This is a genomic window from Caballeronia pedi (assembly GCF_001544915.2).
Lineage (GTDB): Bacteria > Pseudomonadota > Gammaproteobacteria > Burkholderiales > Burkholderiaceae > Caballeronia > Caballeronia pedi.
The window spans coordinates 57672-146329 of the sequence record NZ_FCOE02000019.1 but is presented as its reverse complement, the minus strand read 5'-3'; the positions used below and the strand labels follow the sequence as shown (position 1 = coordinate 146329).

83 protein-coding genes, 1 pseudogene and 1 riboswitch (1 of these 85 only partly in view) are annotated in these 88658 nt (G+C 63.9%); of the genes and pseudogenes, 43 read left to right on the top strand and 41 right to left on the bottom strand.

Annotated features, from left to right (window positions below; all coding sequences use genetic code 11):
- Positions 1-106: 106 nt before the first annotated feature.
- The 3 genes from AWB80_RS25580 to AWB80_RS25570 are packed head-to-tail and all read right to left on the bottom strand — an operon-like array spanning position 107 to position 2810.
- Positions 107-970, bottom strand: coding sequence for an ABC transporter permease (locus AWB80_RS25580; RefSeq protein ID WP_061177442.1), 864 nt, complete (start codon positions 968-970; stop codon positions 107-109).
- A 24-nt stretch (positions 971-994) separates the two neighbouring features.
- Positions 995-1783, bottom strand: coding sequence for an ABC transporter ATP-binding protein (locus AWB80_RS25575; RefSeq protein WP_061177441.1), 789 nt, complete (start codon positions 1781-1783; stop codon positions 995-997).
- Positions 1784-1793: 10 nt separating this feature from the next.
- Positions 1794-2810 carry an ABC transporter substrate-binding protein gene (locus AWB80_RS25570; RefSeq protein ID WP_061177440.1) on the bottom strand — a complete coding sequence of 339 codons (1017 nt, stop codon included), beginning with the start codon at positions 2808-2810 and terminating at the stop codon, positions 1794-1796.
- A gap of 169 nt (positions 2811-2979) precedes the next feature.
- On the opposite strand from AWB80_RS25570, the gene AWB80_RS25565 reads away from it, so the two are divergent.
- The 12 genes from AWB80_RS25565 to AWB80_RS25510 all read left to right on the top strand — a co-directional run bounded on the left by AWB80_RS25565 (position 2980) and on the right by AWB80_RS25510 (position 17682).
- The gene (locus AWB80_RS25565; protein WP_061177439.1) at positions 2980-3657 is read left to right on the top strand and encodes a response regulator transcription factor; all 678 of its coding nucleotides are present in this window, start codon (positions 2980-2982) and stop codon (positions 3655-3657) included.
- Entirely contained in the window at positions 3647-5038 is a 1392-nt protein-coding gene (locus tag AWB80_RS25560; protein ID WP_061177438.1) for a sensor histidine kinase, read from the top strand. Before AWB80_RS25565 ends, AWB80_RS25560 begins: the two co-directional genes overlap by 11 nt.
- Positions 5039-5122: 84 nt before the next feature.
- Entirely contained in the window at positions 5123-5833 is a 711-nt protein-coding gene (locus AWB80_RS25555; RefSeq protein WP_244206720.1) for a M12 family metallopeptidase, read from the top strand.
- A 220-nt stretch (positions 5834-6053) separates the two neighbouring features.
- Positions 6054-7772 carry a M12 family metallopeptidase gene (locus AWB80_RS43490; protein WP_143328139.1) on the top strand — a complete coding sequence of 573 codons (1719 nt, stop codon included), beginning with the start codon at positions 6054-6056 and terminating at the stop codon, positions 7770-7772.
- 442 nt (positions 7773-8214) lie between these two features.
- Complete coding sequence (locus AWB80_RS43485; protein ID WP_061177436.1) at positions 8215-9981, top strand: M57 family metalloprotease; 1767 nt, start codon at positions 8215-8217, stop codon at positions 9979-9981.
- Between the two features lie 177 nt (positions 9982-10158).
- Positions 10159-11469 (top strand): MFS transporter, encoded by a 1311-nt coding sequence (locus tag AWB80_RS25540; RefSeq protein ID WP_061177435.1) that lies wholly within the window; start codon positions 10159-10161, stop codon positions 11467-11469.
- A 1-nt stretch (position 11470) separates the two neighbouring features.
- Positions 11471-12538 (top strand): proline racemase family protein, encoded by a 1068-nt coding sequence (locus AWB80_RS25535; protein ID WP_061177434.1) that lies wholly within the window; start codon positions 11471-11473, stop codon positions 12536-12538.
- Positions 12539-12540: 2 nt separating this feature from the next.
- A complete protein-coding gene (locus AWB80_RS25530) occupies positions 12541-13782 on the top strand; it encodes an NAD(P)/FAD-dependent oxidoreductase (protein ID WP_061177463.1) in 1242 nt (413 codons plus the stop codon).
- A 15-nt stretch (positions 13783-13797) separates the two neighbouring features.
- A complete protein-coding gene (locus AWB80_RS25525; protein WP_061177433.1) occupies positions 13798-14700 on the top strand; it encodes a dihydrodipicolinate synthase family protein in 903 nt (300 codons plus the stop codon).
- A complete protein-coding gene (locus tag AWB80_RS25520) occupies positions 14697-15695 on the top strand; it encodes a 4-hydroxyproline epimerase (protein WP_061177432.1) in 999 nt (332 codons plus the stop codon). Before AWB80_RS25525 ends, AWB80_RS25520 begins: the two co-directional genes overlap by 4 nt.
- Before the next feature lie 16 nt (positions 15696-15711).
- Positions 15712-16959: a metal-dependent hydrolase family protein gene (locus AWB80_RS25515; protein ID WP_061177431.1), complete on the top strand. Its 1248-nt coding sequence runs from the start codon at positions 15712-15714 to the stop codon at positions 16957-16959.
- A 15-nt stretch (positions 16960-16974) separates the two neighbouring features.
- Positions 16975-17682, top strand: a complete 708-nt coding sequence (locus tag AWB80_RS25510; RefSeq protein WP_061177430.1) for a GntR family transcriptional regulator — start codon at positions 16975-16977, stop codon at positions 17680-17682.
- On the opposite strand, the gene AWB80_RS25505 is transcribed toward AWB80_RS25510, so the two are convergent.
- Both AWB80_RS25505 and AWB80_RS25500 read right to left on the bottom strand, forming a co-directional pair.
- A complete protein-coding gene (locus AWB80_RS25505; protein WP_061177429.1) occupies positions 17669-18103 on the bottom strand; it encodes an aconitase X swivel domain-containing protein in 435 nt (144 codons plus the stop codon). The two genes, AWB80_RS25510 and AWB80_RS25505, sit on opposite strands and share 14 nt — an antisense overlap.
- A complete protein-coding gene (locus AWB80_RS25500) occupies positions 18090-19343 on the bottom strand; it encodes an aconitase X (RefSeq protein ID WP_061177428.1) in 1254 nt (417 codons plus the stop codon). Before AWB80_RS25500 ends, AWB80_RS25505 begins: the two co-directional genes overlap by 14 nt.
- 116 nt (positions 19344-19459) lie before the next feature.
- Between AWB80_RS25500 and AWB80_RS25495 the strand changes: the two genes are divergently transcribed.
- Positions 19460-20620, top strand: coding sequence for a CaiB/BaiF CoA transferase family protein (locus tag AWB80_RS25495; protein WP_061177427.1), 1161 nt, complete (start codon positions 19460-19462; stop codon positions 20618-20620).
- Positions 20621-20654: 34 nt separating this feature from the next.
- Here AWB80_RS25495 and AWB80_RS25490 read toward each other — a convergent pair whose 3' ends face one another.
- The 7 genes from AWB80_RS25490 to AWB80_RS25460 all read right to left on the bottom strand — a co-directional run bounded on the left by AWB80_RS25490 (position 20655) and on the right by AWB80_RS25460 (position 27834).
- Positions 20655-21638, bottom strand: a complete 984-nt coding sequence (locus AWB80_RS25490; RefSeq protein ID WP_061177426.1) for a glycosyltransferase family 2 protein — start codon at positions 21636-21638, stop codon at positions 20655-20657.
- A gap of 192 nt (positions 21639-21830) precedes the next feature.
- Positions 21831-22652: an SDR family NAD(P)-dependent oxidoreductase gene (locus AWB80_RS25485; RefSeq protein ID WP_061177425.1), complete on the bottom strand. Its 822-nt coding sequence runs from the start codon at positions 22650-22652 to the stop codon at positions 21831-21833.
- Between the two features lie 21 nt (positions 22653-22673).
- Complete coding sequence (locus tag AWB80_RS25480) at positions 22674-23090, bottom strand: MaoC family dehydratase (RefSeq protein ID WP_061177424.1); 417 nt, start codon at positions 23088-23090, stop codon at positions 22674-22676.
- A 15-nt stretch (positions 23091-23105) separates the two neighbouring features.
- Positions 23106-23543: a MaoC family dehydratase N-terminal domain-containing protein gene (locus AWB80_RS25475; protein WP_061177423.1), complete on the bottom strand. Its 438-nt coding sequence runs from the start codon at positions 23541-23543 to the stop codon at positions 23106-23108.
- Positions 23543-24730, bottom strand: coding sequence for a lipid-transfer protein (locus AWB80_RS25470; RefSeq protein WP_061177422.1), 1188 nt, complete (start codon positions 24728-24730; stop codon positions 23543-23545). The genes AWB80_RS25475 and AWB80_RS25470 overlap by 1 nt, the downstream gene beginning before the upstream one ends.
- Positions 24731-24765: 35 nt before the next feature.
- A complete protein-coding gene (locus tag AWB80_RS25465) occupies positions 24766-25905 on the bottom strand; it encodes an acyl-CoA dehydrogenase family protein (RefSeq protein ID WP_061177421.1) in 1140 nt (379 codons plus the stop codon).
- Positions 25906-25929: 24 nt separating this feature from the next.
- Positions 25930-27834: a feruloyl-CoA synthase gene (locus AWB80_RS25460; protein WP_061177420.1), complete on the bottom strand. Its 1905-nt coding sequence runs from the start codon at positions 27832-27834 to the stop codon at positions 25930-25932.
- Positions 27835-28061: 227 nt separating this feature from the next.
- Here AWB80_RS25460 and AWB80_RS25450 point away from each other — a divergent pair, with 227 nt between their 5' ends.
- Both AWB80_RS25450 and AWB80_RS25445 read left to right on the top strand, forming a co-directional pair.
- Entirely contained in the window at positions 28062-29255 is a 1194-nt protein-coding gene (locus tag AWB80_RS25450) for an acyl-CoA dehydrogenase family protein (protein WP_061177418.1), read from the top strand.
- Between the two features lie 17 nt (positions 29256-29272).
- Positions 29273-30493, top strand: a complete 1221-nt coding sequence (locus tag AWB80_RS25445) for an acyl-CoA dehydrogenase family protein (RefSeq protein WP_087131595.1) — start codon at positions 29273-29275, stop codon at positions 30491-30493.
- Here the strand turns inward: AWB80_RS25445 and AWB80_RS25440 are convergent.
- Positions 30415-33222 (bottom strand): winged helix-turn-helix domain-containing protein, encoded by a 2808-nt coding sequence (locus tag AWB80_RS25440; RefSeq protein WP_061177417.1) that lies wholly within the window; start codon positions 33220-33222, stop codon positions 30415-30417. The two genes, AWB80_RS25445 and AWB80_RS25440, sit on opposite strands and share 79 nt — an antisense overlap.
- Before the next feature lie 325 nt (positions 33223-33547).
- On the opposite strand from AWB80_RS25440, the pseudogene AWB80_RS25435 reads away from it, so the two are divergent.
- A pseudogene (locus AWB80_RS25435) lies at positions 33548-34663 on the top strand (porin).
- A 106-nt stretch (positions 34664-34769) separates the two neighbouring features.
- The gene (locus AWB80_RS25430; RefSeq protein ID WP_244206718.1) at positions 34770-35129 is read left to right on the top strand and encodes a BON domain-containing protein; all 360 of its coding nucleotides are present in this window, start codon (positions 34770-34772) and stop codon (positions 35127-35129) included.
- Positions 35130-35198: 69 nt separating this feature from the next.
- On the opposite strand, the gene AWB80_RS25425 is transcribed toward AWB80_RS25430, so the two are convergent.
- A complete protein-coding gene (locus AWB80_RS25425) occupies positions 35199-36626 on the bottom strand; it encodes an aldehyde dehydrogenase family protein (protein ID WP_061177416.1) in 1428 nt (475 codons plus the stop codon).
- A 26-nt stretch (positions 36627-36652) separates the two neighbouring features.
- A complete protein-coding gene (locus AWB80_RS25420) occupies positions 36653-37561 on the bottom strand; it encodes a TauD/TfdA dioxygenase family protein (protein ID WP_061177461.1) in 909 nt (302 codons plus the stop codon).
- A gap of 132 nt (positions 37562-37693) precedes the next feature.
- Here AWB80_RS25420 and AWB80_RS25415 point away from each other — a divergent pair, with 132 nt between their 5' ends.
- The gene (locus AWB80_RS25415) at positions 37694-38404 is read left to right on the top strand and encodes a GntR family transcriptional regulator (protein WP_061177415.1); all 711 of its coding nucleotides are present in this window, start codon (positions 37694-37696) and stop codon (positions 38402-38404) included.
- A gap of 33 nt (positions 38405-38437) precedes the next feature.
- Here the strand turns inward: AWB80_RS25415 and AWB80_RS25410 are convergent, their stop codons facing one another.
- Entirely contained in the window at positions 38438-39724 is a 1287-nt protein-coding gene (locus AWB80_RS25410) for an MFS transporter (RefSeq protein ID WP_061177414.1), read from the bottom strand.
- A 306-nt stretch (positions 39725-40030) separates the two neighbouring features.
- Here AWB80_RS25410 and fae point away from each other — a divergent pair, with 306 nt between their 5' ends.
- Positions 40031-40564 carry a formaldehyde-activating enzyme gene (gene fae, locus AWB80_RS25405; RefSeq protein ID WP_061177413.1) on the top strand — a complete coding sequence of 178 codons (534 nt, stop codon included), beginning with the start codon at positions 40031-40033 and terminating at the stop codon, positions 40562-40564.
- 12 nt (positions 40565-40576) lie between these two features.
- On the opposite strand, the gene AWB80_RS25400 is transcribed toward fae, so the two are convergent.
- Together AWB80_RS25400 and AWB80_RS45005 are read right to left on the bottom strand one after the other, a co-directional pair.
- Entirely contained in the window at positions 40577-41059 is a 483-nt protein-coding gene (locus AWB80_RS25400) for an HVO_A0114 family putative DNA-binding protein (protein ID WP_061177459.1), read from the bottom strand.
- Entirely contained in the window at positions 41056-41358 is a 303-nt protein-coding gene (locus tag AWB80_RS45005; protein ID WP_061177460.1) for a toxin-antitoxin system TumE family protein, read from the bottom strand. Before AWB80_RS45005 ends, AWB80_RS25400 begins: the two co-directional genes overlap by 4 nt.
- A gap of 551 nt (positions 41359-41909) precedes the next feature.
- Between AWB80_RS45005 and katG the strand changes: the two genes are divergently transcribed.
- Positions 41910-44171, top strand: coding sequence for a catalase/peroxidase HPI (katG, locus tag AWB80_RS25390; protein WP_061177412.1), 2262 nt, complete (start codon positions 41910-41912; stop codon positions 44169-44171).
- 58 nt (positions 44172-44229) lie between these two features.
- Here katG and AWB80_RS25385 read toward each other — a convergent pair whose 3' ends face one another.
- Complete coding sequence (locus AWB80_RS25385) at positions 44230-44985, bottom strand: COG4705 family protein (RefSeq protein ID WP_087131592.1); 756 nt, start codon at positions 44983-44985, stop codon at positions 44230-44232.
- A gap of 130 nt (positions 44986-45115) precedes the next feature.
- On the opposite strand from AWB80_RS25385, the gene AWB80_RS25380 reads away from it, so the two are divergent.
- Positions 45116-45940: an isocitrate lyase/PEP mutase family protein gene (locus AWB80_RS25380; protein ID WP_061177410.1), complete on the top strand. Its 825-nt coding sequence runs from the start codon at positions 45116-45118 to the stop codon at positions 45938-45940.
- Positions 45941-45966: 26 nt separating this feature from the next.
- Positions 45967-46365 (top strand): RidA family protein, encoded by a 399-nt coding sequence (locus AWB80_RS25375; protein WP_061177458.1) that lies wholly within the window; start codon positions 45967-45969, stop codon positions 46363-46365.
- 12 nt (positions 46366-46377) lie between these two features.
- Here AWB80_RS25375 and AWB80_RS25370 read toward each other — a convergent pair whose 3' ends face one another.
- From AWB80_RS25370 to AWB80_RS25345, 6 genes are all read right to left on the bottom strand, one after another.
- Positions 46378-47256 (bottom strand): isocitrate lyase/PEP mutase family protein, encoded by an 879-nt coding sequence (locus AWB80_RS25370; RefSeq protein ID WP_061177457.1) that lies wholly within the window; start codon positions 47254-47256, stop codon positions 46378-46380.
- A 20-nt stretch (positions 47257-47276) separates the two neighbouring features.
- Positions 47277-48689, bottom strand: a complete 1413-nt coding sequence (locus AWB80_RS25365; protein ID WP_061177409.1) for an MFS transporter — start codon at positions 48687-48689, stop codon at positions 47277-47279.
- Positions 48690-48729: 40 nt separating this feature from the next.
- A complete protein-coding gene (locus tag AWB80_RS25360) occupies positions 48730-49440 on the bottom strand; it encodes a GntR family transcriptional regulator (protein ID WP_061177408.1) in 711 nt (236 codons plus the stop codon).
- A gap of 86 nt (positions 49441-49526) precedes the next feature.
- Positions 49527-50342 carry a cytochrome c gene (locus tag AWB80_RS25355; RefSeq protein WP_061177407.1) on the bottom strand — a complete coding sequence of 272 codons (816 nt, stop codon included), beginning with the start codon at positions 50340-50342 and terminating at the stop codon, positions 49527-49529.
- 154 nt (positions 50343-50496) lie between these two features.
- Positions 50497-52053 (bottom strand): MFS transporter, encoded by a 1557-nt coding sequence (locus AWB80_RS25350; protein ID WP_061177406.1) that lies wholly within the window; start codon positions 52051-52053, stop codon positions 50497-50499.
- Positions 52050-52529, bottom strand: coding sequence for a MerR family transcriptional regulator (locus AWB80_RS25345; protein ID WP_061177405.1), 480 nt, complete (start codon positions 52527-52529; stop codon positions 52050-52052). Before AWB80_RS25345 ends, AWB80_RS25350 begins: the two co-directional genes overlap by 4 nt.
- A 172-nt stretch (positions 52530-52701) precedes the next feature.
- On the opposite strand from AWB80_RS25345, the gene pssA reads away from it, so the two are divergent.
- Positions 52702-53316 carry a CDP-diacylglycerol--serine O-phosphatidyltransferase gene (gene pssA, locus AWB80_RS25340; RefSeq protein ID WP_061177404.1) on the top strand — a complete coding sequence of 205 codons (615 nt, stop codon included), beginning with the start codon at positions 52702-52704 and terminating at the stop codon, positions 53314-53316.
- Here pssA and AWB80_RS25335 read toward each other — a convergent pair.
- Together AWB80_RS25335 and AWB80_RS25330 are read right to left on the bottom strand one after the other, a co-directional pair.
- Positions 53306-54262, bottom strand: coding sequence for a LysR family transcriptional regulator (locus tag AWB80_RS25335; protein ID WP_061177403.1), 957 nt, complete (start codon positions 54260-54262; stop codon positions 53306-53308). The genes pssA and AWB80_RS25335 overlap by 11 nt on opposite strands.
- Positions 54263-54355: 93 nt before the next feature.
- Entirely contained in the window at positions 54356-55579 is a 1224-nt protein-coding gene (locus tag AWB80_RS25330) for an MFS transporter (protein ID WP_061177402.1), read from the bottom strand.
- Positions 55580-55829: 250 nt separating this feature from the next.
- On the opposite strand from AWB80_RS25330, the gene AWB80_RS25325 reads away from it, so the two are divergent.
- The 3 genes from AWB80_RS25325 to AWB80_RS25315 all read left to right on the top strand — a co-directional run bounded on the left by AWB80_RS25325 (position 55830) and on the right by AWB80_RS25315 (position 58845).
- Positions 55830-56186: a response regulator transcription factor gene (locus AWB80_RS25325; protein WP_087131591.1), complete on the top strand. Its 357-nt coding sequence runs from the start codon at positions 55830-55832 to the stop codon at positions 56184-56186.
- Positions 56187-56324: 138 nt separating this feature from the next.
- Complete coding sequence (locus AWB80_RS25320) at positions 56325-58175, top strand: PAS domain-containing sensor histidine kinase (RefSeq protein WP_061177400.1); 1851 nt, start codon at positions 56325-56327, stop codon at positions 58173-58175.
- The gene (locus AWB80_RS25315) at positions 58165-58845 is read left to right on the top strand and encodes a response regulator transcription factor (protein ID WP_061177399.1); all 681 of its coding nucleotides are present in this window, start codon (positions 58165-58167) and stop codon (positions 58843-58845) included. The genes AWB80_RS25320 and AWB80_RS25315 overlap by 11 nt, the downstream gene beginning before the upstream one ends.
- Positions 58846-58852: 7 nt before the next feature.
- On the opposite strand, the gene AWB80_RS25310 is transcribed toward AWB80_RS25315, so the two are convergent.
- Positions 58853-59041, bottom strand: a complete 189-nt coding sequence (locus AWB80_RS25310) for a hypothetical protein (protein ID WP_244206716.1) — start codon at positions 59039-59041, stop codon at positions 58853-58855.
- A 110-nt stretch (positions 59042-59151) separates the two neighbouring features.
- On the bottom strand, positions 59152-60726 hold the full coding sequence (locus AWB80_RS25305) for a sensor domain-containing diguanylate cyclase (protein WP_087131589.1): 1575 nt from the start codon (positions 60724-60726) through the stop codon (positions 59152-59154).
- Between the two features lie 397 nt (positions 60727-61123).
- Here AWB80_RS25305 and AWB80_RS25300 point away from each other — a divergent pair, with 397 nt between their 5' ends.
- From AWB80_RS25300 to aroQ, 3 genes are all read left to right on the top strand, one after another.
- Positions 61124-62542, top strand: a complete 1419-nt coding sequence (locus AWB80_RS25300) for an MFS transporter (protein WP_061177397.1) — start codon at positions 61124-61126, stop codon at positions 62540-62542.
- Between the two features lie 99 nt (positions 62543-62641).
- Positions 62642-63712: a Gfo/Idh/MocA family protein gene (locus tag AWB80_RS25295; protein WP_279628672.1), complete on the top strand. Its 1071-nt coding sequence runs from the start codon at positions 62642-62644 to the stop codon at positions 63710-63712.
- A gap of 36 nt (positions 63713-63748) precedes the next feature.
- Positions 63749-64195, top strand: coding sequence for a type II 3-dehydroquinate dehydratase (aroQ, locus tag AWB80_RS25290; protein WP_061177396.1), 447 nt, complete (start codon positions 63749-63751; stop codon positions 64193-64195).
- Positions 64196-64243: 48 nt separating this feature from the next.
- Here the strand turns inward: aroQ and AWB80_RS44445 are convergent, their stop codons facing one another.
- Both AWB80_RS44445 and AWB80_RS25285 read right to left on the bottom strand, forming a co-directional pair.
- Complete coding sequence (locus AWB80_RS44445; protein WP_167390476.1) at positions 64244-64405, bottom strand: hypothetical protein; 162 nt, start codon at positions 64403-64405, stop codon at positions 64244-64246.
- A gap of 64 nt (positions 64406-64469) precedes the next feature.
- On the bottom strand, positions 64470-64730 hold the full coding sequence (locus AWB80_RS25285; protein ID WP_061177395.1) for a hypothetical protein: 261 nt from the start codon (positions 64728-64730) through the stop codon (positions 64470-64472).
- A gap of 342 nt (positions 64731-65072) precedes the next feature.
- Here AWB80_RS25285 and AWB80_RS25280 point away from each other — a divergent pair, with 342 nt between their 5' ends.
- Both AWB80_RS25280 and AWB80_RS25275 read left to right on the top strand, forming a co-directional pair.
- Positions 65073-66473: an amino acid permease gene (locus AWB80_RS25280; protein ID WP_061177394.1), complete on the top strand. Its 1401-nt coding sequence runs from the start codon at positions 65073-65075 to the stop codon at positions 66471-66473.
- 25 nt (positions 66474-66498) lie between these two features.
- A complete protein-coding gene (locus AWB80_RS25275; protein ID WP_061177393.1) occupies positions 66499-67698 on the top strand; it encodes an amino acid aminotransferase in 1200 nt (399 codons plus the stop codon).
- Between the two features lie 10 nt (positions 67699-67708).
- Here the strand turns inward: AWB80_RS25275 and AWB80_RS25270 are convergent, their stop codons facing one another.
- Complete coding sequence (locus AWB80_RS25270) at positions 67709-68080, bottom strand: hypothetical protein (RefSeq protein ID WP_061177454.1); 372 nt, start codon at positions 68078-68080, stop codon at positions 67709-67711.
- 148 nt (positions 68081-68228) lie between these two features.
- On the opposite strand from AWB80_RS25270, the gene AWB80_RS25265 reads away from it, so the two are divergent.
- The 3 genes from AWB80_RS25265 (at position 68229) to AWB80_RS25255 (ending at position 71513) form a co-directional block, all read left to right on the top strand.
- Complete coding sequence (locus AWB80_RS25265; protein WP_061177453.1) at positions 68229-68477, top strand: hypothetical protein; 249 nt, start codon at positions 68229-68231, stop codon at positions 68475-68477.
- A gap of 52 nt (positions 68478-68529) precedes the next feature.
- Positions 68530-68853, top strand: coding sequence for a hypothetical protein (locus AWB80_RS25260; RefSeq protein WP_061177452.1), 324 nt, complete (start codon positions 68530-68532; stop codon positions 68851-68853).
- Between the two features lie 155 nt (positions 68854-69008).
- Positions 69009-71513, top strand: coding sequence for a glucose/quinate/shikimate family membrane-bound PQQ-dependent dehydrogenase (locus AWB80_RS25255; RefSeq protein WP_061177392.1), 2505 nt, complete (start codon positions 69009-69011; stop codon positions 71511-71513).
- Positions 71514-71523: 10 nt separating this feature from the next.
- Here AWB80_RS25255 and AWB80_RS45350 read toward each other — a convergent pair whose 3' ends face one another.
- Positions 71524-71658, bottom strand: a complete 135-nt coding sequence (locus tag AWB80_RS45350; RefSeq protein ID WP_279628671.1) for a hypothetical protein — start codon at positions 71656-71658, stop codon at positions 71524-71526.
- Between the two features lie 185 nt (positions 71659-71843).
- Here AWB80_RS45350 and AWB80_RS25250 point away from each other — a divergent pair, with 185 nt between their 5' ends.
- Complete coding sequence (locus tag AWB80_RS25250) at positions 71844-72317, top strand: hypothetical protein (protein WP_061177451.1); 474 nt, start codon at positions 71844-71846, stop codon at positions 72315-72317.
- On the opposite strand, the gene AWB80_RS25245 is transcribed toward AWB80_RS25250, so the two are convergent.
- Positions 72314-72760, bottom strand: a complete 447-nt coding sequence (locus AWB80_RS25245; RefSeq protein WP_061177391.1) for an ester cyclase — start codon at positions 72758-72760, stop codon at positions 72314-72316. The two genes, AWB80_RS25250 and AWB80_RS25245, sit on opposite strands and share 4 nt — an antisense overlap.
- Before the next feature lie 114 nt (positions 72761-72874).
- Positions 72875-73045: riboswitch (yybP-ykoY riboswitch) on the top strand.
- Positions 73046-73053: 8 nt separating this feature from the next.
- Between AWB80_RS25245 and mntP the strand changes: the two genes are divergently transcribed.
- From mntP to AWB80_RS25230, 3 genes are all read left to right on the top strand, one after another.
- The gene (mntP, locus tag AWB80_RS25240) at positions 73054-73623 is read left to right on the top strand and encodes a manganese efflux pump MntP (RefSeq protein WP_061177390.1); all 570 of its coding nucleotides are present in this window, start codon (positions 73054-73056) and stop codon (positions 73621-73623) included.
- A 133-nt stretch (positions 73624-73756) separates the two neighbouring features.
- Positions 73757-74824, top strand: a complete 1068-nt coding sequence (gene alr / locus AWB80_RS25235) for an alanine racemase (protein WP_061177389.1) — start codon at positions 73757-73759, stop codon at positions 74822-74824.
- Positions 74825-75002: 178 nt separating this feature from the next.
- Complete coding sequence (locus tag AWB80_RS25230) at positions 75003-76811, top strand: L-lactate permease (RefSeq protein ID WP_061177388.1); 1809 nt, start codon at positions 75003-75005, stop codon at positions 76809-76811.
- A 7-nt stretch (positions 76812-76818) separates the two neighbouring features.
- Here the strand turns inward: AWB80_RS25230 and AWB80_RS25225 are convergent, their stop codons facing one another.
- Both AWB80_RS25225 and pdxR read right to left on the bottom strand, forming a co-directional pair.
- Positions 76819-78441 (bottom strand): D-alanyl-D-alanine carboxypeptidase/D-alanyl-D-alanine-endopeptidase, encoded by a 1623-nt coding sequence (locus tag AWB80_RS25225; RefSeq protein WP_061177387.1) that lies wholly within the window; start codon positions 78439-78441, stop codon positions 76819-76821.
- 77 nt (positions 78442-78518) lie between these two features.
- The gene (gene pdxR, locus AWB80_RS25220; RefSeq protein WP_061177386.1) at positions 78519-79988 is read right to left on the bottom strand and encodes a MocR-like pyridoxine biosynthesis transcription factor PdxR; all 1470 of its coding nucleotides are present in this window, start codon (positions 79986-79988) and stop codon (positions 78519-78521) included.
- Positions 79989-80075: 87 nt separating this feature from the next.
- Between pdxR and AWB80_RS25215 the strand changes: the two genes are divergently transcribed.
- From AWB80_RS25215 to AWB80_RS25200, 4 genes are all read left to right on the top strand, one after another.
- Positions 80076-80699 carry an FMN-binding negative transcriptional regulator gene (locus AWB80_RS25215; protein ID WP_061177385.1) on the top strand — a complete coding sequence of 208 codons (624 nt, stop codon included), beginning with the start codon at positions 80076-80078 and terminating at the stop codon, positions 80697-80699.
- Between the two features lie 2 nt (positions 80700-80701).
- On the top strand, positions 80702-81325 hold the full coding sequence (locus AWB80_RS25210; protein ID WP_087131597.1) for a LysE family translocator: 624 nt from the start codon (positions 80702-80704) through the stop codon (positions 81323-81325).
- A 132-nt stretch (positions 81326-81457) separates the two neighbouring features.
- Complete coding sequence (locus AWB80_RS25205; protein ID WP_061177384.1) at positions 81458-81931, top strand: hypothetical protein; 474 nt, start codon at positions 81458-81460, stop codon at positions 81929-81931.
- An 8-nt stretch (positions 81932-81939) separates the two neighbouring features.
- Positions 81940-82428, top strand: coding sequence for a hypothetical protein (locus tag AWB80_RS25200; protein WP_143328138.1), 489 nt, complete (start codon positions 81940-81942; stop codon positions 82426-82428).
- 25 nt (positions 82429-82453) lie between these two features.
- On the opposite strand, the gene AWB80_RS25195 is transcribed toward AWB80_RS25200, so the two are convergent.
- The 4 genes from AWB80_RS25195 to AWB80_RS25180 form a co-directional block, all read right to left on the bottom strand.
- Positions 82454-83833 carry a CoA transferase gene (locus tag AWB80_RS25195; RefSeq protein WP_061177382.1) on the bottom strand — a complete coding sequence of 460 codons (1380 nt, stop codon included), beginning with the start codon at positions 83831-83833 and terminating at the stop codon, positions 82454-82456.
- Positions 83834-83885: 52 nt separating this feature from the next.
- Positions 83886-84887, bottom strand: a complete 1002-nt coding sequence (pdxA, locus tag AWB80_RS25190; protein ID WP_061177381.1) for a 4-hydroxythreonine-4-phosphate dehydrogenase PdxA — start codon at positions 84885-84887, stop codon at positions 83886-83888.
- Positions 84884-86167: a four-carbon acid sugar kinase family protein gene (locus AWB80_RS25185; RefSeq protein ID WP_061177380.1), complete on the bottom strand. Its 1284-nt coding sequence runs from the start codon at positions 86165-86167 to the stop codon at positions 84884-84886. Before AWB80_RS25185 ends, pdxA begins: the two co-directional genes overlap by 4 nt.
- Before the next feature lie 109 nt (positions 86168-86276).
- The gene (locus tag AWB80_RS25180) at positions 86277-87275 is read right to left on the bottom strand and encodes a 2-keto-3-deoxygluconate permease (RefSeq protein ID WP_061177379.1); all 999 of its coding nucleotides are present in this window, start codon (positions 87273-87275) and stop codon (positions 86277-86279) included.
- A gap of 253 nt (positions 87276-87528) precedes the next feature.
- On the opposite strand from AWB80_RS25180, the gene AWB80_RS25175 reads away from it, so the two are divergent.
- Positions 87529-88308 carry a DeoR/GlpR family DNA-binding transcription regulator gene (locus AWB80_RS25175; protein ID WP_061177448.1) on the top strand — a complete coding sequence of 260 codons (780 nt, stop codon included), beginning with the start codon at positions 87529-87531 and terminating at the stop codon, positions 88306-88308.
- On the opposite strand, the gene AWB80_RS25170 is transcribed toward AWB80_RS25175, so the two are convergent.
- On the bottom strand, positions 88289-88658 hold the end of the coding sequence (locus AWB80_RS25170) for a thiolase family protein (RefSeq protein WP_061177449.1). 803 nt of this gene lie beyond the right edge of the window; the window shows 370 of its 1173 coding nt (coding positions 804-1173); the start codon falls outside the window, past its right edge; the stop codon is at positions 88289-88291. The genes AWB80_RS25175 and AWB80_RS25170 overlap by 20 nt on opposite strands.

Here is an 88658-nt window from a genome sequence, read left to right as displayed (position 1 = left end):
CTGAATCCCTCGCTGTACTTCGCCATGAAAAACACCCCAAAGGTTGGATCTGTGTCCAACTTTTGGGGTGCAGTTCAGAGCGCGTGGGGTTTTTTCATGGAGCGCATCAATGCGCCGCAGGAGGCCGCCATTTCAGCAAACGTTGCTCGACCGCTGTAAGCAGATAATCCGCCGCGAGCGCGACCACCGCCAGCACGATCATCGCCGCGAACACGCCGCTTGCATTGAACGCGCCTTGCGCCGTCGAGATCAGCAACCCGATACCCTGTTTCGAGCCGAGAAATTCGCCGACCACCGCGCCGACCAGCGCGAAGCCGAAGCTCACATGCAGGCTCGCGAGAATCCACGAGAGCGCGGAAGGAATCACGACCGACGTCGTCACCTGACGGCGCGACGCGCCGAGAATCTGCGCATTCGCGATCATGTAACGGTCTGCTTCACGCACGCCCTGAAACGCATTCGCGAACACGACGAAGAACACCATCACGACGGCCAGCGCCACTTTCGACGCCATGCCGAGACCGAGCGCGATCACGAACACCGAACCGAGCACCACGCGCGGAATCGAGTTGGCGATCTTGATATAGACACTGAATACATCGGCCAGCAGCTTGTTGCGGCCGAGCACGATGCCGCAAAACACGCCCGCCACCGAGCCGATAAGAAACCCGAGCACCGTCTCTTCGAGCGTGACCCATACTTGCGTGAGCAGTGGCCCTTGCGAGGTGCCTTCGACGAACCACTCGACGATCTGATCGAAGATCGCGGACGGCATCGAGAAGAAGAACCGATCGATCCAGTGAAGGCGAGCCGACAGTTCCCAACCGCCGAGCACGAAGACGAGCACCGCGATGCGCAGTCCGATCACGAGCGCTTGGCGCTGCTTGATGCGCTTTTGCGCTTCGCGTTCGACTTGCGCGAGCGCGCCGGGATCGATGCCCGCGGGCATCGCTTGTTGAGGCGTGGACATGGGTGAGGTTCCTCTCGAACAGGTTCAACCGATCTGCACTTCTTCGCGCAGGTCGTGCCAGATATCCCGCGAAATCTCGATGAAATGCGGGTGATAGCGAATCTCCGACGTGATGCGCGGGCGCGGCAGATCGATCTCGTAGACGCGCTTGAGCGTCGCGGGGCGGGCGGTGAGCACGAACACGCGGTCCGCGAGCGCGATCGCTTCTTCGAGATCGTGCGTGACGAACACGACCGAGCCCGCGTTCGCCGACCACAGTTGCAGCAACTCGTCCTGCATCAGCGTGCGCGTCTGCATGTCGAGCGCGGAGAACGGCTCGTCCATCAGCAGGATTTCCGGCTTGTTGATGAACGTCTGCGCGAGCGCGACGCGCTTGCGCATGCCGCCCGACAACTGATGCGGATAATGCTTGCCGAACTTGTCGAGACCGACGCGGCGCAGCCATTCGTTGGCTTCGTCGTAGGCGGCGGACTTCGAGCGGCCGCGATAGAGCGGGCCGGCCGCGATGTTGTCGAGCACCGAGCGCCACGGAAACACGGCGTCCGCCTGAAACACGAAGCCGATGCGCGGATCGATGCCGTCCACCGGCTGGCCCATCACGCGCACTTCGCCGGTCGTCGGCTTGAGCAGGCCCGTGATCATGCTGAGCGTGGTGGACTTGCCGCAGCCCGTCGGGCCGACGATCGCGACGAACTCGCCCTTCGCCACCGACATGCTGAATTCGCGCAGCGCGACCGTGGCCTTGCCGTCCGGCGAGACGAAGCGGCACGAGACGTTACGCAGTTCGATGGCCGGTTGTGTCGTCTGGTTCATTGTGCGAGCCTCACTTCGATGCCGTCGCGGTGCCCGACAGATACTCGTTCGAGTACGTGCGCGCGAGATCGATATGCTTGCCCTTCACCGAAGGATTGAACGCGGAGAGCACCTTCAGCACGGTTTCGGGGCCGTCGGCGGGCATCTTGCCGTCCTTGGTGAACATCGGCAGCGAGGCCTTCAGTGCGCCCACGTAAAGCTCCTTGTTCTTCGCGTAATAGTCCTTCGGCATCTTCTCGGTGATCTCTTCGGCGCTATGCGTGGAGATGAAGTTAAGCGTCTTCGCGAACGCGCGCGACAGCTTCGCGGCGTCCGCCTTGTGCGATTCCGCCCACGCGCGCTGCACGTAGAAGCTCGACGCCGGATACGTGCCGCCGAGCGCGGCGCGCGTGCCTTCGAGCGTGCGCATGTCGACGAGCACCTTCGCCTCGCCGGTCTTCAGCAGTTGCGACACGGTCGGCTCGGTGGTCATGCCCGCATCGATGCGTTCCTGCTTGATCGCCGCGATGAAGCTCGCGTCCGCGCCCACCGGCAGCAGCGTGTATTCCTTCGAGCTCACGCCCGCGCGCTGCGCGAGGTATTGCGTGAGAAAGCTGGTCGACGATCCGAGGCCCGTCACGCCGAGCGTCTTGCCTTTGACGTCGGCCATGCTCTTGAGTTTGTCGGCGGCCTTGGTCGAGACCAGTTCCACTTCGCCCGGCACCTGACCGAAGATCACCAGCGCCTGCACTTCCTTGCCCTTGCTCTGCAGGTCGATGGTGTGATCGTAGAAACCGACGACACCTTGCACCGCGCCGGCGAGCAGCTCGTTTTCCGCATCGACGCCCGCGGGCTGCGAGAGAATTTCGACATCGAGCCCTTCGTCCTTGAAGTAGCCGAGCTGCTCGGTCAGCTTCGCGGGCAGATAGATGATCTTGGTCGCACCGCCGACCATGATGGAAATTTTCTCGGCATGAGCCGACACGGATGCCGCGGCAAGCGCGAAAGCGATACCGGATACCGCAGCGATCTGGCGCAAAGTACGCATCAGGAGTCTCCTTGATGTGGGGCGGGACGTAAGGAAAGGCCCGCTTGTTCGAATGTGTGCGGCGATTATAGAAAGGTGAATCCTTCTGCCAGCTTTCTGTGTCGATAGCGAAACATGGGTGTTAACCCGATGCATCATGTTTCGTCGAAGCCAATACAATCGCGCCACCATGAAACTGCTGCTGATCGAAGACAATCCGACGCTGTCGCTCTGGCTCGCCAAGATGCTGGAACAGGAATCCTTCGCACTCGAAACCGTGCAGGATGGCGAGTCCGCCGATCAACTGTTGCGCACCAATCAATACGATGTCGTGCTGCTCGATCTCAACCTGCCGCGCCTGTCAGGCAAGAACGTGCTGCGACGAATGCGCCAGCGTGGCGACGCGACGCCGGTGATGATCCTGACCGCGAGCGGCTCCATCGACGAGAAAGTGGAGTTGCTCGGCGCGGGCGCCGACGATTACCTGGTGAAGCCGTTCGAGGTCCGCGAGCTGGTCGCGCGCGTGAAGGTGATGATCCGGCGGCGCACGTCATCGACGGCGAACGAGGTGTCGTGCGGCGATCTCGTCTTCGATATCGACACGCGCCAGTTCACGATGAAAGGCGCGCCGCTCAACGTGACGCCGCGCGAGCGCAGCGTGCTCGAAGCGCTGATATTGCGGCTGGGCAAGACGGTGTCGAAGGCGTCGTTGCTGGATGCGATCTTCACGCACGAGGACAGCCCGAGCGAAGACGCGCTCGAAATTTACGTGTCGCGGCTGCGCAAGAAGCTGGACGGCAGTTCCGCCGCGATCGTCACGCTGCGCGGACTCGGCTATCTGTTGCGCAAGAAGGACGATGACCAATAGCCTGCGCGTTCGCCTGCTGTGGTGGCTGCTCGTGCCGCTCGCGTTCTACGTGTTTGTGACCGGCAAGGCCGCGTACGACAACGCGCGCCACACCGCCGATCTCGTGCAGGAGAACACGCTGCTCGCATCTGCGCGGATGATCGCGGGAGAAGTCGAGTGGTCGGACGGCCGCTTGCTCGTCGATGTTCCGCCAGCCGCGCTCGAAGTGTTCGCGTCGCCTCAGGGCGATCAGGTTTTCTACAACGTGAGCGTCGACGATGGCCGTCTGCTCGCGGGCGCGCCCGATTTTCCGCTCGGACCGACCGCCGCGATCCACGATACGCCGATGTACTACGACGCCGATCTGCACGGCAAGCCGATTCGTGCCGTCGGCTTCGTGCGCCAGATGTACGACAACGGCGCGATCCGGCGCGTGCTCGTCTCGGTCGGCAAGACGCAGGCGTCGCGCGACGCGATGATTCGCGAACTCTGGCGTCCGCAGCTCGTGCGGCAGATCGAGATGGTGTTGCTCGCGGTCGCGCTCGCGTGCATCGGACTGACGTTCGAATTGCGGCCGCTGCTGAAGGTGAAGAAGGAAGTGATGGACCGCGATCCGATGCAGCTCGAACCCCTGCGCGTCGAGCGTTTGCATACGGAGTTGCGGCCGATCGTCGAGGCGATCAATCAGTGCATCGCGCGGCTCGGGCTTCAGGTGGCGGCGCAGCGGCGCTTCATCGCGGATGCGGCGCATCAGTTGCGCACGCCGCTGACCTTGCTGGAGACGCAATTGCAGTTCGCACGGCAGCATCGTGAGATGGCGCCGTCGTTGCAAGAAGCGCTGGCGGCGATGCAGCGAAGCAACCGCTCGATGGTCGGGCTCACCAACAAGCTGTTGCTGCTCGCGCAGGCTGAAGCGGCGGACTATACGCAGCTTGCGAAGCATGAGGTCGATCTTGCCGCGATCGCGCAGAACGTCGTCGAAGATCTTGCGATGTTCGCGCAGAAGCGCGAGATCGATCTGGGCGCGGAGCTGGTCGAGGCGGCGTGGATGATCGGGCATGAGGGATTGTTGTCGGCGCTGGTGCACAACGTCGCCGAAAATGCGATTCGATATACGCAGGCGGGTGGGCACGTGACCGTCGCCGTCAAGCGCGATGCGCAACGCGTCACGCTGACCGTCACCGATGACGGCCCCGGCATTCCAGCGGAAGCGCGCAGTCGTGTGTTCGAGCCGTTTTATCGCGCTGCGGCGGATGTGGAAGGGACGGGTCTGGGGCTCGCGATTGCGAAGGAAATCGTGCAGGCGCATCGGGGAGAGATTCGGCTCGGCCAGCGGGAGCATCCGGGGCGCGGGGTGATCGTAACCGCGACATTCGAAAGCGCTCGCGGGCGAAATCGTTGATTTTCCTGGATCTTATGGAATGACCATTCGAGTTTGACGGCTCATCGCGAAATATAATTCTGCTGAGTGACTCGGGAGAATAAGATGAGCCGAATCAGAGCGTGGTCATTTGCATTATTGTTAGGAATGCTGGTTAGCGGGTGCGGCGGAAGCGATAGCAGCGACGCTGCGAGCGCGGCGAAGCAGGCAAGCGAGCAGGATAAGGCCACAGCAAAGGGTTACGCGTTGTCGACCGTTATCTGGAAGCAGGAGCCTATCGGCGTTTGCTGGGACATGAGCAATGCGGATTTCGCGCTGTATACCAATCAACGCACCTGGAGCCGTCTCGCGGTCGAGGCGAGCTGGCAGGCGCATTCCGGCGTGACGTTCACGGGCTGGCAGCAATGCACCAGTAATCCGAACTACTACGGTATACGGATTTCGATCGAGGATAACGCCACGAACGGGCCGCATACACAAGGACTCGGAACGACGCTGAACAACGTGGTGGGCGGCATGGTGCTCAACTTCACGTTCCACAACTGGAGCACGAGTTGCGTGGGTCGCGAAGAGTATTGCATTCGCAATATCGCCGCGCATGAATTTGGTCATGCGATGGGTTTTGCGCACGAGCAGAATCGGCCGGATACGCCATCGACATGCAAGGAGCCTGCGCAAGGTACGTATGGCGATACGTTGATCGGTGCGTGGGATCTGGCATCGATCATGAATTACTGCAATCCGGACTGGAATGGCAACGGGCAGTTGAGCACGACGGACATTGTCATGGCGCAGAGGTTTTATGGGGCTCGGTGAGGCTTGACACGATTCTTCCGAGATTGAACGCTTTCGGTAATTGCCTTTTCGCAAGAGCATTCATCGAATGATCGCCTAAAAGCAATTGATCAAAATTTGACACGAAACTCGGGGAAGTTTGGAAATATTCTGTAATGGACGTGTCAGTTTGATAGCGCGCTGAAAATATACTTCTCCTACCACGCGTGAGGACGCGTGGGCAGTCATTACGGAGAAGAAGATGAAGGGTTTAAAAGGTTTAGCCCTGGCATTATTGTCAGGATTGCTTATTAGCGGTTGTGGCGACGGTGGCGGCACCAATGGAGTGAGTTCCACGGCCAAGACTTCAGTCGAACAGTCTGCCGCGCAGGACAAGGCCACGGTGAAGGGCTATGCGTTGTCGACCGTTATTTGGGATCGGGTGCCTATCGGTACTTGCTGGGACTTGAATAATGCGGATTTCGCACGGTATTCCGCGGAGCGCAACTGGACTCGGCTCGCGGTCGAGGAGACCTGGGAGCAGAATTCCGGCGTCGAATTTTCCGGTTGGCAGCAGTGCACGAATGATCCGAACTACTACGGCATACGGATCTCGGTGGAGGACATCGTCGGCAGCGCGCCGCACACGTGGGGTCTGGGTGCGATGTTGAACAACGCTCAAGGCGGAATGGCGCTCAATTTCACCTTCAAGAACTGGAGTCCGAGTTGTCAAGGGCGCGAGGAATATTGCATTCGTCGGATCGCCGCGCACGAATTCGGTCATGCGCTGGGCTTTGCGCATGAGCAGAATCGGCCGGACACACCATCGTCGTGTATCGAGCCCGCACAGGGCACCAAGGGCGATACGATGGTCGGTCCGTGGGATCTCGCGTCGGTCATGAATTACTGCAATCCTAAGTGGAACGGCGACGGCAAACTGAGCCCCACCGACATCGAGATGGCGCAGAAATTCTACGGCCCGCGCCGGCAAGCGGTGTTCTATGAAGTGACACGTGAAGTCGCTCCGGTTCATCTGACGGTGTACGACTACGCGACTCGTGCGATCGTCAAGGAAATCGATCTTGGTGTCGCCGTTCCCTATGACCGGGCTTCGTTGATGCGATCGAGTCCGGACGGGCGTCGGATGTATTTTGTGCTTGCCAATGAAGCTGGTAATCAGCAGTACCTGGCCGCCTTCGATGTTGCGAGCAATTCGATTGCCTGGGTTTCGGGCCTTAACTTGAGTTCGTCAGTTCTCGGTATGAAGGTCTCTTCGGACAACTCGCGCATATTTATCGCTGCAGAGTCGGTAAGCGTCTTCGATGCGGCTAATGGCGCGTTGAAGGGAACCATTTCTGCTCCTCAGGGACTGCGTGTGAGTCAAGTCGCCACGGCCTCGGACGATTCAGATGTGATCTACGCGCTGGCATCGAATAGCGGCCTGAAGCGGGACTGGATTCTCAAACTGAGTGCGAATGGGCTGAATGTAGTGAAGACGTTCGAGCTCGGAGATTGGAATCCCTATAGGAACGAGCTTGCTGTTACGCCCGATGGGAAACGAGCTTACTTTGACGGTCCTAGCTCGCCAAACTATGAGCAGCGTGTGAGAGAACTGGACATGACGAGTGGTGCTGTGAGAGAGTTCGCCGCGCTTACCGAGTTGAACCCCTTGCATATCCAGACAATCAACAATCAACAGATCGTCTTTACCAACAATAGCTCCACGCTCAATCCGGTCATCCTGTACGACGTGCAAAAGGGCGTGAAATCGACCCTCGGCGTTCTGAGCACAGCGGTTAGGCAGATTCAATTTGACCCGAAATCGCAATCGATCTTTGTACTGAAGTCGTCCGATTTCAGTCAGTTCGACCGGCAGGACGACGGAACGTATAAGGACGTTGATCTCAAGTTGGCGTACTCGACCAAGGGCGGAATGCACTATTCGTCGTTCGGAGATTTCTTTGCATTTCTTCGCAAATAATCTCTGTCTTGGATAGACCGCTGCGAGGTCACGGCGGGCAACTCGAAACCCCGCTCGTTCCTCGATCTCCGGCACCCGGCCACCTTGCCGATCAGTTTTGACATAGCCGCCAGGCCTCGGATGCTTCGAGGCCTGGCGTTTTTTATGCGCCTTGAACGCGGCGCTTCGTCTCTTTCGATTCCACGGTCCGACTCAATTTCGAGATAGTCGAGGAGCTCACGAAATCTGCATCGCGACGCGACGATGCTGTTGGCACGAGCTCGCACGCTTTGGCGCGCTTCTCACTTATCACTTTTTGATGATCAATAGTTGACGCACCTACGTGAACAGTGAAGTTTTTTGGAAACGTTTTGTAATGGAAGTTATATGTTCATTACAAAACGAAAATATACTGCTCTTGCCACGCCCGAGGATGCGTGGCCTTTCGAAAACGGAGCGGAAAATGAAAAAACTGAGAGGGCTGTTATTGGCCTTATTATCAGGATTGCTGATCAGTGGATGCGGCGGAGGCGACAGCAGCACCGACGCGCTGAGCGCGGCGGCCAAGAACGCGGCAGAGCAATCCAGCGCGCAAGACAAGTCGACGGTTAAGGGCTACGCTTTGTCGACCGTCATCTGGAAGCAGGTTCCAATCGGGGTTTGCTGGGACATGAGCAATGCCGATTTTGCGCAATATGCCACTCAACGTGACTGGACTCGTCGTGCGGTTCAGGACAGCTGGGAGGAGAACTCCGGCGTCGAGTTCACCGGCTGGCAACAATGCGCGAACGATCCGAACTACTACGGGATTCGGATTACGGTCGAGGACATTGCCGCGAACGGGCCGCATACCCGCGGGCTCGGCGCGATGCTGAACAACGTGGTCGGAGGGATGGCGCTCAACTTCACGTTCAAGAACTGGAGCACGAGTTGCCAAGGCCGCGAAGAATACTGCATTCGCAATGTGGCCGCGCACGAGTTCGGCCATGCGTTGGGTTTCGCGCATGAGCAGAATCGGCCGGATACGCCGTCGAGTTGCAAGGAGCCCGCGCAAGGTACGAATGGCGACACGATGATCGGCGCGTGGGATCTGGCGTCCATCATGAATTACTGCAATCCGGAATGGAACGGCAATGGCAAGCTGAGCGCGACGGATATCACGATGGCGCAGAAGTATTATGGGGCGCGGCGGGTCGGGGAAACGATCTACGTTTTGACGCGTGGATCGGCACCGGTTCAAGTCACCGCTTACGATTTCGCAACTCGCGACGTGAAGGCCACATTCGATTTTCCTGACTACTCGACGGCCAGTGGTTTATATGCGAGCGCCGATGGTAGACGCGTGCATTTGGCTCTGCGCAAACAGTCAACAGGTTTGGCGCCCCACCTCGCGACCATCGATACAGCAACCAATTCGGTCATAAGCAAAACCGGCCAACTGGATGCATACATCAACCGTAACCACGCCAGCCTTCTGCCTGCACTAGATGGACGCAATTTCTATGAAATCTACGGAAACAAGATTGGGATCGTCGACACCGATTCCGGGAAGGTGACGAAGACGATCGTGCTACCCGAGAAATACGACTTGCTCAGGATAGCTACGGCCCGCGACGATGGCGGAAGCGTTTATGTGCTGGCCGACACCGTCGCACCGGCGGCAGACAAACGCGAGATTCTTAAAGTGAATCTGACGAATGGCTCGATCACGCGCTCGTATCAGTTCGGCGCGGTTCCAAGCGGCAGTTACGAGTCCAATCGGCGTCAGCTTGCGCTAACGCCTGACGCAAGAAAAGCCTATTCTTATTTCTTTACGTCGGCGAGCGAAGGCAAATTGGGAGAGGTGGATCTGGCAAGCGGTGAGGTACGCTTGTTGACCGACCTGCCGGAGAAGAACCCGAAATACTTGTCAGCGATTGGCTCTGATCGCATCCTCTTCAACGAAGCCGACATGGAGAGTGTTAACCGGTCCGATCCGAGTATGAATCCAATTGTTATCTATGACGTAGTCAACCGGCAAAGAGCAATACTCGTGACGAACAGCCCATTGCTGCAGCAACTTCAATACGACGCAAGGACCGGCTCGATCTTTCACGCCGGTGGTTCGCAAGGGTCCGTTCAACAGTTGAAACCGGACGCAGCGGGCAAGGGATATAGCAATACTTATCTTAGCTTTGGCTACAAGGACGTCTCCGGCGACGTCACTCCGGTGGTGTTCGTCGCACGCTAAGAATTCAAGCGCGCGGTAGAACGGAACGGAAAGCCTCTACGAGTTTCGAGGCTTGCCGGGGAATCCTTGTTCATACGAGAACGCTTTCGACAAAATTGGATCCAAAATCCTTGATTCAATTTTGATATGGGCGCACAATCCCCCGGAACCGCACCCCACGCGACCGAGGGAGTCACCATGACCGACCGCGCCAACGCCGTTGCCAGTCCGTACGCCGCAAGCGATCCGCCGAAAGCCTCCTCCAAATCCAGCCGCGCCGTCACCGCCGCGGTCGTCGGCAACATCCTCGAATGGTTCGATTTCGGCACCTACGCGTTTCTCGCGACCGTCATCGCCAAAGTGATGTTCCCCACCGGCGACGATTTCGCCGCCATGCTCGGCACCTTCGGCGCGTTCGGCCTCGGCTTCGCCGCGCGGCCGCTCGGCGCGATCATCTTCGGCTGGCTCGGCGACAAGAAAGGCCGCAAGTGGACGCTCACCTTCGTCATGCCGCTGATGGCCGCCGCCACGCTCTTCATGGCGTTGCTGCCGACCTATGCGTCCATCGGTATCTGGGCGCCGATCCTGCTCGTCGCCGCGCGCATGCTGCAGGGCATTTCCGTCGGCGGTGAACTGGGCAACGCGGTTGCGTTTCTCGTCGAATGGGCGCCGCCGAACAAGCGTGGCTTCTACGGCAGCTTCCAGCAATGCAGCACGCTCGGCGGCATGCTGCTCGGCTCGGGTGCGGCCGCGCTCATGACCACGCTGCTCAGCCAGCAGGCCATGCTCGACTGGGGCTGGCGCGTGCCGTTCATCGTCGGTGCGATCGTGATCGGGCCGATCGGCTGGATCATCCGCAAGCGCAGCGAGGAGACGCCGGTCTACCAGAGCGCCAGCGATGAAGCGCCCAAAGCCAAAGGCCGCCCGCCCGCGCTGCTCGGCTTGCAGGCCTGCGGTCTCGTGATCGTGTGGACGGTGTCGCTCTATGTGCTGCTCAACTATCTGCCCTCGTTCACGACGAAGTACGTCGGCATGAACGCGTCGACGGCGCTGTGGCTCAACACGGCGGGCCTGATCATGATGACGGCATCGATTCCGTTCTGGGGCGCGGCCTCGGACCGCTTCGGCCGCAAGCCCATCTATACGATCGGCTGCATTGCGTTCCTCGTGCTGCCGTATCCGATCTTCCATCTGATGCTCGAATACAAATCGGCGGCGATTGTCGGCGCGGTGCAGGTGCTGGGCGGCGTGATCATCGGCATCTTCTCGGGCGTCGGGCCAGCCGTGCTCTCCGAACTCTTTCCGACGAAGATCCGCACGACGTGGATGTCGATCGGCTACGGCATCGCCAACGCGGTGTTCGGCGGTTTTGCGCCGATGATCTCCATCGCGCTCATCAAGGCGACGGGCTCGCCGCTTTCGCCCGCGTACTTCGTGATGCTCGCCGCTGTGCTCTCGACCTTCACGGTCTTCACCATCAAGGAGACGGCGCACGCGCCGCTGCAATAACATGCGCTGGAACCGAACGCTCACAGTAGTGAACTGCCACGCCGAAGGCGAAGTCGGCAACGTGGTGACGGGCGGCGTCTTCGACGTGCCCGGCGCGACGATGTTCGACAAGATGATGCATCTCGAAGAAGTGCGCGACGACCTGCGCCGCATCTGCATCTTCGAGCCGCGCGGCTCGGCCAATCAGACCGTGAACTTCCTGCTGCCCGCAACCGACCCGCGCGCGCAAATGGGCTACGTGATCGCCGAATCGACCGAATATCCGGCGATGTCCGGCTCGAACACGATGTGCGTCGCGACCGTGCTGCTCGAAACCGGCATCCTGCCGATGGTCGAGCCCGTCACCGAGCTCGTGCTCGAAGCGCCCGCCGGGCTGATTCATCTGCGCTGTACGTGCGCGAACGGCAAGGTCACGAAGGTCGAATTCACCAATCAGCCCGCGTTCGCGAATCATCTCGACAGGACGATCGAAGTGGAAGGCGTCGGCAGCCTGACTGTCGATGTCGGATATGGCGGCATGACGTATGTGATCGTCGATGCAGAAAAACTCGGCTTTCAGATCACGCCCGATGAAGCGCGCGAACTGTGCGAACTCGGGCAGATCATCAAGGCCGCCGCAGCGGAGCAGTTGCCTTCGCCGCATCCGTTGAATCCGCTCATCAAGGGCATCACGATGACCGAGTTCGTCGGGCCGCTCTCGCGCGAGAACGGCGTGCTGAAATCGCGCAACACGGTGATCGTGTCGCCGGGCCGCTGCGACCGTTCGCCGTGCGGCACGGGCACCTCCGCGCGGCTCGCGGTGATGCACGCCAAAGGACTCATCGACGTGGGTGAGACCTTTCTGCACGAGTCGATCATCGGTTCGATCTTCGAGAGCCGCATCGAATCGGTCACGCGCCTGGGCGACGTGCCCGCGATCGTGCCCGTCGTATCCGGCCAGGCGTGGATCACCGCGATATCGCAAGTCGGCGTCGATCCGACCGATCGCTTCCAGACCGGCTTCACGCTCGCGGATACGTGGTGCGAAGCCGTCGACGACAAGCTCATCAAGTCGCGCGTGAGTTCATGAGCATGACGGGCGAAGAAATCGCGGATGTCGTCGTGATCGGCGCGGGCATCGTCGGGCTGGCTTGCGCGTGGGCGGCGCTGCGCGATGGCGCGCGCGTGGCCGTGATCGATCGGGACTTCGAAGGCGATCGCGCATCGCACGGCAACGCGGGCGGCATCGCTGTGACGGAGAGCACACCGATCGCCGTGCATGGCATGTTCACGAAGGCCGCGAAATGGCTGATGGACCCGCTCGGCCCGCTCGCGCTCGACTGGAAGCATCTGCCAAAGGCGCTGCCGTGGTTCATGGCGTTTCGGCGCGCGAGCGAGCCGGCACGCTTTCAGGCGATATCGCATGCGCTCGCAATGCTGAACAACCGCGTCTACGACGACATCCTGCCGATGTTCGACGATATCGGCGCGAGCGCGATGCACTACCGACGCGGCGCGTTGACGGTCTATGAAACCGACGAAGCCTTCGCCGCCGATCAGACCGAATGGATGTTCAAGCGCGAACTCGGCGCGCGCTGGCACGCGCTCGACGCGCAGCAGGTGCGCGAATGCGAGCCGTCGCTCGCGCCCGTGTTCCGGCATGGCGTGTTTCTCGATGACTGGTCGCATATCGGCGATCCGCGCCGCATCGTCACGCTGCTGCGCGAGCGCGTGCGTGCGCTGGGCGCGCGCTTCGTGACGGGCGTCGCGCGTGCGATCGAGTCATCGGATACGGTCTTGCTTGCGGACGGCAACCGCGTGAAAGGACTACGTATCGTGATCGCGGCGGGCGCGTGGTCGGCGGCGCTGGCGAAGTCCATCGGCGATAGCGTGTTGCTCGAAAGCGAGCGCGGCTATAACGCGACGTTGCCGAAGCATGGTGTCGTACTCACTCGCGAAGTGATCTTCGCCGAACGCAAGTTCGTCGCGACGCCGCTCGATGTGGGCTTGCGCATCGGCGGCGCGGCGGAGTTCGCGGGCATCGATGCGCCGCCGAACTATCGTCGCAGCGACGCATTGCTCGCGCTCGGCAAGCGCTTCATTCCGGGCATCGACGATACCGACGCCGCGAAATGGATGGGCCATCGCCCCGCGACGCCCGATTCGTTGCCGGTGATCGGCGCCTCGCCGCGCATGCCATCGGTCGTGTATGCGTTCGGACACGGTCATCTCGGCCTGACGCAATCCGCAACCACCGCCGCGCTCGTCGCCGATGTGCTCGCGGGCCGGACACCGCGCGTGCCCCTCGCGCCTTATTCGATTGCACGTTTCTAAACTGGAGGAACAATCATGCAAGTGAACTGGAAAGGCGTATTTCCCGCCGTCACGACGAAACTCAAGCAAGACGGCTCGCTCGATCGCGACGCCATCGTGAGCGGCCTGAACCGCCTGATCGATAACGGCGTCGGCGGTGTCGTGATGATGGGCATGGTCGGCGAGAACGCGCAGCTCACGCCGGAAGAAAAGCGCACGGTGCTGAAGATCGCCGTCGAAACGGTGAAGGGACGCGTGCCCGTCATCTCCGGTCTCGCGGAACTGAACACGGCCAACGCAATGCAATTCGCCAAGGATGCCGAATCAATCGGCGTGCAAGGCCTGATGGTGTTTCCGGGCCTCACGTATCGCTCGGACGATCGCGAGACCGTCGAATACTATCGGTCGATCGCGCGTTCGACGAAGCTCGGCCTGATGATCTACAACAATCCGCGCGGCTATGGCGTCGACATGCGTCCGGACTTGCTCGCGCAACTCGCCGATGAAGCGAACGTCGTCGCGATCAAGGAAGAGACCTACGATACGACGCGCGTCACCGATCTCTACGCGCGCTTCGGCGAGCGCTTCGTCGTGTTCTGCGGCGTCGACGATCTGATCGTTGAATCCGTCGCGCTCGGCGTGACAGGCTGGGTTTCGGGCATGGCGAACGCGATGCCGAAGGAATCCGTCGACCTGTTGAACTACGCGGTCAACGGCGAGTACGACAAGGCGCGCACGCTGTATCGCGCGTTGATCGATCTGTTCCATCTCGACACGCATGTGAAGCTCGTGCAATACATCAAGCTCGCGGAAAACATCACGGCGGGCTATCCGGAATACGTGAAGGCGCCGCGTCTGATGCTCGAAGGCGATGAGCGGCAGCGAACCATCGAAATCGTCGAGAAGGCGATTGCCAATGTGCGGGCGCTTGCGCAATGAAATCCACGTTCTTCTGCATCGACGGACACACTTGCGGGAATCCGGTGCGCGTCGTCGCGGGCGGTGCGCCGCCGCTCGAAGGCGCGAACATGATCGAGCGCCGCGCGCATTTCCTGCGCGAGTTCGACTGGATTCGCACCGCGCTGATGTTCGAGCCGCGCGGCCACGAAGTGATGTCCGGCAGCATTCTCTATCCGCCGACGCGCGCCGACTGCGATCTCGCGATTCTCTTCATCGAAGTGAGCGGATGTTTGCCGATGTGCGGTCACGGCACCATCGGCACGGTGACGACGGCTATCGAACACGGACTCGTGCGGCCGCGCGAGCCCGGCGTGCTGCGGCTCGATACGCCGGCGGGTCTCGTCGTCGCGCGATATCGGATGAATGGCGAGCATGTGGATTCGGTGCAGCTCGTCAACGTGCCTTCGTTCCTGCATTCGCGGGATTTGTCCGTCGAAGTCGAAGGACTCGGCGAGATTCAATTCGATGTCGCGTATGGCGGCAACTTCTATGCGATCGTCGAGCCGCAGCGCAGCTACGAAGGCCTGCACGCGCTGAAGCCTTCCGACATCCAGCGCCTGAGTCCCGTGCTGCGCCAGAAGGCGAACGAGAAGTACACGTTCGTGCATCCGGAGAACGACGCGATATGCGGCATGAGTCACGTCATGTGGACGGGCGAGCCGACCATCGAAGGCGCGAGTGCGCGCAATGCGGTGTTCTACGGCGACAAGGCCATCGATCGCTCGCCGTGCGGCACGGGCACATCGGCGCGCATGGCGCAGCGCGTCGCGAAAGGACAGTTGAAGATCGGCGAGCGTTTCGTGCACGAGAGCATCATCGGCACCTTGTTCGAAGGCGTGCCCATGGAAGCGGCGCGCGTCGGCACATTCGATGCGATCGTGCCGGCCATCGAAGGCTGGGCGCGCGTGACGGGCCACAACACGATTTTCGTCGATGACCGCGATCCGCTCGCACACGGATTCCTGCTGAAATAACGGGAGAGATCAAGCCATGCTGATACTGAAAAACGCCCGCGTGCTCGATGCCGATCACGAACGCGACGACGGCCGCTATTCGATCGTGATCGAAGGCGACACGATTCGCGAGGTCACGCGCGAGCCGGTGCAGGCGAGCGGCGCACAGGTGATCGATGTCGGCGGCAAGACGGTGATGCCCGGCATGATCGATTGTCATGTGCATGTGATCGCATCGGTCGCGCATCTCGGCAACAACAGCCGCTTGCCGAACACGTTCGCCGTGCTGCGCGCGGTGCCGATTCTCGCCGGCATGCTGAATCGCGGCTTCACGACCGTGCGCGATGCGGGCGGCGCGGACTACGCGCTGTCGCGTGCGATCGAAGAGGGCGTGATCGCGGGGCCGCGTTTGTTCGTCGCGGGCAAGGCACTCTCGCAGACGGGCGGCCACGGCGATTTCCGCGAGCGTTATGACAACTCGGACCCGGACCCGTGCGGCTGCAATCGCAACATGGGCGCAATCGGGCGCGTGGTCGACGGCGTCGATGAAATGCGCCGTGCGGTGCGCGAGGAAATGCGCGCGGGCGCGCATCACATCAAGATCATGGCGTCGGGCGGCGTGGCTTCGCCGACCGATCCGATCGGCAATCTGCAATTCTCCGTCGATGAAGTGAAGGCCGCCGTCGAGGAAGCGCAATCGCATCAGACCTACGTGATGGCGCATGCCTACACCGCGAAGGCGATTGCGCGCGTGGTCAGGCTCGGCGTGCGCACGATCGAGCACGGCAATCTGATCGATGAGGACACCGCTGGCGTGATGGCCGAGCACGGCGCCTATGCAGTACCGACGCTCGTCACGTATGACGCGATGTCGAAAGTCGGCGCGCAGATGGGCCTCGCGAAAGACACGCTCGACAAGAACGAGTCCGTACGCAAGCGCGGCCTCGAAGCGCTCGCGATGCTGCACGCGCGCGGCGTGAAGATGGGTCTCGGCACCGATCTGCTCGGCGACATGCACGAGTATCAGAGCGATGAGTTGTCCATCCGCGCGGATATCGTCGGCGCGTTCGAGGCCATTCGTCAGGCGACTGCCATCGGCGCAGAGATCGTCAACATGAAGGGCAAGCTCGGCATCGTCGCGGCGGGCGCGTATGCGGATTTGCTCGTCGTGGACGGCGATCCGCTGAAGGATATACGCGTGCTGACCGGGCAGGGCGAGCGCATCGCGGGCGTGATGAAGAACGGCGCGTGGGTGCGTGCTACGATGCCGCAAACCTACGAATAAGCGCTAAAGAAGCACATGTCTCCGGTCGCCACCAAACCCCGTCGAACAGAAGCACCCGTCGCGAGCGATTCCACGCACAGGATCGTGCGCACGACGACGGTCGAACTCGTCACGACCGCGATCCGGCAACGCATCCTCTCGGGCGATCTCGCGCCCGGCGAAGTGCTGCGTCAGGAAGCGCTCGCCGACGAACTCGGTGTGAGCCGCGTGCCGATCCGCGAAGCGATCACGCGTCTCACCGGCGAGGGCTTGCTGACCAAGGTGCCGCATCGCGGCGCGTATGTCGCGGAGCTGTCGATAGAAGAAGTGCAGGAGACGTTCGAGATTCGCTTGCGTCTGGAGCCGTGGCTGTTCTCGCAGGCGATTCCGCATATCACCGATGCCGAAATCGCCAAGGCCGAGAAGCTCGTCAACGAGATGGATGACGCGGATTCGGGCGTCTGGGGGCAACTGAACTGGCGTCTGCACGAAACGCTTTATCTGCCGGCGCGGCGCGATATCACGTTGCAGATGCTGCGCGGCCTGCACGATCGCAGTGACCGCTATTTCCGCTTCCAGGTCGTGCAGGTGCCGATCCGCGAGCAGTCGCACGAAGAGCACATGAACCTGATCGATGCGTGCAGGAAGCGCGATGCGAAGCTCGGCGCGAAGCTGCTCGAACAGCATGTGAAGACGGCGGGGCAGCAGATCATCTCGGTGGTCGAGACGATCATGGCGCGATGATGCGCACGGTCGCGGGCAGCGTTGCATCGCGTGCTTCGATTTCGATGTGAGCATCGGCGCGTGCGAGTTGCGCGAACGCGGCTTCATCGACCATCACGACCGGCACGTTCGAGGCATACAGTTCATTCGCGACGATCGCACCAATCGACAAAATCAGATCGCGCTCCGTCAGCACGATGCCCGCCGGCCCCGTGCCGTTGCGCAACGCTTCGGCGAGCACGCTGCTGCTCGAACTCGATCCGCGCGCTCGCGGCATCACCAGAATGCGCGACGCGAGACTTTGCCCGTGACCGTCATGCGTGGCATCGACGATCACGCCGCGTTGCGCGTCATAGCCGCCCCAGAAGCTGAGCGGCGGCAACGCGATGCCCGCAGCTTGCGCGTGGCCCGGCACGAGTGTGACGGCCTCAAACGGTTTCATCGATACACACCTTTCCTTCGAACGCCGATCGCACGCATTCGCCCATGCTGCCGAACGCGACCGTCACGCCGATATTCGCTGGCGCGTAATGCGCCCATTTGCCCGAGTTGGTCATCACGAGGCCGCTCACCTGCTTCATCACCGGCGTGATGTACGTGCAGGTATCGACGACGATCTGCACGCCGCGCGCGGCAAGCTGTTGCGCGATGCCTTCCTCTTCGAGTTGCCACAGCACGAAACGGCTCGTGTTCACATAGACATCGCAGCGCGGCGCGCCTTCATGACGTGCGAAAAGCGCGGCGAGCGTGCGGAACTCAGCGACGGAAAAATGCGGCGTGCCGAGACTGACGGCGGCGAGCGCGTCACCCGGTTGCGCGTGGCTCCAGCGCGCGCGCACGGCACGAAGGTCCGCCGCGCTCACCGAAATCGTGCGTTCGGGCGCGCGCCCTTGCAAGGCGGCTTCGAGCGTCGCGGCCTCGGGCGTGATGCCGACCGCATGAAACAACGCCACCGATCCGCTCGATGCCGCCGCCGCGCCGAGCGCCTTCAGTTCGTCTTCGGTGGTGTCGTCGGGCAGGCCGGTGATGGCGGCGACCGTCGCGCCGACTTCACTGCCGAGCACGAAGCCGAGCGCGGCGAAATCCGCATCGCGATGCGGCGACGCGCGCAAATCGGGCGCGGCGATCACGATGCGCGCCGCGCGATTCGCCGTGACGTGCAGGCCCGCGTTCGGCACGCGCCCGGTGATCGCGGCGGCGAGATCGAGAAAATCGCCGTAGCGGCTCGTGCGCGCGCCGAGCACCGAGTTGGCGAAGACAATTGCGTTCGATTCGGCCCACGCGATCTGATCGCCCAGTTTCGGGCGATGCTTCAACTGATACGGCGCGCACGTGAAGCTCGCTTCGCAGCCGAGTTCGATATGCGCCTGCATGAGCCGCTTGCCCGCGCTCGCGATGCCGGCATCGCCGCGAAACAGCTCCGGGTGAATGAGATCGAGCGAGCCGACATTGAGCGTGGTCGGCACGGCGACCTTCGCACCGCTCGCGACGAAGCGCTCGACGAAATCGAGGCTCGCCGCGCCGTGATACAGACAGCCGTCGATATGCGCGCAGGTGATGTCGATGAGCGTATCGGCGTCCATGACGCGCGCCGTCGCGGCGACGATGCGCATCGCGAGCGCGAGGCCAGCGCCGAAATCGCCGTCGAGCATCGCGGTGTCGCGTGGGGAAAGAGTGAGCATCAGCGCAGGATAACGGATAGGCTCGATTCGATCTACCCGACGCGGGTGGCGCGGCTCATGCGCGCATCTGGCTTACTGACTCGATCGCATCAATTTCAAACCGGAGACAGGCGGACATGGGCGTTTTGAGCGGAGTTCGGGTTCTGGAGTTCGAGGCGATCGGTCCTGCGCCATTCGGTTGCATGCTGCTCGCGGACATGGGCGCGGATGTGCTGCGCGTCGATCGTCCCGTCGCGGCCGGCGATCTCGGGCCGAAGATCAGTGGCAAGCACAAGAATCTGACCGGGCGCGGCCGGCGTTCGGTCACGTTGGATCTAAAGCATCGCGAAGCCGCCGACGCCGCGCTCGAACTGATGTCGAAGGCGGATGTCGTCATCGAAGGGTTTCGGCCGGGCACGATGGAGCGGCTCGGTATCGGACCGGATGCGGCGCTCGCGCGCAATCCGAAGCTCGTGTATGGGCGCATGACGGGCTGGGGGCAGACAGGTCCGCTCGCCGAGCGCGCGGGGCACGATCTGAACTACATCGCGCTGTCGGGTGTGCTGTCGGGCATCGGCCGTGCGGGCGAGCCGCCGGTGCCGCCGCTGAATCTCCTCGGCGATTATGGCGGCGGCGGCATGCTGCTCGCGCTCGGCGTGGTGGCGGCGCTGTTCAACGTGCAGCGCGGCGGCGCGGGGCAGGTCGTCGACGCCGCGATGATCGAAGGCGCCGCGCAACTCGGCACGACCATCTGGGGATTGATTGCATCGGGGAACTGGCGCGAGGCGCGTGAAAGCAATCTGCTCGATGGCGGCACGCCCTGGTACGACAGCTATCGCACGCGGGACGGGCATTACATGGCCGTTGGCGCGGTTGAGGCGCGCTTCTATGCGCAACTGCTGGACAAGCTCGGCCTGGCTGGAGCGGATTTGCCCGCGCAGCATGATCGAGCTGGCTGGCCGATCCTCAGGGAACGCTTCGCCGCTGTGTTCGCAGAGCGCACGCGCGACCAATGGTGCCGTGTGTTCGACGGCAGCGACGCCTGTGTCGCGCCGGTGCTGGGCTTTTCGGAAGCGCCGGCGCATCCGCAGCATCGCGCGCGGGCGAGCTTCATCGAGTTCGATGGCGTGGTGCAGCCCGCGCCTGCGCCGAAGTTTTCGCAGACGCCTTCGGCAATCTCACGGCCCGCGCCTCGACGAGGCGAAGGAGGCGGTCATGCCTTGAGGGATTGGGGCCTCGATGAATCGGAGATTACGCGGCTGTGTGCGAGCGGCCTCGGGTTCGCGCCAGAAGTCTGACTGGTTGAAGCAGGCCCTTCAAACCGCGCGCATGTTATCCACGCCCGAAACGTCGGACGAAGCAATAGAAAATCCACGGATGGATCTTGAGCATGGCCATCACGATGGACAGTTTCGGGCGATGATCCGAGTACATGCCGACCAGATGCGCGAGGCGAAGCTTGTCGGCCACGCTGCATAGAATCGGCTTCGCCAGCCGATACGTCGGCGCCTTGATCGCTGTCTGGAACGCGATCGTCCGATAGCCGTAAATGTATTTCAGTCTGAACAAAAGGCGGCGGTAATTTCGTATCGGCAGCGACTCCGTGCTCTTCTCCACGCGATCCATGATGGCAAAAAGATCAACGATATTAGGATTGAAGCGCGTCGAAATTCCCGATTCCCGATACATATACGAATACAAAGTATCAGGCATGAGCCGCACGATCTCCGATTTACCCAGCGTCTGCACCGAGACGCAAATATCTTCGTATATCAGTCCAGTCGGATGTTCGATCGCGAGGAAGATGGATCGGCGCACGAGCTTGTTGAAGCAGTAGGCTTGCAGCGACAGATCGAGAATTCTCTCGACCGCCTCCACGCCGCTGATGATCGCATCGCCCGTCTCGACGCGATAATTGATCGTGCCTTCCGGACTGATGTTCTCGGCGGCGAAGATCACGACGTCCGCATGGTGCGTGTCCGCCTCGGCAATGACCCTGCGGATCAGGTCGCGATGAACGTGATCGTCGCTATCGACGCACAGAACATATTCGCCGCGCGCCGCCTGTGCGGCGATCTTGCGGGTTTCGGCGAGGCCCTTGTTCTCGCGATTCTTAATAAACTTCCACGGAATTCGGCTTTGCTGCGCGAGGATGCGCGACGTCATTTCTCCAGATCGATCAGGACTGCTGTCGTCGACGGCGATAATCTCGAAATCGATGGAGGTTTGCGACAGGAGCGAATCGAGACATTCTTCGATGTAGGGCTCAACTTTGTACACAGGCAGCAAGACACTGATTTTCGGCGGTGCTGGCATAGATGTGAACCCCGCTCGGAATTTTCAGGAGAACGACAATTGACCATGGATTCTACTTCGTGTTCCGCCTCGATGTATTAGGGTTATGGACTATTGCCAGCATGTTTTCCCGCGAACAAAAACAAAAAAGCACGTTCGGCCAACCTCCGAACGCGCCAAAGTGAAGCAACCCATTCTCTCGGTCAAGCAGTCCTACTGCAAGTTCCCCGCCACCGCGACCGTCTGCCCGGTGATGTAGTTCGACTCCGGCGAGCAGAAGAGATAGACGCCGCCCGCCGCCTCTTCCGGCGTGCCGCCGCGTCCGAGCGGATTGCGCTGCGCGTGCGATTTCAACATGTCGGCATTCAGGCCGACGCGAATGTCCCGGCCATCGATCTTCACCGACGCCGCGGCCTCGGTGCTCACCGTCATGCGCGTATGAATCAGGCCAAATGCGACGCAATTCACGTTGACGTTGAAGCGCCCCCACTCGCGCGCCAGCGCGCGCGTCATGCCGATCACGCCCGCCTTTGCGGACGAATAGTTCATTTGACCGGCGTTCCCGTTCAGCGCCGACGTGGACGAAATATTGACGATTTTCCGATAATTCTCCCGGCCCGCTTCCTTATCGGTGGCGTGTAGCGCTTTGATATGCGGATAAGCCGCACGCAGGATGCGGAACGGTGCGGTGAGATGACAGTCGATGATCGCGTACCACTGCTCATCGGTCATTTTTTGCACGACGTCATCCCACGTATAACCCGCGTTATTGACGATGATGTCGATGCCCTTGAACGAATTCATCGCGGTACCGATGAATCGGTCCGCGAAATCTGGCGCCGACACATTGCCGACACACGCCTCCGCGTCAGTGCCTTGCTTGCGTAGCAGCTCCACGGTTTCCTGCGCGGCCTCGGTATCGAGATCGTTGATGACGAGCCGCGCGCCTTCACTCGCGAGCTTGAGCGCGATCGCCTGACCGATGCCGCGCCCCGAGCCGGTTACCAATGCCACTTTGCCTTCGAGCTTTCCCATGATGTCTTCCCGATGAATGATTCAGAGCGCGACGACCGCGTCGCCGAGCACGCGCGCGTCGCCATATTGATTGACGGTCTGGATTTCGAGCCGCACGCGGCGTTCGCCTTCGGCTTCGAATTTTTCGGTGACCTTGCCCGTGCACGTCACCACATGCCCGAGTTGCGTGATGCCGACGAAGCGCACGCCGAACCCGCGCAACTGGCGCTGGTCGACCCACGAGGTCAGCAGCCGCCCGAGCCACGCCATCGACAACATGCCGTGTGCGAACACGTCCGGCACCCCGGCGCGACGCGCATAGTCGGTATCGATATGAATGGCGTTGTGATCGCCCGACGCACCCGCAAAAAGCGCGAGCGTCGTGCGGTTCACCGCGGGAAGCGTGAGCGGCGGCAAGGTGTCGCCGACGCGGATCGAATCGAAACTGATGTTGCTCATTCGCCTGTTCCCCGCTTATCGCTGAACGATGACGCTGCGCAGATCGGCAACGTGCTCGCCGCGCTGGTTCGTCACGCGTGTTTCGCGCACGATGAACCACAGCGCGCCGTTCTTCTTGTCGTAGATATCCGCGATGCGGCTTTCGTAGCGCAGCAGATCGCCGGCATACGCCACGCGGTGATACTCGAACGACTGCTCGCCGTGCAGAATGCGCGACGAGACGATGCCGAGTTCGTCGCGCCATGCCGTCGACGACTGTTCGAATTCGAGCGAGAACAGAAACGTGGGCGGCAGCGGCAGCGTGGGATGACCTGCGTCGTGCGCGGCGGCTTCGTCGAAATAGACCGGGTTCGTTTCGCCGATCGCTTTCGCGAAGAAGCGCAAACGCCACGCGTCGGCCGTCGCCGAGAATACCGGCAGGCGCATGCCGATATGTTTCTTCTCGATCGTCATCACGCGTTCCGCTTGTAGATGGTGACGACGCCCGCGCCGCCTAGCCCGAGGTTGTGTTGCAGGGCGAGCTTCGCGCCCTGAACCTGACGATCGCCCGCCGTGCCGCGCAACTGATGCGTCAGCTCGAAGCATTGCGCGAGTCCCGTCGCGCCGAGCGGATGGCCCTTCGACAGCAGACCGCCCGACGGATTGGTCACCCATTTGCCGCCGTAGGTGTTGTCGCCATCCATGACGAGGCGCTCGCCTTCGCCTTCCTTGCACAGGCCGAGTCCTTCGTAGGTCAGCAGTTCGTTCTGCGCGAAGCAGTCATGCAGTTCGACCACATCGATGTCCTCGGGGCCGACGCCCGCCTGCTCGTAGGCCTGCTGCGCCGCGTTGCGCGTGATATCGAAGCCGACGACGCGGATCATGTCGCCCGCGTCGTACGTGCTCGGCAGATCGGTGGCGAGCGACTGGCCCGCGATCATCACGTCGCTGCGCAAGCCGTGTTTGCGCGCGAACGCGTCGGACACGACAATGGCCGCCGCGCCGCCGCATGTGGGCGGACACGCCATCAGACGCGTCAGCACGCCTTCCCACAACACCGGCGCATTCATCACGTCTTCGGTCGACACCACGTTGCGGAACACCGCGAGCGGATTGCGCGCCGCGTGCTGGCTCGCCTTCGCCCGAATCCGCGCGAACGTCTCCAGCTTCGTGCCGTACTTGCGCATATGCGTGAGGCCCGCGCCCGCGAACTGGCGGATCGCGGTGGGAATCTCGGTGTGGCCGACGAGCTTGTTGGTCAGGTCGAGCGCGCGTTCGAGCGCGGGCGCGCGGTCATTCCATTTCGACGACAACGCGCCCGGCTGCATGTACTCGAAGCCCACGGCGAGCGCGCAATCGACCGCGCCGGACTCGACGGCCTGGCGCGCGAGAAAGAGCGCGGAGGAACCCGTCGCGCAATTGTTGTTGACGTTGATGACGGGCACGCCCGTCATGCCGACGCGATAGATCGCTTTCTGTCCGCACGTCGAGTCGCCATAGACATAGCCGGCATAGGCCTGCTGGATGGCCTTGAAGTCGAGGCCGGCATCGGCGAGCGCGTCGCGGATCGCGATTTCGCCCATCACGTCGTACGTTTCGCTCGCGCCCGGCTTCTTGAACGGGATCATGCCGACACCTGCGACATACACCTTGCGACTCATGTGCTTCTCCTTCAGTGAGTGAGGATTCGATGGATTCACAGCTTGCGCGAGATGAGGTCGCGCATGACTTCGCTCGCGCCGCCGTAGATGCGCGACACGCGGGCATCGACGAACGCGCGGGCGACCGGATACTCGAGCATGTAGCCGTAGCCGCCATGCAGTTGCACCATCTCGTCGAGCGCTTTGCCGAGGGTTTCGGTGGCGAACAGTTTCGCGATGGCCGATTCCTCGAGCGTCAGACGGCGGCGCATGTGCACGTCGAGGTAGTGATCGACCATCAGCCGCACGGCGATGGCTTGCGCCTTGATGTCGGCGAGCTTGAACTTGGTGTTCTGGAAGTCCCACACGGTCTGATTGAACGCGCGGCGATCCTTCACGTAGTTCAGCGTGTGTTCGAGACACGTTTCGAGTCGCGCAGCCGCGCCGACCGCGATGTTCAGGCGCTCCTGCGGCAATTCGGCCATCAGATACGCGAAGCCCTTGCCTTCCTCGCCGAGACGGTTCTCGACCGGCACGCGGACGTCGTCGAAGAAGAGTTCGGCGGTGTCCTGCGCGTGCATGCCGATCTTGTCGAGCTTGCGGCCGCGCCGGAAACCCTCGCGCGTCGTCTCGACGACGATCAGGCTCACGCCCTTCGCACCCGCGCCCGGGTCCGTCGTGCAGACGACCACGACGAGATCCGCATTCAGCCCGTTCGTGATGAAGGTCTTGCTGCCGTTGATGACATAGTGATCGCCGTCGCGGCGCGCGCTGGTGCGCACCGCTTTGAGATCGCTGCCGGTGCCGGGCTCGGTCATCGCGATGGCGAGAATCTGCTCGCCTTTGCAGATGCCGGGCAGCCAGCGTTGCTTCTGCTCCTCGTTGCCGATACGCGCGATATACGGCGCGACGATATCCGAATGCACCGCGAAGCCTGGCCCGCTCACGCCCGCACGCGTCATTTCCTCGTTGACGACGACCACATGACCGAAATCGCCGCCGCCGCCGCCGTATTCGCCCGGAATCGAGACGCACAGGAGACCTTGCTTGCCCGCCTTCAGCCAGGTTTCGCGATCCACGCGTCCGGCCTTGTCCCATTCCGCCTGATGCGGAACGCATTCGCGCTCGAAGAAGCGTCGAGCAGTAGTACGAAGCATTTCGTGATCGTCCCGAAAGACGGTGCGTTCGATGTGCATGTCAAGTTCCCGGAAGGTTGAGTCTTATCTGTTCGCGTGCCGCGACGAAGCGCCGCTATGCGCGATGTTCGAAGCAGGATCGGTCTGATACAGCGCGTCGATCAGATGCGCGCGGCGTGCGCGCGTGATCGCCTGATTGACGTAGCCTTTGTCGGCGATTTCGTTGGCGTCGAGCGAGGGCGGCTCCGCCATCAGCATCAGCCGCTCGATGACGAGCGTCGCGCCGCCCGCTTTCTGCTGCGAAAGACGCCGGCTCAGTTCGGCGACGACGAGCGGATGCGCGGCGAGCGCGCCAACATCGAGCGACGCGAGTTCGGGCGCGATGCGCTCGCACGCGGCGACGTTCGGCCATGCGAGCGCGGTGAGATAGTCGCGGTCGTGCCCGCAGATCACCGCATCGGACAATAAGGGTGCGCAGCAGTCGATGAGCGCGAGCCGCAACGCGCCGGTACGCACCCATGAGCCGTTCGCGAGCTTGAAGTCTTCCACCGTGCGGCCCGCGAAGATCATGCCCTGGGCCGGATCGGCGGGATCGGCCAGACGCACGGCGTCGCCGAAGCGGAAGTAGCCTTCGTCGTCGAACGCGGCCGCGGTAAGGTCCGGCTGTCCGATATACCCGCCGAACACGTTCGGGCCACGCATGCGGATTTCATAGCGGCCATCGCCGCCTTCGAGCGGCACGAGCTTCACTTCCGAGCCGAGCGCGGGCGTGCCGATGTTGCCGGGCGTGTCCGTCGGCCAACTGCAATACGTGCCCATGCCGGACGTTTCCGTCGATGCGAGACCGGTGCAGAACGTGATCCGCTCGCCGATGGTTTTCTCCGCGACGTTTTGGATGCGTTTCCATACTTCGACCGGCATGCTCGCGCCGCCGTAGCCGAAGAAGCTCGCCTTTGCGAAGAGGCTTTCGGCCAGTTGCGGATCGCGTTCGAGTTCGGTGGCGAGCACGGTCCATGCGGACGGCACGCTCGTGAAGATGGTCGGCGATACTTCGCGCAGATTGCGCACGGTGCGCTCGATCATGCCGGGCACGGGACGGCCATCGTCGATGTAATGCGTCGCGCCGAACTGGATCGCGCGGCCGAGATGCAGCACGCCGCCGAGGCCGTGATGCCACGGCAGCCAGTCGAGAAACACGGGCTGTGCGTCGAGCAGCCACGCGAAGCCGTCCGAATAATAAGCGGCGACCGCGCCCAGGTTGCCGTATGTGAGGCGAACGGCTTTCGGCAGGCCCGTGGAGCCGGAGGTGAAGAGCACGCGGGCGGTGTCGTCGGCATCGATGGCGGCATGGGCGCGCTCGATTGCGCGCCGGCTCGTTTCGTCGAGCGGGCTGCTCGTGAGCGCGTCCCACGTGTACTGGCCTTTCGTCGCGTCATCGACCGAGATGACCGGCACGGCCTTCAGATTTAACGCCGCGAGCGCCCGTGCATACGGCGCGACCGACTGCACGAAGACCGCGCCGGGCGGGACCATGTCGCAGATGGCCTTGAGGCGCGCGAAGTCCTTGCTCATCAGCGCATAGGTGGGCGATACCGGCGCGGCCGGAATGCCCGCGTATTCAGCGGCGAGCAGCAGCACGGCCTGCTCGATGGAATTCCCCGACAACAGCATGAGCGGGCGCTGCGCGTTCAGTCCCATGTCCAGCAGCGCGGCCGCCACGGCTCGCACTTGCCGCCAGAGCTCGCGCCAGGTCAGCGAGCGCCACGCGCCGTTCTTGTCGCGCTCGCAGAACGCGGCGGTATTGCCGCGCTGCACCGCCCAGCCCGGAATGAAGTCCGCGAACGAGCGCTGTTCGATGCGCGGCAGCGCGCGGGCGCTACGGAGAATCAGCGTGCCATCCGCGCGATGCTCGACGAGCGTCTGCCGCTCGGGAAACCGCACAGAACGATAAGACGGTGCCACCTTGCCGCTTGCTTCGAGCGTGCTCATTACATCTGTCTCCCGAGCATGGATGCTTTCTTGCCGGATGCGGCCACGAAGCCGCGCGCCGCCGTCCGGCTGTTGATTTGTCGATTCCGCCGTGCGGCGGCTCGTTTGCCCTTGATGAAGGATAGGGGAGGCGCACTCGCGGGTGACCACCCGAGGTGGGTGGCGGTCCGGCGCGCCGTGCCGCGTATCGTGGGTCTGTCTGGATGCGCGCTCTACGAGGATGTTCAATGGACCTGAATTATTCGCAAGAGGATCTCGCGTTTCGCGATTCCGTCCGCGCGTTTCTGCGTGATGGCCTGCCCCGCGATCTGCGCGACAAGGTGCTGAATCATCGCCCTCTCGAACGCGACGACGTGGTGCGCTGGCAGCGCATCCTGCATGCGCAGGGCTGGGGCGCGCCCGGCTGGCCGGAGAAGTTCGGCGGCACGGGCTGGACGGCGCTGCAACGGCTCCTGTTCGATATCGAATGCGGCCTCGCGGGCGCGCCGCGCCAGCTTCCGTTCGGCCTCAACATGATCGGCCCGGTACTGATGAAATTCGGCAGCGCCGCGCAGCAGGCGCGCCATCTGCCGCGCATTCTGTCGGCGCAGGACTGGTGGTGTCAGGGCTATTCCGAACCCGGCGCCGGCTCGGATCTCGCCTCGCTCAAGACGCGTGCGGTGCGCGCGGGAGACCATTACATCGTGACCGGGCAGAAGACCTGGACCACGTATGCGCAGCACGCGGACTGGATGTTCTGCCTCGCGCGCACCGATCCCGAAGCGAAGCAGCAGAACGGCATTTCGCTGTTGCTCATCGAGATGACATCGCCCGGTATCACGGTGCGCCCGATCGACACCCTCGAAGGCGCCGCCGACGTCAACGAGGTCTGGCTCGACGACGTCAAAGTACCCGCCGCGCATCTCGTCGGCGAGGAGAACCAGGGCTGGACTTACGCGAAGTATCTGCTCGGGCACGAGCGCACGGGCATCGCGGGTATCGGACATTGCCGGCGGGAATTGCGCTATGTGAAGGCGCTGGCGCAGCGCGAGCGCCGCAACGGCGCACCGCTCGCGGACGATGTGCGTATCCGCGAGAAAATCGCGCGCATCGAAGCCGAGGTCATGGCGCTGGAAATGCTGCTGATGCGCGTGGCGTCGGAGGCGAGTCAGCGCGGCGCGGGCGTGGAGTCGTCGATTCTCAAGATTCGCGGCTCGGAGTTGCAGCAGGCGTTGTCGGCGTTGCAGGTCGACATCGCCGGGCCGAACGCGCTGCCGTTCTCGCCCGGCTGGCTCGCAGACGGCTTCGACGGCTGGACGCCCGAGCCGGGCTATGGCGCGAACATCGGCAGCTTCTATCTGGACATGCGCAAGCCGACCATTTACGGCGGCACGAACGAAGTGCAGAAGGAAATCATCGCGAAAGCGGTTCTCGACCTCTAGAACGGGCAGACGTAAAGATGGACTTTTCATACAGCGACGAGCAGCGTCAACTCGCGGACAGCCTGAGACGCTTCACCGAGGAACGCTACCCGATCGACGCGCGCCGCAATGCGGTGCGCCATCCTGACGGCTTCAGCCGCGATGCGTGGCGCACCTATGCGGAATTCGGCGTGCTCGGACTGACGATCGCCTCCGACTACGGCGGTTTCGACGGCACCGCAACCGACATCTTCGCCGTGCAGTTCGAAGCCGGACGCGCGCTGCTTCCCGAGCCGCTGATTCCCTGCGCGGTGATGGCGGCCGGTCTGATTCAACGTTTCGGAACGGATGCGCAGCGGCAAGCATGGTTGCCCGCGATGGCCGAGGGCCGCGAGATCGTGACGCTCGCGTATCAGGAACCGGAGAACCGCTACGACTATGCACGTCCGTCGACCATGGCGCGCGCGCAGGATGACGGCTTCGTCCTCGATGGCTGCAAGGCGCACGTGTGGCACGGCGGGGCTGCGGATTCGCTGATCGTATCGGCGTGGAATGCGTCCATTCAGGCCGTGTCGCTGTTCATCGTGCCGGCATCGGCGGCGGGCGTGACAGTGCGCGCTTATCCGACGCTCGATGGCGAGCGCGCCGCCGAAGTCACGCTGGAAGCGGTGCGCGTGCCGCAACGGGCGATGCTCGGCGACGGCGCGCGCGGGCAAGCGATGCTCGAAGCGGCGCTGGAGCTGGGCATCGCGGCATCGTGCGCAGCCAGCGCGGGCGCAATGGAACGTCTGATCGAGATGACTTCCGAGTATCTGTGCACGCGCAAGCAGTTCGGGCAGGCGCTCGGACGCTTTCAGGCGCTGCGCCATCGCGTGGCGGACATGCTCGTACAGAAGGAACTCGCGCTGTCGATGGCGCATCTGGCCGCATCCGCCATCGAGGAAACGGACGCGACCGAGCGGCGCCGCATGATCTCGTCGGCGAAGCTGATCGTGAGCCGCGCGGCGCGGTTCATCGGCGAGCAGGCCGTGCAGTTGCACGGCGGCATGGGCGTGACGGCGGAGCTGGCTGTCGGCGACTACTTCAAATATCTGACGGCGGCGTCGCTGCGCCTCGGCGATGCCGATTTTCACGCCGATGTGCTCGCGAATCTGCCACTCGATTCGAACGTTCGAGGGGATCACGCGCCATCGCCCAGCGCGAGATCCCGCGAACGCGCAACGGCTTCATCACGGCTCGATACGCCTAGCTTGCTGTAGATGTTCTTCAGGTGCCATTTGACCGTCTCGGGCGAAATACCCATCGTCCGGGCGATCTTCTTGTTCGGCAGCGCTTGCGCCAGCAGGCTCAGTACTTTCGTCTCGCGCGCGCTCAGAATGTCGTGCGCTTTCGCGTCGCCGGAACGTGCTTTCGGTTTCGTCGATGCGGACTGTGCCGCGGCGGCGCGGACGTGCGCATCGCGCAGGCGGTCCGCGTAGAACTGCAGCACGGCGTCTTGCGATGCGTCGTTGCTCACGCGAACGATCAGATCCGGCACGGCGGGATCGGCGTCGAGCAGCGTGCGCACGAGACCGAGACGATGCCCGAGGCGCATCGCCGACAACATCAGCTTGCGCGCCGAACTCGCGTCGCCGAGCCCGTGCGCCGCGACGGCCTTCTGCGCTTCGAGGAACGCGAGCCGCCGTTGCCAGCCGCGCTCGCGGCATGAGTCGATCAGCGGCGAGAGCGCATGCGCCGCGGCGTCGTAGTCTTCGTGGGCGAGCCGCCAATCGACGTGCGCCTGCTGCGCGACCACCTGAAATTCCGCCGCTGCCGCCGCCGACATGTGCGACGCGGCGCGCGCCGCCAGCGCGTCGAGCCGCGCCAAATGCGCCTGAGCGGCGTCGAACTGGCCGCGTTGCAGATCGCGCCGGACCCGCAGCGCCAGGCAATGGGCGAGCACGCGGCGCAGATCGTGCCGCACCGCGTAGTCTTCGAGCCGATCGAGACACGCGATCGCGTCGAGCCGATGACCCGCGAGCCAATGCGACGAAGACAGCACCGTCAGCACGCTCATCACCGAGTCCGGAAACGAGACGCGCTCGATTACGTCGAGGCGTTCTTCGAGCAGTATGAGCGCCTGATCCGCCTCGCCCGCTTCATAGAGCGCTTCGCCGAGCAAGGCCGCGGCGAGCGCGGACGCTTCGGCTGCTGCGCTGCCGCGCTGTTCGGCTTCGTACAGCACATCGCGGCACACGCGCTCGGTCTGGAGCAGATCGCCTTGCAGCAGATGGCTGAAGCCCGCGAGCGCGCGCCCGCTCAATACGCCAGCCGACGTACCCATGATCGGCGTGCCGTCGGGCAACGCGGGCGCGCGGTCCGTCTGGACGCGACGCGCTTCGTCGAAATCGCTGCGCCGCGCATGGATCCACGAGAGCAGATTGTTGCGCGCGCCCACGGTGATGCCCTGCGCGTCGTGCGGCAGCGCGCGCAGAAGCGGCAGCAGTTCAGTGGCGGCGTCGAGATCGTCGCGCTGCACTGCGAGCGCCGCGTGCAGCAGCGTCAGGCGATAGCGCGAATGGGCGTCGTCGGGCGCGAGATCGCTGGCCACGCGCTCGATCGAGCTCGCGCAAGCGTCGAACTCGCGCGCGTAGAGATGCAGATGGATCATCCAGAGCCGCAGGCCAACGCGCGCCTGAATCTCCGCTTGCGGCAACAGACGCATCAGCGCGACGACCTTGCGCAAGTCGCCGCGCAACTGGAGACTGCGCGCGATGCGGGCGACCAGATCCGCCGCCGCCGCGGGTTCGCCGGCGAGCATGGCGTGGCGCACGGCTTCATCGGCGTGATCGTGCGCCTGGAACCAGCGCCACGCCGCGCAATGCACCTGCCGCCGCTGCGCCTCGCCGCGCGCGCGGAAACGTTCGAGCAGGGTCTCGCGAAACAGCGGATTCAGCCGATACCACGCGTGGTGCGCATCGTGACCGGCGGGCACGAGAAAGAGATTGTCGCTTTCGAGGCGCGCGAGCAGTTTCAGCACGTCGCCGGAATGGTCCGTGCCGCCGAGCAGCGCGGCGCACAGCGGCGCGCAGAGCCGTTCGCACACGGCCATGCGCACGAGCAGCTCGACTTCGCTCGCCGCGAGCCGCGACAGCACTTCGCGCTCGAAATATTCCGCGAAGGTGTGGGCATCGAGGAGTTGCGTGTCCGCGAGCGTATCGTCGGGCGCGTGCTGCGCCTCGACAGCTTTCCTGCGCCTCGCGCCGACCACCATCAGTTGCAGGCCGGCGACCCAGCCGTCGGTCAGTTCGTGCATCTGGCGGGCCTCGCGCGGTCCGATCTCCGGGCATTGCGACTTGAGAAACGCTCTGGATTCCGCCATCGAAAAGCGCAGATCGCGCAGGTCGAGTTCGAGGAGCAGGCCCGCATCGCGGATGCGCCCGATCGAAAGCGGAATCGCCCCGCGCGACGCGAGCACGACATGCAGATTCGGCGGCGCGTAGTCGAGCAGCCACTGAAGCGACCGATGACAGCGCCGCTCCGTCAGGCGATGCAGATCGTCGAGCACCAGCACCAGATCGCCCTGACGGCTGGCGATGCCGCGCACCAGCGCGATGATCGTGCGCTCGATCGCTTCGTCGTCCATGCCGCGGCCGCCGAGCAGCGCTGCGTCGCGCGACATCGCCGGATCGACTTGCGCGAGGCTCGCGGCGAGCGCGTCGAGAAAGCGGGCGAGGTCGTCGATTTCGTCGGAGAGCGTGAGCCACGCCACCTGAAACGCGAGCGGATAGAGCGCCTCGCGCCACGCGATGAGCGCGGTGGTCTTGCCATAGCCCGCCGGGCCCTGCACGACGATGCAGCGCTTGCGGCGCGCCTCGACGAGTTGCGCGACGAGCCGCTCGCGGCCCAGCACCAGCGTCGACACGCGCGGCGACGCACACGCAATGGGCGGCGCGGCTGAGTCGCCGATGCCATTATTCGGATTGCGAAGGATGATTGTTTCGGTCATCAAACACCTGCGTCATTCATTGTGGGCCTCTACCGATGATTCTAGCGCTCAGGACGCACGCTGCCCGCTAGGGAACATGTGTATCTCGCACTCCTGCGTTTATAGGAACAAAGCACTTGTCTGTGAGCCGAGCGAGTGATAGTCGGTGCAACGAATCAATTAGCGATCGAATGCGGGTATTCCCGCGCCTACTCGCTTCGGGTAGTGATGCGTTCGTCCCCGGCTGCAACACTCCATCGGAATGGGTCGGCGCGGCATCGGTGTGCGTTGCGCGACGCGATCGCGCGCGCCGGGCAGACCAGACACCCACAACGAGGAGACACTCATGCGTTTCATCACGAAGAGCGTTGCCGGCGCGGCGCTCGCGGTTGCGGCCGGCAGCGCGGCGGCGCAATCCAGCGTCACGCTCTACGGCGTCGCCGATGCATTTGTTCAGTGGTTCAACAACGGCGGCACACAGTCCTGGTCGATGCGAAGCGGCGGCAACAGCGGCTCGATGGTCGGCCTGAAAGGCAGCGAGGATCTCGGCGGCGGCCTCAAGGCGGTCTTCACGCTCGAAAACGGCTACAACATCAACAACGGCACGTTCTTCGCGGATTCCTCCGCGATGTTCTATCGCCAGGCGTGGGTCGGCCTGACGCACGAGAAGTACGGTTCGCTGTCGCTCGGCAGGCAATATCAGCCGACGTTCTGGTCGCTCTACCCGACCGATCCGTTCCGCGCGAACGAAGTGCTCTCGCCGCTCGCGGCGTCGTCGACGACCTTCGACCGCAACACAATGGCCACGCAGACCGGCGGCGGCCGTTCGAGCAACGCGATCGTCTACAAGTCGCCCAATCTCAGCGGCTTTCAGTTGTGGGGCATGTATGCGCTCGCCGCTTCCGTCACGCAGCCGTATCCGCAGACGACCGGCAACATGCTGGACGTCGCCGGAACGTACTCGGGTTATGGCCTGTATGTGGGCCTGTCCTACCAGTTCCAGCATCCGGGCTCGAAGAACATTCCGGGCTTGCCCGCCGCGGTTAATACCGTCTCGGTCGAGCATTACACCGGCGCGCTCGCTTACCGCATCGGCATCGTGAATCTGCAATTCAATTACACGTATCACAAGCCGGAAGACCCGGCGGCCGGTTCGGTCGCCGCGCGCCTGAATGCGGCGCATCCGTTCAGCGTCGCGGAACTCGGGGCGACGATCCAGGCGACGCCCGTCGACGCCATCGAAATCGCAGGCTTCCAGCGGCTCGTGCGTGGCGTGCACGACAACACGTGGGGCATCTAGGTGGGCGCGGATCACAACATCTCGAAGCGCACGTCCTTCTATGCGCGCGCGGGCTACATGAAGAACAACGGACTCGCGACGACGACCTGGCCCGGCCTTACGGCGATCGGGCCGGGCGAGAAGCAGACGCTCGTGGGCGTCGGCGTGTCGCATCGTTTCTGATTCACCTCCGGCGCGCTTCGTCCGGGCTTGCGGGCGCGGCGAAGTGCGCATGTCGGGTTTCATCGCTTCGGACATCGTTACAACGATCATGGCAACCAACAACACTATGAAATTCATTCGAACTGGCAAGCTGATGGTCGCGCTCGCCGCGCTCAGCGCTTCTTTGTACGTTCACGCGCAGGAGACGGCTTCGACGCCTGTCGCATCGGCGGCGACGTCCGCTGCGAGCGCGGGCAAGACATCAGCCAAAGCAGCCGATCGCGCGTTGCGCCGGCGCATTCTCACCGCGCTCGCCAAGGCGAAAGGGATGCGCGCGAACGGCGTCACGGTGCGCGCGACCAATGGCGACGTGATCCTGGAAGGCTGGGTGCCCGAAGAGGCGCAGATCGAACAGGCGACGCGCGTCACGCAAGGCGTGCAAGGCGTGAAGTCAGTGCGCAATACGCTGACGCTTTCGACGTTCTGACGACGTTCTGATCCAACCGCTTTCTTTGTCGCCCCGCGCCGGTTCCAGCCACGGCGCGAGGCGATTTGCTTATGCGCAGCCCGCGATCGACTTCGTTTCGAGGAATTCGGACAGTCCGTGTTCACCGAACTCGCGGCCGTTGCCGGAGCTCTTGTAGCCGCCGAACGGCGCGTTCAGGTCGATCGTCGCGCCGTTGAGCATCACCGCGCCCGCGCGCAGACGTGCCGCCACGCGCCGCGCGCGCGCCGGGTCGGCCGACGAAACATAGGCTGCGAGCCCGAAATCCGTATCGTTGGCGATCTCGATGGCTTCGTCCTCGGTCGCGTACGAAATCATCACGACGACAGGCCCGAAAATTTCCTCGCGCGCGATGCTCATGTCGTTATGCACGTTCGCGAACACGGTCGGGCGCGCATAGAAGCCGCGCGTCAGTGTTTCCGGCCGGCCAGGGCCGCCCGCGACGGCCGTCGCGCCCTCGTCGATGCCCTGCTGGATCATCTGCTGCACGCGCTCGTACTGCCGGCGATTCGAGATCGGGCCGACTTTGGTGTCGGGCAGCATCGGATCGCCGACCGTCAGCGCGTTCGCCGTCGCCGCCGCAATCGCGACGGCCTGCGCGTACAGATGCTTCGGCACCAGCATGCGCGTAGGCGCGATGCAGGTCTGACCGGAGTTGATCATGCAGGCGATCACGCCGCCCGATACGGCGCTTTTCAGATCGGCGTCGTCGAGGATCACATTCGGTGATTTGCCGCCCAGCTCCTGCGTCACGCGTTTGACGGTCGGCGCGGCCTTCAGTGCGACGTCGACGCCCGCGCGCGTGGAACCGGTGATCGACACCATGTCGACGCCGCGATGCCGGGCGAGCGCGCCGCCGATCTCGGCGCCATCGCCGTAAAGCACGTTGAACACGCCGGCGGGCACGCCTGCATCGTGCAGGATGTCCGCGAAGAGTTCGGCGTCGAGCGGCGTGATTTCCGATGGCTTCAGCACGACGGTGCAGCCCGCCGCGAGCGCGGGCGCGACCTTCGCGGCAATCTGATTGAGCGGCCAGTTCCACGGCGTGATCAGCGCCGCGACGCCGACCGGCTCGCGCACGATCTGCGTCGTGCCGCGTTCGGTGACGAACGGGAAGCCTTGCAGCGCGGTCAGCGTGCCGTGAAACTGGCCGAGCCCGGCGGGCGCCTGCCTTTCGCGCGCGAGCCAGGACGGCGCGCCCATTTCGGTGGTGATCGCGTCGGCGAGCGCGCCGATGCGCTCCTTGTACAGCGCCATCACGCGGCCGAGCAGCGCCGCGCGCGTCTCGACGCTCGTGCGCGACCAGACGGGAAAGGCGGCGCGCGCCGCCGCGACGGCGGACTCGACATCGGCGTTCGTACCCATCGCCACGCGGCCGATGACTTCTTCCGTCGCGGGATTGACGATGTCGGCAAAGCGCCCGCCGACGGCCGGCTCGACCCATCGTCCGCCGATATAGAACCTGTTCAACTCTTTCATGGCTTCTCCATTGCGCGGCGACGCGCTCAGACCGGACGGTCGCCGATGATCGTCGCGCGCATCATGCGGCGCACGGCGGGGTAATAGTCCTGCACCGCGTAGTGCTGGGCCGCGCGGTTGTCCCAGAACGCGATCGTGTTGGGTTGCCACTTCAGGCGCACCTGATATTCCGGCGCGGCCGCCTGCCGGAACAGGTATTGAAGCAGGTCCATTTCGGCCAGCTTGAGATCGAAGCCGAAGCGGTACGCGGTGGTATCGGCGTAATTGGCGAAGTGCGTGGTGAATGCTTCGTTCACGAAGAGAATTTTTTCGCCCGATTCCGGATGCGTGCGCACGACCGGATGCGTGACCGCCGGATTTTGCGCGCGCACGCTCGCGCGCTGCTCGGGCGACAGAACCTTGCCGAACAGCGGCAGGAGGTCGTGCACCGCCTGGAAAGTCGCGATGCGCGTCTTCACGTCTTCGGGCAGCTTGTCATACGCGAGCGCCATGTTGACCCAGATGGTGTCGCCGCCGACGCGCGGGCATTCGACGCAACGCAGGATTGAGCCCATCGACGGCACTTCGCGCCACGAGACGTCGCTGTGAAAGATGTTTTCGTGGCCGCGCTTTTCGCCCGATTTGTCGAACAGGGCGAGTTCCGGGTGATCCGGGTGATGGGCGAAAACCGGATGCACTTCCAGCTCGCCGAAGCGCTGCGCAAGCGCGACGTGTTGCGCCGGCGTGATGTCCTGATCGCGGAAGAACAGCACCTTGTAGCGGATGAGCAAGCGGCGCAGCGCGAGATAGGCCGGCTCGTCGAGCGGATCGCGCAGATCGATGCCGCCGACATACGCGCCGATCGCCGGGGTCGCGCGTTCAACGGTGAAGGGCAAGCTTTCATCGGGCGACGGATCGGGCACGCGCGCCTTCGGTGCGCAAACGGCTTGCTGCATGATTTTCTCCTGTTGATCGGGAATCGTCGCACTACCTGTCATAACAGGTATACCGGGCAAAACCCCTAGCCTGTCATGACAGCTACAATCGGTTTTTATCGTTGCCGTCCATCGAAAAGGAAAAAAGGCGCCATGACACAGCCTCGTTTCAAGCAGATCGAAGAAGCGTTGCGGCAGCGGATCGTCTCCAACGATCTCGCGCCGGGCGTCAAGCTTCCATCGGAGGCGGAGCTCGTCGCGCAACATGGCGTGAGCCGCATCACGATCCGGCAGGCGCTCGCGGGTCTGCATGCGAGCGGGCTGATCGAGAAGATCAATGGGAAGGGGAGCTTTGTCACACGTCCGGCCGAGCGGTCCGATCTCGGGCAACTGACGGGCTTCTACGAGGCGGCGCGCAAGCGTGGCCAGACGGCGCATGGCGAGTTGCTATCGGTGCGGCAGGTTGCGGCGCCGCCGTTTGCGCTGCGCACGCTTGGCCTTGAGGAAGGCGACACGCTCGTGTGCGCCACGACGTTGCGGCTGTGGGATGCCGTGCCGGTGGCGCTGTTCATGGTGATGGGGGATGCGGCGCTCATCGAGGCGCTCGTTGCCGAGGATCTCGAGACGAACGACGTGATGAGCATCTTTGAGGAGCGGCTTGGCTATCGGCTCAAACATGTCGACACTGAGAGCGCCGCGATCGCGGCCACCAAGGACCACGCGCGGCGGCTGAAGGTGGAGCCGGGCACGCCGCTGTTGCGCGTGCGCTGTACGCCGTTCGATATTCAGGGCAACGCACTGTGCTGCGCCGAGTTGCTGTTTCGTGGGGATCGGTTTGCCTATCGCGCGAAGGTTTCGCGGTAGGTTTGTCCGGCAAAAGCCCCAGGAACCGCACACTCAGGCGGCGGTAGTAGCGACCCGCTTCCCCGACGCGCCTCTCGACCGCTCAGGATGCAACCAGCACAACGCCGCGAGCGCAGCGACGATCAACATGCCCGCACTCGTAGCGAACCCGAGTTCATAGGCATGCGCGCTCGTGTTGCCGTGCGCCTGCACGATCCGGCCGATCAGCATGGGCGCGATCGCTGCGCCCGTACTGGCGAGCGCCGTATGAATGCCGATGAGCGCACCGCGCTGCGCATCCGGCACGACCTCCGACAACAGCGCGGGCGCGAGCGCAAAACACACGGTAGGCAACGCGCCCGCCAGCGCGAACACCGCGACTTTCTGTCCAGGCGATAGCCCCGGCAACATCAACACAAAGAACAAACACGCGCCGCCGACGAACGCCGCACACAACAAACGCACGCGCGCGCTGCGTGACGATGCCCCGCGCGCCAGCATGCGCTGCGACAGCCAGCTGAGCCCGAGGCTGAACGGCGCCGCCGTGGCGATGACGAGCGCGAACCATCGTCCCGACGTGATGCCCGAGTAACCGAGCGCCTGCTCCAGATAGGTCGGCAGCCACGTCATGTTCGCGCCGAGCATCCAGTAGCCGGCGAAGCCGAGGAAGAACACGCAGAGCACAGTCGGGTTGCTCAGCAGCTTGCGGTAGGGCACTTTCTGAAGCGGCGCGCTCGCGGACCCGCGCGGACGCTGCACCAGATTGCCCTCGCGCCCGACGCACAGCCACAGCACGCTCCACACCGCACCGATGATGCCAAGCACGACAAAGTTCGTCCGCCAGCCCCAGTGATGCGTGATGACCGGAATCAGCAACCCAGCGAGCAGCAGGCCGACGACGGCGCCTTGATTCAGAAACGCGACCGGCATGTTGCGCTTTTCGTCGGGAAACCACTTGTATAGTGCGTGGACCGACACCGGATAGAACGGGCCTTCCGCCGCGCCGAGCACCACGCGGCTCACGAGAAACGCCGCCATGCTGCTGAAGAGCGCCTGCGGAATCTGGAGCACGGCCCAGGTCATGCCCATTGCGAGCAGGAGCCAGCGCGTCTGGATGCGGTTCGAGAGAAATCCGACCAGCACTGTCGATACGGCGAACAGCCAGAAGAAACTTCCCGCGACGACGCCGAATTGCGCCGGCGACAGGTTCAGTTCGCGCATGAGCGGCACGGCCACCATGCCGAGCACGATCTTGTCGAGGAAGTTGATGAGGGCAAGCGCCGTCAGCATCAGGGTCGTCATCCACGCCGCGCGTGGCCTGTAACCGTCGAGTGAATTCATGGTCCGGGTCGGCTCAGTGATGGGCGCGCAGCGGCGCGCCGCAGGGTGCAAAGTGGGTTCGGCCGCGCTCGCTCGCGCGTCGTGCATGCCGCATGCTTGCCACGTTAAGTGCGCGTGGCAAATCGAACCCCCACCCGAAACAGGGAGGACAGGGAAAACGCCGTCCCGCACAGTGTGTCACGCAGGGAGAGCAGTCTGTCGCCGGGCCCAGGCTCACACTCGAGCCGACGACGATGGCATCGACCTTGCGTGTGGACGTCCCTTCGGTTTATCGACGCACCGTTTCGTCCCAAAAGGAGAGTGCTCATGAGTCTGGATCTGACGTTCCGCGCCGGTGAGGCCACCGTGCTGGCCGCCCCGGGACAAGCAACCGATGCAATGCCCGAAATTCTGATCGGCCGCGTCGACGGGCCGGTGGGCCACGCGTTCGCCAACATGATGGCGCAGTCGAAAGGCCACACCGCCATGTTCGCGATTCGCGCGTGCAATCAGATGGTGCGCCCCGCGACGATGATCGTTCCGAAGGTGACGCTGAAGGACATGGCGAATATCGACCTGTTCGGCGGCGTCGTGCAGTCCGCAACTGCCGACGCCGTGGTCGATTGCCTGATCGAAGGCATTCTGCCGAAGGATCAGGCGAACGATCTGTGCATCATCAGCCTGGTGTGGATCGACCCGCGCTGCGCGACGGACGCGAACCTCGACAAGAAGGACATGTACCGCACGAACTACGAGGCGACGAAGCTCGCGATCCAGCGCGCGATGAACAACGAACCGAGCGTGGACGAACTCATCGCGAATCGTCACAGCATCCGGCACGATATGGACGACTGGAGCTGAATCGGGCGCCCGTCAGCGGCTGCCTGCCGGGCGAGATTCGCGCTTTCGCGGCGCCGCGCGTCGACGCGCGGTGCGCGAAGCCTGCTCGCAGGCTTCGTCGGTGGCGGGGTCGAGCGCCTTGCGTTCCGTGGCGGAGGGCGGTGCGAGATCGGCTGCCTTCAGCGTGAAATCGACATGCACGGTGTCAAACGGAAACACGATGGCGCCGTGCTCGTCGTGCTCCAGCAAGCCGGCCTCGAGGAGCGCCGTGACATCGCGATGCACGCCTTTCACATCGCGTTCGATTCGCCGCGACAGTTCGCGGATAGACATGGGGCCGGCGCCGGTCATCGCGCGGATGATCTGCCAGCGTGGGGTCGTGAAGGTGCGAAAGAGCAGTTCGGGGGTGGCGTAGGAGAAGAACGTTCCATGCGATTTGCCGCTTTTGACGGCCGCGAGAAAGCGCTGGCTGACTTCCTCCATCGACGCGATGCCGATTGTGACGGTCTTCATCATCTTGACCTCCATCTATTCCAGATTTGCACGTTCGAGAGGAAGTCGGCATGCAGTTGTTCGACTGACCTGAAGACGTAAGGCGTCTCGACGCCGACAAAGTGACGATGATCGCCTTTGCCCCGTTCGTTGTCGTAACGCAGCACGCATTCACCACCCACCACGTATGCAAGCCTGTACTTGTACGGATGCGTGCATCCTGGGACGGGCTGCGGGAGGTGCCAGATCATGAGTTCTACGAACGCTCCGGGCGAAAACTCCTCGCGCTGACGTATGACTAGCCTTGCTTTTACGTTGGACATTTTGACAACACCCTGATGTGTTGTCAAATCCTCCAACACCCAACGATTCCCGACCATTTCCCAAACGGACGACTAGCGCGATGTTCCTCCCGGCGCATTCCGTCTGCCAACCGAACCAGACGCTGCTAGACTGAAAGACCCTGCCCATTCGCGCGAGGCACGCGCGACGCTGCGCGCTGGTCCGTCAAGCCCGATCCCTACACCGACTGGAAGGAGCTTTCATGACGAATCGAAGTCAGGCACGCCGGGCGATCGCGCCATGACGCATCGCTCGTCATTGCGCAGTGCAGCAAGCGCGGGCATCGCGAAAGAGCCGTCGGCTTATAGCCGTCACCTATCGGCGGCATTGCAAAAATCGCATTCTATTGAGCGTCGCTCTCACGTATTTTTCAAGATGAGTAAGGCTGCCGGGACGAGTTGCGCTCGTCCGCCGCGCGCCGCGACAACCCTTTCTGGACCAGGTTCGTGCAGCACGGAACGCACGCAAGCCTGACGCCTTGGAAGTGAGTAGTAGAAAAACTAGTGGGTACGTCCTCGCAAGGAGATAACGCATGTCGAACGAATCGAAGTGCCCGTTTACGCATGCCGCCGGTACAGGAACGACGAACCGTGACTGGTGGCCGCGGCAACTACGGGTGGATCTGCTGAATCAGCATTCCGGCAAGTCGAATCCGCTGGACACGGGTTTCGACTACGCCGAAGCATTCAAGAGCCTCGATCTCGCCGCGGTCAAGCAGGACCTCGCAGCGGTGATGACCGATTCGAAAGACTGGTGGCCCGCCGACTTCGGCCACTACGGCCCGCTGTTCATCCGCATGGCGTGGCACAGCGCCGGCACCTACCGCATCGGCGATGGCCGGGGAGGCGGCGGGCGCGGCCAGCAGCGTTTCGCGCCGCTCAATAGCTGGCCGGACAATGTCAGCCTCGACAAGGCGCGGCGTCTGCTCTGGCCGGTGAAGCAGAAGTACGGGCAGAAGCTTTCCTGGGCCGACCTGATCATTCTGTCAGGCAACGTCGCGCTCGAAACGATGGGCTTCAAGACCTTCGGCTTCGCGGGCGGCCGCGAGGACACATGGGAGCCGGATCAGGACGTCTACTGGGGCAACGAGAAAACCTGGCTCGGCGGCGATGTCCGCTATGGCAAGGGCGCGGCCGGCAACGACTCCGATCAGGGCGTGATTACCGCCGATGTCGAAAAGCACGGCGAGGAAGTCAGCCGCACCGACGATGGCCGCAATCTGGAGAACCCGCTCGGCGCGGTGCAGATGGGTCTGATCTATGTCAACCCGGAAGGCCCGGAGGGCAATCCCGATCCGCTCGCGGCGGCGCACGATATCCGCGAGACCTTCGCGCGCATGGCGATGAACGACGAAGAAACCGTCGCGCTGATCGCCGGTGGACACACCTTCGGCAAGACGCACGGCGCGGGCCCGGCGGACAACGTCGGCCCAGAGCCGGAATCCGCCGATCTGGAGAACATGGGCCTCGGCTGGAAGAGCAGTTACGGCAGCGGCAAGGGCGCCGACACGATCACGAGCGGCCTCGAAGTCACCTGGACCACCACGCCGACGAAGTGGGGCAGCGGCTTCTGGGAAAGCCTGTTCGGGCACGAATGGGAACTGACGAAGAGCCCGGCGGGCGCGAATCAATGGGTCGCGAAGGATTCGGCGGAAACCGTGCCGCACGCGCACGATCCATCGAAGAAGATCAAGCCGACCATGCTGACGACGGACCTGTCGCTACGCTTCGATCCGGAATACGCGAAGATTTCGAAGCGCTTCTGGGAGAACCCCGACCAGTTCGCCGATGCCTTCGCCCGCGCGTGGTTCAAGCTGACGCACCGCGACATGGGTCCGAAGGCGCGCTATCTCGGACCTGAAGTGCCATCGGAGGAACTGCTGTGGCAGGACCCGATTCCGGAAGTCGATCATCCGCTGGTCGGCGATCAGGAGGTCGCGGCGCTCAAGCAGAAAGTGCTGGCGTCGGGGTTGTCGATCTCCGAGCTGGTGTCGGCGGCGTGGGCATCGGCATCGACGTTCCGTGGCTCCGACAAGCGCGGCGGCGCAAACGGCGCGCGCATTCGCCTTGCACCGCAGAAGGACTGGGAAGCGAACCAGCCGGAGCAGCTCGCGAAAGTGCTGAAGACGCTCGAAGGCATTCAGGGCGAGTTCAACGGCGCGCAATCCGGCGGCAAGAAGATCTCGATAGCCGATTTGATCGTGCTGGCGGGCGGCGCGGCGATCGAAAAGGCCGCCGAGAAGGCCGGTCACAAGGTCACGGTGCCGTTCACGCCGGGCCGCATGGACGCCTCGCAGGACCAGACCGACGTGCAATCGGTCGGGGCGCTCGAACCGGTAGCCGACGGCTTTCGCAACTTCGTCAAGGGGAATGTGCGAGTGCCAGTCGAGTCGTTGCTGATCGACCGGGCGCAACTGCTGACGCTGACCGCACCGGAAATGACCGCGCTCATCGGAGGTTTGCGCGTGCTGAACGGGGCCGGCAAGGGCGCGCATGGCGTCTTCACCGACAAGCCCGAAACGCTGACGAACGACTTCTTCGTCAACCTGCTCGACATGAACACGGAATGGCAGCCGATGTCGTCGGTCCGCGATGTGTTCGAAGGACGCGATAGCAAGACGGGGCAGCGCAAGTGGACCGGCAGCCGCGTCGACCTGATCTTCGGGTCGCATTCGGTGCTGCGCGCGTTCGCCGAAGTCTATGCGAGCAGCGATGCGCAGGAGAAGTTCGTGAAGGACTTCGTCGCGGCCTGGGCCAAGGTGATGAACCTAGATCGTTTCGATCTGAAGAAGTAGAAGTAAAAGTAAGCAGACGCGCGGCGGTCCTTCGGGACCGCCGTTTTTTTGCGGCGCCTCAATGCGCCACACGCGCCGCCCGCTGCCTGAACAGCAATCCACACACGACGATGAACATCGCAAGTGCGATCGACGCGCCGTAGCGGCTCATCGCGAGTCCACCGTTCGCGATCGGCTTGTCGAGAAAATCGCCGACCACCGCGCCGAGCGGCCGCGTCAGAATGAACGCGCTCCAGAACAGCACGGTGCGCGACACCTCCGTGAAGTAATACGCGAGCACGATCAGCAGCAACAGGCCGCCGAAGATCATCGCCGCGCCCGTGTAGCCGAAGCCCGCGCTGTCGGCGGTCCAGTCGCCGAGCGCGGTGCCGAGCGTCTGCGAGAACATGATCGTCACCCAGTAGAACGCTTCGGCTTTCGGCGATGCGATCGTCGCTACCGATACCGACCCCATCGCGCGATGCCACACCACGAGCGACGCAAGCAGCAGCGCGAACAGGATTGCGCTGCCGCCCGCATAGCCGATGCCGAGCGAGCGGTCGGCGAAGTCGGCCAGCGTGGTGCCGACGGTCGTCGTCGCGATGATCGTGATCCAGTAGAGCGCGGGCTGAAACCGGTCCGCCCTGATCTGCGCGATCACCGCGACGACGAACACCGCCGCGAAGATGATCGTGCTCATCAGATAGCCGAGATTCATCGACATCGATAGCGCGTCGCCGCCGGTTTCGCCGAGCGTCGTCGCCGCGATCTTGATGATCCAGAACGCGAGCGTCAGCTCCGGAACCTTGGTGAGTGCATGCTTTGCTTGCTCCATGTCGTTTCTCATGGGATGGGAAAGGGGTCAAGCGTAGTGGGCGTTTGCTTAAGAGAGACTTAGTGACCAGCGCGGTTTCGCGTGATCGCGTATCGTCTACGTTCCGACCCGTTGATCGACAGGAGACCGTATGCCCCGCACCGTCGCCGAGAAACGCGCGGCTTTTCGCGCACTGCACGAATCCGGTTGTTTCATGTTGCCGAATCCCTGGGACGTCGGCTCCGCGCGTTATCTCGCGACGCTCGGCTTCAAGGCGCTCGCGACGACGAGTTCCGGTTTCGCCTGGTCGCGCGGCCACGCGGACAACCACGTGACGCGCGACGCCGTGCTCGCGCACTTGCGCGAGATCGCCGAAGCGACCGACCTGCCCGTGAACGCGGACTTCGAAAGCGGCTTCGGCGCGACGCCGGAGGAAGTCGCGCAAAGCGTGAAGCTGGCGGTGGAGACGGGCGTCGCGGGCTTGTCGATCGAAGACTCGACCGGCGATGCATCGGCACCGCTGTTTCCGGTCGATGTCGCCGTGGCGCGCATGAAGGCGGCGCGGCGCGCGATCGATGAAAGCGGCGGCGACACGCTGCTCGTCGGCCGCGCGGAGAATTTCTTCGCAGGCAAGCCCGATATCGACGATGCGATCGCGCGTCTCAAGGCCTATTCCGATGCGGGCGCGGATTGCCTCTACGCGCCGGGCATCAAGACACGCGAGCAGATCGAGGCGGTGGTGAAGGCGGTCGGGCCGAAGCCCGTGAATCTGCTGATCGGCGGTGTGTCCGAGTTCACCTTGAGCGATGTCGCCGCGCTCGGCGTGCGGCGCGTGAGCGTCGGCGGCGGGCTCGCGCGGGCGGCGTGGGGCGGGTTCATCCGCGCGGCGCAAGGACTCGGCGAAGGGCGCTTCGACGGCTTCAAGGACGCGGCCGCGGGCAATGATCTCAATGGAATATTCGACGCGCGCGGCTAGTTCCTTACGCAAAGGAGAACATGCATATGGCTCGCGAACTCATCCGCGTCGAACCGCTTTCGACCTGGCTCGAACGATTCAAGGCCCCGACATCCGCCGTCGCGCGCCACGGCGATACGGTCTACGTGTCGGGCTTTCCGCCGTTCGATCCGGAAACCGGCGAAGTGGTTGCGAATGCAACCATCGAACGGCAGACGGAACTGGTGCTTCAGCAGTTGAAACTGTGCGTCGAGACGGCGGGTTCGTCGCTCGATCAGGTGTTGAAGTGCAATGTCTATTGCACGTCCGTGGATGCGTTTCCCGTCGTGAACGCCGTCTACGGACGCTTCTTCGGACCGAACCCGCCGGCACGCATCTTCATCAACGTGCCGGCGTGGCCGGGTGGCTTCGACATCGAGATCGATTGCGTCGCGGCGCTCGCGTGAGTGTGGATAGCGTCAGTCCGCGTGCGCCCGGTCGAACGCCCACACTTCGGGGAAGCCCATCAGCTCGCACATCTCCGGGAACGGATACATCGCGGCTGACGCGCCCATCGTGCCCTTGCGCGCGAGAATCTCGCCATAGACATCCTTGAGCGCCTTCGCAACGGATAGAAACCCCGACGCCGGATAGATCGCCAGCGAGAATCCGAGCTTCTGCAATTCCTCGGGCGCCAACTGCGGCGTGCGCCCGCCTTCGACGACATTCACGAGCAGCGGCATGTCGAACGCGCGCCCGATCTTCTCCAGTTCCTCGACACTCTCCGGCGATTCGATGAACAGCACATCGGCGCCGGCTTTCGCATAGGCTTCGCCACGACGCAACGCTTCATCGAGCCCGAGCGACGTGCGTGCATCGGTTCGCGCGACGATCTGGAAATTGGCGTCGCCACGGCTTTCCACCGCGACCTTGATCTTGCGCACCATGTCTTCGAGCGCGATCACGCGCCGCCCCGGCGTATGACCGCATTTCTTCGGGAACTCCTGATCTTCGAGCTGAATGCCCGCCGCGCCCGCCTGCTCGTAACCACGCACCGTATGCGCAACGTTCAGCAAGCCGCCGTAACCCGTGTCGCCATCGCAGATCATCGGCGTATTGGTGCCGCCGCAGAACGCCGCCACGCGATCGACCATGTCGGTGTAGGTCGCGAGCCCCGCGTCCGGCAGGCCGAGATACGATGCGACCGTGCCGAAGCCCGTCATATAGAGGCATTCGAAGCCCATCGAGTCTGCCATCTTCGCGGAGATCATGTCGAAGATGCCCGGCGCGGTAACGATCTCCTTGCGCGCGAACCGCGCTTTCAGTGCCTGACGCTTGTCTGCATGCGTAACGCTCATGACGGTTTCCTTGAAAAGTTTCAACGATGTGATTCGCGCGACAGCGCCGATGCCGCGAGCGCGTCATCGGTCGCGGGCGAAGGCGCGATGTCTTCCAGCGAGCGGCGGTTCGTCTCGATGCCGAACACCGCCAGCACGACGGCCATCACGACGAGCGCGCCGATGATCATCGACAGCACGTCCTTCACGCCGCCCGCCGCGTACATCACGACGACGAGCTGCGGCGCGAAAATGCCGGTGATGCGCCCCGCGCAGCCCGCGATGCCGTTCGCGCGCATGCGGTTTTCGGTGGCGAAAAGCTCGGGAATGTACGTCGCGATGCCGAGCGCGACCATCAGATACGTCAGCGTGAAAAGCAGGAAGCCGAGCAACGTCGCCATCGCGACACCGGAGGAGTTCCCATACAGCCAGCCGATCACGGCCGCCAGCACGGCGACCGCGATCAGGCCGTTCTTGCGGCCGATCCGGTCGGCGACGAGCACGCCCAGGAGCGCGCCCGCCGGCCCGCCGAGCGCCATCAGCGACGAATACCCGAGCGATGACGCCATGCCGACGCCCTGTTTCATCAGGAACGTCGGCACCCACACGATGAAGCCGTAGATCACCATGTTGATCGCGATCTGCACGACGATCGACACGAACGTGCGGCGAATCTGCGAAGGCGAGAAGAGTTCGAGCAGGGTGGTCTTTTTGGTCACGGTGCGCGGCGCATCGTCGACGGGCGGCAGCGGCGCGTGGCGCGACGACTCTTCTTCGGCGGCGCGCAGGATCGCTTCGGCTTCCTCATAACGGCCTTTCGATTCGAGCCAGCGCGGCGACTCGGGCATCTTCTTGCGGATCACCCAGACGACCATCGCGCCGACGCCGACGATCGCGAACATCGCGCGCCAGCCGATCGTCGGAATGATCAGATAGCCGAGGAAGGTCGAGAAGAACAGCGCCGAGTTCGTGATGAGCGACAGATACGCCGACCATCTGCCGCGCACCGCGGGCGGCATGAACTCGCCAACCGAGCCATAACCGACGACGATCTCCGCGCCCAGCCCGAGCCCCATGAAGAAGCGGCACACGATGAGCCACGTCATGTCCGGCGCGAACGCGCCCGCCAGCGACGCGAGGCCGAACACCGCGAGGTTGAACTGATAGGTGAACTTGCGGCCTTTCGCATCGCCGAGCACGCCCGCCGTGAACGCGCCGATCAGCATGCCGATGAAGGTCGACGAGAGGAACGCGGCGTTGAGCTGCATCGTCGACCAGCCGGTCTTCGTGAGCGCGCCGAGCACGCCGCCCGCGAGATAGACATCGAAGGAATCGAGAAACATGCCCGCGCCGATCAGCCATAGCACGCGCTTGTGAAAACCCGAGATCGGTAATCGGTCGAGGCGCGGACCTGCGCTTACGGTGCTGATCGTCGTGCTGTCTGTGCCCGCCATGTCGTGTCTCCAGTGTCGATGCTGTTATGACTCGAACCGCTCAAGGCTGGAACGCGGAATGTTCCCTGTCGTGGCGGTCGAGCACCGCCTTTTCGGCGGCGAGGATATGACAGCGCGTGACGGCTTCCGCCCACGCGGCGTTGCGCTGTTCGAGCGCGAGTACGATTTCGAAGTGCTGACGCGCGCTGCGCTCGCGGTCACGGTCGTCGTAAGTGTCGAACGTCCATTTGATGAGCGGCGTTTCCTTCATCGACCTGAGCGAACGGTCGAGGCGCGCGTTGTTCGCGGCGGCCGTGATGATCGCGTGGAATTCGCCGTTCGCGGTGAACCACGCTTCGCAGGATTCGGCGGTCGACGGATGTTGCGTGATGGCGAGCATCGCGTCGGCCAGGTCTTTGAGACGCGCAATATCCGATGCGCCGATCGAAAGCGCCGCGCGCCCGGCGAGATACGGCTCGATCAGAAGGCGCGCCTCGAAGATCTCGCGTGCGTCCTGCAAGGTCCACGCCTTCACGCGCACGCCGTAGTTCGGGCGCGTTTCGACCCAGCCTTCTGCATCCAGCCGGCGCAAGGCTTCACGCACGGGCGTGCGGCTGACACCGAGGCTTCTCGCTAGCACTTCCTCGCGCAGATACTGGCCCGCGCCGTACTGACCGCCGGCGAGCGCGTCCTTGATGGCGACGTAGACGTCGTCCGCCGAACGCGCCACTTCAGGCTGGATTGTATGCAAAGCTGGCTCGATCTGCGGCACGATGCGTTTGTTTCAAATGGCTAACGCCAACATTGTATGCAATGTTGGCGCAGGGATGAAACGTGGGGATTTCCCTCAGTGCCTGCTTACTTCCGGTGTTTCGCCATGTATCCGAGATACGCGATGACGGCGTCGAGATCGCTGTCGCTGATGGCGTTCTTGTCGAAGCCGGGCATTTTCATGTCGGGCCAGGCGCGGATCGACTTCGGATTGCGGATGAACGACTTCAGCACCCACGGCTGGAAGTATTCGGTCGGGTTGTGCGGGAGATTGAGGTCGGGGCCCATCGAGGCATCCCCCGCGCCGTTCATCTTGTGGCAGACCATGCATTGCGTCGCGAGCACGGTTTGTCCGCGGCGAATGGGTGAATCGGCGGGCACGCTCTTGTCGACGGCGATTTGCGGAAACCGCGCGGCGAGCGTCGGCGCGATGCGGATCGCGTCGACCTTGAAGGGCCACTGCTCGCTGCTGACGCCCGACGCCGCCGGATCGATCCACACGACATAGAACGGACCGATATCGCCGATGCCCGGCGCTTGCGGCCACGGCGCGTCGGGCGGCTCGATCGCGAGCCACGGTTCAGCGCGCTGCTTCGCGGCGCCGAAGAGCAACTTTGCCGACAAGTGCGTGACGAACCCATCGGTGCCGGTGATCTGCAACTCCTTGCCTTCCGCCAATGCCGTGATGCCGAGCAGCGCGCGCAGCGGCACCGCGCGATACGTCATCGTGCGATGGAAGGTGATGTCGTTCGGCACGCGGATCGTCGCGGCGTCGGGACGCGCGAGCAACTGCTCGGTCGTGAGCGAGCGTTCACCGCCGACATTGATCGCGAGGCTCGCGGCCAGCGACGAAGCGCAGGCCAGCATCAGGCTCGCCAGTGCGAATGCATGTCTGAAGCCCATTCGAATCCTCTCGATTTGATCCTTTCCAGATTCGCGACACCCGAAAAGCCATGGGAGCAGCGCGTCCAGCGTTGTTCCTGTGTGTCTTGAATTACGAAATTATCAAATGGTACCGCCCCGAGGTCTGTCGCGGCGCTTTGCGCCGGGCCAGGATTCAATCGATGCGCGTCTGCCATGCCGCCACCACGCTTGCACAAAGCGCGACGCCGATGATGTAGTAGAAACCATCGAGCGAACTGAGGAAATTCGCCTGCTGCGTGACGACGCGGCTGATCTCGACGAGCGCCAGGCTTTTGGCCTCGGACGCGCTGCGACCCACGTGCTCGAACGCGCCGATCAGGCTTTGATACACGCTCTGAAAAGTCGGGTTGAACGGATTGACCGCTTCGACCAGCCGCGTCTGATGCAGCGCGGCGCGATGCTGCTCGAGGATGATGATCGTCGCGGTGGAAAACGAATAAGTCAGTTGCTTGACGATGTTCTTGAAGCGATAGCCGTGACTGTATTCATCGATCGCGAAAACGCGGAACGTCAGGTTCGCGACCGGCAGCGCGATGAAGAGCAGCAGCATGCCGCGCAGGATCATCGGCGCGATGAGCCACGGCATGCTGACATCGGGCGGCAGGTTGATCATCCATGTACCGATGAACGCGGCCATCAGAAAGCCGGTCATGATCATCCACTTCTTGTGTTTGATGCGTGCCGAATAGCGAAAATAGACCACGGCCATCGCGAGCGAAACCATCGACGTGAAGCCGACGAGCCGCCCCGCATTCTCCACCGGATAGCCGAGTCCGCCTTCGAGCAGGCGCGAGACGAGAAAGCTCATCGCGTTGTTGATGTAATAGAACGCGATGTACAGCACGATGCCCACCTGAAACGTCTTTTCGCGCAGTGCATGCAGCCGCAGCAACGGCTTCGGATGATGCCACTGATGCCACACGAACCAGCCGAGTGACAGGAGTCCGGCAACCGTCAGCACGATCAACTCGGGCGATGTGCTGAAAAGCTCGAAACGCACCTGCTGCATGACGATCTGCAACGCGCCCTGCGCGAACGCAAAGAGGATGTACGGCCAGAAATGCGCATCGCCGCGCGCCTCGGGCTGCACGCGGCCCGACGACGGCACGGCGAAGAACGCCAGCACGCCGAGCGCGACGCCCGCGAACGCGGTGCAGGAAAAGAGCGCGCGCCAGCCGAGCGACGCGACCAGATAACCGCCGCACAAGGGCGCGAGCGCGGTGCCGAGCAGGATCATGTTGAGAAAGCGGCGCGTCGCGGCGGGGCGTTCTTGCGCGCTGAAGCGCGTCTGGATCAGGATGCGCGCGGCGCTCATCATCGGACCGATGAAGTAGCCTTGAAAGCCGCGCGCGAGCGCCAGTTCGATGGACGATTCGGACAGCGTCGCCGCCACCGCGCCCGCCGCGAACAGCAGCAGACATCCCGCGATGTAACGCCGGTTGCCGAGCCGCTCGATCCACCATTGCTGCTGCAGGATGCCGAGCACGGAGGCCACCGCATACGCGCTCGATGCCCACACGAGTTCATCGGAGGACGCATTGACGCCGCCCGCGATATAGCTCGTGAAGAACGAAAAGACCGAGTTGTCGAAGTAATCGAGACCCGTGGCGAGCGCGATGGCCCACGGAAACAGGTCGCCACGCAAGCGTCCGACGATTTGCTTCGGATATCGAAACGAAGTCGTGGTCATCCGTCGATATCCTTGCGCTGCCTGCGCGCGGCCGTGCGCTCCTGCAACAGCGCTTCCTTGCTTTCGCCCGCGATTCTGCGCCGCAGATAGTCGAGGTCGCGGGCGAGTTCGCCGCGCACCGTCTGCGCTTCCTTCAGTTCGCGGCGCACGGCGGCGATGCGCGCATCGACCGCTTCGATCTGCTGCGACAGCGCGCCTTCGATTTCGCGCAACGACGAAGCCGAGTACCCGGTGCGGCCTTCGCCTTGCGCTTCCATCGGCCGCTTCAGCATCTCGACGATGCCCTGCAGCGAGAACCCCAGCGAGCGCAAGCGCAGAATCCGCGCAAACAGATCCAGATCCTGCTCGCTGTAGAGCCGGTAGCGGCCTTCGCTGCGCGTAGGCGTGACGAGCCCGCGCTCCTCGTAGTACTTGAGCGTGCGCGGCGTGACTTGCAGGCGCTCGGCGGCGTCGCGGATAGTGAGAAGTGCGGGCATGGCGGATATCCAGATGACCACGTAGATGTCGCGTAGCTTAACACAAACCTGTACGTTCACGTACAGGTTTGCCGGGCATGCGGAGTGCTTAGGAAAGAGGGCGCGATGATAGACTTGAACGCCCGGTGGCGCTGACGATCAGCGCCACCCGAACGTCACGAAGACAGAAACGATGAAAGCCAAACGATTCTCGATGATCCGCGATTTCCACCTGGCCGACTGGTTCACGCTGGGCAATGCGGTGTGCGGCACGGGCGCGCTGTTCTCGTCGATGTCCTACCTCGACGACTCCGACGTCCTGCATATCTACCTCGCCTGCGCCCTGGTATTCGCGGCACTCGTCTTCGACGTGCTCGATGGCCGCATCGCGCGGTGGCGGCAAAAGGCGTCGCTTTTGGGCAAGGAACTGGATTCGCTCGCCGACGTGATCTCGTTCGGCGTCGCGCCGGCGATCATCGGCTATGGATTCGGCATGCGCGGGCTGTATGACCGCGTGATCCTGGCGTACTTCGTCGCGTGCGGCGTGTCGCGTCTCGCGCGCTACAACGTGACGACCGAGGAAATGTCGGGTGCGAGCGGCAAGGTCACGCACTTCGAGGGCACGCCGATTCCCACGTCGTTCGTCATCGTGCTGCTGCTGACCATCGGCGCGTGGTCCGGCGCGATCGGCGAGAGCATGTGGCTCGGCACGGTGCGTCTCGGCGGCTTCACGCTGCATCCGCTCGTGCTGATCTATGCGATTTCCGGCTCGCTGATGATCAGCCGCATCCGCATCCCTAAACCGTGACCAGTTGCGGCGTGCTCCTCACAGCGCGCGCCACGTGGCCGGCGCTCACGTCGAACTTTCCCTGCAGCGACGTCGATAGAAATTCGACGAAAGTCCTGATCTTCGCGTCGATATGCTGGCGCGACGGATACACCGCGTACACGCTCGCGCCCTGCAACGGATAGTCGGGAAAGAGACGCACGAGACGGCCCGCCTTGATGTCGTCGGCGACGAAGTAATGCGGCATCGCCGAGACGCCCGCGCCCGCCACCAGCGCGACGCGAATCGCTTCGGCGTCGTTCACCACGATCTGATCGGCGGCTTCGGCGTTGCCGGTCCAGCCGGATGCCAGTTCCGCATGCCAGTCGCACGGATGCGCGAACGGCGCGTTGATGCGCGTGAGCGCGTGCATCGGCAGATCGCCGATGGATTCCACCGCGTGACGCCTGAGATACGCGGGCGCCGCGACGAGCACGCGCTGAAAGCGCCCGACGATGCGGTAGGTGTGGCCCGAATCGGGCAGCGAAGCCGCCGACAGCACCGATACGTCGAACTGCTCCTGCACGAGGTCCGGCATGCCCGGCAGCAGTTTCAGATCGACCGTCACCTGCGGATGCGCGCGCCGGTATTCGACGATCGTCGACATCAGTTGCGTGAGGCCCAGATCGGGCACCGCATGCACGCGCAGGCGGCCGCGCGGGATCGTGGCGGCGTCGCTGGCTTCGGCGTCGGCGGCGTCGATTTCGGCGAGGATCGTCTTGCACTTGCGGTAGTAGCGCTCGCCGCTGTCGGTGAGCGACACGCGGCGCGTCGTGCGCTGCAAAAGCCGCGTGCGCAGCGCGTCTTCGAGCGACACGACCGCGCGCGACACGATGCCCACGCTGCAATCCATGTCCTTCGCGACGCCGCTGAAGCTGCCGGTTTCGGCGACGCGCGAGAACACGCGCATGCTGAAGAGCTTGTCCATGTCCGCTTCACCTCCCGATTCCGATCATGTCATCGACGGAATCAAGATACGTTCGCGCAGCGCGCTACGCCATCAGCCGTGGATACAGCCGGATCATCCTTGCGTATAGGTGCTGGCCGCGTGACGGCGCCCGATCGCGATGAAATGCGCCAGCGCGATGAGCGGAAACACCGTCGCGACGGTCGCGACGAGCGTCCAGCCGCCGCGCTCGTAGAGCGGGCTCGCGAACGCCGAACCGATCGCGCCGCCGACGAAAATGCTCGTCATGTACACCGCGTTCAGCCGGTTGCGGCTCGTCGCGTGCAGCGCGTAGATCTCGCGCTGGCCGAGCACCATGTTCATCTGCACGGCGAAATCGAGCACGATGCCGGTCACGACGAGGGCGCCGACGCCCCACGCCGGATGAATCACCACCGGCAAGTACGCGATAGCCGCGAGGATCAGCGCGATGAACGTGGCGCGCACCGTGTGGCCCGCATCCGCGAGCCGCCCGGCGATCGGCGCGGAGGTCGCGCCCGTCGCGCCGATCAGCGCGAAGACGCCGATGGCCGTCTGCGTGAGCCCGTAATGCCGCGTCAGTTCCACGGGAATCGCGGTCCAGAACAGACTGAACGACGCGAACATCAGCCCCTGATAGAGCGAGCGATGCCGCAGGACCGGCATCGTGCGCACGAGATGGCCGAGCGAGCCGATCAACTGAAAGTACGTCGCGCGATGATCGGGCTGACGGCGCGGGATCGTGAGCGCGAGCACGGTCGTGATGCCGATCATCAGCACGGCGGCGACGCCGAACATCGCGCGCCAGCCGAAGTGGCCCGCGATGAGACTCGATATCGGCCGCGACAGCAGAATGCCGAGCAACAGCCCGCTCATGATGGTGCCGACCACCTTGCCGCGCGATTCGTCGGGCGCGAGGTGCGCTGCGAGCGGAATCAGGATCTGCACCGCCACCGACGAAAAGCCGACCAGCAGCGAGATCACGAGAAACCAGCCGGGCGTGTGCGTGAACGTGGCGGCGGTGAGGCTCGCGATCGATACCAGCGCGGTCGCGATCATGAGCTTGCGGTTTTCCAGCAGATCGCCGAGCGGCACGATGAAGAACAGCCCGAGCGCATAGCCGATCTGCGTGAGCGACACGATCAGACTCGCCGTGCCGCCCGCCATGTGCAGGTCGGGCGCGATGAGTTCGGTGATCGGCTGGGCGTAATACAGATTGGCGACGATCGCGCCGCAGCAGAACGCGAACAGCGCGATCAGGCCGCGCGTGAGCTGGACGTGCTTGCCGCTGTCGAGCGCGGTCGATGTTGGAGTCGACATAAGGGTTTCCAGGGAGGCAGAACGGGACTATACGGTGTTGCCGCGCAACGCGCTCGCTACGCCGCCCGCCGTTTCATCGCAGGAATGCCGGAATGGAAGCAAACGCTTCAAACCTATACGTACATATGATTTCCCGGCCGGCGCCGCGTGCGTAAGATGACCTTCATCCAAGCGGTGGACCAGTCCCATGCCCGCCGAATTTCACGCACGGTTCAGGACAACGCCCTTGCAATCCCCATCGAGAGTTTCCGTGATCGACGATGACGAATCCGTCCGCGTCGCCTCTTCAAGCCTGTTGCGCTCGCTCGGCTGGGAGGTCAGCCTGTATCCGTCGGCGGAGTCGTTTCTCGACGGCGATTCGCTCGACGGTCTCGCGTGCATCATCACCGATCTCAACATGCCCGGCATGTCCGGCCTGCAGCTGCAACAGCGCCTGCGCGAGCTGAAGCCGGGCGTGCCGGTCATGTTCATCACCGCATTCGCATCGGACGCCGCGCGCCGTCAGGCGCTCGACGGCGGCGCGGTGTGTTTTCTCGGCAAGCCTGTCGATGGCGCGGCGGTCGCGGATTGTCTGGAGCGCATCAGGCAAGGCTTTTTGAAGGGCTAGAATTCATTTTGTAATGTTTTCGATGCGTCGCGCGCGAACCGCGATCTTTTCAACGAACGTCTTTTTCGAACGCTCAATGACCCAGTCGCCTGTCTCGTTCGTCGTTCATTTCCACTCGCCGGCGTCAGACCGGCCGTGATGGAGACCTTCCAGAGCGCGCCGCGCGCGGTGCGTCACGATACCCGCATCGTGTGGATGCTCGCGGCGGTCATCGCGCTCGCCGTGTTCGTGATCGACGCGCTCACGCCGCTCGATATCGCCATCGCGGTGCTGTATGTGGTCGTCGTGCTGCTCGTCGCGTCGACGGGCAATCGCGCCGCGACCGTCACCACCGCGTGGGGCTGCGTCGTGCTGACGCTCATCGGCTTCATTCTTTCGCACGACGAGAACGTGTCGGGCGGCGCGCTCGCACGCTGCGCGGTGAGTCTCGTCGCGATCGGCACGACCGCTGTTCTCTCGCTGCGCAATCAGGCCACCACGACCAAGATGCAGGAGCAGCTCGAACTGCTCAATCTCGCGCACGACGCGATCGTCGCGCACGACATGAACGACCGCATCACGTTCTGGAATCGCGGCGCCGAAGTGCTTTACGGCTGCTCGGCGGACGAGGCGCTCGGCCAGCCGATCCAGCGCATGACGCAATCGAGCTCGCCGGTGCCGCACGCGCAGATCCGCACGGAACTGCTGCGCTCGGGCCGCTGGGACGGCGAGATCACGCGCGTGCGCCACGATGGCGGCGAGATCGTGATCGCGAGCCGCGCGGCCTTGCTGCGGGATGCGAAAGGCCTGCCGCGCGCGGTGCTCGCGACCAGCAACGACATCACGCAGCGCAAGCGCATGGAAGCGGAGTTGCAGCGTCAGCGCGACGCGTTGAAGCGCAGCGAGGCGTTCCTGCTCGACGCGCAGCGCCTGTCGCGCACGGGCAGCATCGCGACGCGCCTGCCCGCCGGCACGATGTGGTGGTCCGACGAGGCGTATCGCATCTTTGATTACCCGCGCGATATCGAACTGTCCATCGACGCGATTCTCGCCCGCACGCATCCCGACGATGTCGAGATCGTGCGCGGCGCGCATCACGCGGCGCTCGACGGCGCGTGCGACATCGACGTCGAGCATCGTCTGCTGTTGCCAGACGGCACGGTAAAGCACGTGCATTTCGTCGCGCATCGCGCATCGACGGAAGCCGATGGCGATGAATACGTCGGCGCGCTGATGGACGTCACCGATACCAAGCTCGCGCAGGAAGCGCTCGCGCGCTCGACCGCCGAGCTTGCGCACGTCACGCGGGTCACGATGCTGGGCGAGCTGGCCGCGTCGATCGCGCATGAAGTCACGCAGCCGATGGCCGCAATCGTCACGAGCGGCGACGCCGGCTTGCGCTGGCTCAACCGCGCGCAGCCGGAAATCGCGGAAGCGCAGCAATCGATCACACAGATGATTCGCGACGCCAGGCGCGCGAGCGAAGTCATCGCACGCATTCGCGCGATGGCGAGAAAGCGCGACAGCCAGCCCGCCACGCTCGACGTGAACGAGATCGTCGGCGAGACGATCGAACTCGTGCGGCGCGAGCTTGCGCGTCATCGCGTGGAGGTGCGCACCGAACTCGCGACGCCCGCGCCAAGCGTGCAGTGTGACCGCGTGCAGTTGCAGCAGGTGCTCATCAACCTGATCATGAACGCCGCGCAGGCGATGTCCGGCGTGAACGGGCCGCGCGTGCTGCGCGTCGCGACGGGCGAGAGCCTGAGCGATGAAGGCTATGTGCAGATCACGGTGCAGGATTCCGGCACGGGCATCAGCGAGGACAACGCGCGCCGCCTCTTCGACGCGTTCTTCACGACCAAGGCCGAAGGCATGGGCATGGGTTTGTCGATTTGCCGTTCGATCATCGAGGCGCACGGCGGCAGGATCTGGGCGGAATCGCCCGATGAAGGCGGCGCGCGCTTGCGCTTCGTGCTGCCCGAAAACGAAGGGGGAGACGATGAGCATTGACAAGGACGCGGACACGAAGACGAGCAGCGCGATGGTCTACGTGGTCGACGACGACGAATCGATGCGCGACGCGCTGCGCATGCTGCTGCGCTCGGTCGGCCTGAACGTGATGACGTTCGCGTCCGCGCATGAATTCCTCGCCTACGACATGCCCGAGGTGCCGAGCTGCCTGATTCTCGACGTGCGTCTGAAGGGCCAAAGCGGACTGGCAGTGCAGGAGCAGATGGCCGCGAGCCAGCTCGGCTTGCCGATCGTCTTCATGACGGCGCACGGCGATATCGCGATGACGGTGAAGGCGATGAAGGCCGGCGCGAGGGATTTTCTCGCCAAACCGTTCCGCGATCAGGACATGCTCGATGCCGTCGCGCAGGCGCTGGAGGCCGATCAGGAACGGCGCGCGGCGAGCCGCTCGGTGGCCGACTTGCGGCGCTCGTACGATTCGCTGACGCCGCGCGAGCGCGAAGTGATGGCGTTCGTCGTATCGGGTCTGATGAACAAGCAGATCGCGGCGGAAATGAGCCTGAGCGAAATCACGGTGAAGATTCATCGCGGTCAGGCGATGAAGAAAATGGCGGCGCGCTCGCTCGCCGATCTCGTGCTGAAAGCCGAAGCCTTGGGTGTGAAGATGCCGCAGGGCGCATCGACGCCGTCGCGCGCGCAGCGGCCCTGACGTAGGCTTATCGTTGCGGCGTCGTGCTGGACGCCATTTCCTCGTTGAGCGCGATGCGTTCCAGCGGCAATTCCGTGTCGTAACCGGCGCGATCGAGCGCGCTCCAGTCGTGCGGTGCGTTCACCGAGTACCACGTTCCGAACGCCAGCACGGCGGCGCAACCCGATAACAGCCTGCGTGTCGATGTATCGCTCATGATGCGCTCCGTTCGCCTGACGATGACATCAGGATAAGGATGCGCATGTGCGTTGACCATTCTACGAACGACTCGGCGCGCTCATACCAACGTGTGATGCGTCGCCGCCTTTACCACGCCCGCCCTCGATCCCCCAGCGCGGCGACGACCTGCTCGTCATTGGCCACCGCGTCGCCGTCACGTGCCGAAAACCGGAACCCGCCGCGTTCCTCGGACTTCGCCTCGTACAGCGCGGCATCGGCGCGTTTCAGCGCGCTTTCGAACGGCTCGTGCGGCCGCGCGAGCGCGATGCCGATGCTCACGCCCACCCGCAACGTCTCCCCGGACGCGAGCGCATACACCGCCGACAACTCGCGAATGATCTTGCGCGCGAATGCCGCGATCGACGCATCCGCGATATAGGTCGCGACGATCGCGAATTCATCGCCGCCGAGGCGCGCGGCGAGTTCGCCGTGACGCATCACGTTGCGCAGCCGGTCGGCGACGAGCTTCAGCAGTTCGTCGCCCGCGTTGTGGCCGTAGGTATCGTTGACGCGCTTGAAGCCGTCGAGATCAACGTACATCACCATCACTTTGTCGCGGCCCGCGCCGCCCGCCATCAGACGCTCGGCGTGATCGCCGAGATAACGCCGGTTCGGCAGGCCGGTCAGCGAATCGTGATGCGCCCAGTGCAGGATCTTCGCCTCGGCTCTACGGCGCTCCGTCACGTCCTCGATGATGATGACCGAACTGCCGTCCGGCACCGGGTTGCGGCTCAGTTCCAGATGCCGGCCATCGCGCAACGGCAGATCGAGCGGCAGGTTGCCGTCCTTGAGCCACTGCGCGCAGCGCTCGGAGAACTGCGCGCGCAGCGCCTCGCCGAATTTCGCGAGACCCACATAGCCGATGAATTCCGGCAAGGACACGTTCAGCCGCAGCATTTCGACGGTCGCGCCGAACAGCTCCGCCGCCTTGCGATTCGCGATCACCACCTTGCCCGCCGCGTCCACCGTGCAAAGGCCGTGCGGCATGTGCGCGAGCGCCGCGTCGAAGCGCGCGGCGATTTCGGCGTGACCCTGCTCGGCGGTCATCAGCGCGACGAGTCCGCGATAGTGGCGCTGCACGACCGAGACCATCGCGCCGGCATAGAGAAAGAGCGGCGGCACGAGAATCCAGTAACCGGGCGGACCGAACAGCCCGCCGACGCCGATCGGCAGCGCGCCGAGACACACCTGCGCGATCGCCAGATGCGGCGTGCCCGCGTTGCGCGACGCGATGCCGCCGAGCAAACCCGCCGTCACCATGATCGCGAGCGAGGTCAGCACGGCATCGCCGGAGATGACGCAGGCCATCGTGCCGAGGCCGGTCACGAGACACGTCACGAGCGCGAACGGCGCGTAACGCGCGGCCCACGGGCCGGGATGCGGCGCGCTCGGGCGGCTCAGCGCGCGATAACGGCACACGATGAACAGGCGCGCGGCGAGCAACAGCGCATCGGCGGCGACCCAGAGAATCGTCCAGACGGCCTGCAGGCGGCCGAGCGCGATCATCGCGACGAACGCGCCGGAGATGCCGGACAAGAGGAGCGGGCGGACGTCCTCGACGAGCGTCGACAGCAGCGACGCGCGAATGGCGGCCGTGATGCGCCCGTCCTCTGTCGCCGGCGTGGCCAGAATCGAATCGATCAAGGACGGGTTGCCTGACATACGGAAGACCGGGCCAACGAGAAGGCGAAATGAGGGCGGCGGCGATGCGGTCACCGCCGGTACTCGTGTTTACGGCTTCGTCTGCACAAGCTTTAGGCATGGCTAGAGAATAACGGCGGTGATTATTCTCCCGGAGCGCATTCTGACTTTCCTTTGCGCTGGATTATGTTTTCCAGTCGGCATAGTAATTTATCGCTCAATCCTTTCATCGATCGGGGGCGCGCGGGTTTTGCCTCATCGAAAGCTTTCGATACAGGGGCGATGATGGCTGGATGTCCGTTGCGCGTACAACGGGCATCGTCCGTCGAGAAAAGAAGGCAACTGTGATATCGGTATAGAAGCATCGTCGCGACGATGGCAGCAGAAACCGTCGGGCGAGCCCATAAAAGGAGACGTCATGGACACGAAGCCTGCCTCATCCGGTGCATCACGCGAGTCGCACGCCGAGCACCACAAGCAGACGAAGAAGGCCACCGCGAGCGGCTGGATAGGCTCCGCGCTCGAGTACTACGACTTCTTCATCTACGCGCAAGCGGCGGCGCTGATCTTCCCACAGCTTTTCTTTCCATCCGGCAATCCGAAAGTGGCAATTGTCGCGTCGCTCGCGACATACGGCGTCGGCTACGTCGCGCGGCCGATCGGCGCGTTCGTGCTCGGCCACTGGGGCGACACGCACGGCCGCAAGACCGTGCTCGTGCTGTGCATGTTCCTGATGGGCGCCTCGACGATGGCAGTCGGTCTGCTGCCGACCTACCACAGCGTCGGCATGCTCGCGCCGACCTTGCTGGTGATCCTGCGCCTCGTCCAGGGCTTCGCCGTCGCGGGCGAAATCTCCGGCGCGAGTTCGATGATTCTGGAGCACGCGCCATTCGGCCGGCGCGGCTTCTTCGCGAGCTTCACGCTTCAGGGCGTGCAGGCGGGGCAGATTCTCGCGGCCGCCGTGTTCCTGCCGCTCGCGTACTACATGCCCGAGGACGCGTTCAATGCGTGGGGCTGGCGCATCCCGTTCCTGCTTTCGGCGGTGGTGCTGATCGCGGGCTACATCATCCGGCGTGAAGTGCACGAAACGCCCGCCTTCGAGAAGGAAGGCGAAAAGGGCGCGGTGCCGCGCTCGCCGATCGTCGAGGCCTTCAAGTACAACCTCGGCGACATGATCCGCGTCGTCTGCATGGCGCTGATGAACGTGATTCCCGTGGTGGCGACCATCTTCGGCGCGGCCTACGCGGTGCAGGCGGCCTACGGCGTCGGCTTTCACAAGAGCGTGTATCTGTGGATTCCGGTCGTCGGCAATATTCTCGCCGTGATCGTGATTCCGATCGTCGGCAATCTCTCGGACAAGATCGGACGCAAGCCGCCGATCATCTTCGGCGCGATCGCCTCGGGCCTTATGTCGTATCTGTATCTCTACGCGATCAGCATTCACAGCGTCGGCCTCGCGATCGTCGCGTCGCTGCTGATGTGGGGCATCGTCTATCAGGGCTACAACGCGATTTTCCCGAGCTTCTATCCCGAACTCTTCCCGACCCGTACGCGCGTCTCCGCGATGGCGATCTCGCAGAACGTCGGCACGACGATCACGGCGCTCCTGCCCGCGCTCTTCGCGACCGTCGCGCCGCCGGGATCGACCAACATTCCGGTGATGATCGGCTCGATCACGCTCGCCGTGACGATCATTGCGGCCATCGCGGCGTGGAGCGCGCGGGAGACGTATCGCATTCCGCTCAATCAGCTCGGCGAGCAGGATGCACGGCCGGTCGAGAAATCGGAATACGACCGGCTGCGCGCGGAATCGGTGGCGAACGCGCGCGTTTCGTAAGGCTCTTTCCCTCTCGATTGCTTTCCTCACGGCGGCGCGTGGACCGCGCCGTCCGCGTGCCCTCGCGCGCGCTCTTCTTATCAACCTCGGTAGATTCAAGTGAATACGGACTCAGGTAACGCATCAGCAAAAACGCGCATCGCGGTGGCCGGCGCGGGCTATATCGGACAGGCGCACATGGGCGTCGCGCAGTCGAGCGCGACCTGCACGCTCTGTGCGATCGTCGATCCCGCGCCCGCCGCCGTCGATATCGCGGCGAAGGCAGGCGTGCCGCTCTACCGCACGCTCGATGAACTGCTCGCCAAAGACCGCCCCGATGGCATCGTGCTCGCGACGCCGAATCAGCTTCACGTCGAACATGCGCGCGTCTGTGTCGCCGCGGGCGTGCCGACGCTGCTGGAAAAGCCGATTGCGCCGACCGTCGACGAGGCACAGGCGCTCGTCGATGAAGTAGAGCGTTCGGGCGTGAAGGTGCTGATCGGACATCATCGCGCGCACAGCCCGATCATGGCGCGCGCGAAGCAGGTGATCGACGAAGGGCGGCTCGGCAAGCTCGTCGCGGTGATGGGCAGCGCGGTGTTCTTCAAGCCCGACGAGTATTACGCCAGCGCGCAGTGGCGGCGCGAGCCGGGCGGCGGGCCGATCCTGCTCAACATGATTCACGAGGTGCACAACCTGCGCATGCTGTGCGGCGATATCGTCGCGGTGCAGGCGTTCGCATCGCAGGCAACGCGCGGCTTTCCCGTCGAGGACACGGTCGCGATCAACCTGCGCTTCGCGAGCGGCGCGCTCGGCACCTTCATGCTGTCGGACACCGCCGCGTGCCCGCGCAGTTGGGAACAGACCTCGCAGGAGAACAAGGCGTATTCGACCTATCCCGACGAAGACTGCTACGTGATCGCGGGCACCTTCGGCTCGCTTTCGGTGCCTACGATGCGTCTGAAGTCCTACGGACGCGCAGAAGACCGCTCGTGGTGGAAGCCTTTCGAGGAAAGCATCGTGCCGATGCAGCGCGACGATCCGCTCGCGCATCAGATGGAACATTTCGGGCGCGTGGCGCGCGGCGAAGCCGAACCTATTGTCAGCGCGCGCGACGGGCTGCAGAATCTGCGGATCACCGAGGCTATCGTTCTCGCGGCGACGAGCGGCAAGATCGTCGAGACCGCCTGAGTCTTTTCAATTCCCCATTCCGTTCAAGGAAATCACATGGCAAAGATCCTGACGCTGCATGGCGTCAACCTCAACATGTTCGGCAAGCGCGACCCGAAGCAGTACGGCACGGCGACGCTCGCGCAGATCGACGAGCAAATGGCCGCGCTGGGCAAGGAGCTGGGCGTGGACGTGGAGTGCTATCAGACGAACATCGAAGGCGAGATGTGCTCGCGCATTCATCGGGCGTTCGAGGAAAAGGTCGATGCGATCATCATCAACGCGGGCGCGTGGACACATTACAGCTACGCGATCCGCGATGCGCTCGCCATTCTGACGGCGCCGGTCATCGAAGTGCACATGTCGCACGTGCACGCGCGGGAGGAGTTCCGCCACAAGTCGGTGTTCGCGGAAATCGCGAAGGGACAGATTTCCGGCTTCGGTGTGGGCAGCTATCTGCTAGGCTTGCGCGCGGCGGTCGCCGCGATCGGCGCGGGCAAGTAATACCCCGACGCGCTGGCGAGGCGCGCGCACCTCGCCAGGTTCATCGGGTCAGACCGGGCGGCCGTAGTCGCCCGAGCGGTTCGCATTCGGCTCGCGCTCGCTTTGCACGCGCAGCGGTTCCTGATTGCGCTGCGCCGCGCCGCGGATGAACAGCACCGCGCAGATCGCGCAAATTCCCCATACAGCCGCGATGATGGTCAAGTAGTTCATGTGTCCTTCCCCGATGTACGCGGGCGGCTTGCGGCCGCTTCCGCGCTTGGTCCCTGTCTTTCCTTTACGCCTGCGACGCGGGCATCGTCAGCAACTGGCCGATCAGATGTTGCGCAAGTTCCTGCTGCTCGGTGATCGTCACGGCGTCTTCGTCCGTGGCGTCGCGTCCGGCGTGCAGCTTGCCGGCGAGTCGCATGATGTCGTCCGACACCGATTGCAGCGTGCGCAGCAACTCGGCCTGCGTAGCCGTCGTGCCAACCTGCGATCCTTCGAAACCCTGCGCCGTTCGATGCGGCCTGGCGTTTCCTTCCATCGTCTGATACATGGCGACCCCGTCGTGAGTGGATGATGGGATTCTCCCGCCACCACGCCGTGGGCAATCCTCCGAACAACACCTGATTTCGGCCTCAAATCGTTTGCTGTGCGGATCTAAAGTTCGGAGATCAGGCCGCGAATGGTCCGCCCAACAAGGCTTCGCGGATCGCCGGGCGGTAAAATCGCTGCGCCGTCCTCGAATAATCGGCTCTTTTTTCATCGTCCTATGGGTCCGTCCGCACCAAAAAACAACAGTTTCCGCCCGAAACAAGAGCGGAAATGTGGGCGAAACGACATAGGCGATCATGCGGTCATATCAGAGCGGTAAATTTTGCGTTTCACAGGCATCGACATGATTTCCGGCACCACCAACGAAGCACCTCAAAACGAAACACTCAGGCGCGGACTCAAGAGCCGCCATATCCAGCTGATCGCGCTCGGCGGCGCGATCGGCACGGGGCTGTTCCTCGGCGTCGCGCAGACCATCAAGCTCGCCGGGCCGTCCGTGCTGCTCGGCTACGCGCTCGCCGGGCTGATGGCGTTCTTCATCATGCGGCAGCTCGGCGAGATGATCGTCGACGAGCCGGTCGCGGGCTCGTTCAGCCACTTCGCCGACAAATACTGGGGCCACGCCGCCGGATTCATCTCCGGCTGGAATTACTGGGCGATCTACATCCTCGTCAGCATGGCGGAGCTGTCGGCCATCGGCATCTACATGCAGTACTGGTGGCCGGGCCTGCCGACGTGGATATCGGCGCTCGCGTGCTTCGTGATCGTCAATGCGATCAACCTGACGAGCGTGAAGTCCTACGGCGAAACGGAGTTCTGGTTCGCAATCGTGAAAGTCGCGGCGATCGTCGGGATGATCCTGTTCGGCGGCTATCTGCTCGCGTCGGGAAAGGCGGGGCCGGAGGCGAGCGTTGCGAACCTGTGGCAGCTCGGCGGCTTCTTTCCGCACGGTGTGAACGGGCTCGTGATGTCGATGGCCGTGATCATGTTCTCGTTCGGCGGGCTCGAACTCGTGGGCATCACGGCGGCGGAAGCGGAAGATCCGTCGAAGAGCATTCCGCGCGCGACCAATCAGGTCATCTATCGCATCCTGATTTTCTATGTCGGCGCGCTCGGCGTGCTGCTCGCGCTGTATCCGTGGGACAAGGTCGCGACCGGCGGCAGTCCGTTCGTGCTGATCTTCCGCGAGATGAACAGCACGCTCGTGGCGAACGTGCTCAACGTGATCGTGCTGACGGCCGCGCTGTCCGTGTACAACAGCGGCGTGTACGCGAACAGCCGCATGCTGTACGGCCTCGCGCAACAGGGCAACGCGCCGCGCGCGCTGCTCAACGTGAGCCGACGCGGCATTCCGCTGACGGCGCTCGCGGTGTCGGCGTTCGTCACGGCGGCGTGCGTGGTCATCAACTATCTGATTCCGGGGCGCGCGTTCGGCCTGCTGATGGGCCTCGCGGTATCGGCGCTCGTCATCAACTGGGCGATGATCAGCATCATTCACGTCATGTTCCGGCGGCGCAAACGCGCGAGCGGCGCAACGACGTCGTTTCCGAGCGTCGGCTATCCGTTCACGAATTACGTCGTGCTGGCGTTTCTGGCGGGCATCGTGTGGGTGATGTTCGAGACGCCCGACCTGCGCCTCTCGGTGTATCTGATTCCGGTTTGGCTGGCCGTGCTCGGAATCGGCTACTATCTCAAAAAAAGGGGCGCTGACGCCGCGCGCGCCGATCGCCTTCCATCTCGCTGATCCCTCGTCCTGACACCCTCACACCATGTTCGAACATATCGATGCCTATCCCGGCGACCCGATCCTCTCGCTGAACGAAAACTTTCAGAAGGACCCGCGCACCAACAAGGTCAACCTGAGCATCGGCATCTACTTCGACGACGAAGGCCGCCTGCCCGTGATGCACGCGGTGCGTGAAGCGGAACTGTCGATCGCGAAGGAACCCGGCGCGAAACCTTATCTGCCGATGGCCGGTTTCGCGCATTATCGCGATGCCGTGCAGGCGCTCGTGTTCGGCCACGACAGCCCGCCGCGCGCGGACGGACGTATCGCCAGCGTGCAGACGCTCGGCGGTTCGGGCGCGTTGAAAGTGGGCGCCGATTTCATCAAGCGCTATTTCCCGCAATCGAAAGTGTGGGTGAGCGATCCGACGTGGGAGAACCACCGCTTCATCTTCGAGCGCGCGGGCTTCGAAGTGAACACGTATCCGTACTACGACGAAGCCACCGGCGGCCTTCGCTTCGACGCGATGCTCGACGGCATCGACAAGTTGCCCGCGAAGAGCGTCGTGCTGCTGCATGCGTGCTGCCATAACCCGACGGGCGTCGATCTCGACGAGGCGCAGTGGGTGAAGCTCATCGACGTGCTGCAGAAACGCGATCTGCTGCCGTTCGTCGACATGGCGTATCAGGGCTTCGGCGCTGGCCTCGACGACGACGCGTTCGCCGTGCGCGAACTCGCGCGCCGTGGCGTGCCGGCGTTCGTCGCGAATTCGTTCTCGAAGAATTTCTCGCTGTACGGCGAGCGTTGCGGCGGCCTGCATGTGATCTGCGACGACGCCGCCGAAGCCGACCGCGTGCTCGGCCAACTGACGAGCGCGGTGCGCGCGAACTACAGCAATCCGCCGACGCACGGCGCGAAGATCGTCACGCACGTGCTGAACACGCCGGCGCTCAGGCAGTCGTGGCAGGAAGAACTCGCGTCGATGTGTCAGCGCATCGCGCGCATGCGCCAGGCGATTCACGACGGCTTGAAGGATCACGTGCGCGGCGAAATGCTCACGCGCTATGTCAAGCAGCGCGGCATGTTCACGTACACGGGTCTGGTCGCGGAGCAGGCGGACCGTCTCAAGGAGGAATTCGGCGTGTACATCCTGCGCTCGGGCCGCATGTGCGTCGCGGGCCTGAACGACAGCAACGTGCAGGTAGTCGCCGAGGCGATCGGCAAGGTGCTTGCAGCGAAGTAAGCACGTTAATTTACAGCGCGGGACACGACAGCACTTTCTGCGGCGGCAGGCTGCCCGGTCCCGTGTCCACTTTCGTGCCGCGCGGCGGCGTCAGGATGAGCCGCACGCTGGTCGTGCCTTCGTTCGCGAGCACATACAGGTCGCCGCTTCCTTCCGGCTGCCAGTACACGCGATACACCTCGCCGTCCTTGTAGACATGCAGCGCGCCGTGACTCACGGCGCCGCCGCGCCAGAAATTCACGCTTTCCCCTTCGCGCAGCGCGATCATGCCGCCCTGGCCGTTGGTCGCGCTTTCGAGCGTGCCGCAGACGGCATCGTCGGCCTGCGCATGCGTGCAGACGGCGAACGCCGCCGCGACCAGAAAGTTTGATCCGCGATTCATCGATATCGGCTCCTCATCGGAAAAAGAATCGGCACGCGCGTTCATTGCGCGCGCGTGCGCCCCGCCGCGCTCGTCGCAAGATATGCGCCGACTTTCCGCCGCGCGTGTGCTACTTTGAAGAGAGCAGCGTTCGATCATGGAGGCCGTGATGACAGTGATGGCACCGGACGAGAAAGCGGAGTTTCTCGCTATTCTCGCGCGCCACCGGCTCGACGAAAGCGATTTTCTCGTGGCGGAAGGCGGGGCGTCCGATGTCGTGGACGATGTCTATCCGCTGCAGGGCACCGTCACCATTACGCGACGTTCCACGCTGAAGGAACGCGAATATCGCATTGGACACGGCACCGAATGGACGGCCGCGTTCGAGAAGGATTTGAACAAGGGCGTGTTCGGTTGAACGAGCACACCGCATGCAGGTTTTCCACGCACTTTTTGACGCGGAGCACGCGATGAAACCGACCGAATTCGAATCGTTCAAAGCGCACGTCGCGATGCTGCTGCGCGATCTTCCGCGTGGCATGACCGCCGATCTGACGGACGTGGCCGTCGCGTACTGGAACGGCACGAAAGTGGTCGGCGCCTATCTGCGCGACAACGGCCGGATCGACGAGGATTTCGATTTCGACGAGAACGCGTGGGGCAACTGGCGCGATGAATTCCTGACATGGTTCGACTCGCCGCGCTTTTCCGAACGCGCCGATCTGAAGGCGGCGTTCGTCGCCGGCGTCATTCCCGTGAGCCTGCCGGGCGGTCTATGGCCGCGGCGGCTCTGATCGCTGAATCGCGAGAAAGTCGTTTGTAAGCACTCCTCGCACGCGTTTCTCCCGCCGAACGGCACAACGATTGCTCTCTCCCACGACGCGACAGCGCCCGAACCACGACCGCCCGCGGCCGTGTTCCGCCATTCATCGTCACGGAGGGTTTCAGCATGGCTGGCAACGGAAGACTTCATCCGCTCACGTTCTTTACGGCCATCGTGTTCATCGTGCTCGGCGCGCTGCTGGCGGCGGGCGGCGCGTATCTCGTGACGGTGAAAGGATCGTGGTACTACGCGATCGCGGGCGCGGCCATCGTTCTGACGGGGCTTTTGCTGCTGATCCGGCGGCGCTCCGCGCTCCTGCTGTTCGCGCTCGTGCTGTTCGGATCGACCATCTGGGCTGTCTTCGAAGTGCGCTTCGATTTCTGGCAATTGATGCCGCGCTTGTGGATCTGGGTGCTGCTCGCGCTCTGGCTGCTGATTCCGTTCGTGCATCGCGGCGCGCTGTTCGGTCCGCCTTCCACCGCGCGCGCCGCGCGTACGCCGCTCGCGGCGGCGATCGTGCTTGCGCTGCTGCTCGGCGCCGGCACGTATTTCCACGATCCGCATGACCGGCACGGCCGTATCGACGTGAACGTGGCCGCCGATGCGAATCAGGCCGATTCCAACGCCGCGACCGGACGTCAGCCTGGCGACTGGATCGACTATGGCGGATCGCCGCTGGCGCAGCGCTATGCGCCGCTTGCGCAGATCACGCCGGAGAACGCGCATCAGTTGAAAGTCGCGTGGACGTATCGCACCGGCGACATGCCCGGCCCCGGCGATCCCACCGAGACCACCGACGAAAACACGCCGCTCAAGGTCGGCGACACGATTTTCCTCTGCACGCCGCACAGCAAGGTGATTGCGCTCGATGCGGCGAGCGGCAAGGAAAAATGGCGCTTCGATCCGCAGATTCAGAGCCCGATCGGGTTCAAGCATTGGGAGCACATGACCTGCCGGGGCGTCGCTTATTACGATGCCGCCGTGCATGCCATGCCTGCCGCGGTGGCATCGGAGGCGGTGGCCGCGTCCGCGCCCGCCGAGGCGAGTGAAGCGGTTGCGGCTTCCGAACCGCAGGCGGCTTCCGAGCCCGCCGCGCCCGTGCAGACGCCGGCGCAAACGACGGCGCTCGCCGAATGTCCGCGCCGCCTGTTCCTTCCGACCGCCGACGCCCGCCTGATCGCGCTCGATGCGGAAACCGGCAAGCCGTGCGCGAGCTTCGGCAAGAACGGCGCGATCGATCTGCGCGCGAACATCGGCCCGTTCACGCCGGGCGGCTATTACTCGACATCACCGCCGGCGGTGTTTCGCAATCTGGTGATCGTCGGCGGCCATGTCACCGACAACGAATCGAACAACGAGCCTTCGGGCGTGATCCGCGCGTTCGACGTCAACGACGGCCATCTCGTCTGGAACTGGGACCCGGGCAACCCGGACGCCACCGAGCCGATCGCGCCGGGCGGCACCTATGTGCGCAATTCGCCGAACATGTGGTCGATGTTCAGCGTCGATGAAAAGCGCGGCATGATCTATCTGCCGATGGGCAATCAGACGCCCGATCAGTGGGGCGGCGAGCGCACGCCGCAGGCGGAAAAGTTCGCGGCGGGCCTCGTCGCGCTCGATGCCGCGACGGGCAAGCTGCGCTGGAACCGCCAGTTCACGCATCACGATCTGTGGGACATGGATGTCGGCGGGCAGCCGACGCTCGTCGATTTGCAGACGGCGCAGGGCATGCAGCCGGCGGTGATCGCATCGACGAAACAGGGCAGCATCTACGTGCTGAACCGTGAAACCGGGCAGCCGATCGTGCCGGTCACCGAGGTGCCGGTGCCGCAAGGCGCGGCGAAGGGCGACCACACCGCGCCGACGCAAGCCGTCTCCGCGCTCAATTTCAATCCGCCCCGCGTGACGGAAGCGGACATGTGGGGCACGACGCCGTTCGATCAGCTCTGGTGCCGCATCAAGTTCAGGAGCCTGCGCTACGACGGACCGTTCACGCCGCCGTCCGAGCAGGGCACGCTGGTATTTCCCGGCAACTTCGGCGTGTTCGACTGGGGCGGGATTTCCGTCGATCCGGTGCGGCAGATTCTGATCGCGAATCCGGATTACATGGCGTTCACGTCGAAGCTGATTCCGCGCGAAAAGCTACAGGAAGGCGCGACCAGCACGAGCGAGACGAGCGGCATTAAGCAGGCGCGCGGCACGCCGTATGCCTATGAAATCAGCGCATTTCTCTCGCCGCTGGGCATTCCGTGCCAGGCGCCGCCGTGGGGCTTTATGGCGGGCGTCGATCTGCGCACCAACAAGATCGCGTGGATGCACAAGAACGGCACGATCGTCGATAGCGCGCCGCTGCCCATTCCGATGCCGCTCGGCGTGCCGAGTCTGGGCGGCACCATCGTGACGGCGGGCGGCGTGGCATTTCTGACGGGCACGCTCGATCAGTACGTACGCGCGTACGACGTGCGCGACGGCAGGAAGCTCTGGGAGGCGCGGCTGCCGGCAGGCGGCCAGTCCACACCGATGAGCTATGCCGATGCGAGCGGCAAGCAGTATCTGCTCGTGACGGCGGGCGGGCATGGCTCGCTCGGCACGAAGGCAGGCGATTACGTGATCGCCTATACGTTGCAATGAGGCTTTGACCTTACGCGCGGCGATAGGCTTCGGCCATCAGCGCGCTGACCTTCGCGCGCGTCTTGAGGGCGTCGCGCGCGGCGGTGCGCAGCTTGGCGGCGATGAAGGAAACGAGGGCGATCGGCGTGGCAGCGATGATTCCCATGGCGGGCTCCGTACTAGGGGTAACTAACTAGGTAATAACCCTAGGTTAGCACAGACGACGCGCTGCAACAATTTTCTTTTTCGGAAACGGCCAGTCTGCGCGCGCGAAACAACGAACCGCCTAGCGCGCGGGAAACCGGATGCGTTATATTCATGAATATATAGCGAACCGATTTGCCCGGCATCATGCTTACACCATCCATCGACATCAACGAGCGCGGCTACGGCGCGACCATCACCACGGTGAAGGCGGCGCAGGATCATGAGCGCGCCGAATCGTTGCGCGATCTCGTGGATGCGCATCGTCGGCTGCAGGGCAGCGTGCTGCGCTTTCTCTCGTTATTCGACGATGCCCGAGCACGGTCCACGCGCAATGAGCCGCGCGCGTTCGAGGTGCTCGTCGGCTTGCTGGAGAAAAAGGCGCGCGCGGCGGGATTTGCGCGTATGCGTGAGTTGAGCGCGGCCGTGCAGGCGGCGCGCGAGGCGGCGCGTCAGCGTGAATTGCTGTTCTTCGATTCCTTCGGCACCGATGCGCCCGCCTTGCGCGAGGCCGCTCGCGAACTGGAGCGGCTCGACGCGACGCTCGTCGGATTGTGTGTGGAGCACGTCCTGCGTCTGAATGCGCCGATGGGCGCGCGGCCCGGATTGCGCCGCGCCTAGACCGGCGGATTCATCTTCGGCGGGACGGCGTCGAGTTGACGGAACACGCTCAGCCAGTCTTCGAGATGCCAGGTTTTCGACACGCGGCCGTCGCGAATTTCGTGAAACGAGTGAATGGCGAAGCGAATCGGCTTCTTCGTCGCGGCGATGCCCATCAGCGGGCCCGATTGCGTGCCGCTCACTTCGGCGCGAATGCCGACGCGGTCGTCCTGCGTCAGCATGTCGAGAATCTCGATGCGCATGTCGGGCAGCGCGGTCGCGAGGTCTTCGAAGATCGGGATCATCTGATCGGGGCCGTGCGTCTGTCCGGGCGGCTCGGGGATGTATTGCCAGTCGGACGTGACGGCTTGCCGCAGGAGCGCGACATCCTTGCTGGAAAACGCGCGATAGAGACGTTCGACCGCTTCGCGTGCGGCCGATTGAGTCAGGTGGGCTGGCTGCATGGTGCCTCCTACACGGTGCGGTCTGCATGAGGTGAGAACGGCGGCATTGCGCACCCACTGTACCCCAAGCGGTCGCGCAAACGCAGGAACGGTCGCCAAGCCGTGTTAATCTCTCACTTCTTCGCTGGGGAGTAGCCGGCTTTCCCGCCCGGGAAAGCGCTCATGTCAACACGCTCGGTCGTTCGGACCGTGGCATGAGCAGCCATCACAGGTTGGCAAGACCATCGACGGAATTCGCGACCGGTCGGGCGCGCGTTCTGTCGTTCCGTCTTGCCCGACCAGAGCGCTACCCGATGAATCTCGCTTCCACCATCTTTCTGGCTTTCGCCATGTCCACCGATGCCTTCGCTGCCGCTGTCGGCAAGGGCGCGACGCTGCACAAACCCCGCATCACGGAAGCGCTGAAGACCGGCGTGATCTTCGGCGTGATCGAAGCGCTGACGCCGCTCGTCGGCTGGGCGCTCGGCAAGGCGGCCGCGCAGTACGTGACGGCCTGGGATCACTGGATCGCGTTCGGCCTGCTGGGTCTGCTCGGCGCGCGCATGATCCGCGAAGGCTTCGGCAGCGCGGTTCACGAAGACGAAAAGCCCAACTCGCATTCGTTCTGGGTGCTCGCGCTCACCGGCTTCGCGACCAGCATCGATGCGATGGCGGTCGGCGCGGGCCTCGCGTTCATCGATGTCGATATCTTCTCGACCGCCGCGACCATCGGCTTCGCGACCATGCTGATGGTGACGATCGGCGTGATGGTCGGGCGAGTGGTCGGCGCGACCATCGGCAAGCGGGCGGAGATCGTCGGCGGGCTGATCCTGATCGGCGTCGGCAGCGTCATTCTCGCCGAGCATCTCGGCTATCTGAGCTGAGCCTGCGCGCCGTGAAGGCTTTGGAATGGATAGGCGTTTCGCCCAAAAATCGGCGTAAATAAAATAACAACAACTGCCTTTTGGTCGATACGATCCATCATTCCACTGCCTTCAACCCTGAATCCAGCACGTCATGCCACGTCCGATTTCCGCGCGCATCCATCTCGACGCCATTCGTCAGAACCTTCAGCTCGTCAAACGCACGGCGCCGTCCTCGCGCGTCTGGTCCGTGATCAAGGCGAATGCGTACGGTCACGGCATCGAGCGCATCTATCCGGCGCTCGCCGACGCCGACGGCATCGCGCTGCTCGATCTCGACGAAGCCGTGCGCGTACGCGAACTCGGCTGGACCAAGCCGATTCTCCTGCTCGAAGGCATTTTCGAGCCTGCCGACGTGGAGACGGCGGACCGTCACCGCCTCACCGTCACGGTTCATTGCAACGACCAGCTCGCGTTGCTGAAAGCGGCGCGGCCGCGCGAGCGCATCGACATTCAACTGAAGATGAACTCGGGCATGAACCGGCTCGGCTATCGACCCGGCGCGTTCGAAGACGCGTACAGGCGCGCGTCGGATATCGAGGCGATTGGCTCGATCGGCCTGATGAGCCACTTCGCCAACGCGGACGACGGCGCGATCGACTGGCAGATCGACGAATTCGACACCGCCACGCGCAATCTGCCCGGCACGCGCTCGCTGTCGAATTCGGCGGCGGTGCTGTGGCATCCGCGCGCGCATCGCGACTGGGTGCGGCCCGGCACGATCCTCTACGGCGCGTCGCCGACGGGCTGCGCGCGGCATCTCGAAGGCATCCCGCTGCGCGCCGCGATGACGCTCGAAAGCCGCATCATCGGCGTGCAGACGCTCGACGCGGGCGAGACCATCGGCTATGGCCGCACGTTCACGGCCGATCGCGCGATGAAAATCGGCGTGGTCGCCTGCGGTTACGCCGACGGCTATCCGCGCCACGCGCCGACCGGCACGCCCGTGATGGTCGACGGCGTGCGCACGCGCGTCGTCGGGCGTGTGTCGATGGACATGCTCACCGTCGATCTCACGCCGTGCCCGGCGGCGAGCATCGGTTCAGCGGTGGAACTGTGGGGCGAGCACGTCAGGGTCGATGAAGTGGCCGAGCCGTCCGGCACCATCGGCTACGAGCTGATGTGCGCGCTCGCGCGCCGCGTGCCGGTGACTGTGGCCTGACCTTTCGCGAGGCCGCCGCAAAACTTGCATTCGACCCTTCTCCCCGCTATACCTCAAAGGATCGGTAGTAAATCTGTAAGGAACAAGCTGTTGCCCGGGTGCTCGCCCTTCCCGGCGGCGTGAAGTGTCGTCCGGATTGCGGGCCGCGTTCGAATCCTGAGATTGAAAAGGAAACGACATGTACCAGCAGACCTACAACCCATTGGGCAACGCATTCCTTTCGACGATCGTCGCGGCAATCCCCATTCTGACGCTGCTCTATTTCATCGCGCTGCATCGCCATCGCGATTCGCAGGGCAACGTGCATCTCGGCATTTCGGCGCCTTATGCGGCGTTGTTCGGCGTGATCGCCGCGTTCATCGTCTCCTGTCTCGTGTTCCGGATGCCGGTGGCCTCGGCGGTGTCGGCGTTCGCGCTCGGCTCGCTGTCGGGCTTTCTCGGCATCATCTGGATCGTGCTGGCCGCGATGTTCCTTTACACGATGAGCGTCGTCACCGGCAAGTTCGAGATCGTCAAGGAGTCGATCGTCCATATCTCGTTCGACCGCCGGCTGCAATGCGTGCTGATCGCGTTTTCGTTCGGCGCGATCATCGAAGGCACGTCGGGCTTCGGCACGCCCGTGGCGATCGCGGGCGCGGTGATGGTCGGGCTCGGCTTCCGGCCGTTCCAGTCCGCCGTGCTCAACCTGCTCGCGAATACGGCACCGGTCGCGTGGGGCGCGATCGGCACGCCGATCGTCACGCTGGCCGCCGTGAGCGAGCTCGACCAGCTCACGCTCTCCGCGATGGCCGGGCACCAGTTGCCGTTCGTATCGCTGCTCGTGCCGTTCTGGCTCGTCGCGACCTTCGTGAAGATGGAGGGCGGGTCGTGGAAGGAAGTCTTCGAAGTATGGCCGGCGATGCTCTGCGCGGGCGCATCGTTCGCGCTCATGCAGTTCTATGCGTCCGGAAGCCACGCGCTTCATCTGATGACCGACGTGGTGTCGGGCGTGTTCTCGGTGATCTGCACGGCGCTGTTTCTGCGTTTCGTCTGGCATCCGAAGACGCGCTTTCTGCTCAGGTCCGAGCGTGAGGCGCTCGCGCGGCAGGGCAAGACCGCGGCCGCCGTCGCGACCGACAAGTCGGAGTGGAAGTACAAATATTCCGTCGGCGAAACCGTGTATGCGTGGATGCCGTGGGTGATTCTGATCGCGTGTTGCGCGCTCTGGGGCGTGCCCGAATTCAAGAAGTTCCTCAACAGCCTGTTCGCCGGCGTCACGTTCTCGACGACGCTCCTCGGCTCGCCGTTCAAGGGCACGCTGTCCTTGCCCGTCTGGGACATGCCCGCGCTGCACAACCTCGTGCATCGGATGCCACCGGTCGCGCCCGTCGACGCCAAAGCGGAAGCGGCCCGCTTCACGATCAACTGGCTGTCGGCGGCGGGCACTGGCGTGTTCGTCGCGGCGATGCTGTCGGGTTTCGTGCTGCGGCTGTCCGTCGTGCAATGGAGGGACGCGTTCATGCAGACCATGCGCCGCATGAAGATTCCCGTGCTGGTGATCGCTCAGGTGCTGGGCCTCGGTTTCCTCACGCGCTACTCGGGCACCGATGCGGTGCTCGGACTCGCCTTCACGGGCGCGGGCGTGTTCTATCCGTTCTTCGCGGCGTTTCTGGGTTGGCTCGGGGTGTTCCTGACAGGTTCGGACACGGCGTCGAACGCGCTCTTCGGCAGCCTGCAGCGCATCACCGCGCAACAGCTCAACCTCAATCCGATCCTGATCGTCGCGACCAACTCGACGGGCGGCGTGATGGGCAAGATGATCGATGCGCAATCGATCATGGTCGCGTGTGCTGCGTGCTACGACGATCCGAAGGAGCGCGCGTTCGCGCTTGGGCCGATCTTCCGGACCGTGTTCTTTCATTCGATCGCGGGCGCGGCGGTGATCGGCGTGATCGCGATGCTGCAGGCGTATGTGTTCCCGTGGATGATTCCGGTACCGCCGCAGTGACGCGGGTTCAATAACGCGCGTACACGATGCCCAGTATCGTCGCTTCGTCATCGAAGACTTCGAGCGTATCGGTGAGCGCCTGCACCGGCCCGGCGTTGTTGACGAAGACCGCATAGGCGAGCCGCCTGCCGCTTTTCGCGTCCATATATCCCGCCATGTTCATCGCGACCATCTGACCGTTGGTCACGGTCGCGCCGCTTTTCACGCGGATATGCTCCTTGCCCACCACGTCCTTGCCGATCGCCGCGAGCGAGCCGTCGACGCCGAGAATCGACAACGCTTCGCGATACACCGGATAGATCGGCAGGCGGCTCATCACGGTCAGCAGGTTCGCGGTCGTGCGCGCGCTCGCGCGGCTGTCGGGCGAGCCGCTGCCGTTGGTCGGAAAGTCGAAGCCCGCGCCGTCGATGCCGAGCGTGCCCGTCAGATAGTGCCGCTCCGCGACGAGCGCAGCGTCGACGGTATGCGCGCCTTGCGTGAGACCGTGATACATGAGGCTCAGATTCGCGCCGGTATTGAGGCTCACCTTGAGTATCAGCTTGGCGATTTCCGAATACGGCAGGGACGTGAAGTTCGCGACCTGCGTCGCGCCCGAATAGCTTTGCGACGATGGCAGCCTGCCGCGGTCATTGGGCTGGACGGCGGGCGCGGACACGGTCACACCCGCGCGCGTCAATGCGTCGATGAAGGCGGTGCGCGCGAACGAGGGCGGATCTTCGACACGCAGATTGCTGACGTACAACGCGTTGCCCACGAGCGGCGACGTATAGCCGAGCGGAATCTTAGCGGCGCTGGCAAGGCTCGCCGCGCCGGAGATCGTGCCGTGACAGCCCGGCGTGGCAAGACAACTGAGCGGGCCTGCGTCGAGCGCATCGCCCGAGGTGACGATATCCGCCTCGCTGTTCGCCGCCGTCGTGAGCGTCGTGCCCTGCATGGTCATCGCGCTGGTGCGCGGCCGCCAGTCGAGCGCGCCGGGCTGGCCGATGCCCGTGGGCGCGAGCGTCACGTCGATCACGTTCTCGTTGATGAGAATCGGCGAGATCAGCACGTTGCCGTTGGGCACGCGAAACGCATCGAAGAGCCTGTCGTCGACGATGACATCGCCACTGACCGACGTGATGCCCGCCGCCCTGACCTGTTGCGCGAGCTGGTTCACGGCAGTGAGCGGATCTTCCGGCGTCAGGATCGCGCCGTCGAAGGCGCGGGCCTCGTTGTGATCGAAGTCGGTGAAGTCGATGGTGCCATCGGGCTTCTGGCGACCGCCGAAGGTCAGATCGCCGGACGCCTTCAGGATCAGATCGCCCGTGAGCTTGCCCGAAGCGTCGAGCGTGCCGTTGCGATACACCGGCGTTTCGAAACGATGGTCCGCGCCGATGGTGTTGAGCGCGCTTCCGACCGAATAGAGCTTGCGCACGGAGCCGGTGAACGAGAGCGCGTCCGGTCGCAGTGCGATGAGCGTTTCGCCCGTGGTCGCGTCCATCACGACCATCGACCATTGGGAATTCGCGCTGGTGTAGCGCGGCTTTTTCATCACCTGATCAATCGGGTCATCCGACGATCCGCCGCCGCAGCTCGCGGCGAGAAGGCTGGAAGCGATCAACAACGGGACAGCCAGGATTCTCGCGCGCATGTTCTTGTTCCCATCGTCTTGTTTTCGTTGAACAACGACATTCAGAATAGAACGCGCGCGACGGGAATACCAAGCGCTCAAGGTCTCAATTGCGCGATCACGCCGGCGAGCGTCTGTATGCCGGCGCGGATCCGTTCGACCGGCACGCTGGCGTAGCCGAGAATCAGACCGGCCGGACGCGTGCGCACGACGCCTGTCTGCGGGCCGTACAGCGGCGACACCGGATAGACGCCCACGCCCTGCGCATTCGCGGCGGCCACGAGCGCGGTTTCATCGTTCGAATCGAGCATCGGCAGCCATAGCGTGACATGCAGGCCGGCCGCCGTTCCGGTCACTTCGGCGCTCGCCGGCAGAAGCTGCGCGATGGCGTCGAGCAAGGCCGCGCGACGCCGTTCGTATTCGCGCCGCACGCGCCGCACATGGCGTTCGTAAGCGCCGCTTTCGATCAGCGAGGCGAGCACGCGCTGATCGAGAATCGCCGAATGTCGGTCGCTCAGTCTTTTGGCCTGACGGAACGCCGGCACGAGATCGTGCGGCAGAATCATGTAGCCCAGCCGAAGATGCGGCGAGAGCGCCTTCGAAAACGTGCCGATATAAATCACGCGGCCATTCGAATCGATGGACTGCAACGCGTCGATCGGGCGCTGGCCGTAGCGGAACTCGCCGTCGTAGTCGTCCTCGATGATCCACGCGTCGTGCCGCTCTGCCCATTCGAGCAATTCGAGCCGCCGCCCGATGGGCAGCACGCCGCCCAGCGGAAACTGATGCGACGGCGTGACATAGGCGAGCCGCGCGCGGCCATCGGCGGGCAGGCGGCGCGTGTCGAGACCGTGTTCGTCGACGGGCACGGCGAGCGGCATCCCGCCCGCCGCCTCGAAACAATGGCGCGCGATCAGATAACCGGGGTCCTCGAACGCGAAGGCATCGCCGGGATCGAGCAAGACGCGCGCGCACAGATCGAGCGCCTGCTGCGTGCCGTTCACCACGACGATCTGTTCGCTGTCGCAGACGAGCCCGCGCGCCCGGCCCAGATAAGCCAGCAGCGCGCGCCGCAGCGAGGCGTCGCCTTCCGGCGCGGCGTAATACAGGTTGTCGGGCTGATGCAGCAGTTCGGCCTGATACGCGCGCTTCCAGATCAACGACGGAAAGTCGCGCGCGGACACCGCGCCGTACAGGAAGTCGATACCGTTGCGCTTCGGTTGAGGCAGAACCGGCATCGGCAGATTCGCGACGCGCCGGCCGTAGCCTGACAGCACGGGCGCGCTGCGCGTCGCGCGGGCGGGATTGGGCGTGGCGAGCGTCATCGGCGGCGTGGCGACGCGCGCGACGCGGCCCGCCGCCGTGACCAGAAAACCTTCGGCCGCGAGCTGTTCGTAGGCCGCCGTGACCGTCGTGCGCGACACGCCGAGGTCCGCCGCCAGGGCGCGCGTGGACGGCATCGGCGCGCCGGTGGGCAGCGTGCCGTCGGCGATCTGCGCGCGCAGCAAGTCGTAGATGCGGCGTCCCGTGCCGGCGGCGGCAGGCGACGAAGGATGTGACTGGACCATGAAAATCGATCGAAACTGGATCTTCTCATTGTGCCTGTTTCGCGCAATATTGACGGACCTTCGCTGCCTTCTGTCGAGAAAATCACGATGTATATCCCGCCGCACTTCGCCGAGACTCGCCCCGAAGAACTCCATCGGATCATCAGCGCGCATGCTTTGGGCGTGCTCGTGACGCACGGCGAATCCGGTCTGGACGCCAATCACATTCCGTTCGAATTCGACCCGGCGCAGGGCAAGCACGGCCTGCTCACGGCGCACGTGGCGCGCGCGAACGACGTATGGCAGCGCTGCCCGACCGGCACGCCGGTCATGGTGATCTTTCGCGGAGCCGAAGGTTATATCTCGCCGAACTGGTATCCGAGCAAGCACGAGACGCATCGGCAGGTGCCGACGTGGAATTACGAAGTGGTGCATGCGCACGGCGTGCTCACCGTGCGCGACGACGAGCAGTTCGTGCGCGGACTGGTCGCGCGCCTGACGCGGCGGCACGAGGCGAACGAGCCGCGTCCGTGGAAGATGGGCGATTCGGAGCGCGAGTTCATCGACGGGATGTTGCGCAATATCGTCGGCATCGAGATCGCGGTGACTTCGCTGGTGGGTAAATCGAAGCTGAGCCAGAACAAGGAGGCGCGCGATCGCCTCAATGCCGCCGATACGCTGAAATCGCGCGGAAATCAGGAACTGGGCGAAGCGATGTCGCGCGCGGAATGATCATGTCCTTCATCGCATTCCTGATCGCGGCCATCGTGCTTGCCGTCACGCCCGGCCCGGGCATGGCCTACGTCGTGGCTCGCACGGTCGCCGGTGGCCGCTCCGAAGGCATGGCGTCCTGTCTCGGCACGGCGCTAGGCGGGCTGGTCCACGTCGTCGCGGCGGCGCTCGGTCTTTCCCTGCTGATTGCGCGCTCGGCGATGCTCTTCGGCGTCGTGAAGTACATCGGGGCCGCATACCTGATCTATCTGGGCATTCGGCTTCTGCTGCGCAAGCACGAAGCGCCCGGGGTCGCGCCGGTTGCGTCGCACGGTGCGCGACGCGCTTTTCGCGAAGGGATTCTGGTCGAAGCGCTCAATATCAAGACGGCGCTGTTCTTTCTGGCGTTTCTTCCGCAATTCGTTTCAGCGGGTCAACCGCTCGCGCCGCAACTGGCGCTGCTCGGGTGCATCTGCGTCACGTTGAATACGCTGGTCGATGCAGTCGCCGTGCTCGCCGCGTCCCGTCTGCTCAAATCGAGTGCGGCGCGCGCCGCGCGCGCGAGGTTGCTCACGCGGACGTCGGGCGTCGTCATGCTGGGTCTCGGCGGTTATCTGGCGCTCGCGCGCCGGGCGAGCGCGGTGTAGCAGGCGCATCGAGGATATGTTGCCGCCTTGCTTTGCACGCGAGGCGGTCGATTACAGCGAGAATGAAATTCCGATGGTTCAATGAACGCTGCGTCTACAATGCTCCGTACCAGTATTCCGGGTGGACCACGCATGTCAGACGACTTGTCCGGACCGAAGGGCGGAGCGACGCAGCCGAAAGACGCCGCAGCACTGAAGAAAGCGTCCGACGCGTCCAAAGATCAGAAGAATCTATCCGATGAGCAACATGGCGATCGCGAAGCTCCCGCCAAGCGGTCGGCACCGCCCGGTCGGAGGCCTAACGTACTGATGCAATTCAGCGACATCTGGCATGCGTTCGTGCATACCGTCATAGGCAGCGCGGAATTTGCCCTGATCGCTTTCGGCGCACTGATTTTGCACGGTTTTACCCACGTTCTCGTGCATTTTGGGTTAATCGACGGTGTCGCTTGGCGTACACTGGTTTTTGCTCCAACGCTTCGCGAGCTTATTGCGCTGGTCGGGGACGCCGCCGTATATTGCGTGCTCAAAACCGGTGAAATCTTTTTGCTGCTTCTGGATCTCGCGATACTGATCGTCAAGACCGCGCGTCAGCTTAAAAAATAGGGCCACTTATGGAACGTTCATCAGGAATGACACATGGAGGAGTCGCCTACCAGGAAGGATTGGGGGCGTTGTTGATACCTTTCCTGTCGTTGCTCCCTTGGCACCGGACGGTGAACGCGGCGGCGTGCGAAATGCCGATGACTATTTCCCGGACGCATCAGGTTGCCGAGGAGGAAGTCGCTCGACCGGCGGCGCAATCAGTGCCCGTACATGTTGGACTTGCGCCGTTCGCGGGCATGCTCTTCGCCGGGTTGATCATGTTCATGATCATGATCGCTGTAGGACTGGGTTCGCTTCTTTTCGTGGACTATCTGGAACGATCGATGGGTTCCAGTCTGGCGAGCGCGACGATTCGCGTCATGGCTTATGTGATGCTGACGCTAGACCTATTGCTGTTCATCTTCTACGTCACTTCGGCGGTTTATCTGAGATTGCGGACTCCGTCGGTAAAGCCCGAGCAGATGGCCGGAGCGGGCGAACGATGCGGTAACTCGTAACAACAGCATCGTCCGCCTGCACCATCTACCACCGCGCCGCCGATGATCCCGGCGGCGCCGCATCCCGCGCATAACCCGCCGGCGTCCGGCCGAACTGCGCACTCGGCCGCACCGCCATCAACTCTCCGAAGCCCGATTCATAACGCTCGACATAAGGCGCGAGATCCGGCTTCGCGCTCTTCAACCCGCCTTCGACGCGTCCCAGTCCTCGCAGCCAATGCCCCGTCTGCGCAAGCGAAACCTGCACGTGCCAGCTTCCGCCTTCGCGCTGCTGCCTCCATAGCGCCGCCGCCGCGCCGAACGCCATCAGGAAACCGCTCGCCATATCGAGCATCTGCATCGGCAGCGCGCGGGGTTTGCCGTCGCCTGCCGCTTCGCCTTCGGCTGCATTGAAGCCCATCGCGGTCTGCACGAGCGAATCGAAACCGCGCCGTTCGGCCCACGGTCCTTCGGTGCCGTACGCGCTCAGCGACGTGTACACGATGCCCGGCCTGCGCGCCGCCAGCGCTTCCGGCCCGAATCCCAGCGAAGCAATCCCGCCCGGCCGATACCCCTGCGCGAACACATGCGCGTCGTCGATCAACTGCCAGAGCGTGTCGCGATCGTTCGCCGTCCGCAGATCGAGCAGCGCCGAGCGTTTGCCCCGGCTGGTATCCGCGATCGCGGGGATATTCGGCAGATGCGGCCCGTTCACGAGCATGACATCCGCGCCGAACGCGGCGAGCGCCCGCCCGCCGACCGGGCCGGCGAGAATGCGCGTGAAATCGAGCACGCGCAGCCCGTCGAGCGGGCGCGCTTGCGAAGACAGCGCCGGCAACGCGAGCGGCGGCGCATCGCCGATGCGCGTGAGGGTCATCAACGGCTGCGCGGCGATGGCCCGCGCCTGCGGCGTCGTATCCCATTCGTCGAAGGTGCGCAACATCGTGACGACGAGACCGCGCTCCGCCGCCGCGTTCTCGAACTCGGCGCCGCGCCATGCAAGCAACGCGCGCCCGGCATCCTCACGCGTGGCCGTGCGCGGGTCGAGCCCGAGCAGACGCAGGGCGCCATCCTGATGATGTTCGAAGTTCGCGTGAATGCGCACGTAGCCATCGGCGCAGCGATAGAGGCCGGAAAAGCGTCCCCACGTCTCCGGCTCCTTGCCGTCGACGGTGAACGCTCCAGTGCATTCGACAGCAGCATGCGTCATGTCGACCGCCACGCGCTGCCGCTCGACGCCGCGTGCCGCGCCAAGCTCGCACGCGGCGAGCGCCGCCGCGCCGACGGTCGCCTGCGCGGCCGTGCCGACGGCGAAGGTCGTAGGAAAAACGGGATCGCGACCGGAGAGGTCGATGAAGGAAAGCGCATCGTCGGGCAAGCCGGCGATGCGCCATAGGTCATGCAGCGTAGCGAGCGGAGAAGTCATGATCGGTCGGCGCAAGCGCTTCGTGTGAAGCGCCCATTATCGCGCCGCACGCTCAATGACGCCGCGTCGCCAGTTCCGCGCCCTGACGCAGCGCTTCGAGCATGCTGCCTTCGTCGGCGATGCCCTTGCCCGCGATATCGAACGCCGTGCCGTGATCGACCGACGTGCGGATCACATCGAGCCCGACCGTCACGTTCACGCCCGCTTCGAGGCCGAGCACCTTCACGGGACCATGCCCCTGATCGTGATACATCGCGACGACGAGATCGAAGTCGCCCCGTCCCGCGCGATAAAACAGCGTATCGGCGGGCAGCGGGCCGGTCACGTCGAGGCCGCGTTCCTGCAACACCTTCACGGCGGGGATGATCTTTTCCTCTTCCTCGCCGTAGCCGAACAACCCGTTTTCGCCCGCGTGCGGATTGATCCCGCACACGCCGATGCGCGGCTTCGCGATACCCGCCTTCACGAGCGTCGCGTTGCCGCGTTCGATCGTGCGCTGCACGAGACCCGGCTCGATCTTGCGGATCGCGTCGATGATGCCGATATGCGTCGTCACGTGAATCACGCGCAATTGCGGCGCGACGAGCATCATCGACACTTCGTCCACGCCCGTCAGATGCGCGAGCATTTCGGTGTGGCCGGGAAACTTGTGGCCGCCCGCGTGCAGCGCTTCCTTGTTGAGCGGCGCGGTGCAGATCGCATCGATCTGACCGGCCTGCGCGAGTTCGACCGCGCGGGCGATGTAGCGGTACGCCGCGTCGCCCGCGATGGCGGAAAGCTCGCCGAAGGGCAGATCGTCGGGAATCAGGCCGAGGTCGATGCAGTCGATCACGCCCGGCTCATAGCGCGCCTCGCTCGCATCCTTGACGGGGCGCACGCGCGCCTTGCCGCCGACGAGTTCGTTCGCGCGCTCGAGACGGCGCGCGTCGCCGATCACGAGCGGGCGGCACTGCTGGTAGACCGCATCGTGCGCGAGGCTCTTGACGACGACTTCGGGGCCTACGCCGCTCGCGTCGCCCATCGTGATACCGATTACGGGAAGAGTGTTGCTCATGATGTTTCGCCTGTGATGTTCATGTCCTGGCGCGCGCGGGGAAATTCCGCGCCGCGCAGATGCAGGTAAGCGCCGAGCAGCGCGTGTTCGCTGCCGAACGCGCCTGCCTTGGTGACGATCGAAGGGCCATTACCGTTCGATGGCCGGCCGAGCGCGACGCCCGCTTCGATTTCGCGCACGAGTTCGAGACTGCCGACGTTCGCCGCGGCGAGCATCGCGCGCGCGGTTTCGCCGCCCGTCGCGATGAGTCCGCCGAGTCTGTCGAAGTGCGGCGCGACGAGCGCCGCGAGCGCGTTCGACAGCCGCGCGCCTTCGGCGGGATCGAAGGCTTCGTCGCGGCCGATGCGCACGATCGCGTCGTCCTTGCCGCGCACGCTCGCGCCGATGCGTTCATGCCACGCCTGCCAGTGCGGATGACGCGCGCCGTCGCGCAATACGGCGGGCGGCACGATCATTTCGCCGATGCCCGTTTCGGCGCGCAGCAGCGCGCATTGACGCTCGGAGATCGCGGAAAGGCTGCCGACCAGCGCGAGGATCGAGCCTTGCGCCGGTTCGACCGGACGCGTCGCGCGTGCGGCGGCGCTCGCGTCGAAGAGATCGGGCAAGGCGGCCAGTTCGCGCGCGAGTCCGCCCGAGCCGACCCAGAAAAACTGTTCGTCGACGGATGCCGTGACACGCGCGAGCACCGCGAGATCGTCGCTGGTTTCTGCATCGACGATGATCGCGTCGATGCCATGCGCGCTCGCCGCCGCCGACGCGACCATCGCGGCGATATCCTGCGGCGCGGCGCGCAATGCATCGAGCGAGACATGCGCGACGCGCAGGCCGACCATGTCGAGCATCGCGCGCAAATCCGCGTTCTGCCCGGCGTGTTCGAGTTGCCACGTTTCGGTGTCTTCGAGCGGCACGCCGCGCACGATCACGCGGCCGTCGCGCACCGTGCGGCCCGTCGCGGGAAACGCCGGCGTGACGATCGCCGGCCCGGCGAGCTTCGTCAGCGCCGCGACTTCGGCGGTCCAGTTGCCGCGCAAGGTCGAATCGATCTTCTTGTAGAGACGCCGGCCCGGCGCGCGCAACGCCTGCCACGCGCTCGCTGTGCGCTTCGCGGCGTCGGCGGGCGAGAGGCGGCGCGTGTCGGTGTCGGCGGCGATCACCGTCGCGTTCGCATCCGATGCATTCGAATCGAGCGATACGACGGTCCTGAGACCCGCCGCCGCGAACGCGATCGCGCAGTCGGCCGCGCCCGACAGATCGTCGGCGACGATCAGCAGACTCTTCATTGCGTGGCCTCGCGTGTCTTTGACGACGCACGCGCTTCGTCACGTGCATTCACCCGTTTCGCGCAGTCGGCCGCGCCCGACAGATCGTCGGCGACGATCAGCAGACTCTTCATTGCGTGGCCTCGCGTGTCTTTGACGACGCACGCGCTTCGTCACGTGCATTCACCCGTTTTGCGATCGACGCTGTAAGGATAGGCGAGACGATCGCCGTCACGACCACGCAGGCCGCGACCAGCAGCGTCGCGCTCTTCGCCGCTTCGGTGTAGACCGGATTGGCCGCCGCGATCAGCGCCGGGACCGCCGCTGCGTTGCCCGCGGTGTTCGCCGCCGCCGCGCCCGCCACGCCCGTGCCGCCCGTCAGACGATCCGCGAAGTAGAGCGGAATGCCGGTCACGATCACGACCGCGAAACCCAGCCCGATGCCGAGCAGGCCCGCTTGCCAGACCTTGTGCAGATCGAGGCTCGCGCCGAGCGCCAGCGCGAAGAACGGAATCATCACCGGCACGGCGCGGCCGAGAAAGTCACGCATCTCGCGATCCAGATTGCCGAGCAGCATGCCGACCGCGAGCGGCAGAATGCTGCCGACGAGCGTCGGCCACGGAAAAGCGGAGAGGCCCGCGACGCCGAGCGTGACCATCGTCAGGAACGGGCCGGATTCGAGCGACATGATCGTGTACGCGCCCACGTCTTCCGAGCGCCCGTACTGGCCCATCAGCGCCATGTACAGGCCGCCGTTGGTGTCGTTCATCGCGGCGACGACGGCGAGCGTCGAAATGCCGGCGAACAGTCCCGAGGAGATCGGCTGTTCGCCGAGAAAATGCCCGAGCAAGACGCCCGCGATGATCGCCGTGCCGACCTTGGTCACGAACAGTGCGCCGCCTTTTCTGATGAGATACGGCGTCGCCTTCACGTCGATGCTCGCGCCCATGCACACGTAGAACACCGCCAGAATCGGCAGCGCGCCGGTGAAGAGTGCGTTGGTGAACGAGCCGAAGAATTTCGGCATGCCGGGCATGAATGTGGCGATCAGCGAGCCGATCAGCAGCGGGACGATCATCATCCCGCCGGGGACGCGCTCGACGGCGCGCTTGATGTGAATCTGAGCCATGCGAGTCTCCAGAGTGGTTTCTGTCCGATTCGGTCATTATTTGATTGAATCGATCAAACTGGAGTGTAGTCTTCCGATTCGATTTGCGCAAATCGCTCGGTATGCGTGTTTACTCTGATCGATGTCGATCATTTTGCCTGTTCGAATGATCGAAGCGATCAAATTGTCCGCGATTGCGTTCAAAGACAGCGCGAGCATCCGACGGACCCGGCCGGTTCGCTACACTGAGCGTCCGCGCCAGAAAGGAAAAAGGATGAAAGTCGAGAAACGCCGCGAAGCCATGCTCAAGGCCGTGCTGTCCGGCATGAACGATGTCGCCGCGCTATGCGACCACTTCGGCATGTCGGAAGCCACGGTGCGGCGCGACCTGCGCGCGCTTGCCGACGAGCGGCGCATCGTGCGCACGTACGGCGGCGCGGCATCGGTGGGCATGCACGAGCCGGAGGAATCGCTCGATACGCGGCGCGAGAGCTTTCGCGAGCAGAAGGAAGCGATCGCGCGCGCCGCCGCGCGGCACGTGCACGACGGCGACACGATCTTCCTCGACGGCGGCACGACGAACGCCGCGCTCGCGCGCTGCCTCGCCGGGCGCTCGGAGGTTCACGTCGTGACGAACAATCTGCTCGCGGTGAGTGTGCTCGCGGCGGCGGACGTGCGCGTGACGCTGATCGGCGGCGACGTGCGGCCGTCGAGCATGAGCACGCTCGGGCCCCTCGCGCAGGTGGCGCTCACGCGCGTCACCTTCGACAAGGCGTTTCTCGGCGCGGACGGCGTCGTCGCGGGGCGCGGGCTGTGCGAGGCCACGGCGGAGCAGGCGTTTCTGAAGGAGTGCATCGCGGGGCAGGCGGCGGGCCTGTTCGTGCTGGTCACGTCGAACAAGCTGGAGCGCGCGAACCAGCAGCACTGGACCCCGCTGGAGCGCAACTGGACGCTCGTCACCGATGCGATGGCCGAAGCGCCGGTACTCGCGCGCTTCGAGGAGCGGGGGAATGTGACGGTGGAATGCGCCGAGCTTACGTCGAAAGAATCGTGACCAGCGCGACGGCCGAATCGCCCGCGAGCTGACCGCCGTTGTTTTCCGCGAGCGCGACTTTCGCGCCGGGCCGCTGCCGTGCGCCCGCCTTGCCGCGCAACTGCTGCGTCAGCTCGACGATCTGCGCGACGCCCGTCGCGCCGACCGGATGCCCGCGCGACAGCAAGCCGCCGCTCGGATTCACGCTGATGCGCCCGCCGATGTCCGTATCGCCCGAACGGATCAGCTTGGGCGCATCGCCGGGCGCGCACAGGCCGAGGTTTTCGTAGTGAATCAGCTCGGCGGGCGCGGAAGCATCGTGCAATTCGACGACATGCACGTCCTCCGGTCCGATGCCCGCTTCCTCGTAC

What these genes read in the sequence shown, in the direction of transcription:
- AWB80_RS25215 (WP_061177385.1), top strand. Translation starts at nt 80,076, where the DNA reads ATGTATATCCCGCCGCACTTCGCCGAGACTCGCCCCGAAGAACTCCAT.
- AWB80_RS25270 (WP_061177454.1), bottom strand. Translation starts at nt 68,080, where the DNA reads ATGAATCGCGGATCAAACTTTCTGGTCGCGGCGGCGTTCGCCGTCTGC.
- aroQ (WP_061177396.1), top strand. Translation starts at nt 63,749, where the DNA reads ATGGCAAAGATCCTGACGCTGCATGGCGTCAACCTCAACATGTTCGGC.
- AWB80_RS25570 (WP_061177440.1), bottom strand. Translation starts at nt 2,810, where the DNA reads ATGCGTACTTTGCGCCAGATCGCTGCGGTATCCGGTATCGCTTTCGCG.
- AWB80_RS25275 (WP_061177393.1), top strand. Translation starts at nt 66,499, where the DNA reads ATGTTCGAACATATCGATGCCTATCCCGGCGACCCGATCCTCTCGCTG.
- AWB80_RS25250 (WP_061177451.1), top strand. Translation starts at nt 71,844, where the DNA reads ATGCTTACACCATCCATCGACATCAACGAGCGCGGCTACGGCGCGACC.
- AWB80_RS25580 (WP_061177442.1), bottom strand. Translation starts at nt 970, where the DNA reads ATGTCCACGCCTCAACAAGCGATGCCCGCGGGCATCGATCCCGGCGCG.
- mntP (WP_061177390.1), top strand. Translation starts at nt 73,054, where the DNA reads ATGAATCTCGCTTCCACCATCTTTCTGGCTTTCGCCATGTCCACCGAT.
- AWB80_RS25475 (WP_061177423.1), bottom strand. Translation starts at nt 23,543, where the DNA reads ATGACGATCGAGAAGAAACATATCGGCATGCGCCTGCCGGTATTCTCG.
- AWB80_RS25445 (WP_087131595.1), top strand. Translation starts at nt 29,273, where the DNA reads ATGGACTTTTCATACAGCGACGAGCAGCGTCAACTCGCGGACAGCCTG.
- AWB80_RS25310 (WP_244206716.1), bottom strand. Translation starts at nt 59,041, where the DNA reads ATGAGCGATACATCGACACGCAGGCTGTTATCGGGTTGCGCCGCCGTG.
- AWB80_RS25225 (WP_061177387.1), bottom strand. Translation starts at nt 78,441, where the DNA reads ATGCGCGCGAGAATCCTGGCTGTCCCGTTGTTGATCGCTTCCAGCCTT.
- AWB80_RS25375 (WP_061177458.1), top strand. Translation starts at nt 45,967, where the DNA reads ATGGCTCGCGAACTCATCCGCGTCGAACCGCTTTCGACCTGGCTCGAA.
- AWB80_RS25530 (WP_061177463.1), top strand. Translation starts at nt 12,541, where the DNA reads ATGACGGGCGAAGAAATCGCGGATGTCGTCGTGATCGGCGCGGGCATC.
- AWB80_RS25430 (WP_244206718.1), top strand. Translation starts at nt 34,770, where the DNA reads ATGAAATTCATTCGAACTGGCAAGCTGATGGTCGCGCTCGCCGCGCTC.
- AWB80_RS25320 (WP_061177400.1), top strand. Translation starts at nt 56,325, where the DNA reads ATGGAGACCTTCCAGAGCGCGCCGCGCGCGGTGCGTCACGATACCCGC.
- AWB80_RS45350 (WP_279628671.1), bottom strand. Translation starts at nt 71,658, where the DNA reads ATGGGAATCATCGCTGCCACGCCGATCGCCCTCGTTTCCTTCATCGCC.
- AWB80_RS25560 (WP_061177438.1), top strand. Translation starts at nt 3,647, where the DNA reads ATGACCAATAGCCTGCGCGTTCGCCTGCTGTGGTGGCTGCTCGTGCCG.
- AWB80_RS25305 (WP_087131589.1), bottom strand. Translation starts at nt 60,726, where the DNA reads ATGTCAGGCAACCCGTCCTTGATCGATTCGATTCTGGCCACGCCGGCG.
- AWB80_RS25345 (WP_061177405.1), bottom strand. Translation starts at nt 52,529, where the DNA reads ATGCCCGCACTTCTCACTATCCGCGACGCCGCCGAGCGCCTGCAAGTC.
- AWB80_RS25280 (WP_061177394.1), top strand. Translation starts at nt 65,073, where the DNA reads ATGATTTCCGGCACCACCAACGAAGCACCTCAAAACGAAACACTCAGG.
- katG (WP_061177412.1), top strand. Translation starts at nt 41,910, where the DNA reads ATGTCGAACGAATCGAAGTGCCCGTTTACGCATGCCGCCGGTACAGGA.
- AWB80_RS25525 (WP_061177433.1), top strand. Translation starts at nt 13,798, where the DNA reads ATGCAAGTGAACTGGAAAGGCGTATTTCCCGCCGTCACGACGAAACTC.
- AWB80_RS25495 (WP_061177427.1), top strand. Translation starts at nt 19,460, where the DNA reads ATGGGCGTTTTGAGCGGAGTTCGGGTTCTGGAGTTCGAGGCGATCGGT.
- AWB80_RS25210 (WP_087131597.1), top strand. Translation starts at nt 80,702, where the DNA reads ATGTCCTTCATCGCATTCCTGATCGCGGCCATCGTGCTTGCCGTCACG.
- pdxR (WP_061177386.1), bottom strand. Translation starts at nt 79,988, where the DNA reads ATGGTCCAGTCACATCCTTCGTCGCCTGCCGCCGCCGGCACGGGACGC.
- AWB80_RS25450 (WP_061177418.1), top strand. Translation starts at nt 28,062, where the DNA reads ATGGACCTGAATTATTCGCAAGAGGATCTCGCGTTTCGCGATTCCGTC.
- AWB80_RS25415 (WP_061177415.1), top strand. Translation starts at nt 37,694, where the DNA reads ATGACACAGCCTCGTTTCAAGCAGATCGAAGAAGCGTTGCGGCAGCGG.
- AWB80_RS25440 (WP_061177417.1), bottom strand. Translation starts at nt 33,222, where the DNA reads ATGACCGAAACAATCATCCTTCGCAATCCGAATAATGGCATCGGCGAC.
- AWB80_RS25365 (WP_061177409.1), bottom strand. Translation starts at nt 48,689, where the DNA reads ATGGCGGGCACAGACAGCACGACGATCAGCACCGTAAGCGCAGGTCCG.
- AWB80_RS25315 (WP_061177399.1), top strand. Translation starts at nt 58,165, where the DNA reads ATGAGCATTGACAAGGACGCGGACACGAAGACGAGCAGCGCGATGGTC.
- AWB80_RS25485 (WP_061177425.1), bottom strand. Translation starts at nt 22,652, where the DNA reads ATGGGAAAGCTCGAAGGCAAAGTGGCATTGGTAACCGGCTCGGGGCGC.
- AWB80_RS25500 (WP_061177428.1), bottom strand. Translation starts at nt 19,343, where the DNA reads ATGCTCACTCTTTCCCCACGCGACACCGCGATGCTCGACGGCGATTTC.
- AWB80_RS25265 (WP_061177453.1), top strand. Translation starts at nt 68,229, where the DNA reads ATGACAGTGATGGCACCGGACGAGAAAGCGGAGTTTCTCGCTATTCTC.
- AWB80_RS25255 (WP_061177392.1), top strand. Translation starts at nt 69,009, where the DNA reads ATGGCTGGCAACGGAAGACTTCATCCGCTCACGTTCTTTACGGCCATC.
- AWB80_RS25385 (WP_087131592.1), bottom strand. Translation starts at nt 44,985, where the DNA reads ATGGAGCAAGCAAAGCATGCACTCACCAAGGTTCCGGAGCTGACGCTC.
- AWB80_RS25535 (WP_061177434.1), top strand. Translation starts at nt 11,471, where the DNA reads ATGCGCTGGAACCGAACGCTCACAGTAGTGAACTGCCACGCCGAAGGC.
- AWB80_RS25335 (WP_061177403.1), bottom strand. Translation starts at nt 54,262, where the DNA reads ATGGACAAGCTCTTCAGCATGCGCGTGTTCTCGCGCGTCGCCGAAACC.
- pdxA (WP_061177381.1), bottom strand. Translation starts at nt 84,887, where the DNA reads ATGAGCAACACTCTTCCCGTAATCGGTATCACGATGGGCGACGCGAGC.
- AWB80_RS25195 (WP_061177382.1), bottom strand. Translation starts at nt 83,833, where the DNA reads ATGACTTCTCCGCTCGCTACGCTGCATGACCTATGGCGCATCGCCGGC.
- AWB80_RS25300 (WP_061177397.1), top strand. Translation starts at nt 61,124, where the DNA reads ATGGACACGAAGCCTGCCTCATCCGGTGCATCACGCGAGTCGCACGCC.
- AWB80_RS25410 (WP_061177414.1), bottom strand. Translation starts at nt 39,724, where the DNA reads ATGAATTCACTCGACGGTTACAGGCCACGCGCGGCGTGGATGACGACC.
- AWB80_RS25260 (WP_061177452.1), top strand. Translation starts at nt 68,530, where the DNA reads ATGAAACCGACCGAATTCGAATCGTTCAAAGCGCACGTCGCGATGCTG.
- AWB80_RS25510 (WP_061177430.1), top strand. Translation starts at nt 16,975, where the DNA reads ATGTCTCCGGTCGCCACCAAACCCCGTCGAACAGAAGCACCCGTCGCG.
- AWB80_RS25400 (WP_061177459.1), bottom strand. Translation starts at nt 41,059, where the DNA reads ATGATGAAGACCGTCACAATCGGCATCGCGTCGATGGAGGAAGTCAGC.
- AWB80_RS25330 (WP_061177402.1), bottom strand. Translation starts at nt 55,579, where the DNA reads ATGTCGACTCCAACATCGACCGCGCTCGACAGCGGCAAGCACGTCCAG.
- AWB80_RS25205 (WP_061177384.1), top strand. Translation starts at nt 81,458, where the DNA reads ATGTCAGACGACTTGTCCGGACCGAAGGGCGGAGCGACGCAGCCGAAA.
- AWB80_RS43490 (WP_143328139.1), top strand. Translation starts at nt 6,054, where the DNA reads ATGAAGGGTTTAAAAGGTTTAGCCCTGGCATTATTGTCAGGATTGCTT.
- fae (WP_061177413.1), top strand. Translation starts at nt 40,031, where the DNA reads ATGAGTCTGGATCTGACGTTCCGCGCCGGTGAGGCCACCGTGCTGGCC.
- AWB80_RS25230 (WP_061177388.1), top strand. Translation starts at nt 75,003, where the DNA reads ATGTACCAGCAGACCTACAACCCATTGGGCAACGCATTCCTTTCGACG.
- AWB80_RS25425 (WP_061177416.1), bottom strand. Translation starts at nt 36,626, where the DNA reads ATGAAAGAGTTGAACAGGTTCTATATCGGCGGACGATGGGTCGAGCCG.
- AWB80_RS25505 (WP_061177429.1), bottom strand. Translation starts at nt 18,103, where the DNA reads ATGAAACCGTTTGAGGCCGTCACACTCGTGCCGGGCCACGCGCAAGCT.
- AWB80_RS43485 (WP_061177436.1), top strand. Translation starts at nt 8,215, where the DNA reads ATGAAAAAACTGAGAGGGCTGTTATTGGCCTTATTATCAGGATTGCTG.
- AWB80_RS44445 (WP_167390476.1), bottom strand. Translation starts at nt 64,405, where the DNA reads ATGAACTACTTGACCATCATCGCGGCTGTATGGGGAATTTGCGCGATC.
- AWB80_RS25200 (WP_143328138.1), top strand. Translation starts at nt 81,940, where the DNA reads ATGGAACGTTCATCAGGAATGACACATGGAGGAGTCGCCTACCAGGAA.
- AWB80_RS25565 (WP_061177439.1), top strand. Translation starts at nt 2,980, where the DNA reads ATGAAACTGCTGCTGATCGAAGACAATCCGACGCTGTCGCTCTGGCTC.
- AWB80_RS25285 (WP_061177395.1), bottom strand. Translation starts at nt 64,730, where the DNA reads ATGTATCAGACGATGGAAGGAAACGCCAGGCCGCATCGAACGGCGCAG.
- AWB80_RS25515 (WP_061177431.1), top strand. Translation starts at nt 15,712, where the DNA reads ATGCTGATACTGAAAAACGCCCGCGTGCTCGATGCCGATCACGAACGC.
- AWB80_RS25555 (WP_244206720.1), top strand. Translation starts at nt 5,123, where the DNA reads ATGAGCCGAATCAGAGCGTGGTCATTTGCATTATTGTTAGGAATGCTG.
- alr (WP_061177389.1), top strand. Translation starts at nt 73,757, where the DNA reads ATGCCACGTCCGATTTCCGCGCGCATCCATCTCGACGCCATTCGTCAG.
- AWB80_RS25370 (WP_061177457.1), bottom strand. Translation starts at nt 47,256, where the DNA reads ATGAGCGTTACGCATGCAGACAAGCGTCAGGCACTGAAAGCGCGGTTC.
- pssA (WP_061177404.1), top strand. Translation starts at nt 52,702, where the DNA reads ATGAAAGCCAAACGATTCTCGATGATCCGCGATTTCCACCTGGCCGAC.
- AWB80_RS25350 (WP_061177406.1), bottom strand. Translation starts at nt 52,053, where the DNA reads ATGACCACGACTTCGTTTCGATATCCGAAGCAAATCGTCGGACGCTTG.
- AWB80_RS45005 (WP_061177460.1), bottom strand. Translation starts at nt 41,358, where the DNA reads ATGTCCAACGTAAAAGCAAGGCTAGTCATACGTCAGCGCGAGGAGTTT.
- AWB80_RS25355 (WP_061177407.1), bottom strand. Translation starts at nt 50,342, where the DNA reads ATGGGCTTCAGACATGCATTCGCACTGGCGAGCCTGATGCTGGCCTGC.
- AWB80_RS25575 (WP_061177441.1), bottom strand. Translation starts at nt 1,783, where the DNA reads ATGAACCAGACGACACAACCGGCCATCGAACTGCGTAACGTCTCGTGC.
- AWB80_RS25490 (WP_061177426.1), bottom strand. Translation starts at nt 21,638, where the DNA reads ATGCCAGCACCGCCGAAAATCAGTGTCTTGCTGCCTGTGTACAAAGTT.
- AWB80_RS25185 (WP_061177380.1), bottom strand. Translation starts at nt 86,167, where the DNA reads ATGAAGAGTCTGCTGATCGTCGCCGACGATCTGTCGGGCGCGGCCGAC.
- AWB80_RS25420 (WP_061177461.1), bottom strand. Translation starts at nt 37,561, where the DNA reads ATGCAGCAAGCCGTTTGCGCACCGAAGGCGCGCGTGCCCGATCCGTCG.
- AWB80_RS25520 (WP_061177432.1), top strand. Translation starts at nt 14,697, where the DNA reads ATGAAATCCACGTTCTTCTGCATCGACGGACACACTTGCGGGAATCCG.
- AWB80_RS25175 (WP_061177448.1), top strand. Translation starts at nt 87,529, where the DNA reads ATGAAAGTCGAGAAACGCCGCGAAGCCATGCTCAAGGCCGTGCTGTCC.
- AWB80_RS25180 (WP_061177379.1), bottom strand. Translation starts at nt 87,275, where the DNA reads ATGGCTCAGATTCACATCAAGCGCGCCGTCGAGCGCGTCCCCGGCGGG.
- AWB80_RS25465 (WP_061177421.1), bottom strand. Translation starts at nt 25,905, where the DNA reads ATGCACATCGAACGCACCGTCTTTCGGGACGATCACGAAATGCTTCGT.
- AWB80_RS25380 (WP_061177410.1), top strand. Translation starts at nt 45,116, where the DNA reads ATGCCCCGCACCGTCGCCGAGAAACGCGCGGCTTTTCGCGCACTGCAC.
- AWB80_RS25245 (WP_061177391.1), bottom strand. Translation starts at nt 72,760, where the DNA reads ATGCAGCCAGCCCACCTGACTCAATCGGCCGCACGCGAAGCGGTCGAA.
- AWB80_RS25460 (WP_061177420.1), bottom strand. Translation starts at nt 27,834, where the DNA reads ATGAGCACGCTCGAAGCAAGCGGCAAGGTGGCACCGTCTTATCGTTCT.
- AWB80_RS25470 (WP_061177422.1), bottom strand. Translation starts at nt 24,730, where the DNA reads ATGAGTCGCAAGGTGTATGTCGCAGGTGTCGGCATGATCCCGTTCAAG.
- AWB80_RS25480 (WP_061177424.1), bottom strand. Translation starts at nt 23,090, where the DNA reads ATGAGCAACATCAGTTTCGATTCGATCCGCGTCGGCGACACCTTGCCG.
- AWB80_RS25540 (WP_061177435.1), top strand. Translation starts at nt 10,159, where the DNA reads ATGACCGACCGCGCCAACGCCGTTGCCAGTCCGTACGCCGCAAGCGAT.